The sequence below is a fragment of the Chitinivibrionales bacterium genome (genome assembly GCA_035516255.1).
GTDB lineage: Bacteria > Fibrobacterota > Chitinivibrionia > Chitinivibrionales > FEN-1185 > FEN-1185.
The window spans coordinates 1-115343 of the sequence record DATJAL010000029.1 but is presented as its reverse complement, the minus strand read 5'-3'; the positions used below and the strand labels follow the sequence as shown (position 1 = coordinate 115343).

The following is a 115343-nucleotide window of genomic DNA, read 5'->3' as shown; positions in this document are numbered from 1 at the left end:
AATGAGACTACCAAGGCTATCCCTGCAAAGACTACCTAATTCAGTACGAGCAATTTGAAGCAGAGTATCCCCGCGCCCTTTAAATATGGGAATACCAGTTATAGGAACACGAAATTTAAAGTTCAAATCTTTATGCTTTTTAACATACCCGATAATTCGCCAACGATTTCCTAAGGAAAATATTCTATCATTATTGGGCATATTAAGTTCATCAGCAAATTTATGATAAAGATGCGTTGATTCAAAACAATATGGGATAAAATTAGAATCTGATTGGTCTGCGACATTTATTACCAAATAACTCGGGGCGGTTGAAATATTATCCAAACCTCGAATTAAAAGACTCATTCGGCTCGTCTGTAGTGAACTGCTACAAAAACAAATTATCGTAATGCAAAAACAGGATATTCCGCATAAAAAAGCTTTTTTATACATATATGTAAAAGCTGAATGAGTTTTCTTACATTAGAAGCGCCCAAATTGCAAACAGCTAGCCGCATGATATACTCCGAAAAACCTTCAAAATTAACCACAGGTACAAAGCGGCATGCAGGTTATAGGTTCTCGCCGCTTAAGTATATCATGCGTTTTTACCTTTTGTAAGGTTTAAATGCGCAGTGGGGCTTCTTATCCTGCTCATGCCTTCGGTCGACCATGTCGATCCCGATTTAAAAACGCTTGCCTTCGAGATCGTGTCGTGGCTGGTCAACGACTGCAAGAGCGGCCTGTGCCCCGATCGGTTCATCGACCTGTGCGCCCGCATCGCGGCGCGGAAGAAGCCTCATTTCGGATTGCGGAAGTAAAGACAAGAAGCTGGAGCCGTTTTCAAAGATTCCCCGCGGTTTGCCGCGTGGTCTTTCAACGGGTGTGGTCCATGCACCGCGCCGGTGCGCCGGGGAAACGGCCTGCTTTTACGTGTGTTTTCGAGACGGCGGGAAAAAACATCTCAGTACCTGTTCTTCCTCACCCTCAATTTCCTCCTCGCGCTCCTCTGCAGCATGAACAAAACAACCATCAATGCCGCGAGCAGTATCCCCTTTAGATACACCCCGCCCCACGCCGGGGGCTTCTGTTTGTACACATGGCCGGTAAAAATGATCGGCTGCATCGTGTCGCCGCAGGTGTCAAACGCGAATAGTCCCACCTGATAGGCGCCCGAGGTATCGTGCCAGATGCTGTCCCAGGGGATGAGCCATTCGGCGGTCGTGCCTTTCTTGGAAGTTCCGGCGGGCGATGATAGCCGGTAAAAGGTTTCTGAAGAGTCGGAGCGCGATTGCAGGTCCATGAAAGCGTACGGTGAAAGCCGGTGATTGAGAAACCTGAATCGCCACGCCGGGCAGGGAATGTCATTTGACAAGGTGAAATAGCCGGTAAGCCCTTCCCGCGTGTTGCACGCGTCGAACTGCCAGGCGGAACCGGGGGCAAGCGGCCTGGCGTCGGCCTTGTTCCATTCGAGCAGAAATCCGTCGAGCTGGATGGTGCGGCCGGTGCGCTCCACCGGGACCACCTGCACCGCGCAGGCGGTGCCGGCGATTATCAGGATGCCGGATGCCATGGAGGCGAATGCCGTTTTTATCTGGCGCATCTGAATCCTATGCTCACTTCGCCGAAATTGGGTTCGAACCAGTGGCGGTTCTTTATCCGGAGCTGGTGCGCCGTGCTGTACCAGCCGCCGCCCCTGATCACGCGGTATTGCCCCGCCTCCGCGCCTTGAGGGTCTTGCGGCGGCGAAACGGAATAATAGTCGGGCGCATAGTGGTCGGAAACCCATTCCCACACGTTTCCGGTCATGTCGTACAAACCCGCAGGGTTCGGACTGAACGAACCCGGTTTCTGCGGCCGCTTGACAGACGGCTGCGTGCAGTTGGCTGCCGACGGCGGCTGCTCGCCCCAGGAATAGGTCGCGTTCCGTCCCGCTTCGGCCGCGTATTCCCACTGCGCCTCGGTGGGAAGTTTTTCGCCTTTGTACAGGCAGTATTGCTGCGCCTGGAACCAGGTGACGCACACCACCGGATACGCGGGGCTGGAAAACGCCGGCGGCACCCGCACGTTTTTGAATCCCTGGTTTGTCCAGATGACGCATGCGCCGTCGTCGTAATGTGCGGGCGTGCAGCGGCCGGCGGCCACGCACGAATCGTATTGCGCTCGCGTCACTTCGTAAATGTCAAGCGAGAACGGGGAAAGCGTGACGGCGTGGGAAGGCGTTTCGTTGGAATCGCCGCCCGCGCCGCCCATCTGAAACGCCCCGCCCGGGAAATTTGCCGTCTGGGCGCCGAGCGGAAAAACGAGAGATAAAAATATAAAAAAAAATTGACGCATCGGTTGGTTTAAATTGAAATTCGCGGAAAAAAAACGGCCATGTTGATTTATTAATCAGTTCGTTGGCAAAATTTCAGTCTCCGTTCGTTGCGAGCCTGTTAAACCATGGCCGTTCACCCCTCAACAATGCTTCGACAAGCTCAGCTCAGGGTGAAGGGATTTTGTCCAAAATATTTATAGGCAAAGAATTTCTTTTAAATCAAGGCGCCTTTGTCATTTTTGCAAATCAACGGCAAGGAGCACGATCGCGAACACTACGAAAACGCAGCCGACCACGATGGCCGTGACCTTGTCAAATCCCACCGGCTTGCCTTTTTCTTTGACCGGTGCTGCCGCCGGCGCCGCCGGTTTAGGTTCCAACGCAAAGGACAGCGAGTCCGTTTTTCCTTCAACAACCGTGACCTGCTTTTCGTACGCTGCAAAACCGTCCTTTTCGCATGCAAAGGCATGCGTGCCCGGCCTGAGTTTCGCGTTTTCCCACGGCGTCACGCCCATTTCTTTTCCGTCAAGAAGAACGCGCGCGCCGGAGGGCCGTGTGGTCACCACCAGACCTCCCGGGGCCACCAGCGTGACCGGCAACGCCACCATGCTGTCGGCCGGGACGTCGATGCTCACTTTTTTTCCGAAAAATCCCTTTTTCTTTATGATAAGGACGTGCGGGCCCGGCGTGACGCTGTCGAGAACGCAGGGGCTCTGGCCCCTCGCGGCGCTGTCGAGCATCACCTCGGCCTGGGCGGGCTCGGTGGTGATTGACAAGCGGCCATAGGCCGGTCTTGCGGCTGAATCCTTTACGCCAGCCGTTTCTTTCTTCGCAACTATCGTATCATTTGCCGTTGTCAGCGTGTCCTTCTTGACGGCAGGGATAACCTTTTTAGCCGCGGGTGCTTCCTTGGCAACCGCAGAAGCGATCTTTTTGGCCGCGAGCGTGTCTGTCGTTACCGCCGGCCCGGCCCCCGCGAGCGCCAGGAGCAATAAAACAATTCCCATCATCGAATAATTTTGTTTCGTCATAAAAGCCTCGTATAAATATAGTTGAAGAAGCAGCGCTATAATTACGCGGCTTCCCATCTTTTATTAAAAATAGTATGCGAAGAAAGCGCTGGCGATTGATTTGTTTGGAATATCATGCTGTTAACATCCGCCCGCTCTAAAGTATTTTAACCAAGGCACGATTGAGCGTACTTTTTGTTGCCTTTGTCATCAGCGGTTTTTTTCTGGACCGCAACCATCATCAACCACGGGCGATATGATCCGGCTTGACCATCCTGCATGTGCGCTGTTTCTTTTCATCGCAGCGTTTCCGGCGATGCTGCTTGGCGCGCCGGCGACCGCACCGGATTCGGCGCAAAAGCCGCCCGCGCCGCTTGTCAACGACACCCTCCAAGGCGTGGTCAAACCATCGCCGCCCAAGGCCCGGATGAAGGCCATCGCCCCGGACACCACAAAAAAAACGCAAAAAAACGGCATCACCGATACCGTTTATTACAGCGCCGACGGCGGGTATATCGATTACGACATCGAGAACAAGAGGCTCACGCTCATCCGCAACGCCATTATACGATACCAGGACATCACGCTTTCGGCCGACACCATCATCTACATGCTCGACGACGGCCTGGTGGAGGCCTCGGGCAAGCCCCAGCTCGTGGAGAAAAAAGACACCACCGTGGGCGAGACCATGCTTTACAACATAAAAACGAAGCGCGGCCGGGTGAAATACGCGAGTGCCCACATGGACGAGGCCTATTTCAACGGCAATAAGATCGTCAAAACGGAAGGCAACCAGCTTTACATCGACGAGGGCAACTACACCACCTGCGCATTCCTCGACACGCCCGACTACTATTTTTACGGAAGGAATGTGAAGGTGATCCCCAACGACAAGGTGATCAGCCGTCCCGTGGTGCTCGCGCTCTCCGACGCACCGGTCGCCTCGCTCCCCTTTTTCATCTTTCCGCTCGAGCGCAACCGCCAGAGCGGCCTGCTCACGCCCATCTGGGGCGGGCATCCCGAGTCGGGCGGGTATCTCGACAACCTCGGTTATTATTTTGTTCCCAACGATTACATGGATTTCACGGCCTGGGCCAGGATACAGGAATTCCGCGATTTTGTCCTGAACGGGGCGGCTCGCTACGCCCTCAAATACACCCTTGACGGCTCGATCACCGCCAAGTACGCCACCGGAGGCGACTTCATGCAGCGCAGCGATGAGTGGTCGATCGACTATTACCACGACCAGAAGCTCACGCCCGACGGCAACCTCACGCTCGCCGGCAGCGGCAGCCTCGTGGGGACCCAAACGTTCTACCGCTCGTTTTCGGAAGACAGCGCGCAGTTGCTCAACCAGACGACAAAAGCGAACCTTTCGTTGACAAAAACAATGCCGTCCATCAACGGCAGCGCCAACATTTCGTGGTCCAGGGACCAGAACTTATCCACCGGCGCGATCTCCGAAAACCTGCCGTCGGTCTCCTTCAGCCTGCCGTCGCGGGCCATCGTCCCGTTTACGCCGCGGGAAAACCTTCCCGCGAACGAAAAGGACGAGCCCGCGTGGTACAACAATATTTTCGTTTCCTATTCGGCGTCCGGCATCCAGTCCCACACCGTCACGCCGGGCGACACGGGCCAGAGCTCTCTGCACTCGGCGATCACGCAGTCGCTGGGGCTGACATCGCCGCAAAAAATCTTCAAATATTTCACGGTCAGCCCCTATTTCAACGCCCAGCTTTCAAATTTCGATTCGTACATGGACACCGCGGCCTACGACACCGCCCGCATCGCCGACACCGTGTTCGACACGCTCACGCCGGCAGGCCTCGTCGCGAAAACCCCGGCGCCGCGCATCGTTGACACCCTGTTTGCGCAAAACCTGTCGACCTTGAAAAACGACACAACGTTCGTCGTGGTCGACAGCATCGACACGCTGAGAAGGCCCCTCTTCCGCACACGCAACGGCTGGGACAAGGCGTACGATGCCTCATGGAGGACGGGCGTGAGCCTCAGCACCATCCTCTACGGCCTGTTCCCGGTAAAAATCCTCAACTTCGAGGGACTCAGGCACACGTTCACGCCCTCGATAAGCTACAACTTCGTGCCGACGCACAACCAGCGTTATAAATTTTTACCCATCGTCCCGTACGAAACGGGGCGCGACAAGCGGAGCCAGAGCGTGGGGATCAGCCTGGCCAACGATTTCCAGGGAAAGCTGCTTGAAAAGCCGACCGCGGGCGGCGACAAGCCGGTGGAGAAAAAATTCGAGATCCTCTCCGCGAACCTCAGCACCTCCTACGATTTCGAGGCGACATCGAGAAAGTTCAGCGACCTGTTGCTCTCCGCGTCCACCTCGTACGACCTCGTGCGCGTATCGTACAATTCCGACTTCTGGATGTACGACGAGAACGACCGGATTTCGATGCCGCTGCTGCGCAATTACACCCTGAGCATCTCGCCGGCCACTTCGCTCGGCGCGCGCGGCACGCTCTGGGAGGGAGACAAGATCGCCGCGGACAGCCTGCAGGTGAAAAACGACCTGCATTACCTCCATGCCGGCCCCCAGCAGTGGCAGGCGAGCATCAGCCCGTCGTACACTTTTTCGCAGTCGAGGGCAAGCCCCACGACCCCGTTCGTGACCACGCGGCAGTACAACCTGGGCACATCGGCGAGCATCAACTTCACGCGCAACTGGTCCCTTTCATGGAGCAGCACCTATAACTTCGTCGCGAACCAGTTCGTCGACCACGACCTGCATTTCGTTTACGACCAGGAATGCTGGGAGATGCGGTTCGACTGGCGTCCGTCGGGATATAATCCCGGGTATTATTTCCTGATTAATATCAAAAAGATTCCGGAAATCAAGTGGGAACAGAGAGGATGACAATTGCAAATAAATATTCATGGGGAGGAAGTCTCTCCGGCTTCCACCGCATCCCGTATGTCAAGACAATACATTTCCGCGGGATGCTCCGGCGATCCGAGAGGCACGCCCCCTTGGCGCCGGGACTTCGGTGGCATGCGGACAGGGGGGTTGCGTCGTTACGGCAGTGGTGGTAGTGAATTTACACGGTGAAAAAAGAGATATTGTAAGAGCATCAGGTTAGAAGGCCTTTTATCAATGATCGCAGCACTTTGCTTAGATTGACTGATTAAAGTTATTGTCCATGAATTTTTTAAGCCCGTAGGGACGTGATATTTATAACTCTATGCGCCCCGTATGAATGATAAGTCCAAAGCGCATTTCCCTCTCCGATTCTGAAAGGGGCGGGCGGGGTGAGGCCTGCCACCAAACAAACCTCATTTTTTCATGGCATTTCAAGTGCTTAAACCGCCCTTCATTTAAATACATAAGTCTTGCAATTTGTCAAAGATATCTTTATATTAACAATAGATAATATTAAAGCCATTTCACCATTATTAAAGGGGGATCGCATGAATCACCGTTCCTTCTTCTTTCAGGCTTTTTTTCTCTTTTGTTACGCCCTCGCACTTAATACCTATTCGCTGCCGGCCGGAACCATAGCCTATTATCCCCTCGACAACAATTGCAACGACTACAGCGGCAATGGAAACAACGGCTCCGCATATGGAGGCCCGGCCTGGGTCGCCGGCTATTCCGGCAATGCGCTGTATTGTGACGGCGTCAACGATTACGTTTCGGTCCCCAACAGCAATTCGCTCACGATCACCAACCAGCTGAGTGTTTCTGCATGGATAAAGCCGGAAAAAGGAAGCATGTGGTACCGGATCGTCGGCATGTCCAATTCAACCCAAAGCGAGAACACTTGGTGCCTTGGAATGGCGATGAACGGCGGAATTTACTTTTGCGTCTGGAATAGCAACGGCCAGAACAACACCAATTGCAGCCAGCTTATTCCGTTGAACAAATGGAGCCACGTGGCAGGCACATGGGACGGCACGACGCTGCGCGCCTATCTCAACGGCGTGCTGCAGCCGGAACAGGTTGCGGCATATGGACCGGTGCTCTCTTCCACGGGCCCGCTCATTATCGGACGGAAGCCTGACAATACGTACTATTTCCAGGGCGCGATCGACGAAGTCATTATTTTCAATCGTGCGCTGTCACAGTCAGAGATAACTGGCCTGTACAATTTTCCGCCATATTCCAGTCCCATTCTCATCCCCGTGCCGAGCCCGACCACCAACCGCAGGCCCGCGCTGTCCTGGCACACAGTGCCGCAGGCCGCGGCCTACACGGTCCAGGTTGACACCACGCGTCTGTTCGCCAAGCCGTGCCTGAAAACGCCGCTGCTCGACACGACCTACCAGGTTCCCATCGACCTTCCCGTCGACACGATCTACTGGCAGGTGATCGCCGGCATAAACGACTCCACGATGTATTACTCGGAAATCGGTTCGTTCGTCATCCAGGACCCGAGGGTCCCGTTGCTCATCCCCTATGAGCCCAAGGTCACCCAGGAGCGAAGACCCGCACTCGCATGGCATCCCGTTGCAGGCGCGACCACCTACACCCTGGAGGCGGCAACCAACGGCCTTTTCACCAATTTGGTATTGCTGTCGCCCATGCCCGACACGCACTATGTTGCGCAAACGGATTTTCCCATAAGCACCATTTACTGGCGGGTGAAATCGGACCTCGTTGACAAATGGTCAACCGTCGACACGTTCCAGATCATGCCCGATACGATTCCATTCCTCATCCGGTTCAACGGCGCGACCCTTTCGACCAAAAGGCCGACGTTTTTGTGGCACCCGGTGGCCAACGCCGGCGGCTACCGGATCGAAGCCGCCTCAGACCGCAACTTTACGCAGAATTACACCACCGTTCCCGTCCCCGACACCTTTTACGCGCCCCTCGTCGATATGACGCAGGGAACATGGTTCTGGCACGTGAGCTGCGGAAGGAACTACCAGCTTTTCAGCCCCGCTGACAGCTTTGTGATTGCGCCCGTTGAAGTGATGCAGAATGCGAAAGCCGCGGCGGGCCCTCTGAGGATTTTAAGCGACGGGAGCCGCATCCGGATCATTCAGGACAGGGCATTTACCGGCCAGCCCGACGTGAGGATCTATTCCATCTCCGGGAAATGCTTGTACGAGGGAAGCGTCAATGCTACCGGCAGCGGGATGATACTGCTTGACAAATGCCTTCCGGCGGGGCTGTACATTGTTGAAATCAATGAAGCGAACAGGCTCACCAAGGGGAAGGTGCTGCTGAAATAAGATTAAAGGTTCCATGTTCCAAAGTCAATAATTTACGTCGGGAATGTGGAACCTGGAATTTGTTATCACTGCAGGAATCTCATATCCTGTATTTCCCGCATAGTTCCTCGCTTGCCGGCGCGACCTCGTACACCGTTTTCACACCGCCGCTTGTCAATTCCACCGCGGCGGCGGCGCCGCCGCGCGCCCGCGTGTACTTCGCGAAGATCGAGCAGGCAAGCCGGGCCTGGTCTTCGCTGAATGTTCCGCGAAGGACCCCGAGCGGGCCCAGAACATCTCTCATGAGCACCAACCCGTCCGCCGGCAGAACAAGTTTTTCCAAAATGCCGTTTTCGCCGTCGTCCCTGGCCACGATGAACCTGAGCGACGGGCCCAGGCGAAAATGCCGGCCCCAGGCCAGCAGCTTGAAATCGTTGAGTGAAAAATCGGGCGTATCGGCGGCAAGATCGGCGTAACGCTCGGCGGTGCGGCCGTTGGTGAGGATGCAGCCGCCCGCGGGCATGGGATAGCTGAGCCCGAACCGCGCGGCATAGGCCATCTGGCCCTTGCGGCCCCTGCCCGAAAAATCGAGCAGCTCGCCGCGCTTCACCCATCCTTGCTCTTCGGGAACGGTGGGCCGCAGGAGCCGCGCGCACAGCGGCCGCACAAGGAGCCCCCTGAGGCCCGTCTTCTTTTCTATTATGTCAAGGCAGTCCCTTCGCTGCGACATGGGCCGCTGGCCCACCACCTCGCCGGTGGCGACAAATGACGCGCCGGTCTCCTCCATGATGCGCTTCGCCTTTTCAAGGCGGTGTATGCGGCAGTCAAGGCACGGGTTGACGTTTTTCCCGAACCCGTAGCTGCGTGTCTTGAACATGGCAAGGTATTCCTCGCCCTCCTCCTCGATGCGCAGCGGCACGCCGAGCGCCGCCGCGCGTTTCTTGATTCCCTCGTGGCCGAGAGCGAACCCCGAGTAAAACGGCAGGATAAAATGCAGGGCGAGGGCGTCGAGCCCCTGCCGCTGCATCAGGTGCACGGCAATGGTGCTGTCGAGCCCGCCAGAGAACATGACGATGCATTTCATGATTATTCTCTTTTCATGTTATAATAAGTCAAGTCGGGCGTTCCCCGGCTTCGCGGGGTCGGCCGTCCTTCCGGTCTCGCCTATCGGCTCGGGCTGCCACGGCCCCCATAAGCCTGACGGCGAGGGCCGGGCAGCACCGCGCTCCAGCGCGGCCTCCAGTCCTGCCTAACGCATGGCATAAGAGCTCTTCCATATCTTATATTGACGCTTGCGAAAAAAGATAACACTTCTTCTGAGCTATAATTCCAGGGACATGACAGGATTCGCAAATGGCACTATGCCGATATACTATTCTCTTCTTCCGCCGTGTAAAGCTCGACCCGCCACAGATGGGTCGGTAGCCACCCGGGTTTCCGCATACCGTAGGACTCCGGCGCCAAAGAGGGGGTGTGCCCCCGGATCGCCGGCGCACTCCTTTACATAGTATAGCTTTGTATTGGGAGTACGCCGGAAGCCGGGGGCCAGGGGGAGACTTCCCCCGCTCAATCAATATCAACTATACTTTAATTAACCTCTCAATATAAATCATTCATTTATTTTCATTACACCGGCATATCTTTTCAAATAATTTTCATCCAATAAAAAATCATCCTGAAAAAAGAAATATAATGAAACGATTCTCCCACGTCCTCGAATACGTCGGCCTCAGGACCATCGAAATCATCGCTGGCATGCTGCCGCGGCGGGTGACGCTGTGGCTCGGCGGCGTCGGCGGCCTTGCATTATACTATTCCGGTTTTTACCGCAAAATCGTTGACTGCAACCTCGATCACGTTGGGCTGTTCAAGGAGTCGGGCAGGCCCGCCATGGTGAAAGCCCTTTACAGGAACATGGGCAAATACGGCGTGGAATTGCTGCGCATAGGCAAAAAACCCCCGGCCTTTACAGTCGAGAACATCGAGCTCGTGGATTCCGCCCTGGCGCGGGGCAAAGGCGTAATCGCCGTGCTCGCCCATTTCGGCAATTGGGAGCTCCTGGCCGCCATGTTCGGGTCGCGCTATAAGGAGCTGAACGTTTTCTCCGGCCGCCTCCACAATACGCTCGTTGAAAAATGGATGCATGAAAAAAGGAAAGAAACAAACGTGACCCTGTTCTACGCGGCGGGTGCGCTCCGGAAGATGCTCACCGTGCTCAAGCAGAACGGCATTCTTGCCATGCTCATCGATCAGTACGCCGGAGACCAGGGCACGGTCGTCCCGTTTCTCGGCAAACCCGCCAGGACCTACCGCACCATGGCGGGCATGCAGTGCAAGACCGGCTGCGGCGTGGTTCTTCCCTACGCGATCCTGCAGCACGACGGCACCTACCATGTGAAGATAGAGGCGTGCCCCGAAATCACGGTTTCACGCGACAGCGAGGATGAATTCATCGCGGCAGCGCAAAAGGCGCACAACGACGTGATTTCGGGATGGATCATGAAATATCCGGAGCATTATTTCGGATGGTTTCATAGAAGGTTCAAAGATACAATATCATATTTGTGAAACGATAACAATCTGGTCGTTCCCCGGCCTAGGGCCGGGCGATTTGGGGGCCGGCATGAGGCAAACGGCATAATAAAAAGCGCGAAGCGCAATTACCTTGCCTCAGGGAATGAAATGACAATTCGCTCCCGCTCGCCCTCCGGTCCGCCTAACGCTGCGCATAAGTCAATTTGCACATTTATCTTTGCCGTTCCGCGTTTAATGCTATAGCGCCTCGTCTTTTATCTGTAAAGATTATAATTGTTTTCTTCTTCCATATAATAATAGTCCGCGTTGCTCCCCAGTCTCGCCAGCCACCTATAATGATCTTCACGCCGTATTTTCTCCCTCTCCCGTTTTCGGGAGAGGGCGGGGTGAGGGCATCCGCGAATCACAAAGGTACCGGCGCAAAAGAGTCCCGCGCGGCGCCGGACGGATCACCGGCGCATTCCTTACTGCATTATGTTTGACAATTAGGAGTGTGCCGGAAGCCGGGGGCCAGGGGCACTTCCCCCACCAAACAATTCATTTCTTCTCCACCGTCAATCCCATCACCACCCTTCCCTTTTCCCTCCACAGGTGCAGGTATTTCGAGCTTATCTCCTCCTCATTGAATTCAAGGCCGACCATTTGGAACTTCAGATCAATTTTTACGATATCCTTCATGTTCTGAAAAAACCGTTCAGAGTCCGTGGCGAAATAAAACTGGCCGCCTGCTGTCAAGGAATTATAAGCGGCCTCCAGAAAACGACGCCGCCGTCCGTTGGCGCGTTTGTTATCGTAATCGTCAGGCGGATTGGGGAACAGGTAATAGGCCCGCGAAACCGTGTCCCGGCGAAGCAGCGCCAGCATGGCGCCGAAATCCCCGCGGATGAACGTGACGTTGCCCGCATCGGCGGCGGCGGCCTGCCGCACGGCGCAGAACAGCGGTTTTTGCGATTTGTCTATGCCTATGAAGTTGACATTGGGAAACCGTTGCGCCCGTTCGCATAGCAGCGCGCCGGTGCCGCAGCCGAAATCTATTTCGAGCGGATTGCCGTTGCCGAACATTTCCGGCGACGTCAGGCCCGGAAAGCGCTGCGGCTCATGGTGAAGGTCTATGCCGCGCCAGAAGCGAAGGTACTTCGCGGCGGTCTGCTCGTCGGGAGGCGCGATGCGGATGCGGGTGGGGTGACGGCCTCTGGCCATGAGGTTATTCCACATTACTCATTAAAGAGAACATCGCCGCAGAGACACAAAGAAGAAGAGAGTGAACAGTTAAGAGTTAAGAGTGAAGAGTTAATAGTTTAATTCCTGCTTTGCTTTTTCAATCCGCAATCATCAATCCGATGTCCGCAATTTCAAAACTCGGCATTGCCCGGCCAACGCGGGAACGGGATCACCTCGCGGATGTTCTGCAGGCCGGTGAGCAGGAGCATCAGGCGCTCGAACCCGAGGCCGAAGCCGGCGTGCGGGGCGCCGCCGTATTTCCGCAAGTCAAGGTACCACCAGTAGTCCTTTTCGTTGAGGCCGAGCCCGAAAATGCTCGCCCGCAGAACGTCATAGCGGTCCTCGCGCTCGCTGCCGCCGATGAGCTCGCCGATGCGCGGCACGAGCACGTCCATGGCCCGCACGGTTGTGCCGTCGTCGTTCTGCTTCATGTAAAACGCCTTGATGGCTTTCGGGTAATCGTACACAATCACCGGTTTTCCGAACGCCTTTTCGGTGAGATACCGCTCGTGCTCCGACTGGATGTCGCTTCCCCATCGCACCTTGAACTCAAACGAGTCGTTCGCCTTTTCCAGGATGCCGATCGCATCGGAATACGACACGCGCTCAAACGGCGTGTTTGCTATTGTGTCAAGCGAAGAAAGAAGCGCCGGCTCGATGCGCTGGTTGAAAAATTCAAGGTCGGCCTTATCGTGGTCAAGCGCGTGGCGCACCAAATGCTTAACGAAATCCTCCGCCAGTTGCATGTCGTCTTCGAGCGTGAAGAACGCCGCCTCGGGCTCCACCATCCAGAATTCGGCGAGGTGGCGCGGCGTGTTTGAATTTTCGGCCCGGAACGTGGGGCCGAACGTGTACACGCGGCCCAGCGCGAGCGCGTAAATTTCCGCCTCGAGCTGGCCGCTCACCGTGAGGCTGGCCTTTTTTCCGAAAAAGTCCTTTGCATAATCCACGCCGCCCTTTTCATCGCGCGGCACGTTTTCAAGCGGAAGCACCGTGACCCGGAACATCTCACCCGCGCCCTCGCAGTCGCTCGCGGAGATGATGGGCGTGTGCACGTACGCGAAGTTGCGCCCGCGGAAAAAGTCGTGCACCGCCAGCGAAAGCGAGCTGCGCAGCCGCGCCACCGCGCCCATGGTGTTGGTGCGCGGCCGCAGATGCCCTATTTCGCGCAGGAACTCGAAGCTGTGGCGCTTTTTCTGGAGCGGAAAATCAGGGGGCGCGATGCTGAACACCGTGACCTTTGACGCGCGGAGCTCGTATTTCTGCCACTTGCCCGGCGACTCGACGAGAGCGCCTTCGCACGCGATGGCGCTGCCGGTTGTCAACTTCACGATTTCGGATTGGTAATTCGGCAGCGAACCTTCCGCGATCACCTGCAGCGACGCGAGGCACGACCCGTCGTTGACCTCGACGAACGAGAAGCCCTTTGCGTCGCGCTTCGTTCGGACCCAGCCGGCCACGCACGCGACGGCACCAGGCTTGGCGGATTCAAGTATATCCCGTATCCTCGTGTCAATCATTGAAAAAGCGCCTCGTTATTGTTGCTTGCCGGCCGAGAGAAGAACCAGGTCCTTGAGCGTCGCCGTTTCTTCCTGAGTCAATTCCACCGCCGTTGCAGGGTCGCCGTGGATCACGGATTCAATGCGGCGCACCAGGTGCGTGAACACCGGGCATTCCATGTCTTTCATGAAGCCCAGGAATGCCGTGCGCTCCTTTTGCGTGAGCCGCTCCCGCAGCGCGCGGGTTATCGGCCTTTTTGAGACGCGCGTGAACGCAAGCGGCGATTCGGGCCGGTACTCTGCGGTGATTTCCTCGTTGAGCACCGCCTGGAATCCCGCGACCCTTTTAAGGTCCTGTATCCAGACATACAAATAGAAATCCTTTTTGTCAATGCCGGGCGCGTTTTCATCCGCGGCCATTTCGAACAAAAGCCTTGTTTTCCCCTTGGAAAAAGGCTCCGGGAACGGCTCTTTGAAAAGTCGCAGCCGCATGGTTATTGTTCCTCAGGATATGTATCACCCTAGAAGCGCCATTGCGAGAAGCGAAGCGGCGAAGCAATCTCCCTATCTTAATTGCCTCAACGCGAGATTGCTTCGCTGGGCTCGCAATGACAAGCGGCGTTTTATCGTTATAATTTTATTCGCCCGAATAATTGATCAGCGTTTTTGGATTATACTGCCCGATTTTCTCCGCGTACTTGAGGAACGGAAGCCCGATCACGCCGAACATGCCGGCCACCTCCCCGCCCTGGCGCTTCACCATGTTCGCGACCGCGGCGAGCGTGCCGCCGGTGGCGATCAGATCGTCGATGATGAGCCATTTGCCCGGTTTCAGGTCTTCCTCGTGCATCTGCAGCGTGGCCTGTCCGTATTCCAGCGAATAGCTTTCCTCGACCGTCTTGCCCGGCAGCTTGCCCTTTTTCCTGGCGAGCACGAGCGGCACCTTGCGCTTGAGCGCGAAGCACGACCCGAGGAGGAACCCCCGGCTTTCGATGGCGATCACCCCGTCCACCGCCGTTGTTTCATACGCCTTCAGCATTTCACGCACCACGTAGCGGAACGCCTTCGGGTTGATGAAGATGCTCGTCACGTCGTAGAACAAAACGCCGGGTTTGGGAAAATCGGCTACCTTGCGGATGGCCTTGTCGAGGTTCATGCGGTCTCCTTGGCTTGCGAACGGTTTTATCGGATTGTTTTTACATTGATGGTTGGAAAAATATACGTTTTGAGACTTGATTCTACAAGGACGGCTGCCGACGGATCATAAAGTTTAGGCTGATTGATGGGTGGAAAAATTATATTGAGACCTTAGAGAAATTGGCGGATTTTTTTATATATTATATACTAAATAAAGCGATAAATGTTATCGGTGCGAGAAGTTTCACCCTGAGTTAAAGCCGGGAATCAATACGCTAAAGCGATTAACATTATGAGATGGTCATCAAAAAATATTTTCCCCTGGCTTTTCATCATCCTTGCGCTCCTGATCTCCGGCTGCGTGAAGACCACGACGGTCAACCTGATGGCCGGGGCCTTGTCAAAGGAGAGCGGTGCCGCCGTGTTCTCGGGCGACGACGATCCTGGACTGGTGGGCGACGCGATGCCGTTCGCCATAAAACTCTACGAATCCCTGGTTGCCAGCTCGCCCAACAACCGTCCCCTGCTCCTTGCCACGGGAAAATCGCTGTGCATGTACGCGTACGCGTTTGTCCAGGTGCCTGCCGAGCAATTGACGTACACCGACCTCGACACCAAGAACGAAATGCTCCAGCGGGCGAAGAGGCTCTACCTGCGGGGAAGGGATTACATCCTCAGGGCGATCACGCTGCGCCACCCGCATTTCATGGAATACCTTGACAAGAACGATTTCGCCGACGCGTTCCACGGCATCTCGGCGCGCGACACGTCGTACCTGTACTGGCTCGGCATGGCGTGGATGGCCGCGTTCACGGCGGACAAGGGCGACGTGAGCCTGATGGTCGACATCCCAAAGGCGGTCGCGCTCGCCAATAAAGTTTTGGAACTCAACGACGGATACAGCGAAGGCGCGGCGCATGAGTTCTTCATCACCTATTACGGCGCCATGCCCGCGGCGATGGGCGGCAGCGAGGAAAAGGCGCGTGAACATTTCAACAAGGCGGTGGCGTATTCCAAGGGATGCAAATCGAGCCCCTATATCGCGCTCGCGACCACGGTATGCGTCAAGAACCAGAACCTGGCGGAGTTCAAGTCCCTTGTCGAAACCGCGCTCAAGGTCGACGTGAACAAGTGTCCCGGCAACAGGCTCCTCAACATTCTGAACATACAGAAGGCGCATTGGCTGCTCGATCACACCGACGCCTTTTTCCTGCCCGCGGAAGGAGACACAACCAAATGAACGCCCGGATGCTCTGCTGCGCCTTTTTCTCGGCGTGCCTTTTCTCGGCTTCCGCCGCGAGCGTCACTATCAAGCTCGGCAGCCTCGCGCCCGGCGGCTCGCCCTGGGACAAGGGCCTGCAGCGGCTCGGCGCCGAATGGGAAAAAATCTCCTTCGGCGCCGTCGAGCTGCGGATCTACCCCGGCGGCATCGCGGGCGACGAGGCGGACATGATCCGCAAGATGCGCATCGGCCAGCTCAACGCCGCGGGCCTCACCGGCATCGGCCTCAGCCGCATCTTTCCCGAGATCATCACGGTGCAGCTCCCGCTCTTCATCCGCGGCAACGATGAGCTCGACTACGTTCTTGACAAAATGAAACCCGTGTTCGCCGCGGAGCTCGAAAAGCGCGGGTTCAAGGTCCTGATCTGGTCGTTCGTGGGCTGGGTGCACTTCTTCTCGCGCAACCCGGTGGTGACGCCCGACGACCTCAAGGCGCAGAAGATGTTCGTGTGGAGCGGCGACCCGGACGCGGTGATGGTGTGGAAGGAAAGCGGGTTCCACGTTGTCCCGCTCACGCCCCCCGACATCATGACCTCTTTGCAAAGCGGAATGATCGACGCGTTCTCGGCCACCGCGCTGTCGGCCGCGTCGTACCAGTGGTTCGGCATCGCCAAGAACATGTGCGCCATGAAATGGGCGCCGCTCATCGGCGGCATCGTGGTGAGCGCAAACGCGTGGGCCAAGCTCGACCCTGCCCTCGCCGCCAGGCTCGACTCCGCCGCGCAGAAGGTGGGCGCGGACATGCAGGCCGACATCCTCAAGGCCGACGACGAGGCGGTCACGGTCATGAAGAAATACGGCCTCGCGGTGAACCCCGTGCCCCAAGCGGCCGAAGACGCGTGGCGCGCCGCGGTGCAGGGCGGGTTTGAAAAGGGCTACCTCAAGAACATCGACAAGGGGCTGCTTGACGCGGTGAGAAAATATTCGGAGGAATACAGGGCGAAAAAAGGGAAATAATATTTCTCATTTTCTGCAAACGATGCCGTTTAATCCTTCAATCCATCATCGCCATTCCATTCGTTTACCCGGATATGAAATAATCAACGGAAAATTATTCCTGAATCAAAACGGAAATATCGTCCGGGAAAAATGGCAATGGTTGGCGGAACAATATCCCCATGTTGATTTGGATGAATTTATCGTAATGCCGAACCATTTACACGGAATATTATTTAAACCATGAAACTCAAACCTCTCCCCCTCCTCATCACCGGTCTCTCCTTCGTCCTTCTCTTCTCCCTTGCCGCCAATTTCTACGGCTATCACATCGCCGTTACGGCACTTGACAAATACAACGATTCGCGTTTGGACCCCATCGGCGGGCAGGCATGGAACCTCGACGCAATTGCCAAGGGCCATCATGCCGTTGTGCTTCTCGGCGACTCTCACGCATGGAACTGGAGATACCCCGGCGGCGACGTGCTCAACCTCGGCATTCCGAGCCAGACCTCGGTGCAGATACGCCTGCGGTCCGACCGTTACCGCGATTCACTCTCGGGAGCAATGCTGATCATCTTTGCCGGCGGCAATGACGTCAAGAGCATAAGCACCAATCTCGAGCGGAGGGACGCCATCGTCGAGCAATGCCTTTTGTCAATAGAGGGGATCATCAAAAATCATCAGGGGCATTTTGACGAGATCGTGCTGGCCACCATTCCGCCGGCGTTCAAACTGCCGTTGATGTACCGCGTTCTTTACCGGCCGGAGATAGACGGCTGCCAGACGAAGATCAACGACGGGATCCGTCGGCTCGCAGGCCAATATAAGGTGCGGCTGCTGGATGCTTACAGCATACTCCTTCCGAAAATCAAATCGGAAAAACTCTCGGATGACGGCATACACATGAATGAAAAGGCGTATGGGCATTTGACGGAGGAGTTGACAAAGGATCAATCGCCGGGAAAGTAAACACGGGAGGATTTCATGTCGGCAAGGCAAAATATCTTTTTTATCTCCTTTTACTTCGTATCATCTTTTATGTCGGCGATAATTCTTTGCATTCCCTCCCACGCCTTCGCCTATTATTCCCTCCCCGACGACCCGAACTCCTGCCCCGCAGGCTGCCGCCGGATCCACTGGGTCGCCGGATCCGACCTGTGGAACAACGGCATTCTCCCTGTTTACCCTTCTGTCAACTGCACCGGCCTTGCCGGTGACGGCGTTACCGACGACGGCCCTGCGATCCAGGCCTGCATTAATTCCGCCGCTGACAACACCGCGGTGTATCTTCCGGCGGGCACTTATTACGTGAACGGCACGGTGCGGCTCAGGAGCAGCGTGGCGCTGCGCGGCGCCGGGCCGGACAAGACGTTCATCAATCTCGGCGCAAACGGTTGGTTGACAACCCAGAACTTTTCGACCTCGGTGCATCTTGACCCGGCCACCTCGTACGGTGCGCATTCGCCCGGGTACCTGCTCGCCGGCGCGCCGAAAAAAGGCGACACGGTGCTCGCCGTTGCTTCAGGCACGGTAAACGCCGGAGACTGGATTTCCGTTTTTTCCGATGATGACTCGACCCTGGTGACCGCCAACGGCGCGGACGGCCACTGCACCTGGTGCGCGGACAACACCGGCTATCACCTGATGCAGCAGATCGTGCGGGTGAACGCCAAAAACGGTTCGTCGATCTTCATGAGCAGGCCGCTGTATTACACCCTGTTCACCAATCCCCAATACCGCAAGTATACGTTTCCCACGAAAAACGCCGGCTTCGAGGATTTCAAGGTGTCGGGCGTCGCCGACCGGGGCGCGGGCCAGCTCGTCACCCTGCAGGGCGCGCTGTTCTGCTGGGTGAAGAACGTGGAGACCTTCAACACCGGCAGTTCGAGCGGCTCCGCGCACATCGAGCTTGACTTTTCGTACGGCTGCGAGGTGCGCGAGTGCTCCCTCCACGACGGCAGGTCGTCGGCGAGCGGCGCCAATTACGGCGTGTATTTCCAGTTTGTAAACAGCGATCACAAGGTGGAGAACAACGTCATGCGCCATAACCGCCACAGTATCGTGTACCAGGGCGGCGGGTCGGGAACGGCGGTGCTGTACAACTACATGGACGACAATTTCACCGACGACCTGACATATCTCGGCTCCGCACGGACCTCGCACGGCGCGCACCCGTACATGAACCTTTTCGAGGGGAACATCATCTCCCACATCGCGGCCGACAACTTCTGGGGAACGTCGTCGCATTTCGTGTTCTTCAGGAACTGGCTGTGGGGCGACGAAACCGGTGCGGGCGTCCCGGGTTTTCCCCCGGCCGACGGCTACGTCGCCGTTGACGTTTATCCCCTGAACACCTATTACAGCTTTGTCGGCAACGTGCTGGGCGTCACTGGCATGCACACTGCCTGGCCGGCCGCGACACTGCGGGGATTCAATTCATACGCGAGCCCAACCGCACCCATGGTGTACAGTTACGGCGGCGCGAGCGGAACCATTCCGAGCACGGACGCCACGTCCCTGAACCACGGCAACTTTGATTACAAGACCAACGGCGTTGCGTTCTGGGAAGGCGGCGCAGACCATGCCTTGACAAATTCAATGTATTACGCCTCAAAGCCGTCCTGGTGGTGCGACAACATTCCCTGGCCGCCGATCGGCCCGGACGTCACGGGCCAGGCAAACGACATCCCCGCAAAGCTCCGCTATGACGGCACATCGTGCGCGGCGGCGGTCATCCAAGGCACGGCACGCGGCCCGCTGTTTGACAAAAAGGTAATCGGCAGGCTGTACGATGTTTCGGGACGGTGCATGCTGGCCTATTCGGGAAGCCTCGACGGCATGAACAGGTCTTTTGCACTGCATGAGGGCGGGTTGCGGGCGGGAGTATATATCTGGAGAATATCGGGCGATGGTACTTGGCAAACGGTAAAGCGAGTCGTGATAAAATAAATGTTAAAAAGATTTAAATGCCCCGCAGAATCGCAGTTCTTTCTAGGAGCTGGCATGAGGCAAACGGCATGATAAAATGCGCGAAGCGCAACTATCTTACTTCACGGAACGAAGTAACAATTCGCTCTGGCCCACCCTACGGTCCGCACTGGCGCGAAACATCATCCTGTCTTTTCCGCATGATTTTCCGCCTATCTGTCATTCTCCCTAAACAACCGCCGTTCGCGGGTGCGCCCAACAAATGAATGGATCTTGTGACCGCCGGTACCCGGCCGCACCCAGGAGGGGGTGGCGGAGGACCGGGCGTGCTTTACGGATACGGAATAGGTGATAAATTTTGGAGCACGGCCGGGCCGCAGCGAGGGGGAAACCTCCCCCACAAAAAATCTTGGTGAAAACAAACATGAATCAATGGATTTTCAATGCGGCTTCCCCCACCAAATAAAAGAAAATCAACGCAACATTAACTATATTTTCATTCTTGCTAAACCTTCATTAATTCATCCGGAAAAGAATGATAAAGGAGCATCCGTGACCCTGCTCATCATCACCGTCGTCATCACCATGTCGGCCTCGTTCTTCTGCTCGCTCCTCGAAGCGTGCCTCATGAGCCTGTCGCTGGCCGACATCGCCAAGATCTCCGAGAAGCGCCAGCTCATCGGCTCCATCTGGAGGGATTTCCGCGACAACATCCAGAAGCCCATCGCCACCATCCTCATCATCAACACGTTCGCGAACACCGTGGGCGCGGCGCTGTGCGGCACCATGTTCAGCGACCTGTACGGCGTCAAATGGGTCTGGCTGTTTTCGATCGTCTTCTCCCTGATGATCATCCTGTGGTCCGAGATCCTGCCGAAAACGCTCGGCTACCAATACAACAAATTCGTCGCCATGTGGTTCGGGATACCGATAAAAACCGTGGTGATCGGGATGACGCCGGTGGTCTGGGTCACCCAGTTCCTCACCCGGCCCTTTACCGGAAGGCGCAGGGAAACGGCGGCGGACGCGCTCGGCGACATCAATGTGCTCACCAGGTTCGCGGCGCTCAACAATCTCATAAGTAAAGAACAGGCGCGGCTCGTGATGCGGAGCATCGGCCTGTCGCGGTCCAAGGTGGCCGACATCATGATGAAGCGCGACCAGATAAAGTACCTCTCCGACACCATGTCGCTTACCGACGCGCTCATCGCCGCGCACCTGCACTACCACACCCGCTACCCCATCGTGGAGGGCGGCGATATGGACCGCATCGTGGGCTATGTCAACTTCAAGGACATCGTGATCGCCCTGCACATCAACCCCAAGGACCCGTCGCTGCGCGGCATCATGCGGCCCATGCTCTCGGTGGACGAGGCCGAGAACGCCTCCGCCGTGCTTAACAAACTGATACTCGGCCACCACCACATCGCGGTCGCGCGCGACGCTGCCGGAAAGGTGAGCGGGCTGGTCACGCTCGAGGACATCATCGAGGAGGTGTTCGGAGAGATCCAGGACGAGTTCGACATTCTCCCCCGGTTCGTGCGCGCCCTTCCCGAGGGCCGCTATCTCGCTGGCGGCGCCACCCCCATGAGCGAGCTCAGACTCAAGGTGTGCGCCGATTTTCCGGACGAGCCCGCCACGGTCGACGCGTGGATCCGCGGCCAGTCGAAAAAGGCGGTCGCAAGAAACGTCCGCATTTCAACGGCGAATTACGAATTCGTGATCGCGAAGGTGAGGAGGTCGAAGATTCATGAGGTGATAATAGAGTGTAAAAAGAAAGAAGATGAAAAATAAAATTGGACGTTCCCCGGCCTACGGCCGGGTCGGTTCTCCTTCCGGTCTCGCCTCCGGCTCGGGCTGCCACGGCCCGAGGCCGCGAAACGCGGCGGGGTCCGGGCAGCACCGCGCTCCAGCAGCGGCCTGCAGTCGCCCCTAACGCGCGGCACTAAGTTTAAGCCGCACCTCTCTAATCAATTTAAATACAAAGATCTTTAGCAAACACTTCCCGCTTATCAAGGTGAAGACCGCCGGAGGCGGAGGGGTTAAAAGAATGATTATTGATTAACAATACGCGCATCTATCCTTTGCCGATATACTATTCTCTTCTTCCGCCGTGTAAAGCTTGACCTGCCGCCGGCGGACTGCGAGCCACCCGGGTTTCCGCAAACCACAGGACTCCGGCGCCAAGGAGGGGGTGTGGGTGCGGATCGCCGCCGCCAACGCCCTGTTTCAACATTGTTTATTTGGAAATAAAAAGGGACACGGTATGCCGTGTCCCTGCAATAAAATTTAATGATATGCGTTGGCGGCGGAAGCCGCACCCCAGGGGGAGACTTCCCCCACCAAAAACCTTAATATTGACAAATTAAACTAATAAACCTTACCTCCCCCCCGCTATCCCCACCGTGCCCTGGAGCGTGGAATACGTAGATGTCTTTTTCACGGTATCCGTGTACTTGAGCATCAGGATGGTGCGGTACACGCCGGGCGCGCATCTCATGCCGCGGCTGTTGGAGCAGTTCCAGTAAATGTCGAAGTCGTAAGTGCTCGACGACGACACCACCCACCCGGGCGGTACGATCCCGGCGGTCGAATTCGAGCTGTCCGCCGACGTCACCAGGTTCCCGATCACGTCGAAGATGGCGAGCTTCGCGGTGATGGTCTGGTTCGCCGCCGGAACAATGGTGAACGTGAGCACCGCGCCGGCGCCGTCCTGGCGCACCCAGTCCCGGGCGCGCGGCTGGTACATGAGGTTGAGCACGCCGGGCCGCTCGCGGACGAACGTGGGCGACGTCGGGCTCGGCACGCTCTTGATCTCTTTGACCGGCAGGCTTTGCACCACCACTTCAACGCGCCGGTTGTTCGCGGCGGGCGCGTTCACCTGGCCGCTCGCGGCCCGGTCCGACAGGCTCTTGCCCACGGAATCGGAGGCGAGGCTCAGCCAGTACTTGGCGGTGAGGTCATTGCCGTTTGTCATGTAGAACTCCACCGAGACGCCCGAATCGACGCGGAAGAAACTGGATATCCCGTTGAGCATGGTGGTTACCTCGATGAGCGTGTCCTTGCCGCTGGCGAGCACCGAGTCCTCCCACACCCGGATCACGCCCGAGGGCAGGAGGCTGGTGTTGAAATTGTTGCCGTCGGTGCCGATGGGCTCTGAGAACGTCACGGTCACCTTGTCCTGCGTGTGCGAGCCGGGGCTGCCGATGGTCTTGGTCACCGCCCAGATCACCGGGCCCGCGCCGTCGGCCGCCTGCACGTTGACAATGGGCGAAACGCCGGCGAGCCCGGTGACGGTGATCGACGGCGTCCAGCCGGTCTGCGGGTACCGGGCGAGCGGGTCGCCGCTCTTCGGCTCCACCAGGCTCACCACGAACACCGAATCGGTCGCGGTCCCGTTTTTCGACGTCACGCTGTCGACGGTGAGCAAATACGTCACCTTCTCGCCGGTCACCGGGTCCTGATAGGTCCCGGAGAACGTGAAGGACACGCCGGAGTCGGGCCAGGTGACGTTCTTGTCAAAATACAAAACGATGTGGTCGAGGTAGCCGTCGCCGTTGACGTCCTGCGTCACAGCGCTGACGAGGCGCGTGGCCGGGCCCGTGATGGTGACGCGCACGCTGTCAAGCAGCTTCATCCCGGTCGGCGCCGTGTCGGCCGCGAAGATGAAGCCGCTCTCGTCGTTCTTCACGCTGCCGGCGGTGTAGAACACGCGCGCCACGCCGGTGCCGCCGTCGACGGCGTGCAGCGTGCCGTTGACCGTCCAGTCGCTGGCCTCCTCGCCCACCTGGTTGCCGAAACGGTCGTACCCCATCGCGATGATGAGCTTTGAGCCGTTGGGATAATCCAGATGGACCGAGTCGAGGTCCCTGCCGTTGAAGTCCTCGAGCGCGATGCTGGACAGCGCTCCGGGGTGCAGGGTGAAGGCGTCCGACGAGGCGCTCAGGCCGGCCATGGCGGCCGTGATCTTTTCCAGGCTGTCCTGGTCCGCCGGCGGGGCGTAGTACAGCACGAATCTTATTGTGTCAAGTCCGTCCCGGAAGCATTCCCCGAGGTCCGATCCCATGGTCACCGTGGTGTCGCCGATGACGACGGGCGCCGGGCGCGAGGCGCCGCCCCTGCCCAGCGCGTTCTGATAGGTCACGGTGCCGCACCACGTCCCGGGCACGAGGCCGTCCTTGTTCATGACACGCACCACGGCGACCATGGTGTCGCCCACGATGCGCTGCGCCGGCGGCGTGAGGATCGAAAGCTCCATGGACACGGGCGGCCCGACCAGGAACTTCACCGTGATGAAACCGGGCTTCGTGGTGACGGTGTCGCCGCCGAGCGTCACCCGTATGGTGCCGCCCGCGGTGTCGGGCTTGTCAGGAGAGAATGTCCAGCTCTGGGCGGTGGCCGGCGCGGCCGGCACGATGCTCAGGCCGGGCGAGCTTTCCCATTTCGCCGACACGTATTCCCACACCGAATCCGTTGACCGCTGTCCCTGCACCATCAGCGTGGTGTCCTGGTTCGTGTTCATGACAAGGCCCGTGATGGGCGCCGGCCCGCCGCCGGTCACGATCCGCAATGCCACGTAGTAGTACTGCAGCACGAGGGCCGTGGTGGTGTCGCGCAGTCCCGGATAGTCGAGGCTCGCGGCGATCACCTGGGCGCGGTCCCGCGGCGCGGACACGGCGCGCGCGATCACGCCCTCGCCCTGGCTCTTCTGGCCGTCGGCCACGGTCACCACCGCGGTGTCGAGGCTGGTCCACGCGGTATGCTGCGACGCCTGGATGTAGTTCCCGTACAGGTCGCGGATCACGGCGTACACGAACCCGTATTTCACCGAGCTCGGGATCTGCACGAGCGTGTCCGGATTGTCCTTGTGCGGGCTCGCCTCCATGCGCGGATCGTTCTCCAGCACGAGATGGTTGGGCCTTCCGGCCACCACGGCCACCTTCATGGTGTCGGCATACGACTGGCCGTTCTGCTGGAACAGGGCGATGAGCAGGACCGTGTTGTTCGCCCGCGTGGGCACGTACACGGTGACGTAGCCGTTCGCGGGAGTAAAGCTGCCCGTGGGAACGTCGGTGTTGGCCGGCTGCTCGACGACGGACCAGGTGACCGGCGATGACGCCGATTCGTACGACGCGAGCCAGTTTCCCGCTTTGTCAAACACCTTGACGTACACCGGCAGGGCGATGCCCGCCGAATCGATCACGGCCTGGTTCACGCCCGGATACGGCTGCTGGTTTGCGGGATCGCCGGCGGCGGGATACAGCACGATGGACCGCGCCGTGCCCGTGGTGAACTGCACCCGTATCGAATCCGGCTTTGCCGAGCCGAGCCTCACCCTGATGATGCCGCTGCCCGTGTCGGTGGGCGACACGTCCCAGCTGTTGGCGGCGCCGGGCGGCGCGAGCACGGTGGTGAGCCCGCTTGTGATGGCCCAGCCGGCCGGCACGTATTCCCAGCCCTGGCCGTCGGAGCGCAGCCCCTGCACGCGCAGGGTAGTGTCGCGTTCGATCGCCAGCGCGAGCGACGTAATCTTGGTCGAGTCGCCCACCACGATGCGCAGCGCCGTGTAGCTGACGTTGGAGAGAATCACGAGCACGCTGTCGGTGAAGGCCGGGGTCTTGCCGTCTTTGGCGACCACGATTGCCTGGCCCGTATTGGTCCTGCGCACCATGATGCCCGTGCCCAAGGCGGGATCGCCGTTTTTTGCCGCCACCTGCGTGGTGTCGCGGCTCAGCCATGTCGTGGGATTGGAGAAGCCGACGAAGTTGCCGTACCGGTCGCGCAGCACCGCGAACACGTCCAGCGTGGTGTCGGTGCCCATGATGGAGACCTGGCCAGCGCGATCCGGCGCGTTGGGCGACGAGGTCCTGCCCGTGGTGTCGGGCTCGATCACGAGCATGGCGGAGGGGCCGGGCGTGATGGTGACGGCGATCGCCTTCGTGAGGGTGATGTTCCCTTCTGTAAATGTGGCCGTCACCCGCACCGTCTGGTAGGCCTTGAACCCGGTGAACGTCGCCGAGAACCCGGTGTATTTGTCAAGCGTGCCCGACGCGGTGGCGCCCGAAAGCTCGGTGATGGTCCAGGCAAACGGCGCGTCGGAACGCTCGTAGCCGGAGAGCCACTGCCCGCCCTGCGTGAAGAGCTTGGCCACAAGCGGCAGCGGCGTGCCCGCGGCCACCGTGACGGTGGCGGGATACGCCATGTTCGTGCTGGCGTCCGGCGCGCCCGGCGCCGGGTACAGCGCCATCGAGACGGGATTGCCGTAGGAGAATATCGCGGTGACGGTGTCGCTCACCTGCTGGCTTCCGCTCCCCCACACGATGAAGATCTTCCCCGTTGCCGGGTTTACGGGCGAGAACGTCCACGACGTGGCGCTCGGCGGCGCCACGTTGTTGAACGACAGCCCCGACGTGTTCCCCCACGTCGCCTGGATGTCGTCCCAGATGCCGCTGCCGTCCGACCGCAGGCCGATGGCCGACAGCGTCGTGTCCTGGTCGGTGCGCATCTGCAGCGTGTCGATCCGCACGCTGCCGCGCACCACGATCTGGATCTGCGAATACGTCACGTTGGAGAGGATCACCTGCACCGAGTCGATCCAGGACCCCTGCGCGGCGACGACCCAGGTCGAGGTGTTGCTGATCGAGTGGCGCGTTATCTCGCCTTCGCCGAGCGCGGCGCGGGCTCCGGTCGCGGTGGCGACGAGCGTGTCGCGGCTCAGCCACAACGCCGCCGTGGCGTGGCTCACGAAGTTGCCGAACTGGTCGCGCAGCACGGCGTACACGCTGTCCTTGAGCATGCTGCTGGTGAACGTGACCGAGCCGAGGCGCTTGTCGGCGTTGGGGCTCACCGTTGAATCAGGGCTGGCCTCGATCACCATGTGCTGCACCGGTCCGGGCGTTACGCGCAAGGCGACGGTGTCGGCGCACGAAACGCCCGCTTCGCTGAACGACGCGACCACGTACACCGAATTCCCCGCCTTGGTGGGCGTGTACACGGTCTTGTACCCGGCGCTGAGGCTCAGGCCGCCCGTGGGCAGCGAGAGGTTGCCGGGAAGCTCTATCACGGTCCAGGCGACCGGCGCGGTGCTGCGCTCGTAGCCCGAAAGCCATATTCCCGCTTTGTCAAACACCTTGGCCACCAGCTGCATGCCGCGGCCCGCGGAGTCCGCGAGCACGAAGGAAGGGCCGGGATACGGCGTGTTGGCGCCGCCGGGCGGGCCGTCGAGCGGATAGAGCACCACGGTGCGCGGCGCGCCGGGCGTGATCTGCAGCAATATGGAATCGGGCGTGGCGGAGGCAAGGCTCGCCTTTACCCACCCCGATCCGGAGTCGGACGGCACGATCTGCCACGAGACCGCGGTGCCGGGGAGCGCGACGGCGCCTCCCAGGCTGCCCGACACGGTCCACGCGGCGGCCGTGTTTTCCCAGCCCCCGCCGTCGGAGCGCAGGCCCTGCACCTTGATCACGGTGTCCTGGTCTATTGACATAAGCACATTCGTTATCTTCGTCGAGTCGCGCACCACGATGCGCAGCGCGGTGTAATACACGGTGCTCAGAATGACCAGCACGCTGTCGGTGAAGCCCTGGCCCTGCGCGACCACCCACGCCTGGCCGGTCTGGACGTTGCGGTGCAGTACCCCCTCGCCCTGCGCCGCGTTGCCCGCCGAAACGCCCACGGTCGCGGCGTCGCGGGAGGTCCAGGCGGTGGGGTTCGAGAAGGCGACGAAGTTGCCGAGGTTGTCGCGCAGGACCGCGAACACCGACAGGTTCTGCGCCGTTCCCGCGATGGTCACCTGGCCGGCGCGGTGCACGCCGGTCGGGTCGTAGGGATAGGCCGTGGGCGCCGTGGCATCGGGCTCGATCACGAGCCGCGCCGCCGCGCCGGGCTGGATGGTGATTGCGACCGAGTCCATGATGACCATGCCGTTTTGCATGAAAGTCGCGGTCACGAGCACGGTCTGGTAGGCCTTGACGCCCGTGAAATTCGCGGACGATCCTGTGCTTTTGTCAAGCGATCCGGAGTTGGTCCCGCCCGACAGCTCGCGCACCGTCCAGGTGATGGGCGCGTCGGAGCGCTCGTAGGAGTTGAGCCACTCGCCGCTCTGGGAGAACAGCTTCGCGAAGAGCGGCAGCGGTGTTCCGGCGACCGCGTTCACCGCGGGCGCGTACGCGGCGTTGCCCACCGTGTTGGGCTGTCCGGCGGCCGGGTACAGCGCCATGGCCTTGGGCAGGCCCTTGTCAAATAAGACAACGATGGAATCGCCGAGCGCGCCGAGGGTGATGTAGATTTTCCCCGATGTCGCGGTGGTGGGCATGAACGACCACTTCGTGTTCGACGGCGGCGTATTGTTGAACGCAAGGCCCGCGCTGGCCGACCACTGCACCAGCACGGCGTCCCAGATGCCGCTGCCGTCGCCGCGGAGGCCGCGGGCGAACAGCGTGGTGTCCTGGTCGGTGCGCATGTGGAGCGTGTCTATGGTAAACGAGTCCCGCACCGCGATCTGGATCTGCGAATACCCGACGTTCGGGAGTATCACCTGCACCGAATCGCTCATGCCCCCCTGCGCCGCCACCACGTAGGTGTTCGCGGCGTTCTGCGCCTGCCGCACGATCTGGCCCTGGCCCATGGCCGCGTTGATCATGGAGGCCGTCGCCACCGCGGTATTCCTGCTTGTCCAGGACGCGGCCGTGGCGCGGCCCGCGAAATTACCGAACGCGTCGCGCAAAACGGCGTACACCGTGTCCCGCAGCATCGTGGTGGTAAAGGGGACCGACCCGAGGCGGTTGTCGGCGTTGGGGCTCGTCGTGGAGTCCCACGCCGCCTCGATGGTGAGGTGCGTGGCCGCTCCGGCCGCCACGCGCACCTGTATTGAATCGCGGAACGTGCCGCCGCTTGCGGTGAACGCGGCGATCACGTACACCGCGTTCTGGGCCTTCTGCCCCGTAAATGAGGTGCTGTACCCCGCGCCGAGGCTCAGGCTCCCGGTGGGCGTGGCATGGTTGGACGGGAATTCGTACACGCTCCACGCGACGGGCGAGGTGCCGGTCTCGTAAGAGCTGAGCCAGATTCCCGCTTTGTCAAACACCTTGGCCACCACGGGGAAGGCCTGGCCCGCGATGTCGGAATAGGCGTACGTCGGGTCGAAATACGCGGTGTTGCCCGGTCCGGGCGCGCCCGCGGCCGGATAGAGAACGATGTATTTGGGCGCGCCGGGCCCGAACTGCGTGCGCACCGAGTCGGGGAGCGCGCCGCCCATGCTCACCTTGATCCACCCGTTGCCGGTGTCCTGCGGATACACGTGCCAGCTCGAGGCCGCGCCGGGCGCTCCGGGCGGATTGACAAATGTGCCTGAAATCAACCATTGCGCCGGCACGTAGTCCCAGCCCGCGCCGTCCGAGCGCAGGCCCTGCACCTTGAGCGTGGTGTCCTGGTCTATGGTCATGGAAAGGACGGAAATCTTGGTGGAATCACGCACCACGATCCGCAGCGCCGTGTAGGAGATGCTGCTCAGCACCACGAGCACGCTGTCGTGCAGGGATGGATTTGTCCCGTCCTGCGCCACAATGTAGGTCTGGCCTGATGCGGCGTTGCGGATGCAGACTCCCTCGCCTATCGCCGCATTGCCCGCGGAGTCACGCACCGTGGTCGGGTCTCTGCTGGTCCAAGTTGTCGGATCGGAAAACCCGGCAAAGTTGCCGTACTGGTCGCGCAGCACCGCGTACACGGAAATGCTCGTGGAAGTTCCCAGGATGGTGACGGTGCCCGCGCGGTGGGCGCCGGTCGGGTCGTTGGGATACGCGCTGCCGCCCGTGGCGTCGGGCTCGATCACGAGTTTGGCCGCGGCCCCGGGCAGAATGGCGATCAGGATTGATTTGCTCATGGCGCCGTAGGTCGCGGTCACCTTCACCGCCTTGCCGGAAACCGTGCCGGTGAACGAGGCGATGGACCCGTTCGAGGTGATCGCTCCCGCCGTGGTGGGATTACCCTGCGCATCTGTCAAGGTCCAGGTAAATCCGGAAACGCCCGCGCCCTCATTGGCGCTCAGCCATTCGCTGTTGCTCGAGAAAATCTTGGCATACAGCGGGAACGGCTGTCCCGCCGTTGCGTTTGCCGACGGGCCATAAACATTATTACCACCCTGGCCCGGCGCACCGGAATTGGGATATAGTGCCATGCTCGCGGGAAGGCCAACGCTGAAAACCGCGCTGATCGTGTCGCGCAGCGATCCCATGGAAATAAAAATCTTGCCCGACGCGGCGGTGTCAGGCTGAAAGCCCCATGAAAATCCGTACGGCGGGGGCACGCTGAATTTAAGGTACGGGCTGGCGCCCCATTGCGCCTGCACCGTGTCCCAGATGCCGCTGCCGTCGGCGCGGAGCGCCTTTGCCCAGAGCGTAGTGCTCTGGTCGGTGCGGAGCGAAATGGAACCGATGTCGGTGGTGGCGGTCTTGCTGCCGGTGATGATGACCTTTGAATACGACACATTGGACAGGATCACCTGCACCGAACCGGACATTGAACCCTGATGCGCCGTGACCGTGGTGGTGCCGTTGTTGCTGGTGTTCCGCATGATGTCGCCCTCGCCCAGCGGCGCGTTGACCGTCGTGGCGGTCACATAGGCTGGATCGTACGTCCACGGCGAAAGGGACGCGGCGGGGCCCACGAAGTTTCCGAACCTGTCGCGCAATACGGCGTAGACCGAGTCGTGTAGGACATTGCCGGGGATCGTTATGGTTCCCAGCGGCGCGTCCGCGTTGGGACTGGCGCTCTGATTAGGGCTCGCTTCGATCACGAGATGGTTGGCCGTGCTGGGTCTGATGAAAACATGAATGGTGTCGGCAAGCACACCGAGACCGAGCACCTGGTCGACCCAGACGATGATGTTGTACCAGTGGTATGCGTCAACCGCGTGGAAAACGTTGAGGGAATCCGTGTAGGGCGGGTAGCTTTTGTTCAGATATTCCCTGAAGCCCGTGGTCTGGTGGGTGATTGCGTCCTCTATCCTCCATTTCATTGCGGTGTCGGAATGGGTGTTTATGAGGCCGAGCTCGTCAACCACGTGGCCGTGCATCACAATGGAGTCACCCGCGGAAATCGTATCTTGCTTCGGCGTCACGGTCAGGTCGATATAGGGAACGTTGAGGAGGTTGGTGGTAATCTGGATGTTGGAGCCCGTTGCCTGGCGTTCGCAGTAGAAAACATCGATAGTAGCTGGTTGCCCGAGTTGAAGATGCAAAGGCGCAAACCAATTGTCAAGATTGAAACCGCCTGTAGTATTGTTGTGCATTCCGCCGAGGTCAAGAACAAGATGTCCATTGATGAATACCCAAACGTCATCGTCACCCTTGAAATTGAAAGTAAGCCCTGCCCTGAGAATAAATTTCCTATTGAGGTGCATTGAAAACGAGTAATTGTTAGGGAATGTTGTCGGATTTATATAATCGGCGTTCCACACCAGACCGTTGTTAAAATGAAAGTAATCCCAATTCTTTGTGTTCGGATCAATTCCGAAACCTTTTCCGTTAAGCGGAAAATAATTCGCACTTGTTATTTGATATTGACCGTCAGAATTTGCAACATAAGTGAAGATAAGCGAGGTGTCTATTTCAATATTTTTGTAAGAGGTGTCTTTATCATAAGTTGCCACCGTAGCGGTCTTACCATAGGCCGCCGGAGTACCGCCCACTCCATACGTCGGCCGCATGAAGTCACTTCCCTGTCCATAATTGCTTTGCGGCCAAGGCCGGAACCATTTGTTAACGTAATAGCTGAATAGAAGTGAGTCTCCGCGCACCGGCAGACCATCGCTATCGAGTGTGTCGGCAACCAGCTTCAGAAACGGAAGTTGATTTCGTGAGCCTCCGGGATCGCACCCGGGATTAAAGTCAGGGCATGATCCATCCGAATGAAAATCGAAAAACGTAACCGGTATCGTCATCGTCGCCGGATACGTTTGCGCATTCGCAATTGTGAACCATGCCAGCACCGCACCCACGGCTATCGCGGAAATTCCAAAACTTCTTCTCATTCGTAATCCCCTTCGGCAAAAAAGTATTAAAAATAGCAACAGAGTATCAGAGTGACAAAGTTGCAACGTAAACGGTATTTCGCATGATTTTTCTTTTTTCCTTTGACCTCACCCCGGCCCTCCGGGCGGCCCCTTTCCGAATCGGAGAGGGGAATTTTTAATCAGCAATCAAACCGATCTCCGCGGGTGCGCCCAGCGGATGCGTGAATCTTGCAACCGTCGGTACCCGGCCGCATCCCAGGGGGAAACCTCCCCCACCAAATTATTATTTTCTAGTTATCTGATTTCTATTTTCTATTTTATCAACGTCATCTTCCCGTTAAACACCCCCAGTTGCCTGCCCGTCTTCGCGAGCGCCGACATCGAAACGATGTACACGCCCGCGGCCGCGGGCCGGCCGTCGGACGCCTGCGCGTTCCACAGGAGCTCGCTGCTGCCGGTCATGAAGCCCGGCGTTATCTGCGTCTTCCACACGGCGCGGCCGCGCAGGTCGTAGATCACGAACTTTACTTTGTCCACGCCGTCGTACGGCAGGCTGTACCGTATCCGCACGAACGACCTGAACGGGTTGGGATACGTCCCCATGAACCGCAGCACGCCCGGCCGCGCGATGGTGCGCACCTTGGCGAGATACGCGTCGGTGCCCGCGAACAGCCAGCGGTATTCCCGGCCGCCCGCATCCACGGCCACGGTCGCGCCGGCACTTGAGGCGTCGGCGGCCGAATCGGCGGCCGGGTTGTACAGCCGCGCCTTCATGCCCTGCGGCAGCGTCTTCACATTTTCTACCTTGTATGAAATCGCGGCCCGCTGGTCGGTCTCGTTGCCGAACACGAGCAGGTACGCTGCGCCTCCGTCCGGCATGGCATGGACCACGGCGTTGCCGTGCGTCTGGCCCGCGGCAGGATCATATACCGCGGCATACGCCTTGACAAGTGAGGGCGCCGTCGGATACCACGACACGCCGCCGTCCCGCGCGGGCGCGAAGCCGCAGTACAACGAGGTGAGCGGCGTGCCGTCGGAGAGCACGGGCACCACCCTGAGGGCCCAGCCGCCCGTTGTTTGCCGCTTCTTGGACAGGCCGATGTTCGACATCGCCTGCGGCAGCGGCGGCACCACGAGCATGAGGGTGTCGGCGCTCGGGTTGAACACCGAGAATCCCGCGCCGCCGGCGAGCGTCGCCGCCCTGTTGTTGAGGGAATCGATGCCCGCGATGAACTTCGCATCGGTCCAGTACCTTCCCGCGGCGTTCTTGTGCCAGGAATAGAACTGCAGCGAGTCCGGCGCGACCGGCAGCGCGCCGGTAGCCGCGAAAATGTCGCCCAGCGTCACGTCGAAGTTGAACGGCAGGGCGACATCGGTGAAGGTCTTGGGCCCAAGCCGCACGGCGAAAGGCTTCGTGAGGGGCGGGGTGACGCCGCGGCCGAGCGGCAGCGCGGCCATGTCCCTGGTCTTGAGCCAGAGCAGGCTGCCGCGCGCGAGCGCGAACGTTGCGGCGCCGCTGTCGGAATATTCGGTCCATTTCGACGCGCTCGCGGCGTTCGCGGGGCCCGGCATCCAGCGGAAGAGCCTGAACTGCTTGGGATCGTATTTCCACGGGCTCTTGGACGAAAGCGGCCTGAGGATCCGCTTGACGTCCTGCGTGTCAAGCACCATGGTGGTGCTCAGGGGCGTCCAGTCCTGCGCCGCGGTGCGCACGATCCCGGCCGTGTCGAGGATCACCGACCGCGACAGGTCGACGGAATCGCGGTGCGTGCCGTCGAAAACATACACAACGGCGCGCGCGCCGTTGTCGACGCTCGCGTACTGGCCGTCCACAGAGACGATGATGGTGTCGAGCGTGTCGGAGAGGGTGCCCAGCTGCGCGGTGTCGCTCGTGAAAAGCGACGAGCCTCCCTTTGCCGCGTAGAAGTGCCACGAGACATTGGACAGATGGTCGCGCACCACGATGGTGTCGGCAAAAGGGTGCTGCGCCGGGACCGGGTCCCATGCGCCCGCGTTCACGCTCAGCTTCGGATGCGTGGTGTCGATCAGGGCGACGAACGGCAGGTCGAGCTTGTTGGTGAGCACGTACACGTACCGGCCGGCCGTGTCCACGGCGAGCGGGCTGCCGTCCACGAGCCACGCGCCGGCGTCGGTGCGGTGGAAGATGCGCACGTCGGCGAGGGAGTATCCCGGCGGGATCGTATCGACCCTGATTCCTATGTAGAAAGGAACGCCGCCGTCCTTGTTCTTGAACGTAAAGCCCACGCCCGCCTGCACGAACCCGGCGAGCGCCGCGGTGTCGAGCGGAACGTAGTAGAGCGTGTTGTGCGTCACCGACGAGTCGCCCGGCGTGTTGAGCAGCCGTACGCTGTTGTTGAAGGCGAACACCGTGTCGTTCTGTTTTGTAAAGTATACCACGTTCTGCCAGGTGTACGACGGCGTGCGCACGCTGTCGTACCCGGCCGCCGAAGGCCGCGTCCACGCGCCGTCGGAACGGCGCAGCCACAGGCCTACGTAATAGGTGTGGTTGAAGAGGATGTTGCCCTGCACCGCAACGTAGGCGCAGTCGCCCGCGGCCCGCACGTCGATGGCCTGCTGCTGGCCGGTGTTCACGGTCGGCGGGCCGTCGGTCGAGTACAATATGCCCACCTGCAGGCTTTCGGCCTGCGCCATGTTGACGCTCCAGCACACCCTGAGCTGGTTGACCGAGGTGTCGAAGACGAGGCTCTTCACCTGCACGCTGTTGTACGGCAGCGTGTCGCCCGCCTTGAGCGTTGAATCGGTCGCGCTCGACGAGTCGGTGATGGCCGACCACAGCCCTCCCTTGAACACCTGTGCGCCAAAGAAGTACCGGGTGTCTTCGCTGAACTTGTTCCCGATGATGACGGTGTCGGAGACGCCGGGCACGAGCGAGTCCAGATGGAGCGAGGTGACGTCAACGGAGAGCGGCACCGGCGAGCCGGTGCGGTACCAGATGATCATCCGCTCGATCCCGTACGCGGCGAGATTGTTCCAGGTGAGCCTGATCCGCGTGGCCGACAGCGCATGCGCCGCGAGGTGGATCGGGTTGTGCGGCCGCTGCTTGCCCACGGTAAACGACGTCGAAAGCGGCGGGCTGTAGCGGCCGTTCTTGCCATGGAGCTCGACGGCGGCGTACATGGTCTTCTGCTCGTTGTTGAACTGGGAGTTGACAATCGAGTACACGTACCGGGATCCCGCCTTCACCACGTCGGCGGCGGCGAACCATTTTGTAAAGGCCTGGTCCTTGAAGTTCACCGTGTCGGTGGCCAGGCTGTACCACACGCCCACCGAGTCCACGCGCGACGTGTCGATGCCGGCGGCGTTGTCGAGATAGATGCGGGCCGTATCGTCCGGAATGTAAACGCCCGAAATAAGGAGTGAGTCGGCGATGGGCATGGTGTCGCGCATGAGCACCAGCGCACCGTTGCCGCTGTCAAACGGCGTGGTCTTTCGGTCGCTCCAAAGAATGTCGCTCATGATGCCGTACACGCTGTCTTTGCCGGTGAGCGCGGGCACGTCGATGACGTCGGTGAACGTGGCCCCGCCCGCGCGCAGCGCTGCCGGCGTGTAATACTTTATGAAGGTCGACTGGCCGCGGGTCTGCGGCCACGACGCAACGGTGTACCAGAGCCCCACGGAATCCGCGGAAACCGACGGCGACGGCGGCGCGATCGCGTTGTACCCGGTGAGGGTGACGCGGATCTTCTGCGGCGTAACATAGGCGCCCGTCATCTGGATCGGGTTGCCGCCCGGGTTGTACGCGAAGACCGACAGCGACGCTGTGTCGGTGCCGCCCACACCGGTCACGGCGAGCCGCACGGTGTAGGTGCCGGCCCGCGTGAAGGAGTGCGCCGGGTTCTTCGAGACCGTGTCCACGGTGCTGTCGCCGAAGTCCCACGCCCTCGTCGAGAAATTGCCGCTTGACGAATCGTAGAACGAAACGGACAGGGGCACCTGGCCCGCGGCCGGGACCGCGCCGAAGGCGGCGTGCACCCTGCCGTAGACGGTGAGCAGCGCGACCGCGCTTACCGCGGGCGCGCCGCAGGAGGCGCTCACCAAGCACCGGTAGCGCGCGCCGCTGTCCGGCGTCTGTGCCACGAACGCGTAGGTGGCCGCGGCGGCCGCGGGAATGGCCATGAATCCGGTGTCGGCCGCTCCCCTCCTCTGCCACTGGTAGGTGCGCGAGGTTCCGGTGGCGGTGACGCCGAACACCACGGTGGCGCCAGAGATCAGCGTGTCGTTGGCCACGGTCTGGGCCGTGATCGCCGCCGGGTCGCACACCGTGAGCACGGCCGGGTTCGAGATGACGTCGCCGCATTTGCTCTTGATGTAGCAGCGGAACCGCAGGCCGTTGTCCGTCGCTTTTGCGGTGAAGGCGAACGCCGCGGCCGTGGCGCCCGCGGTGTCGTTCCACACGAGGCCGTCGCTGCTTTTCTGCCACTGGTACTGCGGCAGGGTGCCGACGAAGCCGACCCTGAAGGTGGCGGTGCCGCCCGTCACCACGCTGGTGTCCTTGGGCTGGGCCGCTATTGACGGAGGAGAACACACGAGCAGCATTGCCGCCGCCGACGAGTCCCTGCCGCAGCCGTTGGTCACCATGCAGCGGAAGCGCGCGCTGTCGTCGCCGGCCGTTGAAACGAGCCGGTACATCGCGGTGGCGGCGCCGGTCCCGGCAGTCGCATTTGTCCATGTTGTGCCGGTGGGGCTGCGCTGCCACTGGTACGCCAGTGACGATCCGGTGCAGGTGACGCCGAACACGGCGGTGTCGCCGAGGTTTTTGTCCTGGTTGCCGGGCTGGGAGACCACATGCGGCGGCGTGCACACGTGCAGCCGGCCGCCGGGCGATACCGCCGGCGTTCCGCAGTTGCCCGACACCACGCACCGGAAATACGAAAGGTCCTCGCTCGTGGCGGAAGCGAACGTGTACGACGCCGCCGTCCCGCCCGAGGAAACGGGGCTCCACGTGATGCTGTCGGGGCTGGTCTGCCACTGGTACGACAGCGGCGCGCTGCCGGCCGCCGCCACCGAGAACGTAACGTTCTGGCCCGCCACGGTGCTCTGGTCAACGGGTGCCATGGTGATCGAAGCCGGGGTGCAGATCGTGAGCGTCGCGGCGGCGGAATTCACCGTTCCGCAACCGTTGGTGACGACGCAGCGGAAGCGGGCGCCGTCGTCGCCCGCCGCCACGGTGAAGGTGTACGAGGCGGTCGCGGCGGTGGCGCCTGTCGCATTTGTCCATGTGTTGCCGTCGGGGCTCCGCTGCCACTGGTACGCGGGCGACGTCACTTCGGGCGGTACCACCACCCCGAACGTGACGCTCTGGCCGATCATGTCCGTCTGCGACGCGGGCGGCTGTAAGACCGACGGCGGCGTGCACACCGAAAGCAGGGCGGCCGCCGAATAGACCACCGTGCCGCAGCCGGTGGAGACGGCCGCGCGGTACTGCCACGCGTTGTTGGCCGTCGCGGATGTAAAGGTATAGGATGCCGCGGTCCCGCCGACCGCGACGTTCGTCCACGTCTTGCCGGTGTCGGCGCTGTACTGCCACTGGTACGATACCGACGGCGTGCCGGTCGCGGTCACCGTGAAGGTCGCGTTCTGGCCCGCCGTCACGCTCTGCGGCGCGGGCGGAACGGTCACCGCCGCCTGCGTGCACACCGAAAGGGTCACGGCGTTGGACGTTGCCGTGCCGCAGCCGTTGCTCACGACGCACCGGTATTGCGCGCCGAAGTCGCCGGCGGCGGCCGTGAAGGTGTAGGTGGCCGTGGTCGCGGACGCGCCCGAAGCGCTTTGCCACGTCGCGCCGTTGTCGCCGCTGCGCTGCCACTGATAGGCGGGGCTCGTCACCTGGGCGGGCACCGTGACCGAGATCGTCACGGGATCGCCCACGTTCTTGAGCGGCGGCGGCACGGGCTGCGTTGCGATGGACGGCGGCGTGCACACCGACAGGCTGGCGGCCGCCGAGACCGCGGGGCTGCCGCAGCCGTTCGACACGTTGCAGCGGTATTTGTATCCGTCAAGGTTCGACGTCGTGGCCACGACGAGCGACGCGGCCGTGCCGCCCGACAGCACGTTGCTCCACGTGGCGCCGCCGTTGGCGCTGTAGTCCCATTGGTAAAGAAGGGTGCCGCTGCCCGTCGCGGTCACCGTGAAGGTCGCGTTCTGGCCCGCGGTCACGCTCTGGTTGCCGGGATTGCCGGCGATTGCCACGGGCGTGCACACCGCGAGGGTGATCACGCTCGAATACACCGTGCCGCAGGAATTGGATACCATGCACCTGACCTGCACTCCGTTGTCGGTCGATGCCGAAGTGAAGTTGTACGACGCGGCGGCCCCGCCGGTCGCCACATTGTTCCATGTTTTCCCGGTGTCGAGGCTCCGCTGCCACTGGAACGACGGCGACGTCACGACCACAGGCACCGCGACCGTAAGGGTTATCGGCGAGCCCGCGATCACGGTTCCGGGGTTGGTCGGTTGCTGCGAGATCGACGGCGGCGTGCACACCGTGAGCAGCGCCGAGGCCGACGTCGCGGGCGAGCCGCACCCGTTGGTCACGTTGCACCGGAAATAGCTGCCGTTGTCGGTCGACGCGGTGGTGAAGGTGTAGGCCGCCGACGTGCCGTTGAGCGCCACGTTGTTCCACGTTGCCTGATTGTCAACGCTTACCTGCCACTGATACGAAGGCGCGGGAACGCCGGTGGCCGCCACCGTGAACGTCGCCGCGTTGCCCGCGGTCACGTTCTGCGCCGACGGGTTCGACGTGATGGAAACGGCCGTGCACACGCCGATGTTGACCGCGTTGGAATAGATCTGGCCGCAGCCGTTGGTGATGTAGCACCTGAACTGCGCGGTGCCGTCGCCGCTCGCAACCGTAAAGGTGTACGACGACGACGTGCTCGCTCCGGGCGCGGGGGGCCACGTCGTCCCGCCGTCGGTGCTTTTCTGCCACTGGTAATTGACCGGCGCCGTGACCTCGGCCGGCACGGTCACCGTGAAGGTCACCTGGTCGCCCACCTGCTTGCCCGGCTGCGACACGGGCTGCTGGGTGATCGACGGCGGCGTGCACACCGTAAGCAGCGCTGCAGGCGAATACGCGGTTGTAAAGCAGCCCGTCGACACGGCGCACCGGTACTGCCACCCGTTCTCTCCCGTTGCGGTTGTAAACGTATAGGTCGCGGCGAGACCGCCGCTCGTCACGTTGTTCCAGGTGCTGCCGTTGTCGGTGCTCACCTGCCACTGGTACGAAATCAACGGCGTGCCGGTGGCGGTTATCGAGAACGTCGCGTTCGCCCCGGCCGTGACGCTCTGCGGCGACGGGCCGACGCTCACCGCGGCCTGCGAACACACGGTAAGCACCGCGGCGGCCGACAACGCGGCGCTGCCGCAGCCGTTGCTCGCCTGGCACCGGAAGCGGTACTGGTCCTGATTTGCCGCCGCGGTAAAGCCGTAGGTTGCCGATGTGGCCCCGCCTATCGGGTTCCACGTCGACCCGCCGTCGGCGCTCTGCTGCCACTGGTATGAAATTGTTCCGCTGCCCGATGCTGCTGCACTGAACGATGCCGTGGAGCCCGCGTTGACCGATTGGTTCGACGGATTCGCGGTGATGGCCGGAGGTATGCACACCGAAAGCGCGGCCGCCGCCGAATAAGCCGTGCCGCCGCAGCCATTGACAAGTGCGCCGCACCGGTATTGGTAGCCGTTCTCGCCGATGTTGGCGGTAAAGGCGTAACTCGCCGAGGTCGCGCCACCGATGATGGACCAGGTGTTGCCGCCGTCGGTACTTTGCTGCCACTGATAGTAGATGGTGCCGCCGCCCGCCGCGGTCACGGTGAACGTGGCGCCGCCGCCGTCAATGACGTTCTGGTTGGAAGGATTACCCGTGATCGAGGCCGGAACGCACACCGTCGCGAGCGCCGCGTTCGAAGTGGCCGTGCCGCACGAGTTGGTCACGACGCAATGATACTGGCTGCCGTTGTCGCTTCCCTGGGTGGTGAAACTGTACGACGGCGTGTTCCCGCCGGTGCCGAGCGTCACATTGCTCCAGGATGACCCGCCGTTGGTGCTCTTCTGCCATTGATACGAGGGACTCGTCACGTTGCCGGGGACTGTTATGGAAAATGAAGCGGTGTTGCCGGCCACGCCAGACCAGTTCACCGGCTGGGAGGCCAGCGACGGCGGCGTGCATACGGTGAGCGTCGCGTTGTTCGAAACCGCGGGCGTCGCGCACCCGTTGGAGACAAGGCATTTGTAAAGACTGCCGTTGTCCGACGACGATGTCGTGAATGAATAGGTGGCCGCGGTCCCGCCCGACGGCACATTGCCCCAGGTGCCTCCGCCGTTCAGGCTGTACTGCCATTGGTACGTGAGCGTTCCGCTGCCGATGGCCGCAACGGTAAACGATGCCGGCTGCCCCGCGGTCACGTTGACATTTGACGGCTGCGAAGTGATGGCCGTGGGCGTGCAGACCGAAAGCGTGGCTTCGTTTGAATTCACGAAATCACATGAATTGCTCACCATGCAAAGATATTGGTAGCCGTCTTGGGATTGCGAGGCCGTGAACGATAAAATCGTGCCTGTCTGCCCGGAAATCGGATGAAAAATCCCGCTTCCGGAATCGCAGAACCACTGATAAGAGATGTTCGGCCCGGCCGCGGAAATGGTAAAGGAAGCGTTCTGTCCCGCCAGCACGCTTTGGTTCTGCGGGTCCTGACTCACGAAGGGCGGATCGCATACATTGAGAACGGCCGAACCCGATGTCGCGTTACCGCAGGTGCCGGTGATCTGGCAGCGGAAATAATACCCGTTCACGACATCGCTCGTGGCAAAGGTGAGGGTCGCGGTCGTGTACCCGGTGCCGATGGTCCATGGGTTCCACGTGGTGCCGTTGTCGGTGCTGTATTGCCATTGGTAAACGAGGCCGTCGCCGGTCGCGGTCACGCTGAACGTGACATTGTCTCCCGCCGGAATGGTCTGGGTCACGGGCCCCGCCGAGATCGACGGCGGAACGCAGGCCGGGGAAACGGTGAGCGTCGCGTGATTAGAAGTGACGGTTCCGCAGGAGTTGGTGACATTACATTCATACCATGAGCCATTGTCCGCAGGATACGCAGTTGTAAATGTGTATGAGGAGTTCGTGGTCGTGCCCGAAGGCGTATACCATGATCCGCCGCTGTTGTCGCTGCGCAGCCACTGGTAGGTAACGGAGCCCGATGCCGTGATGCTGAAGGTGACCGGGTTTCCGCCCGAGGCCGACTGGTTGGTCGGCTGGGCCGTGATCGTGGCAAGCGGGCACTGCACCGTAAGCGTGGCCGTGCCCGAGGTGACCGGACTCCCGCAAGCGCCGGAAACCACGCACCGGAACTGGGCGCCGTTGTCGGCGGGATACGCGGTTGTAAAGCCGTACGAGGCGGAGTTCGTGCCGACATTGGTCCAGGTGCCCGTGTTGCGCTGCCATTGATACGAGAGGTTCGAACCGCTCGCCGTGACCGTGAAGGTCGCGGTCTGGCCGGCGTTGACGGTGGTGTTCTGAGGATTGCCGGAAATGGAAGGGTTCGTACAGGTAACGGTGAGCGTGGCCGCGTTCGAGGTCACGTTGCCATAGGAATTGGAGACATAGCAGCGGAACTGGGCGCCGTTGTCGCCGGCGACCGTGGTGAGAGTGTAGTTGGCCGTGGTGCCGCCCGCGCCGCCCGACACATTGTTCCATGTCGAGCCGCCGTCGTTGCTGCGCTGCCATTGATATGAAAGTCCGCCGCCGTTGGCGACAACTGAGAAGGAGGCGACAGAACCGACGCTGACGGTCTGATTTGTGGGTTGGGTGACAATGGTCGGGGCAGAGGAGGCGATCGGGGTGAAGGAAAACCAGGAAGCGCCCGTCTTCTGAGATTGATACGCGAGCATCATCCAGTCGGCGGAACGGGCGACATTTGATATTTCAGCCTCGTTAAACTTTCCTTGGAACAGTTGACATGGGTTCATGTAATAGTCTGAACCCAAATAATTGAAATAATATGAGCCGGTTGAAATGGCGGTTGGCGTTGTTGTAATGGCTTGTGGGGTTCCATTTATATAAACGGCGCAGGTACCTGTGTTGGTGACTGTGAAGCCGACATGGACCCATGAAGAAGAGGGATTGGGAAAGTTATTGCTTGTCGTGTAGGTTTCTGCACCGTTCGTCGTGAATGCAACCGTTAAATTGTTAGCATCGTGCCGTTTCAGTTTTATACAATTACCGTTGGTCGCCTTTGTCAATGAAAACAAAACGTCTGCGTCTGCGGTCCCAGAAGACCATGCCCACGCCGAAAACGTGAAGTTGGGGGCGCTTGCAAAAGTAAGGCCCGGCCCGAGTTTTGTTGTTGCCTTCGTGCCAGTGGTATACCAGTTTTTATCTGTGGTAGAAACTCCATTCGCGGTAGTATAACCTGATCCCCCCGAGAGTATGGTTACCGTCTTAGCTCCGAAGCCCCATTGTCCCCCGTTCGTTGTATTTGTAGTTGCTACGAGTAGCTTTCCATCGCCGTTGCCGCCAGCAACGAGCAAGGTATCACCAACATTATATGCAACACCGTAATTTGCAACAGTTGCAGCAGTGATTGCGCCAGTAGGAGCGGTAATATTTACTGTTGCCACATTCCCTCCGCCCCCAGACCCGCCTTGATGAGGACACGTGACAAAAGCGAGGGTGGAAGCAGCAGTCCCTGATACTGCGGTGACTTTGACTACTCCATTATTTCCCTGTCCCCCATTCGCACTGTTTCCTACAAGAAGGTAATCACCCACGGCATAACCTGTACCGCCACTGACAGGAGTAGTATTGATAGTGGTAATTGCTCCGTTAGCATCAACAGCTGTTACGTTTACCTGACACCCTGTTCCGGTTGTACCTCCGAATATTGAAAGGTATTTACCATGATACCCATCACCAAAGTTTTGACCGAATGCGATTTGTCCAGCAACCTGGTCGCCGCTCACCATGTTGTATCCGGTGGCGGAATAAACGCCGGTTGCGTCGGCGTATCCGTTAGGAGTGTTGCTTCCTGTTTCATTGAGATGGTATGCACCCAAATACCCGTTGTTAAAAACATTCGCCCCGTTCGACTGGCTCGTCGCGCCCGAATTTCCCCAATACATCCTTATCTGCGTCTGCCCGCCGTTGGTGGCGCCGGTCACGTCGACCTTCACCCATATCTCCGCTACGGAATTCGCGAAGTCCCACCGCTCTATCTGATAAGGCAGCGCGGTGACATGATCTGATTTTGAAAACCTGATGTCCGATCCGTCGCTATTGGCTTGTGAAAATATGCTCGGGGTGAAAGTCGTGCCGGATAATCTTATGAGCACCGGGAACCCGGCAACGTCGCCCGAAACGCCGAGGCCGGTCGTGTTGAGGTTCACGTCGCTGGCATACTTCCACGGGGAAAAATCATCTGCCTCCGTCGTGGCCGTCCATCCGAACATCCCCATGAAAACCATCATTGCCGCAGTACACCATCTGTCAATCCTCATGTTGCGCCTGCCTTGTTGTTCATCCAGTCCTGATCTGCCGAAAATGATAAAGGGTTCCCCATCTATCTATTATATAGTAATTGGATGAGAAATTCAATACTTAAACGCGTAAATTGACAGATACTATACACCATATTGTATCAGTCGCTGATCACACCACAAGAGACTAATAAAAAGAGGTAAAAAAGGATTTTTTTAGGGGGAATATATTCAATCCAAGAGTATCACCCGTTCGTTTTGCCCATTATCCATGAATTTAATTTGCCGCGCATTTTCCGGCAGCACCTCCGGGAACATGTCCGCCCATTCGATGATGGTGACGCCGCCGGTGACATACTCGTAGAACCCGATCTCCTGCAGCTCGTCCTTTTTCTTGAGACGGTAGAAATCGAAGTGGTAGACGGGAAAATCCGGCGCGTCGTGGATATTGACAATAGAGAACGTTGGGCTCCGCACCGCGGCCGGGCCGCACAGCGCCTCCACGAACCCCCGCACGAACTCGGTCTTGCCGGTCCCGAGCTCGCCGGTAAGGGCGAACACATCGCCGGCGCCGGCCGTTCTTGCGACCCGTGCGCCCGCCTTGCGCGTTTCCTCGACCGAATGGGAGATGATTTTTTCGGGCATGGGCTTGTTTTCCGTTTTCCCTTTTGACCTCTCCCCTGCCCTTCACCGGATCAGGGAGGGGGGAAAAATCTTCAGAAAAAATTTTATCGCCGCGAAGCGGCATTCCGCTGAGAAGGCGTTGCGGAAACGTGGCGCTCGCAATGCGCAAGCGTTGCGACTCGCGCACGTTTCCGCTGGAAGGGGTGTGCCCCCGGATCACCTCCGCCGCGCTGTTACACATGGGACACGGCACGCCGTGCCCTTAGAAACGTACGCGGCGGCGGAAGCCGGGGGCCGGGGGAAACCACGGAGTGGTTGCCCCACCAAAACCTTATTTTGGCTTCATCACCGCGAGCGGAATAATAATCTCTTCCATCGATATCCCGCCGTGCTGAAAGCTGTTCTGGTACTGCTTCTGGAAATTCTCGAACTTGTCGGGATAGACAAAGTAGTAATTCTCCCGCGCGATGATGCAATAAGAATTGAGCGAGAACGCGGGCAGCCTGAACACCGTGGGATCGCTCAGGAACAGCGCGTGGCGCTCGTCGCAGGTGATGTTCTCGCCGAACTTGTAGCGCAGGTTCTTGGAAAGCTCCCTGCTGCCGTACACCTCGGTGCCGCGCGTGCACAGGGTGCTGCCGTGGTCGGTGGTGAGGATCACGGTGCAGTCCTGCGCCGCGAACTCCTTGAGGATCGCGAAAATGTTGGAGAACTGGAACCACGACTGCGTGAGGGAGCGGAACGCGGCCTCGTCGGGCGCGATCTCCTGCAGGATGGTGGAGGTGGAGCGGCTGTGCGTGAGCATGTCAACGAAGTTCACCACGATGGACACGAGCCGGTCCTTCTCGTAGGACCCGATCTTCTTGAGGAACTCCTTTGAGTCCGATGCGTCAAGGATCTTGACGTACTTCGGGTCGTCGGCAAAGTCCAGGCCGCAGCCCTTGAGCTTGCGGGCGAGGAGCTGGCGCTCGAACCGGTTGAGGCTGCTCTCGTCGTCCGACGGCGTTTTCCACAGCTCGGGATAGTCCTGCGCGATGTCGAGCGGGAATTTGCCCGCGAACAGCGCGTTGCGCGCGAACGGCGTGGCCGTGGGCAGGATGGAAAAGAAATAATTGCGCTCGATGTCGAAGTACTTGCGCAGCAGGAGCTCGATGGCGCAGTACTGGTCGAGTCGCATGCAGTCAAGCACCACGAAATAGACCTTCTTGCCCTCCCTGAGCCGCGGCACCAGAAACGCCTCCACCACGCCCGGCGAGAGCAGCGGCGGGTTGTTTTCGCCCTTGAGCCACTGCACGTAGTTTTCCGCGATGAAATCGCCGAACGCCGTGTTGCAGTCCGATTTCTGGCCCGCGTGCGCCTGGCGCAGGCCTTCGTCCTCCACCTTCTCCAGCTCGAGGTCCCATTTGGTAAGGTTGTCGAACAGGGTGGTCCACTCTTTCGCGGTCATGCGGGTCGACATCGACAGCCGGATGTCGGAATAGCTGCGCACGAATTTCTGCGTGATCTGCGTGGAGATGATCTGCTTTGAATCGAGCAGCTTCTTGCACACCGAAAGGATCTGGCTCGGGTTGACCGGCTTGGTGAGGTAGCCGTCTATTTTCTTGCCGAGCGCCTCGTCCATGAGGTGCTCCTCTTCGCTCTTGGTCACCATCACCACGGGCAGGTCGGGCACCATTTCCTTTATCTCCTCGAGCGTGGTAAGGCCGTCCTTGCCCGGCATCTGCTCGTCGAGCAGGACAATGTCGAACGCCTTTGGATTTTCCTGGATCAGGTGTATCGCGTCATGGCCGGAAAACACGGGCGTCACGCTGTAGCCGCGCGTCTCGAGGAACATGATGTGCGCGCGGAGGAATTCTATCTCATCGTCCGCCCAGAGGACTTTTTTTCTGGTGCCGCTCATGATTTTTGTCTCATTCAAGTTTTAACAAGAAGTTGGGCGCCCCGCCGCTTCGCTTCGGCGGCCGTCCTTCCGGTCTCGTGCTTCGCACTCGGGCTCTCCAGAGCGACCTCCAGTCCTGCCTGGCGCGCGGTAAACTGCTGACTGCCGCAATTGTCAATTTACGCCAAAGGCACGAGACTTTCAATCCAAAAAAATATCCAAAAAAGTTCACAAATAAAATACTTCATCTCACGCCTTCCCGCCCGTAACGTCAGGCGTTTGTTTTTTATCCATATACTTTTCCACTCCCACCGGCAAATCGATGCAGAAGGCCGTTCCTTTGTCCTTCTGCGACCACAAAAGGTAGATCTTTCCTTTATGGTAATCCTCAACGATGCGCTTGGCCAGCGTGAGCCCCAGGCCCCAGCCGCGCTTCTTGGTGGTGTAGCCCGGCGCGAAAATCTTCTTCTGGTCCTCCCACTGTATCCCCTTGCCGTTGTCGGTGTGGGTGATGCGCACGAGGCGGTCGCCCGCCACATGTTCCGTCTTGATCTCGATGAGGCCGTCCGCCTTGACAATCGCGTCAACCGAGTTCTTGAGCAGGTTCTCGAACACCCATTCGATGAGCTGCTTGTTCGCCGTGATCTGCGGCAATTCGCCCTGCGTGAGCCGGATCTCGATATGCTTGCCGAGAAACGGCAGCCGCGTGCGGAAATAGGTGGCCGCGTCGTTGAGCACCGTGTTGATGTCGCACGCCATGAGGGCGGGCACCGAGCCTATCTGCGAGAACCGGCTCGTCACCTTGCGCAGCCGCGACAGGTCGCTCTCCATGTTCTCGGTCACGGTGTGCACCTGCTTGACAAACTCCTCCGGCTCCACCGGCTCGTCGGTGTCGGTGACGCCGCGGATGTACTCGATCCATCCCATGAGCGACGAGATGGGCGTGCCGAGCTGGTGCGCGGTCTCCTTGGCGAGCCCCACCCACAGGTTGCTCCGCTCCGTGACGCGGATGTTGTGGAACCCCAGAAAGGCGAAGAAGATGAACGCCGCGACCAGCCCCGTTTCAATAAAGGGCATCCGCGACAGACCGTGGATGAGCTCGCTGTTGCCGAACACGAGATACCCGAGCCTCATCTTGGTCTCGCTCAGGTAAAGCACCTTGGGCGTGTAGCTTTTTTTGAACTCAACGATGCTTTTCCGTATCTGCTCGACCGCGGCCGCGGACGTGTCGTGCGGCGCCACCTCGGTGCGGTGGAAAAACGGCCCCTTCATCACGTTGCGCCACATGACCGGGTTCCACGACGTGTCCGCGATGATCACGGGAATGTTGGCCTTGCGGATGATCTCCTCGAAGATGACGTTCATCTCCTCGTTGTTCATGCGCTCGGTGATGGCGGTGCGGATGAGCTCGGCGTAGGTCTGAGTCACGCTCACCGATTCCTCCTGAAGCTCCATGATGATGGTGCGCGTGTACTGCGCGTACCAGATGAACCCGGCGATGCACAGCAGCAGCAGCACGTACCGCCCGGTAAAGGGACGGATGCGCATGAGGAGGTGGTAGAGGGTTGGGTTGGCCATTTTCTTATTTTTCTTTCTTAAACTGGTGGGGGCACCGCTTCGCGTTTCCCCCTGGCCTCAGCCTCCTCGGCCTTCGGCCTGCGGGGTCTTCGGCACACCCCCTCCTGCGAAGGGGCGCGCGAGGTCGCTCGCATTAAGCTCGCGAGGGCGTCGCCCCTTCGCAACGCAACCGCTATGGAATGCCGCTACGCGGCGATAAAATAGATACCGTTTACCCTGCATCTTACATTTTTACAACTTGTCAATTAAATTATCATCTCGAAACGCTTAAACTCATCAACCCATCAGCGCTGGAACGCATAAACGCTCCAGCTGCCAACCGCCAACTGTCAACTGTCAACCTTTTATAATTTCTTTCATCCCGTGCATGTACGGCTGTAGCACTTCGGGAATTCTGATTGATCCTGTGGTCGTCTGATAGGTTTCAAGTATTGCGACAAGTATTCGCGCGGTCGCGAGCCCGCTGCCGTTGAGCGTGTGCACGAACCTGGGCTTTTCGCCGGCCTTGGGCCGGAACCGAATGTTCATGCGGCGCGCCTGGAAGTCCTCGAAATTGCTGCACGACGACACTTCGAGGAATTTTTTCTCGCCCGGCGCCCATGCCTCGAGGTCGTAACACTTGGCGGCGGCGAACGAAAGGTCCGCGTCGCACAGCATGAGCACCCGGTACGCAAGCCCGAGCGCCTTGAGAATGCCTTCCGCGTCGGCGCGCAGTTTTTCCAGCTCGTCGTACGACGTTTCGGGCGCCACGAACTTGACAAGCTCGATCTTGTTGAACTCGTGCACGCGCAAAAACCCCTTGGTGTCCTTGCCGTAGCTTCCCGCCTCGCGCCTGAAGCACGCGCTGTACGCGCAGTAGCGCACGGGCAGCGCCGAGGCGTCGAGCAGCTCGTCCCGGTGAAGGTTGGTCACCGGCACCTCGGCCGTGGGGACGCAGTAGAGCTGGTCCTCGTTGATGTAATACATCTGGTCCTGCGACTTGGGGAGCTGCCCCGTGCCGAACAGGCTGTCGGCGTTTACCAGGAACGGCGGGAATATCTCGCGGTAGCCGTTTTTCCGCGTGTGCGTGTCGAGCATGAAATTGATGAGCGCCCGCTCGAGCAGCGCGCCCGCGCCCTTGTACACGGGAAAGCCCGCGCCCGCCACCTTTGCGCCGCGCGGGAAGTCTATGATGTCAAGCGCCGTGCCGAGCTGGATATGGTCTTTGGGCGCAAAGTCAAACGCCGCCTGGCTCCCCCATTCGGCGACCACCGTGTTGTCGGCCGCGCCGGCGCCGTGCGGCACGCTCGCGTGCGGGATATTGGGAATCCATATCGACAGGCCGCGAATCTCCCCTTCCACCGCCTTCTGCTGCTCGTCAAGCTCCTTTACTTTATCGGAAACATTTTTCATTTCCGCCATGAGCGCGGCAAGCTCCGTGTCTTTCTTTTCCTTCTTGAGCCTGGCGATTTCGGGCGATTTGGCGTTGCGCGTGTTCTTGAGCGATTCAACGTCGCGGATGATTTGCCGCCGCTTCTCGTCGAGCCCGAGCAGTTTGTCTATGTCAACGCTGCAGTTCTTGGCAGCGGCGGCCTTTTTCACGAGGTCCGGGTTGTCGCGGATGAATTGCGGGTCGAGCATGGGAGGTTAATTTTCCTTTTCGCTTTTTAATTGATGATGGCAACAGGTGATGAAAGTTGCTTGATGGACATATTGAAAAATAGCTTTTAGCGGGGATTGCGGATTAAAAATTAAAGGCATTTAATCTGGTGGGGCAACCACTCCGTGGTTTCCCCTGGCCCCCGGCTTCCGCCGCCGCGCGGTTGTCGAGTAGTGAACACTTTAGTGGGCACGTATCGAGACAGCGCGGCGCCGGCGATCCGGGGGCACACCCCTTCCTGCGAAGGTGCGCGCGAGGTCGCTCGCATTAAAGCTCGCGAGGCGCCGCACCTTCGCAACGCAACCGCTGTAGAATGCCGCTGCGCGGCGATAAAAAATTAATAAAGAAGATTTGACCGTGTGGCCCGGTGCTTGCGCCGGGTTCGGAATTTTAAAGAGAGAACAAATTTGACTAATATGATCCCATACAAAGGAGTTTTATCGGGCATTTTTACGATGGGCTAAACTATCGATATTCCATAGCTGTATAATACTGTCTTTAATTCGGTTCAGTTCTTACCGCTTTTTGTCAATAGCCGTGTTATCAACCATAAGTTTCCGATAAACCTCTTCAATTTTATGCTCCATGCTTCTTTCTTGAGGCATATCAATGAACGAATCTCCTTCATAGACTCCCTTCTTAAAAAGTATCGGATCATATCCGATCCATAAAAACAAAGTGTCGATTTTATTCATGCAAGTTGAATCGTTCATGACTTTGCCGGTGGGCATTAAACAGTATACTTGTTTCTTATGCAAATATGGTAATATCGGCTTTTCTGAGTATAGCGCTCTTGCCCGATAATAAATTATACCTTCAATATCGCCGGCACCTCGAACCATAAAAATATCCCTAAACGTAACTTTCCATAACGAAGTTACGACCTTGTCACTGTCTTTTAGCCGCACATAGTTTGATTTAAATGTATCCGCTGAGACAAAGCGCATGGTATCTATTTCAGCGCACACGAGGAAGTAACAGATATCAGGTTGCCGAGATTCTAAATATTTTGGAACATATTTTTCCGGGCATTGACCTGCCGCGCGGGGAAAGGTTACGAGCACGAGCAATAGAATCGTGGCTTGAAGGCCAAAATGATAAATTTCAATATCCGATTTCATACGCTGCACCCCGATAGTTAACCTTGCTTCTTGTCTATAATCTAAATCACCCCCCCCTCCCAAAGTCAACTCTCCTCTATCTTTATCATCGATCAAGAGCAAAGTGAGCCATGCTTCAGGAGATTGCTTCGTCGCACAAGGCTCCTCGCAATGACACCTTCATTCGTTTCTTTAACTGCCACACTAAAACAAATCCGGCATGACACCTTCTATCCGGCGTTAGGCCGGACTGGAGTGGTGCGCTGGAGCGCATTGCCGGCCGACCCCTCGCCGAAGGCGACTTGGGCGGTCCGGCAACGAGGCGAATAGCCGAGCCCGGAAGGAGGGCCGCCGCGGCAAAGCCGCGGAACGCCCATTTTTTGATTTTAAATTTCCAATTGTATCGGCATGTTTCCCCCATCATAATTTTCTATTAATTATTTTAAAAAACACAATAAGAACAAAAAGGCTTTACTATCGTGCAAAACTTCCCCTCCGTCGCATCCCTTCTTCCCCACCGCCCTCCCGCCGTTGTCGTTGACGAGATACTCTCATTTGACAAAGGCACCATCCAATGCAAAAGGACCGTTAAACCCGACGAACATTACGGCCCCGGCCTTTCTCCCGAAGGGATCGTGGAATTCTGCGCCCAGTCCGCGATCCTCTGCGAGGCAATGGCGAGCGGCGGGGCGATAAAACGTGGCGTGCTCGCAGGCATAGACGATTTCTTCTTTGGCAAAGCAGCGGCCGCCGGCGACGAACTGATCGCGGAAATAACCACGAAAACAAAATTCGGCAATCTCGCGCTGTTCGAATGCAAGGTGACCTGCAAGGACGAAAAGGCGGCGCATGGCTTCATCAAGGCGGCGCAATCATGAGCACGGCGCAGAAGAAAGCGGTGGTGCTGGAGCAAGGCAACATCCTGTGCGGCCTCGGTGAGCTTGAGGAAACCGTCACGGATCTGTTTGAAGGCGCAAGCGCCATTATACCCGGCCCGTGCTTCGGAGTGCCGGTGGCCTACGCGCCGTTCAAGGACGTTTCGTGGCGCAGCCTTGACGCGAGCGTAAAGGCGCTCGCGCCGTCCATTGATTTATTCTCCATTGACAAGAAAGATATTGTTTTCATCTTCTGCGCGGCAAAGGGCGACATTGCGCAGCTCGAAGAGTATTGCACCGCAAAAAAGCCGCCCGGTGCGTTCCTTCCCCTGCTTTCCTCGCAGGCCGAGTATGCAAAAAAATTCCTTGGAATAAACGCAGCGCGCGCCATCGTGATTTCGGACGCATGCGCATCAGGCGCGACCGGCGTAGAGGTCGGCCGCGATATGCTTCTTGCCGGCCGCGCAAGCGCGGCCGTTATTTTCGGGTTCGACGGCATATCGCGGTTCGTGGCCACCGGGTTCCACTCGCTCAACGCGCTGTCGCCCGCAGGCGCAAAACCGTTCGACGCCCGCCGCGACGGACTCACCATCGGCGACGGCGCGGCAATCGCGCTCTTGACATACAGGGAACCTTATAGCGGCGACATCATTGTCGCTGGAGCGGGAAGTTCAAACGACGCCAACCACCGCACCGGGCCGTCGCGCACCGGCGAGGGGCTTTTTCGCGCCGCTCAGGCCGCGCTCGCGGATGCGGCCGTGCAGCCTCCAGACATCGGCGGCGTGAAATGCCATGGCACCGCCACCAACTACAACGACGCCATGGAAGCAAAGGCGCTGTTCAGCTTGTTCGGCGAGGAAATTCCGCCCTGCTTTTCCATGAAGGGTGCCATCGGCCATACAAGCGGCGCAGGCTCGCTGTTGGAAATCCTTGTCGCCGCGGAATGCCTGGCCCGCAGGCTTGTCCCTCCCACTGCCAGATTTTCAAGTCTCGGCGTTGACGAAAAAATCCCCGTGTCCGATTCGATGCAACATCTTCGCGGCCAGTCGCTGCTGTGCCTTTCGGCAGGTTTCGGCGGAATCAACGCCGCGGCCGTTCTGACGGAGGCCGCATGAGCAGGCCTCTTTACATCGAATCTTTTTCCGCCCTGCTTCCGGACGGAATTTACAGCATGCGAGGAGTTATCCCCTGGGAAAGCGGCCAGAAGGGCGCGCAGGACGTCACGCGGCGGCAGGTGCTTGACAAACCATATGTCAATTTCGGCAAGCTTTCCCTTTCCGACAGGCTTGTCTTTGGCGCGTCATCGCTCATCCTTTCCCGCTATCCTCTCCAAAGTAAAGAAACCGCCGCCATCACGCTCGGGATCCGCGCGGGCTCGCTGTCCACCGACCTGCGTTACATGGAGTCGGTCATGGCCGGTTTTCCAAGCCCTGCTGTTTTCTCCGCGACGCTTCCGTCGTCCGCCATCGCCGACGTTGCCATTTATTTTGAGCTCAAGGGACCCAACCGGGTATGTGCGGGCGATGCGGCGAGCGGACTCACCGCGCTTGAACTTGCCTGCCTCCTGCTTGACAATGGCAAGGCGAGCGCCGCGCTGGTGCTGTCGGTCAACGCGATTGAGCCGGAGGATTTCGAGTCCCCGCTGCTTGACCAGACGATCGAGCGCCAAAACCGGGCATTTGCGTTTCTCCTGAACACCGTTCATCAAAACGGCGGCCTCGGATTCAGACTCAACGCCTCGTTCAGCCATTCGGACAAAGAGGTGCGGGGTGGCGCTGGGGAATTGTATTTTACCGAACTGACGAGGTTGCTTGTCCAGAAAATAAACGGCGGCGTTTCCGCGGCCTTGGGCGGCATCGAGGCGGGCATTTCAATCCATAAGGAATTTTGATGGAAGCATTGATCGACAAGCTCAAGAGCCAGATCATCACCGTGCTGAAACTGTCGGATGTCAAGCCCGAGGACATCGACGCGGACGCGCCGCTCGTGGGCGCGGGGCTGGGGCTCGACTCCATCGACACGCTCGAGCTGCTCGTGCTCCTCGAAAAGGAATACGGCGTGACGATCCCGGATGTCAATGTTGGCAGGAAGGTGTTCGCCTCGGTGCGCTCGCTTGCTGCGTACATAGAAGAAAACCGTCCCAAGGAGAAATAATTTTCTGGCCTCCCTTCCCATAATCAGCTCGGGCGCGGTGTGCGCGGCGGGTTCCGGCGTTGACGCCGGCTGCGCCGCGATCTATAAGGGAAAAGACTGCCTCACCCCGCTTTCCATTTTCGAATCCGGCCTGAAAACCGCACCGCTCTCGGGACAGGTCCAAAACCTTCGGGACGATTTCAAATCCCCCAACAGGACCATCGCGCTTGCCGCCATCGCCGCGTCAGAAGCGCTGGAAACCTTCACAAACAGGAAAGGCCTGTCATTCGGGCTCGTGTTCGCCACCACCGTGGGCGGGATCACGCGATCCGAGCTGTTTTACAAAGCGTACAAGGCCGACCCGAACGCCGTCTCAACCGCTGCGCAGGAACTTGCCTATCACGAACCGTGCGCCGCGTCCGGGTGGCTGTGCGAAAAATTCGAGCTCAACGGTTTTTTCACCGTGTCAACCGCCTGCTCAACGGGACTGCACGCGGTGGGCATGGCAAAGCGGCTCGTTGAGCAAAATGTGTTCGACGCGTGCCTTGCCGTCGGGGCCGACACGCTCTCGCTGCTCACCATCCGCGGGTTTTCGAGCCTCATGCTCATTGACCCCTCGGGCTGCAAGCCGTTCGACCGCCGCCGCGCCGGCACGAGCCTCGGCGAGGGCGCGGGAGCCATGCTTGTCGCATCGGAAAGGGCCGCCGACGCGCTCGGCGCCGCGCCGCTCGGGTGGATCAGCGGATGGGGCGCGTCCGCCGACTGTCACCACATGACCGCGCCGCACCCCACGGGCGCGGGCGCGCAGAAGGCGGTGCAGGCCGCGCTTGGCGAGGCCGGGCTTGCGGCCAAAGACATCGACATGATCGCCTCGCACGGCACCGCCACGCCCGACAACGACCGGTCGGAAATCTCGGCCATGCGGGCCGTGTTCGGCGAGCCGCCGCCGTTCTTCTCCCTCAAGCGCACGCTCGGCCATACGCTCGCCGCGTCGGGCATTCTCGAGGCGGTGTTCGCGGTACGCGCCCTGAAAGACGGTATCGTGCCGCCCACTGCCGGCTTCGAGGTTGCCGACGAGGCCATAGGCGCGGCGCCGAGCCTGTACCGCACGGCAACCATGCGGCGCGTGCTGAAAAATTCGTTCGGGTTCGGCGGCAACAACGCCGCCGCGGTGTTCTCCCTGTCAAAAGAGCAGGTGACGTCATGAACCCGAAACCCTTTTCCGTGCGCGGATTCTGCGCCGTGGTCCCCGCCGACGACAAAACATGGCAGGCCGAGATTCCGGCCCACCTCAAGCGCCGCGATCCGCGCATATGGCACATGGCCTACGTCGCGGTGGCGCGGCTCCTCAAGGAAGCGCCGGAACGGCCGCGGTCAATGGCCGTGGGCACCGCGCTCGGCGCGCTTGACGAAACAAAAAGTTTTCTCGACGGTATTTTCAAGGACGGGTTCGGCTCGCCGAAAAACTTCATCGCCTCGGTGCACAACAGCATGGCCGGGAAGCTCGCGCTCGAGTTCAAGATCGACGGCCCGAACCTCACACTGTGCGACGGACAGAACTCTTTTGCGTCCGCGCTCGCGTCCTGCGTATTGTTCCCGAGCAGCGCGTTCCCCTGCCTCGTGGTGGCGGTCGACGAGTCAATACCGCTTGTAAACGAGCTCGCTCCGCGCCTTTCGCCCGCGTGCGCGGCGCATCTCAAGGACGGCGGCCGGGAGGCCGCAATCGCGCTGCTTCTTGACAGAAGGGTGATACCGGAATCGCCCTCGATTCGCGCCATCGGCCCTGTCGCGCTCGCCGGGAAGGAACCGTCCGCCCTGGGCGCCGAGCTCGCCGCGCGGCTGGATAACGGTTCAGCATCATCAATTTCCCCCATTGAAAACTGCCGATCGTTCGCCAGCGCGCCGTTGCAGGCGTACGGGCGGTTACTGTCCAAACAGCCGGGCAGACTGGTGATAGTTTCGTATTCTCCTTCGTCAAAAGCCTGCGCCGCAGTGGAGGTACGTCTATGAACAATTTCGTTTTCTGGCTCGCGTCGCTTGCCGGCCTGGCCGTCGCGTTTGTCGCGCTGCCCGGCCTGCGGCTCATCATCGGGTTGCTCATGATACCCTATGTCGCCGTGGCCCTGTGGGGCATTTTCGACCTCAGAAGCAATTACTTCGTGCGCGCCTTTATCCGCAGCAACGGCGAAATCAAGCGCATCAGCCTCACCTTTGACGACGGCCCTGACCAGGTAATCACCGGCGCCATTCTTGACCTGCTCAAGCAGTTCGGATTGCGCGCCACGTTTTTCGTGGTCGGCGAAAAAGCAAGGGCGTTCCCGGACCTTGTCAAGCGCGCATATAAGGAAGGCCACGTGATCGCCTGTCACGATCTCAGCCACGGCGCGTCATCGAATCTCCGGTTCTCGGCCGCCATGGTGCGGGACATCGGCGAATCGCAGAAAATCGTCAGGGACATCATCGGCAGGAAAATGCTCCTGTACCGCCCGCCGGTGGGGCTCGCCAACCCGCACCTCGGCACCGCGCTTGACGTGTGCGGCATGAAATGCATCGGCTGGAACAAGAGCTGCCGCGACGCGGGGAACCGGCGGATCAACAATATAAAAAAGATTTCCAAGCTGGATATCACCGGCGGGGACGTGATTCTCCTGCATGACTGTCTGCCGGTTGCGGAATATAAGAATGTTCTTTTACAACAAGTCGAATTGCTGTTTGAAAGAATTAAACAGGAAAATTTTGAACCTGTGGGTGTGGATGAATTGTTTGAACTTGATGCGTATTCAAGAGATTGAAATCCAAGAAATAGATTTTATTGGAGGGGGAGCCTTCCCCCTCGCTCCGGCCCGGTCGCGATTCAAAATGTTACCGTGTCCAAAAAATGCGCGACCGGTCCTTCCGCTACCCCATCGCGGGTGCGGCCGGGTACCCGCAGTTGCAAGATTCACACATTGGTTGGGCGCACCCGCGAGCGCCGGTTGTATGGAATAAGAATCAACGCCGATTCAGTCGGTGTACAACATCTGTTTGAGGGTAAAATGATTTCAACAATTGAAAAATCCGTCAAATCAATCAAAAAATCTGATTCAACAATTAGCGCGGAATTCTGTTTCTCGGAAGAAGACCCCATTTTCGCCGGCCATTTTCCCGGCATGCCCGTGATCCCGGCCGTGTATCAGGTGGGACTTTGCAGGAGAATCATCGAACAAGATAGGAAACTCTCATTTGTTGGCGTCGTGAAATCAAGATTTTCCAAGATGTGCGTCCCGGGGAAGGATTATGCCGTAAAAATACTATTGACAAAAAAGGAAGCTGGCCTTGAAGCAACTTGTTCAATCTACGAAAGTGACGCAAAGGAACTGTGTTCTAAGATAGTGATGGATTTTAAATAATACATTCAGGGGAGAGGTATCAAACCGCCACATTTTCATTGATCAGGCTTTTGCTTTAGAGAATCTTCTTATCACAATCATTCCAATCCCGGCTAAAACCACCACCAGCGACATAATCACCGGCCAGTCACCCAGCCTCGTATACAATGTCGGAATCCTGCCGATGGACAGTTTCCCGGTCAAGTACGTGCGCGTGTAAATTTCCTTTCTGCAAAGAACGCGGCCGAACTGGTCCACGAGCATGGTGACGCCCGTGTTGGCCGAGCGCGCGAGCGGCACGCCGTTCTCGATGCAGCGCATGCGCGCCATGGTGGCGTGCTGGAACGCGCCCGAGGTCTTGCCGAACCAGCCGTCATTGGTGATGTTGACCAGCAGGTTCGCGCCGCGCTTCACCCGCTGGCGCACCAGGTCGGGATAGATTATTTCGTAGCAGATGAACGGCGCGGCGCGCATGACCGGCCCGATGGAAAACACCACCGGGTCATTGCCCGTCTTGAAATCGGCCTGGCCAAGGTTCACGCGGCTCAGAATGGGAAATATGCCCTGGAACGGCAGCGCCTCCGAAAACGGCACGAGCCGCATTTTATAGTACGGCGTGAACGTGAGGGTGTTCGGATCAAGGTAAAATGCCGAATTGTAAACGAAATATTCCCGCGCCGAGCCCTTCGGCGCATTGTCCCAGTGCAGCGCGCCCACGATCATGGGAACGTGAAGTTCCTTCGCCCACGACGCGACCCGGTCGGCGAGCATTGGCCTGCGGATCAGGTAGCACAGCAGCGCGCTTTCGGGCATGATGATGAGGTCCGGACGGTCCTTTGCCGCGCGCCGCACCAGGGTTTCCACAATGTCAAACGAGCTGTCGAGCGAATTTGCGCCCCAGTGGTTCTGGTCTATGTCGCTCTGGAGCGCGGCGATGGTCATGGTTTTCGCATGGGCCGGCGACGCCGTTTTCATCCTGACGAACCCCCAGGCCCCAACCGCGATCAGCGCCGCGGCAAACACCGGAAGGCCGCGGTCGATTGCACCTTTACGCCTGAGAATGCTCACGAATTTCCACACGAGCACGTTGCCCAGCACCACCACAAAGCTCAGGCCGAACACGCCGGTGACTGACGCGAGCTGGGACAGGGGAAGCAGCGGCGTCAAAGAATAGCCGATGAGGTTCCATGGAAACGATATTTCGCCGAGGCCGCGCACATATTCCACCAGCACCCATAACGCCGGAAATACCAAAACGTAAAGCGTCGGAAATTTTTTCCTGCTCCACCTGAACAGAACACCCAACAGGAGAAAGTAAAGCCCCTCGTACAGACAGGCAAGCGCCACGCCGATCAGCACCAGATGCCACAGCCCTTCGGGAACCACGAACGCGATCCAGTAGAACTGGCAGCCCGACGCGATGAGCCCGAACAGGTATGAATGCCATACCGCGCGCTTGAAGGAAGGATTCAGGCTGATCAAAAACAGCGGCAGGCAGATGACGAAACTCAGCAAGGGAAACAGCGTGAACGCCGGATGCAGCAGGCTGTTGAACGGCGGCAGGCCAAGGGCATATGCCGCGCCGGCAGCAAGGGGCAGCCAGAGGCGGTTTTTCTGATTGTAATATCCGACAAGTTTATTTAATAAGGGTTGCATGATTGGATAAAAATAAAACATGTGGGAAGCGGGTGCTTGAAATGACGGACCGAATTTTCATCAACAACAGGCGATGTCATCAAAAAACTGTGCCTTCATCAGAATCAAGTATATTTTAACCATCATCGCGCGGCATCCCAAAATATTCAAGCTGAAAAATCCGTATCCCTGATGGTATAATTTCATTCTATCCATTTTTTAGCAAGGAGTGCCGATGCTCAAGGAAAAAGTGCAGAAAGTGATAGACACCATACGCCCCAACCTCCAGGCCGACGGCGGCGACATCGAGCTCGTTGACGTTGGAGAGGACGGCGTGGTCAAGGTGAAGCTCCAGGGCGCGTGTCACGGATGCCCCGGCGCCGCCATGACCCTCAAGATGGGCGTTGAGCGGCTGCTCAGGGCGAATGTTCCTGAAGTAAAATCGGTTGAAAACGTCAGCTGAAAAATTTTCCTTTGCCATGTAAGGCTGGAAAACGGCTTATATGGAAACTAAAGCCACGGGCGGAATCCTCCAAAACGTCACTGCGGGGCTTGCCAGCCCGAAGATGCAGTCGGCGTGGCGCAATGCCTGGACAAAGGCGACCTTCCTCGGGTTCTGCTGGGCCAGCCTTTTCATCTTCATCGGCATCGCCTACCTTTCCTATTATCTCGTCCATCCGCGGCTTTTCCAGATCGCGGTGTGGCTCGACCGCGCTACGCTCATCGCGCTGGCCGGCGTCACGGTCGTGGTGACCAGCGGGCTCACGCTCATCACCGTCACCGCGCTCACCGGATGGGACCTGCTCTACCCGCACGGCAAGCAGTCGGTGACCGTGAAATTTCTTTTTCCCCTCGCGGCGACCCTGAGCCAGGTCCTCGGCGTGAACCGCGCCAAGCTGCGCACCTCGTTCATCAAGGTGAACAACTCGCTCACCAAGGCGCAGCGCAGACGCATCCGCGGCGACCGCATCCTCATCCTGCTCCCCCACTGTCTGCAGATCGACGTGTGCAACCGCAAGCTCACGTCCGACGTGAGCAACTGCGCCCGCTGCGGCCGCTGCCCCGTGGGCGGTCTCGTTGACATGGGAGAACGCCTCGGCCTCAAGATCGAGGTGGTGAACGGCGGCACGCTCGCGCGGAAAAAAGTGTCCGACTTCAGGCCCGACGGCATCGTGGCCGTGGCCTGCGAGCGCGACCTCACCTTCGGCATCCAGGACGTGCACCCCATCCCCGTGTACGGCGTGATCAACGACCGGCCCAACGGCCCGTGCTTCAACACCTGTGTTGATTTGAAGCTGGTGGAGGACGGGATCAGGTTTTTCAGGAGAGAGCCGGTTAATAGTATTGGTTAAGGATGATGCCCGACCGACCTGTCTATTTTGATTTGATTTTAATTTCGCCACCGCTTTCGGGTGGGCGTCCGGCTTTTTTTTCATCAGATAATTGAAAAATCTGCTTTGGTAAAAATTAATTGCCCCAAAATCCACACTAAGGTATTTTAAACACCTGTTTTTGAGAATCCACGGATTCATGCAGGCACCGAAATTTAATTCAATTTTTTTCTCTGTGTCCTCCGTGTCTCTGTGGCGATTTTCTTACGGTCCCTTCGTCTAGTGGTTAGGACACAGGATTTTCATTCCTGCAACATGGGTTCGATTCCCATAGGGACTACCAATCATGCCGAAAGACACTAATTAATTTGCCCTTCGCAAAATCTCATCCCTGTATAAAATGAGAGGTTTTGATTTGATCTGGGGGGCCAGGATTTCGCGGTAAAGCCCTGGCTCAACGGCCCATGAAACTGCGAAACTCTGAAATGTCAAAATAAACCGTCAGCTCCATACATTTTCCGTCTTTTACCTTCCATACTTCCGCATCATCTTGATGAAGCCTCGTACCTTTTGGCGATATATGATCATAGCACCGCACATGCATAGTCGCCTGCGGTAATCAGCAACTTTACTTGCACGTTTTCCACACCTTTGAGAAAGCTCGCAAACGACTGAATAAAAGCGTCTTTTCCTTCGGCGTGGAGTTTCCCGCTTGCATCGGAAAAAACAATGGCCGAATCCAGGTTCCTTTTCCATTCATCATTTTTTGCCGCCAGACCATGGTAAAAACTCCGGACGATTTCTTGTATCGTCATACGCGTCCGCCTCCGGTGTCAGAACAAGGCTATTCCACAAATATTTTCCCTCATCGCGAGTAAAAGGCAAAGAGCGTGCCGACCGAAAGGACCGTGGCGCTCGACCACGTTTTTTCATCTTGAAAACCATTTTGCCAATAGTAAGAAATTTTCCCAATCTGCGAATAAATCTGAGAATAAAACCGACAATCGATTTGGGAAGTGATTACTTTTTCGTAAAGTCGTGGATGGCATTTGTCTTGCATTACCAGGCAAACGGTGTCTGGGGCCCTTTCGCATTTCTAATAAGGGGGGAAATTATGGATTGCCTGAAGGGAAAACAATGCTATTTTTGGGAAAAGTGCGGCCACCGCGACATAGCGGAATGGTGCGCCCTGCACCGGGATTTCACGGACGGAAAGCCCGACGACACGACCGTCCTTGAAATTCCCTCCAGGGACTCGTCCGGAATCGAGCATCAAGTTGCTTAAAGGTAATTCTTTTCACCGGGGAACATCGAAGCCGCTGAAGGCTTTTTAGGCCTGTGTTGCGATTCCCATTCCCGCTAGCTCAGGCCTTCCTCGAAAAAACAATGAATTCCTCGCCTTCCTCGTCCGTCAATTCAACGGTCAGTCCTGACCTTTTCAGCGCAGGAACCAGTTCATCGGCAAGGTCCGTGCCGGGGCCGATATCGAACATGTCCCTGAAATCACCTGTTTCCTCGGAGTAATACTTCTCTCCCTCCGGAAGCTTGGCAAGCTCGCTTTCCACGTGCGATTTGATGACGGAAACCATCGCATCGTCCATGCGATCTCCCTAGGCCTTTATTTTTTTCGACCTGCGATACAATATGAAGGCGTGAAGGTACGGGAAGGTGAGAACGGCAAACACAATCGGCAGGCAAAGCCGGGCCATGGATGAGGATAGCGCCACTCCGCCTTCGGCTGAAAAAGGTTCATCGTTAAAAACAGGCTCAAAAAGAATTTCTTTGCAGGAAGATTTTTCCGTTATAAGGGCATACCTGAGGCCGGTGAAATAGCCGTACGCCTTGCCGGTGAGCGCAGGATCAAAAAGTCCGGCCTTCACCCGCGCCGATACGATCCGAAAAGAAACCGCCCCGACCAGGGACAAAAATAATTTCAGCAACCACCGGAGGACCTTATACCGAAAAGATGAATCCCCTAAAAAAACCCATGCTTTCTTCAGGGGGATTAACTTATCGGAAAAAGGGCGTTTCCCTTTTTCCGCCGCGCCTTCTTCCTCTTCAATCTTTTCGCCATGCGGATGCTCCTGGACGATGGAACGCGGCTTCTCCTCATGAGAAACGGACGGCTTTTTCTCCTCCATTTTCGGATGCGGTTCGGGCGGCTCCTTCTCTTCTGGCGGCTTGCGTGAATCAGAAGAAAATATTCTGAATCTTCCAAGGAGAAGAACGATAATGGCCTTTTTCCTGAAATCAAAGACGCAACGCAACAATTTCGGATGCAGCCACCAGCCGGAAACTTCCGCAACCGCCGCAGAGGACTCCTTGACAGAGCCGGAACACGCGATGGTAATGGGGGGAAACAGGATGATCGACGAAACAACGACGAAAACGGTCAGGAGTATTGCAAGGATGGTAACAACCATGTTGTTTATCCTCGATTCATTTCGTCCTGAGCAAATAACAGAGGCTATCCCGCGGGCTGCATGAACGGCATCACCTGCGGCGAATGCTCTTCCGGTTTCGCAAGCAGCGGCCCGCTCTCGGTGACGACCTGGTCCATCACCACGTCGTGGTAGGCGAACGGCACCCGCTCGTCGGGCCCCATGATCTGGCAGTCGAACGCCAGGCCGTAGATCGGCACCGTGCCTTTGAGCTCCTTGCAGAACCGGTCGTAGCTGCCCTTGCCCCTGCCGAGCCGGGAGCCGTTCCGGTCGAATGCCACCGCCGGGCACAGCACGAACTTGATGTCGGTCTTGAAGAAATTATCGCGCCGCTCCCGCGCGGGCTCATACACGCCCAGGCCCTGGCTTAACACAATGTCTTTGTCCAGGTTCGTGATCTCCCCCATGCCCATGGACGAATCCTCGTGCGAATACGGTATCACCACGCGCTTGCCGGCGGCAAGCATCTCGAGGATGGCAGGCCGCAGGGCGGCTTCCGCGCCGATTTCCACATACGCAAGCACCGACTTTGCCTTGACAAAGGCGGGATCTTTTTTCAGGTGCTCCCAGATTGCCGCCGATTTCGCTGCCCGCTGCTCCTCACCGAGGTCCTTGCGCCTGCCGATGTAAACCTGCCGGAGCGCCTCCTTTTTCTTGGCAATCTCCTGGTCGAAACTGGGCATGGGTTCGTCGAGTTTGGTGAGGTCGTTTATCTCACGCCGCACCTTGTCGGTGTACATGCGGATCTGGCCGATGAGCCGTCCCGCCTGCTTGAGCATGGCCGGGATCTCCTTTGACCCGAAAAAGATCAGGATGAGGGCCATGATGATCAGGATTTCCGAAAAATCAAGTCCAACGTTCATGCCTCGCGCCCCCGGGTCAAGAATGAAACAAGGATGCTCACCCCGTAGATGATCATGAGCGGCAGGGCCATGAACATCATGGACATGGCGTCGGGCGGGGTGATCACCGCGGCGACGATGAAGATGAGCACGGTGGCGTGCCGCAGCTTGCTCACGAGGAATTGGGGCGTGAGGAGCCCCATGCGCGTGAGTACCCACGACACCACGGGCATCTCGAACACGATCCCGCAAGCGACGCTCAGCTTGAGCATGAACGAGATGTACTCGTTCGCCTTGAAATAGGGCATCATGGCGCTCCCTCCCCAGGTCGTGAGCACCTTGAGCATCCACGGCAGCATGAAATAGGCGAAGGTCAGGCCGCAGAAAAAGGAAAACGTGGACGAGATGACCACGGGCAGCACGACCTTTTTTTCCTTTCCGTAAAGCCCGGGCGCCACGAACGCCCACAGCTGGTAAAAGATGAAGGGGATGGCGACGATGAGGCCGCACACGAGGGCAATCTTGAAGCTGAGCATCACCGCCTCGGCGGGCGCGGTGTAAATGATGGACGGCTTCGGGTTCGCGTACCTGAGGGGGTACACCAGCAGGAAATCGAAAATCTGGTGCCAGTAAATAAAACAGGGGATGGCGCAGACAAAAACGGCCACGGAACTCTTGATCAGGCGGCCCCGGAGTTCCTCGAGGTGATCAAGAAAATTCATGCCCTCGCGGGCGTCCTGGTTATCCTTCTTTCTTAGTTTCCGAATCAGGTTTGCTAGCATTCGGCTTTTCCGCCTCGCTTATTTCCTTTGTTGCTTCGCTTGACGCCTTTTTGAACTCCTTGATGCCCTGTCCGAGGCCCTTTGCCAGTTCGGGTATCTTTTTTGACCCAAAAAGCAGGACGATGACGAGCAGTATGATGATCCAATGGATTGGGCTTAATCCTCCCATATCTTACCCCTTTCGATGAAATATTCTACCTTTTGTAATGGACGATCCAAAGTATTATCCCGCAAACACGCTATAAAATATATTAAGAGACGATTGACGGCGCGATGATTCCTCTTTTCAATTTCGCATAAGCCATGAACCCATCCTCTCCCGAAAACGTTGTTTACGGAATACACCCCGTCGGCGAACTCCTTTCAACCGGAATACGGCGGATAGACCGCCTGTATTTTGACAAAGACGGCAAATCCGCCGCGCTGTTCGAGCTGGTCAAACTTGCGAGAAAGGAACGACTCGCCTACCAGATGGTGCCTGCGCAAAAGCTCGGCCAGCTCTGCGGCAGCGACAAGCACCAGGGAACGGTGGCGTTGTGCAGCGCAAAGGAATTCATGGAGCCCGACGCGCTGCTCGAAATGCTATCGGTAAAAACAACCCCGCCGCTCCTTTTCATCCCGGCGTCGGTGGAGGACCCGCGCAATCTCGGCGCGCTCATCCGCACGTGCGTGGCGTTCGGCGTCGACGCGATGCTGCTCGAAAGAAAAAACACGGCACCCATCGGCCCCACCGTCGCCAAGGCGGCAGCCGGGATGCTCGAGCACCTGCCCCTGGTGAAGCCCAAGAACCTTGAGGGGCTCGTTGCCACGCTCGCGGCAAAGGGATATGCCGTAGTGGGGGCCGCGGCCGGCTCCAGTGAAAAACCGCAGGACATCGATTTAACCGGTCCGTCAATCATCATCACGGGCGGGGAAAACCGCGGCATCCCGCCCTACCTCGCCAAGCAGTGCGCCCGCACGGCAGCCATCCCCATCGCGGCCGCGGCAAGCTCGCTCAACGTGTCGGCAGCTGCGGCAGTGCTGCTGTACGAGTGCGCGCGGCAGAGGGATTTCGCTTTTGTAAAGAATACTCCAACTTAGTAAGATTTTTTTTGCAAAGTAATGTGACAAGACGGGCGTTCCGTCCCCGTTAGAAAAACGGAAACCAATTTAGTGAGAACAAATAGCGGCTATTGGTTTCCCAGCCCGAAAAACGAATCCATCGTGTTCTCGATGTCTTCGCCGCTGATGATGGGATTTTTTGATGCGCCCGGCGCCGGCGGCGCGGCAGGTCCCTGGGCGGGCCTTTGCGGCGGCGGCGTTTTCCGCGGGACTTCGGCGCCCTCCACGACAATCGCCTCGGGCGGCGCTGAAGCGGAGGCGAGCTGGTTCCTGTCCCACTGCATTGTTTTTTCAGAGTGATCAACCGACATAGACCTGGTGTCGAGTTGGCTCGCCGGCTGCCGGAAGGGCTGCTGCATCCGTGCCGTTGCCGGCGCGGGCGGCACGGCCGCGGGCATGCGCGGCCGCTGCGGGGCTGTCTGCATTGGGTTGGGCCGTCTTACTTGAGGCTGCCGCTGTACCCGGATGGTTTCATCTTCGGGTTGCACCTGCGGCATTTCCGGAGGCCGGTAGATGTTCTCCGGGTGTACAGACGGCTGCGGCATGGCGCGCATTTCCGGAATGGCAAATTCCTCGGGCGCCGCCTCCGGCTGCCGGGACGTCACTTCGGTCTGTCGCGGGGCGGTTTCGGCGGGATAGCCGGCCGCCGGGGCGGCTGGCTGCTCCTGCACCTCATACGATGCCCTGAACCGTACAATCTGTAATTCCATGTACTTGACAAAATAAATGTCGAGGATGTGCATGTTCGCGGTGAGCAATTTATGCATTTTATCTATTTTGGGGAGCAGGGCGGTCCGCAGCCCGTGCGCGTTCATGGACTTGGACAATGCTGAAGACAGTATTTTATCCGCCTCCGCCGATTCATCGGCGATTGTCTTTACAATGAGGTTCCTTTCGCGTGTAAGCTGGCGCTCCGCCTTGTTGATCACGTACAGCGCGATCCATATGACCGAGGAGAGCAGGAGGCCCAGGATGAGGCCGATTCCAGCCAGAATTACCGTGTCGTTCATATCGTTGGTCCTTTCGCACAAGGCGAGTGGGCATTTATTACAAACATATTACTATCATAACACCCATGAAGGGGAAAAATCAACCATTAATTTGGCGCATTAATTGCATAGAGGCGGATCAGGTCAGGCGGGATCTTCGGCGGCTTTTCTTGACTCGAGCAGCCACCATACGAGCCCTGCGAGCGCGGGAAGCACCATGTTGATCGCCAGCACCGATACCGATGCAAGCACCGCGATGGCACCCGCGCCGGGTGCGGCGCCGGCCTTTGACAGGAAAAGTTTGAAGGAGTATTCGCGGATCCCCATGTTGGCGATGAAGAACGGGAAGAAAATCATAAAGGCATAGGCTTCAAAAGCGCAAACGATGTCGGCAGAAATGTCCGGACTGCCGAACATGAAAAATAAAAACACCGTCTGGCAAACAACCGACAGGTGCGCGGCAATCGAATATAGTATAACGCCCCACAATGTCGCGGCGTCGGTTGCGGGAATGAAACGTTCGGCGAATGGCCAAACTTTTTCCTCGCAAAACCGGCCGAGAATTTTTCTTGCATTCTTCCCCGAGGCAAGGAGGACAACGGCTGCGGTTGCAACGGCGATACAGATACCGCCGGCAAAAATCACCGTCTGTCCTAATGTAATTCCATGCCGTGATGAGTGAACCGCCGCTGCGATAATGCCCGCAGCAACGGTCGCGATGCCGGCGCATACCTTTTCAAACGCCACCGCCACCACCGTGTCGGACTTTTTCGCCGCGGGAATCGACATCCCGCGAAGAAGCTCACCGAACTTTCCCGGCGTCACAAACGCGAGCAGGTTGCCGAACAGCATTGTTTTTACGGCAAGGCCTGCGCCGATGCGCATGCCGTACGCCTTGCACACCAGTTGCCAGCGCAACACCTGGAAGAAAAAGTTCGCCAGGCCGGCAACCAGCACCGCAACGAGGGGCATCGCGGCAAGTTTTATTTCGAAAAGCCTTATCCGGCCGTAGCCGAGGTTTTTGTTGACAAGATACACAAACAGCGCCGTGACCAGCAGTTTCAGCGGCCACACGTAGCGTTTGCGGTTGAAAGGTTTTACTATTTTCTGAATTGCCTGAAAAAAGTCCATAATCGGTGATTGAATTCAATTCAATTTCTTATATCAATTTAGTACTTGCATCAAATCTACCTTGCGGCCACAGAACTTCGGATACAAAATTGATGCCCAGTCCGCGCGTTAGGTGGACCGCAGGGTGCGCTGGAGCGCATTGCCAGCCGAGCCCGGAAGGAGACCGGCCCGAGCCCGAGGTTTACCGAGGGTGAGGGGAACGCCCAAATCCAATTTATTTTCATTTTACATCATGTTCACCGGATCCACATCAATCGCTAGCCTCATCGATTTTGGAACCCTTATCCCCTGCCGTACCGCCAGCACCGCTTCCTGCAGCGCCTTCGGCGACGCCGCCTTCAATAATAAATTATACCGGAATTCGTTTTTGAGTTTTGCAATCACCGCCGGCGACGGTCCAAGCACCGCCGCGGGATTTTTTAAGGTCTTTTGTGCGGCGGCGGCCGCAGAGAGCAACAGCGTCCTGACCGCATTCGGCTCCCTTCCCGACAGCACGATGCGCACGAGCTTTCCGAACGGCGGATAGCCCAGCGCCTCGCGCGCCGCAATTTCCCTGTTGTAAAATTCGAGGTAATCGTGGTCCCGCGCGGCGCAGACGGCGGGCTCGTCCGGGAAATAGGTCTGCACCACCACCTCGCCGAGGCGGTCGGCCCTGCCCGCGCGGCCCGCCACCTGCGAAAGCAGCTGGAAGGTCTTTTCCGCGGCCCGGAAGTCCGGGAAATGCAGGCCGATGTCGGCCTGCAAAACGCCCACGAGCGCCACGCCCGGGAAATCGAGCCCCTTTGCCACCATCTGCGTGCCGAGCAGGATGTCCGCCTCGCGCTTTTCAAACCTGCCGATGATCGAAACGTGGCCGCCTTTTACGGCCGTGGTGTCCTGGTCCATGCGGATGATGCGCGCCTGCGGGAACTGCGAGAAGAGGTACTCCTCGGCCCTCTGGATGCCGGTGCCCTTGAACTTGATCTGCTCCCCTTTGCAAACCGGACACGCCGACGGCGCCGGTTCCTCCCTGCCGCACTGGTGGCATTTGAGCCTAAAGTCGCTTTTGTGGTAGATCAGGTTGACCGAGCACTGCGGGCACGTGTAGGTGTGGCCGCAGTCTTTGCAAACAAGAAACGTGGAAAACCCGCGCCGGTTGAGCAGCAGGATGATCTGGCGGCCGCCGTCGAGCGCCCTGCCGATGCGGGCGCGCAGGTGCCGCGACAGCAGCGTCCAGTTGTTGTCGCGGTGCTCTTCGCGCATGTCAACAACGGTCACGGCGGGGAGCACCGCGCCGCCGAAGCGGTTTTGCAGGGTGAGCAGCCGGTATTTGCCGGTCTGCGCGTTGTGGTAGCTCTCCAGGCTCGGCGTGGCGCTGCCGAGCACCGCGACCGCGTTCTGCAGCCGCGCGCGCATCATGGCGACGTCGCGCGCGTTGTAGCGCGGGTCAAGGTCGCTCTGCTTATAGCTCTGGTCGTGCTCCTCGTCCACGATGATGAGGCCGAGGCCGGCGACCGGCGCCAGGATGGCGCTGCGAACGCCGATGGCGAGCCGCTTGCGGCCGGTGACCAGCGCGTTGAGGCTGTCGCGGCGCTCGCCGTCGCTCATCCTGCTGTGGATCACGGCGATCACGTCGCCGAGCGCCTGCCGGAAGCGGGCGATGGTCTGGGGCGTGAGCGAGATTTCAGGCACGAGTATAATGACTCCCCTGCCCGCGGCCAGGGCGCGCCTTGCAAGTTCGATGTACACGTGCGTCTTGCCGCTGCCGGTGATGCCGTGCAGCATGAAAGGCCCGGACTTTTCCGAAAACCCCCGGCTTACGGCCTCCACCGCGTCCTGCTGCTCCTGCGTAAGCACTATGTTGTAGCCGCCGAGGCCGCCGGCGAGCTCGGGCGCCTCGCGCAGCACGGTCCTCTTTTCCTTGACAAGTGCGCCTGCTTTGCACAGGGCGGCGAGCAGGTGCGGCGCCACCTTCACTTCCTGTTGACATACATTTCCGGTCAGATCGCCCTGAAAGGCGGCAAGCCGCGACAAGGCTTCTTTTTGTTTTTGTGTTATTCTCTCGGGCGCAGCAGATGCAACGCGATACACCGTGACGGTCTTGGGCCGCACGGTCACGTAGTTCTTCCGAACAAACGGCCTGAATACCCGTCCCAAGTCGCATTGGTAATACGCCGCGATCCATTCGTACAATTTTATCAGCGAGGAGTCCGCGTCACTCCAGGCGTCTTTTTTTATCTCGAGGACCGGCTTGAGATGCGAATGCGCCGACGATTCCTTGAGCCGCACGGCCACACCCCACACCCTTCTGTTGCGCAGCTCAACGAACACCGGCATTCCGGGGGTGATGTCCTGCCGCAGGGGCTCGGGGATGTCGTAATCGTAAACCCCGGACACGGCCATGGGAAACGCGACGCAGGCGACTTTGTATTGAGGGGAGGACATGGCAATTTCTTGTTTTGTCAATTCAGAAATTTAGTGGATGATTTTCGATACTTTTTCTGGCACCATGAAAATACACATTTTTCCCAAAGACAGGTATGAGTTTATGGATGGAAGGCGGATGGTGAGACGTGGTTGGCGTTGAAAGTTGAACGTCGGGGGCTGAATGTTGAAAGAAAAAGCGAATACAATATCAAATACAAACGGAGCTTGACAAATCGATTTTTTTTATCGCCGCGAAGCGGGATACCGCTGAGGTTTCAAGCTGAAAGCAGGGAGTTAAGCATAAGCCAGATTTTAAAATAATCAGCATCCCATTAAAGTGCGGACGAAAAGGCAAATGCAAAATCAAACAGGTACGGGGATTGACAAATCGCGAGCGTTGGGCAGGACTGGAGGCCGCGCAAAAGCGCGGTGCTGCCCGGCCCTCGCCGCAGGCCCATAGGGGCCGTGGCAGCCCGAGCCGAAGGACGACGACCCTTGTGACCCTTGGAAATCCCTGACGAGGGAGAAGCACCCGAAGGGGTGGACCGGAAGGACGGCCGACCCTGGTTGTAGGGGCGAAAAATTTTTCGCCTCTACAACCAGGGGGACGCCCAACTTTTTATAGTCTTAAAGAGATTATTCATACCGCAGCGCATCAATCGGATTGAGGGCCGCCGCCTTGCTTGCGGGATAAAAACCGAAGACGATGCCGATCAGGGCGGAAAACCCGAACCCGAGCAGCAAAGACCACCCCGAGATGGCCACGGGCCATCCTTGACTTTTGGAAATGATCCACGACGCGCCCGCGCCCGCCACCATGCCGATGATCCCGCCCATGAAGCTGAGCACGAGCGCCTCAACGAGGAACTGCATGCGCACGTCGCGGCCTTTGGCGCCCACGGCCATGCGGATGCCGATCTCGCGCGTGCGTTCCGTGACCGAAACGAGCATGATGTTCATGATGCCGATGCCGCCCACGAGCAGCGACACGAGCGCCACGCTCGCCAGCAGGAGGCTCAGCGTCGCCGCGGTCTGGTTCGCGGCGTTGCTGATGTCGGTCTGCGTGCGGATGGTGTAGTCGTAGCCGTCGCCCTGGCTGCCCTTCCTGCGGTCCATGAGCGTCTGGTTGATTTCCTGCCTGGCCTCGTCGGTGGCCTCGGCCGTGACTGCCGATGCCATCAGGTTTCCCGCGTAGGTGCCGCCGATGAGTTTCTTCTGCACCGTTGAGTACGGCGCGATGACGCAGTCGTCCTGATCCTGTCCGGCCGCGTTCTGGCCTTTACCTATAAGAGTCCCCACCACGATGAAAGGCAGGTTCTTGATGCGGATGGTCTGGCCCACCGGGTTCGCGCCCTCGCCGAAGATGTTGGTGATCACGGTCTGGCCGAGCACACACACTTTCACCGCGCCGCGCTCGTCGGCGTCGGTGTACATCGCGCCTGCCGCGAGGTCCCAGTCGCGAATCTTCAGGTAATTGGCGTACGCCCCGAAAATGGAGGTGCGCCAGTTCTGGCCGCCCGCCTTCACCTGAGCGCTCGTGCGCGCCATGGGCGTGCTGTAAATCACGGCCGGGCACTGCGTCTTGATGGCGACAGCATCCTCCTCCGTGAGGCGCGAGGCGGTGCCCGCCTCCGAGCGCACGCCGCCCGCGGTGAACGCGCCGGGGAAAATCAAAAGAAGGTTGGTGCCGAGGCTTGCTATTTGCGCATTGATCGCATTGCGGGCGCCCTGGCCGATCGCGAGCACGGCGATCACCGCGGCCACGCCGATCACGATGCCGAGCATGGTGAGGAACGACCGCATCTTGTTGCGGTTGATGGAACGCGCCGCCATGCGCAGAATGCTCAGAATCCTCATGTGCTAGCTCCTTGCCGCGGCGGCCAGCTCGGCCGCAGCGCTTCTCGGCGCGGTCACCGGCGTGTCGGCGATGACGGCGCCGTCGCGGAACACCACGTTCCGTTTTGTATATTGCGCGATGTCCTGTTCGTGGGTCACAATCACCACGGTGATGCCGCGGGCATTAAGCCCCTGGAACACCGACATGATCTCGACGCTCATGTGCGTGTCGAGGTTGCCCGTCGGCTCGTCGGCGAGGATCAGCACCGGATCGTTGACAATCGCGCGCGCGATGGCCACGCGCTGCTGCTGGCCGCCGGAAAGCTGGTTCGAGAAATGGTGCGCCCGCTCCTTGAGGCCCACCGTTTCAAGTGAGGCGAGCGCCCGCCGGTGCGATTCGCGCGATGAGACCGTATTGTTGTAGAGCAGCGGCAGCTCCACGTTTTCGATCGCCGCGGTGCGCGAAAGCAGGTTAAACGACTGGAAGACGAAGCCGAGCTTGCGGTTGCGGAGCACGGCGAGCTCGTTGGGGGGCAGCTTCTGCACCTCAATGCCGTCGAGGGTGTAGGTCCCCTTCGTGGGAACGTCGAGGCACCCCAGGATGTTCATGAGCGTTGATTTGCCAGATCCGCTGGCTCCCATGATCGCGATGAATTCTCCTTTGTGAATGTCGAGATCGACACCGTCCAGCGCCCACAGGGTGGTGTCGCCCATGACGTAGGCCTTTGAAATGCCGCGAAGAGAAATGATCGCTTGAGACATAGGTATTCCTGAAATTCGTTCTAACTCACCCCTTACTCCCCTCTCTTTTAAGAGAGGGGAAATCCGAAGGAAGGGGTGCGTTAGAACCTTCTCCCCATTCCCGGCGCTCCGCCCATGCCGAATGGCTGCGCGGCGGTCTTGGACTTGTCGCCACTGATGGTCGCCACAATGACCGAATCGCCGGGCTTCAGTGCTCCATCAACCTCCACGAAACCGCCGTTGGAAAGGCCGGTCTTGACACGCACGAATTTCGGTTTTCCCTCGGCCAGCACGAACACATGTCCCGCGTTTTCATCCGCCGCACCCTTCCACTGCCTGTGCCGTGTGGTATCGCCCATGCCGACGGCGCCCCCGGCCCAGGCGTGCTGCCGCTGCGCCCCGGTGTCGCGGGCAGCGCCGGCGGACTGCCGTCCCGCGGCGCTGCTGTCACGGCCCGCGCCGTGCCTGCGCCATTTGCCCGCATCGCCCATGGGCGGAAAAAACTTGAGCGCGGCGGTGGGCACCATGAGCACGTCTGCGGCCTTCTGGACCACGACCGTGACATTGGCCGTCATGCCGGGCAGCAGCGACATGTCTTTATTGTCAACGTCAATCATCACGGTATAAGAAACCACGTTCTGTACCGTGGCGGGCTGGAGCCGTATCTGTGAGACGGTGCCCGTAAAGGTCCGTGCCGGATACGCGTCAACGGTGAACGTCGCGGTCTGGCCGACCTTTACCTGGCCGATGTCCGCTTCGTCAATGCTCGCCTGCACCTGCATGCGGGAGAGATCGTCGGCGATGGAGAAAATCGTGGGCGTGTTGAAACTGGCCGCCACGGTCTGGCCCACGTCAACGGCGCGGTTGATCACCACCCCGGTGATGGGCGACCTGATGGTCGCGTAATCCAAATCGACTTTTGCGCGGTCAAGCGCCGCCCGTGCCGAGACGAGCGCCGAAGCGGCGGCCGCGGAATCGGAAACCGCCTGGTCGAGGTCGGCCTGCGCCACCAGCCCCTTTGCAAATAGGGCCCGGGTCCGCAGCGTCGTCTGCGTGGAGAGCACCATCTGGGCCTGCGCCTTGAGAAGGTTCGCGCGCGCATCAACGACCTCGGCGTGCAGCAGCAACGTGTCGAGGAGGGCAACCACCTGCCCTTTTTTCACCCGCGAATTGAAATCGGCGAACAACCGCGCCACGGTCCCGCTCACCTGCGTGCCCACTTGGACGGTGACGAAAGGATTGAGCGTGCCGGTGGCGGTCACCTGCACCGTGAGGTCGCCGCGCATGACCGCTGCCGTGCGGTACGACGGGGGCTTTTCCCGCTTGGAAAGAAACATCCAGGCTCCGGTGGCCACGGCAAGCGCCGCAACGACCAGAATAACGATCCAGCCCTTCTTGGACATGAGAACTCCTTTTCTTATTGCAAGCCCATTGCGGCCAAAAGTTTTGCGTGGCCCGTTCTATAGTCATACAGCGCCTGGGCATGGCTGCTTTTCGCATTGGCGAGCGTCACCTCGGCATCCGTGACTTCGAGCGACGCCGCCGCGCCCGCGGCAAAACGCTCCTGGGCGAGCTGCAGAGACTGCTGCGACGATTCGATCAGTTTCTGCGTGGCAATGATGCGTTCCGCGGCCTCCGCCTTGCTGTAATATGCCTGGTCCACCGCCGACAGCGCGTTCTGGACGTTTTCGTCGAGCGTCGCCTTTGCCTGATCATAAGACGCCTTTGCGGTCTCGACGGAAGCGACAAGAAAACCTCCCTCGAAAATGGGGACCGAAAGGTTCACCCCCACGCTCCAGTTCTGGTTCCAATCCGATGCGTAAACATCCCTCGACCCGTAACCGGCGCCGGCCGTGGCGTTAAGGCTGGGAAACAGCGCCGTTTTCGCGGAGATCAACTGCAAACGCGCCGCTTCCAACCGTGCGCGCAGCGATACGAGCTGCGGCAGGGAATCACCGGCGATGGCGTGGGCGCGCTCCCTGGTTATGTCCGGCTCGAGCGCGACAAGGCTGTCCGTAAGCTCCAGCGAATCGCCGAGACCGACTCCCGCCGCGACCTCCATTTGCACTTTTGCAAGTCTCAGGCCGTTCTTTGCCGTAATCACGCTCACCGTTGCGTTCGCGACAGTAGCCTCAGCCGCGGTGACCGTATATTTCGGCTGCTTGCCGATCTCGAAAAGAATTTTTGCCTGATCAAGATGCGCCTGGGCCTGCGAAAGCGCATCGAGCGCGGTTGCGAGAAGCATCTGCGACAGCAGGTAATTGAAATAAGCCGTCTTGGCGTTGAGGACAACGGACTGCAGCGAACTTATGGCGTCTTCCCGAGCCGCCGCAATAAGCGTTGAACCGGCCCGGGTTGCGAAATACGACTTCCCGAAATCCCAGAGAAGCTGCTGGCCCGATATGCCGGCAGAGTAATTGTTATCGTAAACGACGCCGGAAAACGGCGGCGAAACCTGCGCCATGGAGCGGCCGGCGCTCGCCTGGCCGTTTACCTGCGGCAGCAAACGGGATCTTGTCGAATGCAACGAGGCAATGTTGGAAGCGACTTCCGCATTAGCAATGCGCATCTGCGGGTTTTGCTTTTTTGCCAATTCAATGTATGATTGCAGGCTCAACGAAGACGTTTGTTGCGCGAAACCCTGTTGAGAAACCAAAAGCCCTATAGCAATCGAAAAATATTGATAGACACGTCGATTTTTCAATATGCATCCCTATTTGTTATTTTTTTTGCGCCTATTTGACTATTATGGTATAACTGTCGTTACATAATATTTTTGTAGTTGCCCTATCTGTCCTTTGGCAACATTGAGACATGAAAAATATAACGGGACTAGTCGGACCTGTTAAAAGGCATGATTTTATTTGAACCGTTCTTTCCCCCAGATTTTCGCTTTGACGGCTCTTCAAGCGCGCGTTTTTCCTCCTGCGTGAGGGAATCCATGCCGTGTTCCGATATTTTCTTCAAAATGGGATCAATCACGTTCTCATAAAATTCCCTGTCCGCATTTTTTTGACGCCGCTCGGCATTGCGCTTCGCGGTTTCGACCCTTGCCTTTGCGGCTTCGAGAAAATTATTGATTGTGGGAAGTCCCTTGACATAAAGAAATCCCGCCGCTATGCCGCCCAAATGTGTCAAATGCGAAATGTTTCCCACGGACTGCATTGCGCCAAAAAGTGAAATGGCGCCGAAAATAATGACCGCAACGATCACGTTGACGGGAAAGAGAAAGAACAGCAGGATCTTGCGGCGCGGGAAATACAACGCATACACCGTGAGGAGCGCAAGCACCGCGCCGGATGCGCCGATCACCGGCGTCCCCCACATCACCGGGCTGAACACGGTCAAAAGGCTTGCGAGTCCGGCAGCGGCGCCGGCGAGAAAATAGAATGCCACGAACCTGCGCGTCCCCCACAGCTCTTCGAGCTCTGCGCCGAACATCCACAGCGTGAGCATGTTGAAAAGCAGGTGCATCGGCCCGGATGGATCATGAAGAAAAAGATAGGTGCCGAGCCGCCACACCTGAAATTGTCCGAATGTTTTATACGGAGCAAGCTCAAACCATGAAGTGAGTGCCGCACCGATTCCCGGCAGAAGCTGCAACACCCACACCGCCACCGTGACGGCGATCAGAATGCGCAGGCCCTTGGGAAACGACGGAGCGGCGTATTCCATCATCGGGGTTTTTTGGAAAGGTGCCTGAGCACGCACGCGGGAACAAAAGCGCTCACGTCGCCGCCGAGACGGGATATCTGCTTAACCATGGAGGAATTGAGAAAGGTGTATTTCGCGCTCGGCATGAGAAACACGGTCTCGGCGTTCTCGTTGATGTTCCTGTTTGTAAAAGCCATCTGGAACTCGTATTCGAAATCTGAAATGGCGCGCAGGCCGCGGATGAGCACGGTCGCCTTGTGCTCCCTGAGGCAGTTGGCGATGAGGCCGTCGTAGGCGATCACCTCGATGTTGTCGACGTGACCAAGCGCCTCCGTTGCCATGGCGAGCCGCTCCTTCGGTGAAAACAGCGGGTCCTTGCCCGGGTTTTCCGCGACAACGGCGATCACCTTCTTGAAGATCTTTGCCGCTCGTACCGCGATGTCGATGTGGCCGAAGGTGATGGGGTCAAAGGTGCCTGGGTATAATGCGGTTGGCATAGATAAAATCCCTCCTTGAATAAAAAATATGTCTTTGCAAAGAGGCGGGGTATGGAATTGAAGATGGGGAAGCATTCACGAAAAGATAATAAAAAAAAAGCTGGGCGCCCGGCGCTGGCAATTGGATAACTCCCTGAATGTTATCGTTGCGTGTCATTCCCGCAAAAGCGAGAATCCATGTTCAAATTATTGACGATTTCATCAGGTACGATTTATCAATGATCTAGCTTGTTGATGTTTGCCCAATTTTCTTGATAGCATCGCTGCGAGTAGGACGGATAATTCAGTGGCTAAGATCATAAGCAAGTACAGTCCGACAGGCGCCATGCCAATTGAGAAGAAGTCCCAATTGGCAATACCTGGAATAAGCGCCAGTAAATTAATTAAAATGACTCCGGGCAGATTTATTATTCCAAAACAAATGACCATAACCGTCCAACTCCTTGGCTCGAAAAAGAATAATGTCCCGGATTCATCTATTTTCATTGCCAACAAGCACAAAATTACGGACAAAACAAAATGTCCGCTCAGAACGATCCAAATTTTTTTCATAAAAGCCCCTTATTTATAAAAGAAGGCCTATAAAACTTTTGTTATGAACTCCACCGCCGTATCCCCGTAATTCCTCACCTCAACGTCATATTCCGCAGGTGACAGCTTATCGCCCTGGGATACTGAACTTTTCTCCCGTTCATACACTAGCATTCCCCCTTTGGAAAGCCGCTTGCACAAGTCAGGCACCAATTCTGCCAGCGCCGTATCCTCATACGGCGGATCAAAAAAAATGACATCATAAAATTTGTCGCAGGTCGCCGGAAAATTCCGGATATCCTTGGTGAAAACGCGGCACTTGTTCGTGATGCCAAGTTCCCCACACATACGGGAAATGGCCGAGGCCCTCCGCCGGTCGCTTTCCACAAAATCAACGGAGGCCGCGCCGCGGCTGATCAGTTCGATGCCGAACGCGCCGCTGCCGGCGCAAAAGTCCGCGGCGGCCGCGCCGGGGATCCGTTCACGCAGCGCATCGGCCACGGCCCGGCGCACGCGCTCCTGCGTGGGGCGGAACCCCTGGCTGCTTTTGTCAACCGTAATGTACCTTCGGGAAAGCGTTCCGGAAACGATGCGGAGTTTCATGGAGGGCCGCCGGGCCGCTACTGGCGCGTGGTGACGAGCACCTGCGACTCGATTTTCACGCTCGCGGGCGACAGCGCGCTCACCGCGAGGCGCTTGAACGCGCACACCTGGCCGGCCTGGCGCATGCGCAGCAGGAACTTCACGAAATTCTTGTACGGACCCTGACCCGTCCACTGGTAGAGCTGCCGCGAATAGGCGCCCACCGTCTCCGACGACACCCGCGCCGGCGCCTTGACAATGGTGATTGCGTTCTCCTTTGCCAACTTCGTCATCTCACGCAGCGCGGCGGGAACCTCGCCGGCCACGGTAAACGGCGGCACGATGAGCGAATCGGCGGGGGAAAGGCCGAAATCAACCGTGCCGGTAACTGTGAATTTAAAACCGCCCGCGGCGCCGGGCGTCACCACGGTGAGCGGCTTGGGAAGCAGCGAAACCTTCTGGGCCTTCAGGGACGCGAGCATGCCCTGCACCAGCTCCTTTGACGGTGCGATGCCCGCCGCGTATACTGCCTGGAAATTGTTTGCCTCGAATGCGTGCAACCCGACGCCCGGCGGAACCGTTCTGTCAAGAAGCTCGGCCACGTTCGCCGCGAACCGCATCTCGTAATTGATCTTCTCCGTGATCGAAAGCTCCGCGTAGGGGATCCGCTGCGCGGCGCCCGGCAGCGCGCGGCGCTCGCCGGCGACTTCCCTCACCACGTCGCGCACGAGGCTGCTATTGACGGATGCAATAACCGGCGCGGCATCCTGTTTTTCGGCCGTTTTGGGCGCGGGCGTGATCGCGGCGATCATCGCGGGCCCCCACATCCAGAGCGCGGCACCGGCGGCCCCCACCGCGACAACGATCACGGCGATTAGGAGAATTTTCCCCACGGCCGGCCCCGCATGCCGAGAAGGCCCCTTGAGAAGGTTGATGCGGATCATGCGGCACCCTCCGCCGCGGCCCTGAGCGCAAGGCCCACCGCTACGGTCAGATACGGAATGCATTTCCGGAGATCGGATTTTGGAATGTCAACGGTCGAGCGGATCGCCCTGAACGGGTCGAGCACCCGGGCCACGCCCATGCGCGAGCACACCGATTCGGTGAAATCGGGGTCGGCGAAAATCGGACCGGTGAGATAGATCGGCGGCCGTCCGTGCACCGAGGCAAAGCTCTGGGCCATGGTCTCGAGCATCTGGCTGCCATAGGCGTCGGGCGACGACGCGTGCCGCGCCGGTTCCATCACGTCGAAGTCGGCGAAGGCGCCGTTCTTGGTGAGCACCAGCCGCGTCGACTCGCCGTTGCCGTGGATGATGACGGCGGGCGCCGACATGGCGTCGGCGTAGTTCGCCTCGAAAACGTCGATGAGCGCGAATATGTCGATGTCGACCACGGCCGGCGACAGTTTTCCCGCCTTTACAAGAGAAACAAGCTTCTGCACGCTGCTGCTCCGGTAGGCCACCGCCAGGTATTGCTCGGTGTCTCCTTCGCGGGCCATGGGCTCGAAATCAAAGGAGTATTCGCCGAGGCCGCCGATGAGGTGCTGGCCGAGCTCCCATTCGAGCGCGCCGCGCACGTCGTTTTCGTCGGCGTCGAGGGTGAACTTCTTCACTACCGCGTATTGGGCCGGCACTGCCACGGCCGCGTGCTGCCCTTCGCACTTCATCTGCGCCGCGACTTTCTTGAACTTTGCCCTGAGGGAGGTGATGATATCGTCGGATGGGTCGGCCTCGTCGAGCGGGCTGATGATGATGCTGGCGTTCACCACAGTATTTTCCGACGCGGAATACTGCGCGATGCTGATGTTCTCCTTTGTCAGGTCTATGCCGCTGACGCAATCCCCGCGGTCCGCCATACATCTCCATCGGTTAAACAAGGCCATTGCCCCGCCGTTTACTTCTGCGGGGCATACCATAAAATAGGTGATTGCTTCTCTTAAAGTAAACCCGAAGCGCCGGGCGCATGCTTTCGTCTTCCCGCAGGCCGTCCCCGCAAAAGGCCCTATTGCTGTCCGGACTGCAGGATCTCCTTGAACGTGTCGACCATCTTCGGGTCAAACTGCTTGCCTTTGCCGGCCACCAGTATCTCGAGCGCCGCCTGCTGGGAAAGCGAGCGGCGGTACGGCCGGTCGGAAGTCATGGCCTCGTAGGCGTCGGCGACGCTCAGGATGCGCGCGCCGAAGGGGATGTCCTCCCCTTTTATGCCGTCGGGGTATCCGTTGCCGTCGTAAAATTCGTGATGATGGAACACCATTGGCACCAGCGGCCGCAAAAAAGGCACGTCGGCGATGATGTTCGCCCCGAGCGACGGGTGCTTCTTGATCTCATCAAATTCGGAGGGCGTGAGCCTGCCGGGCTTGTTGAGGATGAGCTCGCTCACGCCTATTTTTCCGATGTCGTGCAGCAGGCCGGCGTACTTGACGTTTTCGATCTCCGCGTCGGACAGGCCCAGGTGCTTGGCGATCACCACCGTGTATTTCATCACGTTCTCGGAATGGCCGTGCGTGTAGCGGTCTTTGGCCTCGACCGCCAGCGCAAAGCCGCGCACCGTCTTGAGGTAGTTGTCGCGAATGTTCTGGTAGAGCCGTACGTTTTCGATGGAGATGCTTGCCTGCGACGCGAGCACGTTGATGATTTCGAGGTCAACGTTCGAAAACGGATTTTTTTCCCTGTTGCGGATCAGATTGAGCACGCCCACGGTGCGCTGCGGCGTCTTGAGCGGGAACGCGATATAGCTGCGGATGTTGTCGGGCAGCGGCGGGAACTCGCGGAACGCCTTCGGTTCCCCCGATTCCATCACCATCGGCTCCTCGTTTTCGGCGACCCACTTCGACGCGCCGGTGAACAGCGCGTTTTCCCAGAATTCCGGGGAATGGCGCGCGGTGCTTTCGGCCATGATGAGGTGTTTCGCCTCGTCGAAGAACATGAGCGAGCCGCCGTCGGCCTTTGCGATCTTCACCGAAAAGTCGAGCACCTTGTGGTTGAGTTCGGCTAGCTGGTAGGTCGAGGCGAGGATCTTGGTGACCTCGTGCAGGGACACGAGCTTGGAAAAGAGCAGGTTCTCCTCTTCGAGCTGCCGGTTGACAAGCGCGCGTTTGATCTTTTCCGCGATCTCCTCGAGGTGGAACGGCTTGGTGAGGTAATCGAACGCACCGAGCTTGAGCGCCTCGATGGCGGTGTCGAGGGTGGGAAACCCGGTGGTCATGACCACCGGCAGCGAGCGGTTGTACTCGCGCACCCATTTGAGGAGCTCCACGCCCGACATCCCCGGCATCTTGATGTCGGAGAGCACGAGATCGATGGCGTTCTCCTTGATGAAATCGATGGCCGCCTCGGCCGTGCCGACGCAGGTGACGTTGTATCCCTTCATGCGCAGGAACTGCCCCACGATGTCGCAAATGGATCGTTCGTCGTCGACAACGAGAAGATGGATGTCTTCGGCCTTGCCGGCATCCATTTTCTCCTGTTCATTCTGCATGGGGCCGTGTTCCTTCCACCATTTTCCTGAACGCCTCCGCGTCCGCGGGCGTGTCGATGCCGCAGCTGCGCTCGCCGGTCACCAGGCACGCGATCCGCATGCCGTTTTCGAGCGCCCTGAGCTGTTCGAGCAGTTCGCGCCGTTCAAGTTCGCCCTGCGGAAAGGCGCAGAACCGCGCAAGCGACCGTGCGGTGAACCCGTAAATGCCCCAGTGCACGAGGATACGCTTTCCCCCGCCCTCGCGCTCGTACGGAATGGGCGCGCGGGAAAAATAAAGAGCCTCCTGCCGTTTGTTAAGAACGGCCTTCACCACATTCGGGTTGTCCTTTTCTTTTATTGTAGCATGAGAGACGCAGGTTAGCAAGGAATTATCATCGAGAGTTGCGAGCTTTTCCGCGAATTTTCTCATGAGACTGCGCGGCACGAGCGGCTCGTCGCCCTGGAGGTTGACGATGTACCGGTAACGGTATTTCTCCTCCACTTCGTTCACGCGGTCGGTGCCTGAGGCGTGCCGCGGCGAGGTGAGGCATGATGCGCCGCCATAGTTCAACACGGTCTCATGGACGCGCCGGTCGTCGGTGGCGACGCACACCATGTCGAACACGCCCGACTGCTTGGCGCGGTTGTACACCCACATGACCAGCGGCAGGTTCTTGAACATGATGAGCGGCTTGCCCGGCAGCCGCGACGAGCCGTAGCGCGCGGGAATCACGCAGAGGATGCCGTCGGTCAATTTTTCTTTTTTTGAAGCCATAGATGCTTTTATCCGGAAGGATAAAAATATTGGATACAGAGTATTATTGTAGGATTATTGGAAGGAAAATTAAAGGAAAAAATATTTATTGATTGATGATCTTGGGCACGGCGAAATATCCGTTTTTCACCTTGGGCCCGTTCTGTAGTATTTTTTCCGGCGGCAGCGACGGGGTTTCCACGTCGTCGCGCATGGGGTCGCGCGAGGGCGCGATGAACGCGGTGGGTTCCACATTCGACGTGTCTACTTTGTTAAGCTGCTCCACGTAATGCAGGATTGATTTCAGCTGGCCGGCAAACGCCTCGGTTTCGGCGTCTGAGAGGGAGAGACGTGAAAGGTCGGCAATGTATTTGACGTGGGCTTTGTCGATCATCCCGCAGCGTCCCCGTTACTTGGTTACGCCTCATCCCTGCTTTCAGCCGCCCCTCTCCGCTTGCGGAAAGGGGAAGGGCTGAGGCGATGGATTAAATCTACTTCGCGCTCGTTGCGTCTTTGCGGTGATTTTTTTAAATCGGTCACGCCGATTCAAAATCCGCAAATTTGGCCATTAATTTCCTGCGCGTGCCGTCGTTGAAAAGCACGGTCATGCGCATGTCCTCGCCGAACCCGCTCAGGTTCACGACCCTCCCCTTGCCGTACAGCTTGTGCACCACGTGCTGGCCCATGCGGTACTGCACCGTCTCCTGCGAGAAATCCTCATGCCGGTATGCCGGTTCCTGCATGACGGCGGCGGTCTCGCGGCAGCTTTTCTGCCTCTTTTTTTCCTCGCGGAAAAACACGCCGCTCTGGTCGAGAAAGGTGAACAGTTCCTGGGGCACGGCCGCGAGAAACCGCGACGGCGTCATGGGAATGCAGGAGCCGAAGCGCCAGCGTTCGTCGGCATACGACACCTCGAGCCCGTCCATGGCGCGCGTGACGCCCACGTACAGGAGGCGCCGCTCCTCCTCCATTTTCGCCTCGTCGTCGAAATTCTGACGCGAGGGCAGGATGCCGTCCTCGCACCCGACCACGAACACCTGTTTGAACTCAAGCCCCTTTGCGCAGTGCAGCGTCATCATGTTCACCGAATCGTCCTTCTGTTCCCACCGGTCAACGTCGGTGGCGAGCGAGATCTCCTCGAGGAACGCCGGCAACCCCTTTTCAGGATTCTCCTCTGTCCAGACAGCCACGGCGTTCACGAGCTCGCCCACGTTTTCGATCCTCGCGTTGGCCTCCTCCGAGTCCTCCTCCTCGAACACGGTGAGGTATCCGGTGAGGGACAGCGCCTGCGTGAGGATTTCGTGCGGCGATTCGTTCTTCACTATGAGATCGGCAAGCAGGGAAAAAAGTTCCTTCAGCTCCAACATGCCCTTCTGACCCCTGCCGTAGGCGGCGGTGTCGTTTTCCCCGAGGATGGTTTCAAGCAGGGATTTTCCGCGCTCCCGGCTGCGCTGCATCAGCAGTTCCTTTGACTTGTCGCCGATCCCGCGCGGCGGCACGTTCACGATGCGCTCGCAACTCAGGTCGTCCTTCGGGTTCACGCACAAACGCAAATAGGCCAGGCAGTCCTTGATTTCGCGGCGCTCGTAAAAGCTCATGCCGCCCACCAGCACGTAGGGAACGCGCCGCTTGCGCATGGAGTCCTCGAACAGCCGCGACTGCGCATTGGTCCTGAAAAGCACGGCGATTGAGCAGGGCTTCACGCCCGTTTTGATATGGCGCGCCACTGCGTCGCACACCGACTCCGATTCGTGGCGGTCGTCGCGGTATCGCAGCACGGTCACGCCGCCGCCCTGGCGGCCGGTCCACAGCCGCTTCGCGGCGCGCCGGGTGTTGGCAGCTATTGCCGCGTTGGCGAAATTGAGGATTGCGCCGGTGGAGCGGTAGTTCTGCTCGAGCACGAACGTTTTGGTCGTGGGAAAAGCCTTGTCGAACGACAGGATGTTTTCCACCTGCGCTCCGCGCCATGCATAGATGCTCTGGTCGTCGTCGCCCACCACGAAGATATTGTTGTGCGCGGCGGCAAGGAGCTTGACAAGGTAAAACTGCGCGAGGTTCGTGTCCTGGTACTCGTCCACCAGCACATAGCTGAACAGCGACTGGTAGCGGGAGAGGACGCCGGCGTTGCCGCGCATTAGGTACACGCACGTGGAAAGCAGGTCGTCGAAGTCCATGGCCTGCTGTTTTGCCAGGCTTTCCTGATAGGCCGCATAGGCGCGAATGAGCTCCGAATCGAAATAACTCGCGGCCTTGCCGGCGAGTTCGGCCGGCGGAACACAGGCATTCTTGTGGCGCGAAATGGCCGACAACAACAGGCGCGGCGGCATGGTGCGTTCGTCAAGCGCGAGTTCCTTGGCGACCTTTTTGATGCAGGAAAGCTGGTCGTCGGCATCAAAGATGGAGAAGGATGAAGGGAACCCAATCTTGTCCGCCTCCCTTCGCAGGATGCGGGCGCACATCGAATGAAAAGTGCCGATCCACAGGCCCGAACACGGCAGCCCTGTGAGTTCCTCGACGCGGCGCTGCATTTCGCGGGCCGCTTTGTTGGTGAACGTCGCGGCGAAAATGCGGTTGGGCGGCATTGCCTTTTGCTGGATGAGCCACGCTATCTTGGCGGTGAGCACCCTTGTCTTGCCGGTTCCGGCGCCGGCAAACACGAGTTGCGGCCCTCCCTCGTACAGCACCGCTTCTTTCTGCACCGGATTGAGCGTGATTTGTTCCAGGACCCCAGGGCGGGAAAAAGGATTAGTCACCGCTGGACGCTCCCAGCACCTGTTCGATGGTGGTGACCCCGTCGGCGACCTTGCGCAACCCGTCCCGCCGCAGGGTGTCGAAATGACCCGTGGACACGCAGTAGTCTTTTATCTCGTCGGACGAGTGGCGCTCGAGTATCATTTTTTTTACCGTCGAATCGGGGACGAGCAGCTCGAAAATGCCGGTGCGGCCTTTGTAGCCCGTATTGTTGCACACGCGGCAGCCTTTCCCTTTGTAAATAGGAGTGTCGGGCTTGAGATGGAGCTCCTCGAGGAGCTTGGCCTCGGGTTCCACGCGCTCCTTGCATTTGGAGCATATTCGCCGTACGAGGCGCTGGGCGAGCACGCCGCGGACCGTTGAGGCGATGAGGAACGGCTCTATGCCCATGTCGAGAAGCCGGGTGAACGCGGACGCGGAATCGTTGGTGTGCAGCGTTGAATAGACCATGTGGCCCGTGAGCGCCGACTTGATCGCCATTTCGGCGGTGGGCAGATCGCGCATCTCGCCGATCATCACGATGTCCGGGTCCTGCCGCAGGATGGCGCGCAGGCCGTCGCCGTAATCGAACCCCGCCTTGGCATTGATCTGGCCCTGGCTGATGCCCTCGAGCACGAATTCGACCGGGTCTTCCATCGTGATGATGTTTTTGGTGTTTTCGAAGTGCGCATTGACACGTGAGAGCGCGGCGTACAGCGTGCAGCTTTTGCCGCTTCCGGTGGGGCCGGTGACCAGGATGATGCCGTCGGCCAGCATCACCAGGTCGTCGAACTGCTTGAGCATGTACGGCAGGAATCCCAGCATGTCAAGCGTGAGCTGGTTCTCGGCCTGGTCGATGATACGCATCACGATCTTCTCGTTGACGCCATGCTGCCGCGTCATCACGGGGAACGTCGACACGCGCAAGTCGATCTCGCGGCCCTGGTGCCGTATCTCGATGTGACCGTCCTGCGGGTGCCGTTTTTCTGCAATGTCCATGCCCGCCATGATCTTGAGGCGCGACGTGATCTGCGCGCGCAGCGCCAGCGGGATGGGATTGCGTTCCGTTAGCTCGCCGTCGACGCGGTAGCGGATCCGCACATAGTTGTCGGTGGGCTCGATGTGGATGTCGGAGGCCCTGTCGGTCACCGCCTGGCCGATGATGAGGTTGACAAGCTTGACAATCTGCTTGCCCTCCTCGTCGCTTACGCCTCCTTCCTCCTCCTCCTCCTCGCGCTTGACCACGTCGATTTCCTCGACCTGCACGTTGCCGAGGAGTTCGGACATCTGTTCAACCGGCGAGGCGTAATTTTTCTCGATGGCGGAGGTGATGCTCTTTTCCTCGGAGATGACCGGGTCGATCCCTTTGCCGGTTTTGAACTTGAGGTGGTCGACGGTGCGAAGGTTGGTGGGATCGGCCATGGCGACCGTGAGAATGCCGTCCCGCTCAAAGAGCGGGATCACCTTGTATTTCCGGGCCATGTCTTCGGGAATAAGTTTGACAAGATTCTTGTTGAAGGCGAAGTTTTCCAGCACCACGTGCTGGATGTCAAGCTGTGCAGAGAGCACGTCAACAAGCTGTTTCTCGGTGATGAATTTGAGATTCACAAGGCATTGCCCGAGCAGCAGCTTGGTCTTCTTCTGCTCCTCGAGGGCCTGGGTGAGCTTTTCGTCGTTGATGAGGCCTTGGTCGATAAGCAATTCGCCGAGGCGTTTGCGCTGGTCGAATTGTATCTGCGCCCCGAGCACGCCGGTCAGGTCGTCGTCGCTGATGTATCCGAGGTTGACAAGCACGGTTCCCAGGCTCACGCCCGTGCGCTTGTGCACCTGCAGCGCCTCCAGCAGCTGCTCGTTGGTGATCATGCCCTGGGCGATAAGGATTTCGCCGAGTTTTTTACGGCGTCGCTGCATCATCATAGGTTCAGCACCGCGATGGTTATGTCCCTAAAGGTATATCTATTATAGAATTTGATCTCCAGATTTTCCACTCAAAAAATACATTACACCGGATGAAAAACGCCCCATAAAATAAACTAGCACCGGCAAGTCTTTTGGGTCAAGCGTTTTGAAGATGGTCCCAGCCGCCCAGGTTGAGACGCGCTGATGTATTATTTTCTTTTCGCAGCCGAACACCTCGGAAAGATTTTGAAAAGACGCCGATACGCGAAACGGGCACGCCGGTTGTAACAGCGAGTCTTGAAGGATCAAACGCCGGCGAAGCGGCAAACAGGAGCTCATAATCCTCGCCGCCGTTCAGATACCAATCGCGCCAATCTCTTTTCAGACGTCCGGCAAGCCGGCGCATCGGGCCCGAGATGCAGCCGGGCTCGTCATCAAGCAAAATGCCCAAATTGTTTTCGTACGCCAGCGTACGGGAATCCTTGGAAATGCCGTCCGATATGTCAATGAGAGCGTGGACATGCCGTTCTTTTGCCAGTTCCCTCGCGATTTTGATTCTCGGAACGGGCCGGAGGTGCTTGCGCACGAGCACCGCATATTCCGCCGGGACCTTTTTAACGCTCCCCCATTTTTTGAGACACGCAAGCCCCGCGCCGCTTTCACCGGGGAACCCCGTCACCCAGAGGCCGTCGCCGTGCCGGGCGCCTTTCCGCAATAAAAGCCTGTTCCTGTTTTCTGTCCTGCCGAGCAGGGTGATGTCGATCATCCAGCACGGGCCTTTCGAAAGGTTGCCGCCGATGATGGGAAAATCCCATTTCCGGCATGCTTCATTAAGCCCTTTATAAACCCTCTTTATACCGGACAACGTTTTTCCCACAGATTGATTTTTAGGAAACACGATCTGGACAAGTGCGCTGTCCGGTGTCGCAGCCATGGCCGCGCAGTCGCTCAGGTTTATCGCCATGGCTTTGTAGCCGACCTGTTCCAACGCCATGAAGGCAAGGTTGAAATGCACATTCTCGACAAACGTGTCGGCGGTGAGGATGAGTTTTTCATTTTTGCCGCAGACCAGGATGGCCGCGTCGTCGCCGATGGGAATGGGATAACGCGGGCTTTTGGTAAAATTTAAAGAAGTCTTGAGGGAATTGAGGAGTTGATATTCAACGGATGGAAAGGACGGCTTGGGCATTGTGATACCTCGTTAGTAAATTATCAAACATGGGATGGAAGGATCAAGAAAAATTTGAACCGGGAAGAAAAAATAAACCGAGCCATCAATTATCGTCGAACCGGCGTTTTATACGGCAGTTTTTCAAGGGTAACAAGATTTCCAATCTTTTCAAATTCAGGGTCCTTATGCACCAAGACGCCCTCGACCTGCGCGGCGGTGGCGGCGATGAACGCATCGGCAAGGGAAAGGCGTGAACTCGCCTTGATGCTTCCGGCCTGAAGGGTCAGCCGCTCGGCGGATTCGATGACGGTGACGGGCAGCAATTTAACATACGCGATAAGTTCCAAGGCGGCGGAACGTCCGATTTCGCGCGAGGTAACGTAATACAACTCTGCAAGGGAGACAAACGAAACGTAAAGATTGGACTCACGCTTCCGGCCGGATTTCAGAATTTGATCCACCCTGCCGGCACCCGGCTCGTTCTGGACAAAGGCAAGCAAGGCTGAAGTATCCAGAACAAAAGTTTTATCCGCCACGTCGCCGTTCTTCCCTGCGCAGGCGGGCAAGAGCGCCGCTGAGATTGTACCGGCCGTACTTTCCTTTCAGCGTCCGCACCGGATCAACAGGAACCGGAACCACGGCAACGCCGCGACCGTCGTCAATCCATTCGATCCGGCTTTTCGGTTTTATATTATAACGACGGCGTATTGCCGCCGGAATTGCGGTCTGGCCCCGCGTGGTAACCGTGCTCATCATAATGACGCCTCCTATTACAAAGTATACATGCTGAAAAATTGAATTACAAGATTTTCTTTGTTTTTTACATGTATTACGTGTCGGCGCCAGCCCTTATTTCATCGCATCACACTTCCCCAGTTTCTCCATCTCCCTCGCGCACCGCAGCGCCCCGCCCGACAGCACGGCCGCGGGTTTTTCCCGTTTCTCAATCAACTTCAGCGCGCTGTCCCAGTTCAGGCCGCAGTAGTCCTCTTTTGACAAAAGGTAACCATGCCCCCATTCGGTCACCGCAGTGTGCAGCACGGGAAATTCCGCAAAGCGTTCGCGGGGAAGATAGATGATGGGCAGGCCGTTGATGAAGCATTCGGCGCAGGTGCCGTATCCGAGCTTGCTCACCATGACGTCCGACGAGGCGATGCAGTCTTGATACCTGTAGGATTCTTTCGAGATCATATGATAATTCCGTGGCGCCCCGGGAAGCGGATACAGCCCGAAAAATTCCCAATCGTTGAATGTTTCGAGCCGGCGCCACGAAACCGCGTCCATGCCGAAATTTCCGGTGTAAATCACGCCGATTTTCTTCTGCGGCTGTATGCCGTGATCGGCGAGCAACCGCTGGCGGATATCGGTGCCGGCCCTTCCGACGGGCCCGGTGTCGACTTTTCTTCCGAAGTACGGCATTTCGTTTGCGGGGAACATTGACAGAAGCAGATCAGCCGATGCATATTGTTTCTGAATATTTTCCAGGTAGGACGCGAATTCCGGATGTTCGGCCGCGTATTCTTCATAAATGGAATGCCACGTGAAATTGGTCGCCGCCACCGAGGGAATGCCGGCCTTTTTCGCCACGTCGAATGCAAAGGGCACGATATCGCTCGCGATAAGGCCTATGGTGTTTTCGCGGCACCATTTCACTTCCTTGTCAAGTAAAGCTTCATTGCGGTCTGCAATCGCCATATATGCATGCAGGGTCTTTTTCACGTCAACCGTTACCCCGTCGGTTTGGAAGCAGCCGCAGTCGAATTCGGCAGGCACGTGGGCAAAAGGACCTTTGACTTCCTCTTCGAAAAACTTTTTTGGGACTGTGGTGCGGAAAACGACGCTGGCCTCCGGTGAAAGCAGGTTGCATATCGCGGCCGCGCGCGACGCGTGGCCGTATCCGTGCGAGGTGATGTAATAGGCGAGTTTCATGACAAGGTTTCCTTCATTAAAATAGAATAGAGCTATTTTAGCTTCCAGTTTTTATTCTGGGCGCCTGCCGGTCGCGGCACCGGTTCTACCCCTTCGGGTACTTCCAAGGGTCGTCACTTCCGGGCTCGGCCTATCGGCCTCGTTGCCGGACCGCCCGAGTCGCCTGCGGCGAGGGGCCGGCCGCGCCTGTTTGGATACGGTATCATAGGAAAATATTGGAGCGCGGCCGGGCCGCAGCGAGGGGGAGACCTCCCCCATTAAAAAATTCTTGTTAAAGCAAATTATCCTCCTTCATTCTACCACAAAGTATTTTACTCCCGCTTTTTCCGCCGAACATATCACGGCCGCTTAGTTGTTCTGGTCTCCCTTTGCAACGACACCGCACGGATTTTCCGGTAAAAGCTTGAAATAAAAAGCCGGCGATAACGGCGTTATGGTAGTATTTTAATCACGCAACGGCAGTTGAGGAGTTACTCTTTTATGGCATCCGGCATTTCATCGATGCGCAACATCGGCATCAGCGCCCACATCGACTCGGGAAAAACCACGCTCACCGAGCGCATTCTTTACTATTGCAACAAGATCCACGCCATCCACGAGGTGAAGGGCAAGGACGGCGTGGGCGCCACCATGGATTCCATGGAGCTCGAGCGCGAGCGCGGCATCACCATCGCGTCGGCGGCCACCAACGTCGACTGGCGCGAGCATTCCATCAACATCATCGACACACCGGGCCACGTGGACTTCACCATCGAGGTGGAGCGCGCGCTGCGGGTGCTCGACGGCGCCGTGCTCGTGCTGTGCTCGGTGGGCGGCGTGCAGTCGCAGTCCATCACGGTGGACCGCCAGCTCAAGCGCTACAAGGTGCCGCGGGTCGCGTTCATCAACAAGTGCGATCGCGCCGGCGCCAACCCCTACCGGGTGAAGGAGCACCTGTGCGAGAAGCTCGGACACAACGCCGTGCTCATGCAGATCCCCATCGGGCTTGAGGACCGTTTCGAGGGCGTGGTCGACCTGGTCACCATGAAGGCGCTCTATTTCGACGGCGAGCACGGCGAGACTGTGCGTGAGGCCGACATCCCGGCCGACCTCGCCAACGAGGTTGCGGCGCGCCGCGAGGAGATGATCGACGCGGTGTCGATGTACTGCGACGATCTTGCCGAGGCGTTCCTCGAGGGCAGGGAGACGCCGGATCAGATCCGCGCAGCCGTGCGCAAGGGCACGCTTTCGCTCGACCTGACGCCCGTGTTTGTCGGCACCGCCTACAAGAACAAGGGGGTGCAGCCCCTGCTCGACGCTGTGGTGGACTATCTTCCTTCGCCCTCCGACCGGCAGTATTCGGCGCTCGACCTTGACAACAACGAAGCCGAGGCGCCGCTTACGGCGCAGGACGACAAGCCCACGGTGGCGCTGGCGTTCAAGCTCGAGGACGGGCATTACGGCCAGCTCACCTACATCCGCATCTACCAGGGGTCGCTCAAGAAGGGCGACGAACTCACCAACAGCAGGAGCGGGAAAAGCTTCAAGGTCGGCAGGCTCGTGCGCATGCATGCCAGCGACATGGAGGACATAAGCTTCGCGCCCTGCGGCGACATCGTTGCCCTGTTCGGCATCGATTGCGCCTCCGGCGACACCTTTTCGCAGGGCAACCTCAACTATTCTCTTACGTCAATGTACGTGCCCAACCCGGTGATCTCGCTCGCCATCAAGCCCAAGGACAAGAAATCGGCCGACAACATGTCAAAGGCGCTCAACCGGTTCTGCAAGGAAGACCCCACCTTCCGTTCGTTCGTGGACCCGGAGTCAAAAGAGACCATCATCCGCGGCATGGGCGAACTGCACCTCGACATCTACATCGAGCGCATGAAGCGCGAATACAGCGTTGAGCTTGTCACCGGCATGCCGCAAGTGGCGTACCGCGAGACCATCACCAAGCGCGTCGAGTTCGACTACACGCACAAGAAGCAGACCGGCGGCAGCGGCCAGTTCGGCCGTGTTGCCGGCATCATGGAGCCGCTGCAGGAAAAAGACTACGAGTTCGTCGACGAGATCACGGGCGGCGTGATCCCGCGCGAGTTCATCCCGTCGTGCGACAAGGGGTTCAAGGCGTGCCTTGCCAAGGGCAGCGTGATCGGCTTCCCCATCGTGGGCGTCAAGATCACCATCAACGACGGCCAGTCGCACCCGGTTGACTCATCGGACATGGCGTTCCAGCTCGCCGCGATCGGCGCGTTTCGGCAGGCCTACGACAAGGCGAGGCCCGAAATCCTGGAACCCATCATGAAGGTCTCCATCGAGGGGCCGTCCGAGTTCCAGGGCAACGCGCTCGGGTCGATCAACCAGCGCCGCGGCATCATCGTCAGCACCTCGGAGGACAACAACTTCTCGCGCGTGGACGCAGAGGTGCCGCTCGCCGAGATGTTCGGGTATTCCACGGTGCTGCGCTCCATCACGCAGGGCAAGGCGAATTTCACCATGGAGTTCGCGCGGTACGGCAAGGTGCCCGCGGCAAAATGCGAGGAGCTGATGGAGCAGTACAAAGAACAGGCGAAGAAACGGGCGTAACAGGAAAAAAAGAATAGCCACAGAGACACAGAGGACACAGAGAAGAAAAATGGTTTAAAGTTGGAAGTTGGAAGTTAAGAGCGCTTTGTTCTTTTCGTAACTTTCAACTTTCAATCATCAACTTCCAACTTTGTCTATTTCTTCTCCACGATCTCTGGGTCTCTGCGGTGAATTTTGAAATAAGTCATACAGAAAAAAATGGTACGGAGGAATCGATAATGGTACGGAAAGAACTGGTGAAGAGAAGCCCCCTGCGGATCCTTGAAAAGTCGGCGCATGGCGGCGCGGGAAAAGGCAACATCGGCGTGATCGCGTCCCGCAAGGGCCTCGGCAAGACCGCGTGCCTCGTGCACATCGCCACCGATCAGCTGTTTCTCGGCAGGCACGTGATCCACCTTTCCTACTCCGGCAACATCGGCCATATCGTGCGGTGGTACGAGGACATTTTCCGGGAAATCGCAAAACGGTATAAACTTGATTGCGCTATGGATGTGCATGATGATATAATAAGGAACAGGCTTGTCATGAATTTCGAGCAGGCCAGCGTCACCGTCGCGAAAATCGAGAAAAACGTCAGGACGCTCATCGAACAGGGGAATTTTTCCGTCGAGACGATCGTCGTTGACGGATACGATTTCGGCAAGGCGACGGCCGGCGAGTTCGGGGAATTCAGGAGGTTCGCCCGGGACAACGGTTTCGAGCTCTGGTTCAGCGCCACCCTCAAGGAGGACGCGACCGACGCCAAGCGCGTGCCGAAGCTGCTGGCCCCGTACATCGACGACATCGCCATCCTCATCTGTCTTGAGCCGCGGGGGGACTTCATCCACCTCAACCTGGTGAAAGACCATGATGCCGTGGTGGCGGCCGATATGCATTTGAAGCTCGATCCGCGCATCCTGCTGATCGCAGAGGAGAACCAGGCTGAGCGGACGGCGTGAGCCGAAACACGAAGCGGGTGACCGTGGTTGCTCAGATCCTACTCATAGCGGTGCTGGCGGCGGCCTCATTGACAAATGCGCAGGCACAGGGCAAGCGCACGTCCTACGCCATCCCTCTTGCCAAGCTGAGCGTCACCTACAACGACCTGACCCACCAGTTCGAGAAGGTTCGGGTATCGTTCGACAATTCCGAGGACGAGTCATACTACGTCCTCATCGGTCCCATCGACGACGACGAAATCAAGATCACCAAGGACGGGCGCCAGAAAAACGTGCACCGGGAACCGCCCGACAAGGCGTACATGATCTCCGATTTCGAGGCCGACATCCTGAACAAGGTGTGCAAGACCTTTGTCCCCACGCTCGAGACGTTCGAAAAAGACCTCCAGCACGAGCGCTGGGACCGCCTCCTGTACCTCGACTCGTTCTTCCCGCGCTTTCTCAAGGGGTTTTACTACCTCTACTGCGCGGCCCGGAACTCGCCCTATGCCCTGCCCAGGAGCATCTGCATCCCCGACTCGTTCTACGACATCTCGCTCACCTCGCCCAAATCCGACGAGCGCATCAAGATGTGGCAGACGCAGCCCGACCAGCTCGTCAAGCTCCGCATGATCTCAAAGGAGCTCATCTACCAGATCAGGGAATGGCAGAAAAAGGAGCTTGACAACCCGGGAAGAAACAAGGAGATCTCGTACGGGAAGAAATTCGAGGAGGCGTTCACCCTGTTCGTGAAGATCTATTTCAACTTCCAGCCGCTGCCCGAGGTGCCGGGGGAAGGAGAGCACTTGTAGAGTTGGGGAATGCGGATTGCGGATTGAAAACCAAATCTGCCGAAATGAAATAAAATTCCTCAACGTTTTTGAATTCCGCAATCCGAAATCCGCAATAACAAGGCCGCGCAAGTTTTCGGGCACCATATTGAAGAAATAAATTCGGAGCGCAGCCGGGCCGCAGCGAGGGGGAAGCCTCCCCCACCAGATTTTATTTTTTTTTAATCATTTTTATTTCTGCTTCTCATCCTTCGTCGAATAACACTCCTTGATCTCCCCAAAATACATCGTATGAAAATCCTTCTCCGGATACAAATGCGCGTATTCTTCGATCAGATTCCCCGGTTCAATCGCCGACTTATACACGATCTTGCATTCAAATTGTATCCCGGGCACGAGAATTACCGGCGTGTGCACCTTGACGCTGGGCACGAGCTCAAGGCCGGCCTCCTCGATTTTCTTGTGGTTGCGGCCCGATTTTGTCCCGCAGAACTCGAGCTGTTGTGCCATGCCCGACAGCGGCACCGACACGGTGAAGTCTTTTGCGCGTTCGATGATGCCGAAGGTGTGGCGTGTCTTGCGCACCATGACCGTGAGCATGGGCCTTCCCCACAAAAACCCGAGCGACGCCCAGCCGATGGTCATGGTGTTGAGCGCGTCGCCGGCCTGTGCCGTGAGAAACGCGCCGCCCTTGCTGCGGATCTGCTCCATCACCTTCTGCGCTGCCTGCATGTAATCCATCTTTTCCATAGCTTTGTTCCCTTTCAAAAATCAAATGGTACAGGATTGATTCGTGCCGAGGAAATCATCAAACGTTCATTATTAAAAATATTATTTGCAACACGATTTTCCGCAAGGAGAGATATCCAAATTTACTTTTCGGAGCCGCGGCTGGTCCGCGACCACGCCGCGCTCCTGATGCCTCCCAGGAAGCGGAAGAATCCGGCCAGCAGCGCCGCGTTCATGGAAATGAAGTAATACAGGGGACGGATGAAAGGAATGGGCGCAAAGGAATAGACAAGCGCGAGCGCGAGACCGGCCAGTCCGGCAAACAGCAGGACCGTGTAGAAAAACGGGCCGTGCAATAGCGCGAGCAGGATGCCGGAGATCAGCGCGCCCAGGATGAAAAACGGGGAGAACCACCGCGTCACCTTGTGCGAAACGTAGCAGAACCACGGCCACCCCTTGAGCGGGTTCAGAAAATCGAGCAGCCACGAAAACGCCTGGAAATTTCCGGCGCCGATGCGGATGCGGCGCGAAAACTCGATTCTGATGCTTTCGGTGGTCTCCTCTTCCGAAACAGCGGCAGGGTCGAAGATCATGCGAAAGCCGCGCCGTATCACGTTCATGGGAATGATCACGTCGTCGTTGGAATAGGCATTGTAGTGGATGGGCGAGAACGCCTGTTTGCGCACCGAGTAAAACCCGCCGAACGCGGAGATGGTGCTGTGGAGCCGCGATTCGAGCATTTTCTGCCGCGACTCGAACGAGCGGTAGAGCACCTCCTCGAGCTCCCGGTTCGCGCAGACGTGCTCGATATGGCCGCCCACGCCGCCCACCGAGGGATCGGCGTACCAGCGGACCATTTTCTTCAGGCTGTCGGGCCGGTGCATGGTGTTCGCATCGGTAAACATGAGCACGTCGGCGTCCACCCGGAGCGCGAGCTTGTTGATCACTTCGGTCTTGCCGCCGCGCCTCTCTGCGACCCACAGGTGCACGCGCGGGTCGGCCATCGCCTTCACGATGTCGTGCGTCGCGTCGGAACTGCAGTCGGAGCCAACCCACACGCTGAGCCTTCCGGCGGGATACTCCATGGCGAGCAGGTTCTCCACCTTCTGCTTCACCACGGTTTCTTCATTGTAAACAGGAACCACCACGCCCACCGAAGGGAAAACCGTTTCATCCGTGCGGGCGGGCCTGCCGAAAAGCTTCGCGAACAAGGAAAGGATCAACGGGTAAAGGGCGTAGGAATAGACGAGCAGAAACAGCGACAGCCAGAACAGAACAATGAGAGCGGCGGTCAGCATTGCGACGCCGGCCTTCTCTTTAAAGACGGGTTGACCAGATACGGCAGCAGGGCGCGAAAGCCCTTGACAAGCCGCTTGAACTCGCCCGGGTTCCGGAGCGCCTGCGCCGCTTTGCCCGCGAGGTAGCGGGGCCGCAGGTAGAATTCGCGGCGCGCCCTGTCGCAGAAATCAACAAGCGTCTCATAGCTCAGGTCGGGGTTCGACACCACCGACGAGTGCAGGCCGTCGTCGGTGAGCCATTTGCGGAAGTCCTCGGTGACGATCCAGCCCCTGTCCTTGAAATACCGGTAGTCGTCGGTGCCGGGATACGCCATGATCGGGAAAAACTGCGCGGTGTCGGGCCCGAGCTCCTTGGCAAACCGGAGCGTGGTCTCGAGCGTTTCCCGCGTTTCTCCCCTGTTTCCCACCATGAAGCAGCCGTGGACGAGAATGCCGGCGCGCCTGGCGTCCTTCATGAAGCGCCGTATCTTCTCGATGGTGGTGCCCTTTTTGATGTTGTTAAGAATTTGCTGGTCGCCGCTCTCGAACCCCACGCAGAACAGCCTGCACCCGGCCTTTTTCATGGCGGCCATGGTCTCGAAGTCGACGTCGGCGCGTGAATTGGCCGACCACGGAACAAGCGTCGCTCCCGCCGCGATCAACGCGGCCGAAAGCTCGCGGCAGCGCCTGGGGTCTGCGGTGAGCGTGTCGTCCTCGATCATGATCTCGCGCACCTGCGGGAAGTTGTCGCGTATGTAAATGAATTCGTCCACGACGCCTTGCACCGAGCGCCGGCGGTAGCGGTGACCCTGCAGCACCTGCGGCACCACGCAGAACGTGCAGTGGAACGGGCATCCCCTGCCGGTCATGATCACGATGAGCGGATGCCTGCTGTGGCCGTAAAAGTACGGCTCCACGCTCAGGTGCTTTTTGTACACCGCCGAAACCATGGGCAATTCGTCGAGGTTGTCGATGTATTCTCGCGGGCCGTTGCGTTTGATGGCGCCGGATGCGTCGCGGTACGCAATGCCCGCTATCAAGGACAGCGCGCCCTTTTTGGCCGTTGAGGACAGCACCGTAGCCAGCTCGGCGAGCGTCGCCTCATATTCCCCGAAAGCAACGGCGTCGAGCCCCGCCTCAAGCGAAAGCGTCTGCTCGGGCAGGGCCGACACGTGCACGCCCACGCACACGGCGAACAGGCCGGGGATTTTCCGCTTGAGCGAGCACGCCACCCGGACGTCGCTGTAGATGCTCGGCGTTGAGGTGTCCACCACGGCAAGCTGCGGGGAGAATCCGGCAACACGCTGCTCCACTTGTTCGTACGAAAGGCCTGCCGCAGGCGCATCGATGAAGAGCACCTCGTGGCCTTGCTTTTCAAGAAATCCCACCGCGTAGGCGAGCCACATGGGATAATACAGCGTGCCGCTCTTGGCAACGGCCGGCGAGCGAGATTCCCGCGAATACCGCGGAAGAAAGGGAGGGTTAAGCGCTACAATTTTCATACATCGTAATTGTCCATTAATTTACTTGATTGCCGGACTTTCCCGCATGGATTTGCAAACAGCAGCATGCTTTACGGTGAACAACGGTTCACACCGTGGTGGTTGCATGCAGCGGCAATGCGCCAGTCCTCGCGCACGCGCCTCAAGATTGTAGGAATGAATCTATTTTCGCCTTCAGCGCCTTTTTTGCAAGCAGTCCCACCTGCTGGTCCACGACGTTTCCCGCCTTGATAAAGAGGATCGTGGGGATGTTGCTCACCGAGTAGCGCGAAGCGGTCGCGGGCGACTGGTCCACGTTGAGCTTGCCGATTTTCACTTTGGCGCCGTACTCCTGCGCCACCTCCTCGATGATGGGCGTGAGCATCTTGCACGGCCCGCACCATTCGGCCCAGAAATCGACGAGCACCGGAAGGGGCGCCTTGAGCGCCTCGGCCTCAAAATTCGCATCGGTAAACTCAAACAGGACGTCGCTTGCCATAGTAAAACTCCTTCTAGAATTGCCGGCGCTGCTCCCCGCCCGCCGTCATTTTTTCTGAATAACCTGCTGGACCGCGCCCATGAATTTCTGCCAGCCTTCGGGATCGCTCTGGTATTTCCGCGCGAACGCCTTTGCCTGTTCCGCGCTGACGCCGGTGAGCAGGCGCAGGCGGCGGTAGCGCTCGGCTTTCTGGGGCCTGCTGCTTTTGGAGTCGGTCATGAGCATTGAAATACCGGCGAAATACTGAACATAGCTATCGAAAGAGGGGGTTACTTCGGCGCAAAAGGCGGTACAGGACGCGCTGACGATGATAACAAGAAAAAATGCCGCCATTCTTTTTTTCATACAACATTAAAAATGATGGGTGCAGAAAAAAGAGTCAAGCCCCTGACAACATTTGATATGGTTGACTGAAAAAAGCATTGCAATCTTTTTTCGTTCTCATCACCGCGGATTGTCAGGATTTTCCATCATTATGCAACTCCTCGAGTCCTTTAATCACCATCTCCGGCCTGATCTTCGTCATGCAGCGCCGCGAACCGGTGTAACAGATGTTTCCGCCGTGCGCGTGGCACGGCCTGCAGAAATGCCGCGCCTCGAAAACACGGAACGGCGGATCGCCATAGGGAAAAAAACCGAAGTGCGCCGTGGTGGGTCCATAGATGACGCCGGTTTTCACGCCGCACGCGCGCGCCAGGTGGCAAAGCCCGGTGTCGTTGCCGAGCGCTAGTTTACAAATGCTGACGAGGCACGCGGTTTCGTACAGCGACAGCGCGCCGGCAGTCGAAAGGCATTGTCCGCCGATCCTGCGCTTTAACGCTTCGGCCGCCGCGACGTCCTGCGGGCCGCCGGCGATCATGACGCCCCATCCCTTTATCGAAAAATACCGTCCGACAAACGCGTAATTTGCCGTGGGCCATTCCTTGTTCTTCCACGCGCTGAAGGGAAACAGGGCGATCATGGGCCGCACCATGGCGCTGCCGGACGCGCTTTTCCGTACCGCCTCGCATTTCTTCTTGTCAAGTATTATGCCCGCCGAAGGGAACGGTGCGCCGTCGCGTTTCGAAAAGCCGGCGGCCTTTGCGTAGCGGGCGACGACGTGGTCGCCGTGCCGATACAGGTTGATCCCGGCCCATAAAAGCGCCAGCCTCCTTCCATGCAGCTTTTGAAATGCCGCTGCGGGCTGCCTTGACAAAAGGCCTTTCCGCAGCATGCGGCTTTTCGGGCTGTTCTGCAGGTCGATGATCCTGTTCCATTCGACGCCGGCAAGCTCCCTTGCCGCCGCCTTTTCAGCCCCCTTTTGTACCGGAACGACCCGCGCAAGTCTTGTGTCGTATGAAAAGAGTTCGGCGTACTTTTCCTGTGTGACAAACCAAATCTTTGATACGGGAAGTTCTCTTTTCAAATAGGAAAACACCGACGTCGCGAGGATGACGTCGCCCATGGAGGACAGGCGGATGATCAGGATGTTCATGATTGCAAATTCTATGTTTACAGTTGACGGTTGACAGAAAAAGGCATCGAATCAATCAACGGACGATTGCTTCTCGATGCTCGCAATGACACCTTGATTCGTTATTTATTATTGATAATTGAGAAAATCGAATTAAATTTTTCCTCACAACTGCTCACCGCGGGTGCGCCCAGCGGATGTGTGGAGCTTGAAGATGCCGGCACCCGGCCGCACCCAGGAGGGGGCAGCGTAGGACCGGTCACGCAAATTTCCGGATACGAGATCGTGGAAAATATTTAAAAGCGAGACCGGGCCGCAGCGAGGGGGATGCTTCCCCCACCATTTTTGTATTTTTTCTTGTCTCCAAAATACCTTTCGATAAAAATAAAGTCGAGTCAAAATGTATTTTCTTTTTACCGGAATCATTCTATACTATAGAAACGTTGTCCGTCACCACATAGAAACCAGGCGAACGCTCCATGAATGAACAATCCGAACCCAACCAACCGGCAAAACGCTATATCCGGCCCACACAAGGCCCCGCGGTCAATCCATACCAGTCGCCCATGCCCAAGGTGGACGACAAGATCGGCCCCAACCGCATCGTCAAGCTCGTGGGCGAGGGCGGCATGGCCAATGTGTACAAGGTGTGGCACGAGGGGCTCGAGGTGACGCGGGCGCTCAAGATCCTCAAGAACGCATCTGACAAGGAACTGCGCGAGCGGTTCTTTACCGAAGCGAAAATCCTCGCCGACATCCACCACCCCAACATCGTCGAGATCCACAACCTCGGCTACTGGGAGCAGCAGGTCCCCTTTCTCGAAATGGAATTCGTGGACGGCTTGTCGATCCGCGACCTCATCACCACGCACGGCCGTTTTCCGCTGCCCGTCGCGCTCATCACGGCCTACTTCGTGTGCCAGTCGCTCCACTACGCCCACTTCAAGGACTACACGCTGTACGGAAAGGTTTACAAAGGGCTCATCCACCGCGACATCAAACCCGACAACATCATCATCTCGAAGGACGGGATGGTCAAGCTGATGGACTTCGGCATCGCGCGGCCCAGCGAGGTGAGCCTGCACACCATCGGCGGCAAGGTGATGGGGTCGCTCGCCTATCTCTCGCCCGAGCAGCTCGAGGGGAGGGACATCGACCACCGCAGCGACATCTTCTCGCTGGGGTCGGTGCTTTACGAAATGATAACCGGCCAGCGGGCGTATCCGCAAAAGACCATTTCGGAGCTCGTGCGCCAGAAATCACGAGGTGAATTCGCGCCGATTTCGTCGTTCAACCTCGGCGTGCCGAAATCCGTCGAGGACGTGGTGAAGAAAAGCATGGCGCTCTCGCGCGACGACCGTTTCGGCACCGCGGCGGAAATGGCGAATGCGCTGTACCGGGAATTCAAGATGATCACCGACCGCGCGCCGGCCGACGTGGTGTTCGATTTCATCAAGAACCCGGCCGCACGCGGGCCGGACATCGAGGTGGCGCCGCGCGCGAAAAAGGAGGCGTGGTCGACGCCGGTGTTGGTGGCGGTCACCGCGGGGGGCGCCGTGCTCCTGCTCGCCCTTTTGTTTTTCGCGGCCCGGTTCTTCCATCTCCTACCGTAGCGCGACGGGCGCGAGCGCGTCGGAATCGGGATAGAACATGTCTTCCGGATTGACCGGCTTTCCCCGATACCAAATTTCGTAATGGACGTGCGGCCCGCTCGTAAAACCCGAGAGCCCCATGAGGGCGATGCAGTCGCCTTTTTTCACCTTCTTGCCGGCAAACGCCTGCACCGTGCCAAGGTGCGCATACACCGTGCCGTACCCGAAGCCGTGGTTAATCAAAATTCGTTTTCCCCAGATCTTGCCGTCTTCGACCCGGGAAACCGTGCCCGATGCCGTCGCAATGACGGGAGTTCCGACAACGCCGATGAAATCCGTTCCGGTATGATTTTTCATGGTGCCGGTAAACGGGTCCAATTCCTTTTCAAACCGTGCGCTGATGACGGGCTTCCCTTCAACGGGCATGATAAGGGGAACCGAATCGAAACTCCCCGGCCGGCTTGAAACCATCGCGGCAAGGCCCTGAAAAAAATTCTCATCGCGCGCCGCTCTCGCTTCGAGATCGCCGAGCGAAGCCTGCTCCCTGCGCTTCTGCCGCGCCGGGGCAACGGCATCGTCCTTCGTGCCCATTTTGCCGGTGATGGCCTGTCTCCTTTTTTCAAGCCCCTGGAGTTCGTCGCCGAGGTTGTCGAGCATCCGGCGTACCGGCTTGATGATGGCCCACAGTTTTTTGTTCTGGTTCTCGAGGTTTTTCTGCTGGTTGCGCTGCACCACGTCGATGGAGAAGCTGTTGAAGGGAATGAAATACCCCGCAAACCCTGCCGCGATGACGATGAAGCAGAATGCGACGAGCCTGCGGGGAACGTGCACCGGACGGACCTTTGAACCGCCCGGCGGCACCAGGAGGATCTCTTTTCTTTCCTTTTTTCTCATTCCGTAAAGCTACACCCCAACGGCGCTGTCGCCGTCCCCGTTCCTGCTCTTGGACTTCCTGGCTTCGTCGGAGGCAACCTTTATCTTCTTTTCGATCGCGGCGAGTTCCTCGTTGAGCGCGCGGATGTTCTCGATCGCCTTTTTCACCAGGAGATCGCTGGCGGCATCCGATGCCTTGCCGGTCTCGACCAGGTCGAAAACCCTTTCGCCGATATCAACGCAGTTCCGCTCGACCTTTTTCTTGGCCGCGAACTCCTCGATCTTGAGTTTTCCGATTTTCGAATACTCCTCGATTTTCTCAATGGAGAGCGCCGCCCCTTCCTTTAAATTCTTTTTCAGCTTGTCCCATACGTTATCACGGTCCATGATGGTCCTCCTCGTTTGTTAAATGCCCCGGGTTCCTTTTCTAAAGATAATTTGGGAGAGCGATGCAATTCAATTTCTTCGGCGCATATTTGCAGGCCGTTTTTTTTATGGTTTGGAACAGCGTTGTCCCCAGCGATAGATTGCCCAAGGAGCGTTTAAATCCTCCAACTTTCAGCTCGGTTTTCACGGCGGCACATTACGTCAGACATTTTTTTATTCAATGTTATTTTTTTCCTTATAACCTTGACTTTTCCTTATCTTATTGTATTATTTTATACAGTTGATATATTTGCCTTTTCAGCAGTTTCGCCAGGGCCAATCGTCTTTACTTCGTATCTCATTTCACGAGCATTAGTCTAGACACAGGAAATCAATGAAGCAATATCCCTCGTTTTCCATTGTTGTGCCCGCGTACAACGAAGAAGACCTGATCGCTTCTTGCATTTCTTCGCTTAAACAGCAGGATTATAAGGGCGCGTTTGAAATCATCGTGGTGAACAATGCTTCCACCGACCGTACCCGCGAAATCGCGCTTTCCACGGGAATCAGGGTGGTGGACGAACCGCGGCAAGGATACGTGCACGCCCTTCGCGCCGGCTTCAGCGCTGCGACCGGCGACATCATCGCCTGCACCGACGCCGATACCATGGTCCCCGCGTTTTGGCTTTCAAAGCACCTGAGCAACCTTTCCATTCCCGGCGTCGTGGCGTCAAGCGGCACGTTCCTGTTCCACGACGGTCCTTCCCTGCTCCGCCTTACCGGAAAAGTCGCAGGCCATCTCAACTACCATTTTGCCGGCGCAAACGCAGCAGTGTGGCGCTCGGCCTACGTCGCGAGCGGCGGCCTCAACCCGAAAGTAAACATGGGCGCCGACGTGGAGCTCGGGCTGCGGCTCAAGCGGCTGGGCAAGCTCGTGATCGACCGTGACCTGTACGTATGGACGTCGGGGCGCAGATTCCAATACGCATTCTTCCAGACCCTGTGGCTGTACTATCTCAACGATTTCGGCCTGCATTTCTTCAACCGTCCCGTCTTCTACAACTTCCCGAACATCAGGAAACCGCGGTTCAGCGCCGTGCATTCTCAGTCCATCCTGGCAAGGTTCGCCGTTGCCGCATTGGCCATTCTTTGTTTCTTGTGGGTGACTGAAAACAACGAAAACAGGCTTTTTGGTTCGGTGTTGGCGCACGGCCAGCAAAGCCAGCCGCTGGTGGCGCTCACGTTCGACGACGGTCCGAGCGCCTATACCAGACAGATTCTCGACACACTTTCAAAATACGGAGTCAAGGCAACGTTTTTTGTCGTGGGTAAAAATGTGGAGCGACATCCGGACATTGCCAGGCGCATCGCGTTGGAAGGACACACACTGGGAAATCACACCTATTCTCACCCGTTCTGGGGTCCCCTGGAGCCGCCGAACAAAATCCAAAAGGAACTTGACGCCGCGGCAACGGCGATCCGCAACGCGAGCGGCGTGAGCCCGGAATATTTCCGGCCGCCGCACGGCTGGCGCAGCCCCTGGATGATGAGCCTGGCGCATAAAGAACATTACACCGTGGTGACGTGGACCGTTTCCCCCGACGACTGGCAGCATCTGAACGCGAAAACCATTGAGCAGCGCGTTCTCTCAAAGACCGGCGGCGGCGCCATCATACTTCTGCACGACGGCATGGAAACAAAGCTCAACCCGCAGCGGCTTTCCACGGTGCAGTCGCTTCCGGGGATCATCAACGGCCTCAAATCCCGCGGCTATTCCTTCGTGACAATTCCAGAACTCATCAGCAAATCCCAGGACATCTTCCCCCGCACCATGGCCCATTATTCCCCTTCCGCATCACTTGAGGAATAAGCTCGGCGGTCGGAATTCAGCGGTCGGTTCATAGTGGTTTACATCCGCACACGCGAGTGGCGTGCCCCTTTATTTTTTTTCATGACAATCATGCTGTCATATTTTTCAGGACAGGAAGACTTTGAAGCATGCTTCCCCTTCAAGATCTTTAAAATGTATTTTAGTATATCATCATTAAAAATGTTGAGATATCCACCCGAATATTAGTGCACCATGCCAACAGAACCCGAAAAAAAAACAATCCTTTCCGTCACGCTCAACGCCAAGGCCAAGGCAGGCCTGCTTGACGAAGGCGCATTGTCCGGCTTCAAGGTCATCAACGCGACGTCGCCGGCACAGGCGCTCACCCTACTCGAGGCGGAACGGGTCGACATCGTGTTCCTTGACATCGAGGCAATGCCGCCGCAGGAGATGGACCTCGTCCACTACATCAAGACCCGCTCGCCGCACTCCGAGGTCGTGATCCTCGCCACCATGGACGACCTTGACGCGGCGACAAAGGCGCTGCGCAGCGGCGCCGCGTTCTACCTCATGAAGCCGGTGCGTCCGGCAGACTTGAAATCGGCGGCCGACAAGCTTTCGGCCAAAGTGGACAACCTCGCCGAATACCGGGAGCTCGAGCAGCGCCTGCTCACCGACCTCATGGCGGGAAGCCCGGCCATGCAGAAGCTCCTCAAGCTCGCCATGAAGATCGCGCCCACGTCGTCGACGGTGCTCGTGTGCGGCGAAAGCGGCAGCGGCAAGGAATTTTTCGCGCGCATCATCCACCACATGTCGCGCCGCACCGACGGCAAGTTCGTGGCCATGAACTGCGGCGCGATCCCCGACACCCTGTTCGAAAGCGAGCTGTTCGGCCACGTAAAGGGCTCCTTCACCGGCGCCGACCGCGACCGCATGGGCCTCGTGGAGGAGGCGAACTTGGGAACGCTGTTTCTTGACGAAGTGGCAGAGCTCTCGCCGGCGGCGCAGGTGAAGCTGCTGCGCTTTTTGCAGGAGCGCACGTTCAAACGCATCGGCGAAAATATGACCCGCACGGTGAACGTCCGCATCATCGCCGCCACCAACAAGGACCTTGCGGCGCTCGTGAACGAAAAGAAATTCAGGGAAGACTTGTTTTACCGGCTCAACGTGTTCTGCCTGCACCTGCCGCCGCTGCGCGACCGCAAGGAGACCATCCCTAACCTCATAAAACTGTTCGTGCACAAGAACAACGAGGTGCTGGAGAAGAACATCACCAGGCTGTCGCCCGCGGCGGAGGCGGTGCTCGCGAATTACGATTATCCCGGCAATGTGCGCGAGCTCGAAAACATCATCGAGCACGCCATGGTACTCGCGGAAGGCGGCGAAATCACCGAGAAGGACCTGCCCGAGTTCATGTTCAAAAACCGCCTGCTCCTCGAGGCGCCGCACCGGCCGTTCGGCGCTATGCCGGACGTTTCGGCGGGCACCATCACCACGCTCGAGGCCATGGAGCGCATGTACATCCGGCAGGCGCTCGAGGCCATGCAGTTCAACTATTCCGAAACCGCAAAGAAGCTCGGCATCTCGCGGTCGACGCTGTGGCGGAAAATAAAGGAATACAAAATAGAAACATTGGAAAATATTGACAAACTGGCAAAAAAAATAAGGTCTCCCAAATGATGCGTCTTTTCCTTTAAACTCACCCGCTCTCCCCCTCTTCCGCACGCGATGGAGCGCTCAATATCGTATGAAATCACCTGTAAATCATATTAAAATCCGCATCTACTACGAAGACACCGACTGCGGCGATGTGGTGTATTATGCGAACTATCTCAACTACATGGAGCGCGGAAGGACCGAACTGCTGCGCGACATGGGCTTCGAGCTCTCAGACCTTCACAAACAGGGCACGCTCTTCGTTGTGGCAGAATCACACCTTAAATACCACTTCCCCGCCCGCTACAACGACGTGCTGGACGTGGCCACCTCGATCGCCGTACATTCCTCAGTGACGCTCACCTTCCATTATGAAATCCGCAACCAGAAGGGCGTGCTCTGCGTAAGCGGCGACGTGACGGCGGCATGCGTTGATGGGAAGGGCAAGGTGAAGAGGATGCCGAAAGAGATTCTGGAGAAACTGAAGTAAAATATCCATTGACGACAAGATGTTGACAAATGAAACTTTAACCGATCCTGCTTTAATTCCGCAATCCCCATTCCGCAGTCAACAATTCCTCGCGTCCTCCGGCAGCCCCGGCATTGCCGCCGCCGCCACCGCCATGCTGTCGCAGCGCTCGTTCTGCGGGTGGCCCGCGTGGCCGTTGACCCACGTAAACGTCACCGTGTGTTTTGCGCACAGGTCAAGCAGCCGCGTCCACAGGTCGGGGTTGAGGGCCTTCTCCTTTTTATTGCGTCTCCAGCCGTTGGCGCGCCATTTGGCGGCCCAGCCGTTTCTCATTGCGTCAACCACGTATTTCGAATCCGACACCACGGTAACGCCGCATTGTTCCTTGAGGGACTCAAGGCCCGCGATCACGGCCATGAGCTCCATGCGGTTGTTCGTGGTGTTGCGGAACCCGCCGTACAGTTCTTTTTCCTTGCCGTTATAGGAGAGGATGGCGCCGTACCCACCCGGACCCGGGTTGCCCGAGCACGCGCCGTCGGTGTAGAGGGTGACTTGTTTCATGAGGTCTTTCCGTGAAGAGGCCCGTCGCAAAGAACGCTAAGGTCGCGAAGACAATAAAGAAAAGAAAGACACCCCCGCACAAGGAGTTTGTGTCTTTCTTTCGTGTTCCCGGCGCTCGTGACGTTCTTTGCGAGTGATCTTTGTTTTAAATCCTAGAAACGGAAAGCGACCGACATCATCAGCCGCTGCTGGACATGGTTTTCCGTAAGCACGTTCTCAGTGTTAAGCCTCCACGCGCCGTAACTGTAGGCCCATTCGAGGCAAACCCTTCTGATGATGAACCCCATGCCGAGCGTTCCCATAAGCCTGTCTCCCACCGGCGAAAGCCCCTGGGGGTCCCAGCCCGGGTCCTCGCCGCTGTATTGCTTGAGAAACAGATGCGTGTCGAACTGATCCCATGAGAAGCCGGCGCGTGCCAGGATCCAGCTCACGCCGCATGGAACCTCGAGGCCGAGCCCCGCGCCCCACATCGTCTTTGAAGCGAGACTGGTGTCGGGAATGGTGGCCAGCGGATACAGCACGCTGTACGGCAGCCGCGTCCTGATCTCGCCCGAAGCGGTGAGGAACGGAAACACGAGGGCTCCGCCGAATGCGCCGGAATAGGACGACATCAGTTTCCCCGTGTACTGGGTGTTGTAATCCGGCTCGGACGGCGTATAAGGATAGGTCTCCGAAAGGTCTTCGGTGAACCAGACGGTCTGCGGGAACACAAACCGCAGCCCGAAGTTGAGGAATTTCACCGGCTGGTACAGCATGCCGAGACGTATGTCGTAGCCGACATAGGAGCGGGTGGTCGTTCGGTCATAATCGTCGTTGATCGGGTCGGCGATCGCGCCGTCGGTCAACCTGAGCAGCGTGGTGCGAACGTTTTCCGTGCCGGTGACCAGCGATACTGCCGCGCCGATGCCGAGGCCTTTGGCCACCTGCAGGCCGAACCCGCCGCTCCAGAAGTCGAGCCCGCCATAGGTCTTGTAGTTATTGTCAAGTGAAATTTGGTGGTTGTTTACGTCTAAATAATCACCGCTGAAAGCCAGCACGTCGTCAAACGTGTAAGGGCTGTGGTAGGAGGCGGCGAGCGTGAACCCGCCCTGCACCGTGGGAAACGCATGCAGGTATCCGATGTTGTCAAGGCGGGGACGTGATAGCGACGAAAAGTCGCCGTTCTGGGAAAAGGTGGCGTCGTTTCGCTGGGAAAGGCCTTCAAACGACACCGCCAGCTCCCGCGCCGGAACGAACGCAAAGCCCGCCGGATTCCAGAACATGGCCGAGAGGTCGCTTGACAGCGCGACATAGTTGTTCCCCATGCCGAGGGCCCGAGCGCCCTCGCCCGCCTGCTGGACAAGCGATAAATCCGCGCGCGCAGGGTGCGCGCAAAACACCGCGACGGCGATTCCGGCGACAAAAGCGATTTTTTTCATTACCAGCTCCTGGGGTTTCTGTGATCTCGTTGGTTATTGTCGGATGACTGATTCTGGCCCGATTGACCGGTTTGGTTTCCCCGGTCGGTGCCCTGTTGCGGCGTCGCGTCGGCCGGCTGCTGCTGAGCCGGCTGCTGCTGGTCCTGCTTGGACATATCCGTTGAGCCGGAGGATTCAGTGGCGGCGGGCACCGCATCGCCCCTTGTTCTGCGGTCAGGAGCGGTTGTCGACGAGGACCCGCTTTTTTCAATTATGCCGGTTTCACTTCCGGTGCTCGAGGTATTTCCCGCCGGCCTTTTCATAGCCCCGGACGGTGCATGCGAGCCGGGGCCGGGAACAGCCGACGACCTCGCGCGTCGGGCCCGCGACGGCGTTGACGAACCTGACGGCGACGGGCCGGAATAACCGGGCGAATTCCACCACCATGAACGAGCAGTACCGTTGTAGTCGCGGTAATACCTGCAAGCGCCGCAGGAATAATCGTAATAATAATATGCGGGGCATTGTTGATCCCAGCCATAATAATTATAGGAGCCGTAAAAATAGGGATCTGATGCCGACCACCAGGGGTAATTATTGTACCGGTACCAGTCACGGCCGTAATAAGTGTCGTAACAGCGCAGTACGGGCTGGCCCGTAAGGTCGCGCGTCCAGTAACACACCTGGTCGTTGGACGTCCGTAACGTGTCCTGGAGGCGGGATTGCATACTGTCGTTTTCCCCAGAGGTGTCGGGAGGTGACACGTAGGCCACATTCCGCGGAATCGCGGCAAACTGGGTGTAACATCCGGACAAAAGCGCCAAGAACAAAACGCCGACCGCTTTTTTAATCATACATTTCTTTCCTTATAAGGAAGTAAAATTTGTCCGCGCATTTTGCGTCAAGCGGAACTCACATAAAAATAATTATAAACCCCCTGCTTCGGCGCATTAATCAAATCACACTGACCACCACGCCGAACGATACGCGCCACCACTGTCAATCTTTTATTATATTAGACAAAGAAACGCACACCGTTATTACGTCTGAAATCGGAATTTTATTAACAGAAAGGAACCTCATGAAACGCATCCTGACCGCGTTTTTTCTCCTTTTTGCAGGGTCCGGGCTGATTTTTTCGAGTCTTGCGGAAAACATGGTGTTGGTAAAAATCGGGACAACATGGCCGCAGGCCCTTCTGCAAACCGGCATTTGCTCCGGGGACGCGGCGTTGCAATACGGAATGATCATTGACAAGAAAATATCGTTTGGACTGGCCGGAGACTTCCTCTGGAATACAAAATCGCAGGAAGTGCGCGATACAACCGGACAATACCGCATCCTACATGCAGACAAAAGTTTCATGTTTCCCGTCATGGCGTTTATAATGATCGATCCTGTCCCTACTCTCATCGTCCACCCATCCGCCCAGTTCCAGATAGGATATAATTCGTTGGTCTCAGTGACCTCCGGTTATGATTCAATCGCACCACAAAAGGAAACTTCCCATAGCGACTATTATTATGGGCTGATCATGAAAGCCATTGTTGACGCAAGTTATGACATCGGGCCGAACAGCGCGGTATTTCTGGGTATAGAATACCAATGGGCGGATACGAAAACCTCAAGTAACACCGTCGGACTTTTCAGCAAGCGCGACATGAGCGGCGTCGGCCTCAGGGCCGGATTCAGGGTGGCTTTTTAACCCCTCATGCGCGTCGTCATCCAGCGGGTAAAAAAAGCGTCCGTATCCGTCAAGGGCACCGTGACGGGCTCCATCACCGGCGGCCTCCTCATCCTCGTCGGCATTCACAAAGACGACACCGCGGCCAAGGCCGATTATCTCGCGGAAAAATGCGCCAACCTGCGCATTTTCTCCGACAGCCATGGAAAAATGAACCTGTCCCTTGCCGACGCCGGCGGCGCCGCGCTTGTGGTGTCGCAGTTCACCCTGTACGGAGACTGCGCAAAAGGCCGCAGGCCGAGCTTCACCGATGCGGCCGGCCCGGAAAAAGGGAACGAACTTTATACCTATTTTGTCGAAAAAATGAAACCCCTGTGCGGCCGCGTCGAGACCGGCGTGTTCGGCGCCATGATGGATGTGGAGCTTGTCAACGATGGTCCGGTCACGTTTGTGCTGGATGCGTAGTATTGATAGATAGGAAATAAAAAAGCTTGGCGCCCCGCAGAAGACGCGGCGGCCGGGCAGCACCGCGCTCCGGCGGCGGCCTTCAGTCCTGCCCGGCGCCGGATAAAGGAATCTTGCCGGTTTTGTTTTTCTCACCCATCAGTGGCGCAGCAGCACGCTGAGCTTTTCTTTCCTTAAACAAAGTTCTATTTTAATTCCAATTAAAAAAGAAAATCAACGTTCAGTTTTCAAGGAACCCCATGCAAAAAGTCAAACCGAAAAAAAACACTCAAGAAAAACTCATCGTGGGTATCGGTTCGGCGCTTGTCGACATCCTGGTACGCGAAAGCGACGGCTTTCTCGCGCAGGCGGGCGCTAAAAAAGGCGGCATGACGCTGGTTGACAGCGCGGGAACCATTGAAAACATTCTGAAGCAAACGACGCAAAAGACGTGCATCGTGCCCGGCGGATCCGCCTGCAACACCATACTCGGCATCGGCAAGCTCGGCGGCAGGGCGCGGTTCGTGGGAAAGCGTGGCGGCGACGAGCTCGGCGCGCTTCTCGAAAAAGCGCTCGCCGACAACAACGTCGAACCGCGCCTGTTCATGTCGCCGTCCGCCACGGGCCGTGTGCTTTCGATCATCACGCCGGACGCGCAGCGCTCCATGTTCACGTTCCTCGGCGCATCGGCGGAGACAAAACCCGAGGAGATCCTCGCCGAACAGTTCAAGGGCGCCGCGCTCGTGCACATCGAAGGATATCTGCTGTTCAACGAGAAGCTCATCCGCGCCGCGCTTGACGCCGCGAAAAAGGCGGGCGCCCTCGTGTCGCTCGATCTCGCGAGCTACACCGTGGTCGAGGCGTCAAAAAATATTCTGGAAGACCTGGTGCGTGACTACGTTGACATCCTTATCGCCAACGAGGACGAGGCGCGGGCATTCACCGGGCTCTTGGAAGAGGAAAAAGCGCTTGAAGCGCTCTCCCAAAAGGCAACCACCGCGGTTGTCAAGGTCGGCAAACGCGGCAGCTATATCGCGCACAAGGGAAAAACCACGGCCATCGGCATCATGGGCGACGGCTCGGCCGTGGACACCACGGGCGCGGGCGATTTGTGGGCGAGCGGGTTTTTGTATGGGCTCGTCAACGGCTATCCAATTGACAAAGCGGGAAAGATCGGCGCGGCCTGCGGGTATGAGGTGTGCCAGGTGGTCGGGGCGCAGATACCGGAGGAGGGGTGGAGGAGGATTAGGAAGTTATTATAGCATTTTTCTCTGATGAAATTACAGATAACTTATGCCATATTTCGATAGAAAGGAGGGCCGGAGAACATGGTCAAACTGAAGGAGAATTACATCATTGACAAAGGCGGACATAAAGTCGGCGTCTTTCTTGATATAAAAACGTACCGGAAGGTCATCAACGACCTTGAGGAACTGGATGATATAAGAGCTTACGATGAAGCAAAAGCTTCCGGTGAAAAGGCGATTCCTTTTCTTCATGCGGTTAGGGAAATCGACCAAGCTCATAAAAAGTGTCCTACCAAATAACTATCCTGCCAAGGGCATATAAGGCTCTCGAAAAAATCCACGGCGACGATTACCACAGAATCAAAATGGCGGTTTCCGGTCTTGCTCAAAATCCTCGTCCCCATTAATGCAAAAAATTGTCCGGACGGGATGGTTGGCGGATCCGGATAGGAATTTACAGGGTCATTTATGATATAAACGACCGAGAGGTGATTATCGTTGTTCTTGTTATTGGCCCGAGAAAAGATATTTACAGGTAGGCTATAATGATTCAAACCATGCCAAGTCCAAGGCCTAAAAACTCTTTAAGGAATCCGGTTATCCTGTTGTCAATTTTAGCAGGCGCTTTACTACTTGGCTATTTGACAATAAGATTTATTATTCCCAGTGCGGTATTTGTCGGCGTTGAAAACCGAATAAAATAAAACGGGAGGCGGGATTGAGGCCCGCTTCTACGGCACCCCCGCCGCAATCCTGTTCATCCTCGCTAGGTAAACATCCTGCATGTGCGCGGGCAGAAGCGCCTTGTAATCCTTTGCGCAAATGGCCTTCCATATTCTTTTCGCGTAGAGCCGACCGTTGCGGTATTGGTCGTGGGTGCACCGGTAAACGTAGCCGCCTTTCGCATGCAGGACCGCCTCGTCGCCGAGCTGGCGGAACGTGCCGTGGAATCCCGGGTTCAGCGAATCGGAGGGGTTTGACGGCATGGCCATGGTGGGCGGCACGTAGGGCACCGGATCGTCCTCGTTGATAAACCGGATTACCGGAAAGCAACGGTACGCAAGGACCGTGGTCTCGCAGAACACCTGCGGCTGCGCAAAGGTGAAGAGCGGCCCCATGTTCATGCCGCTTTTATAAAAATGCAGCGCCAGGAGCGATGCCATGGCGCCGCCCAGCGAATGTCCGGTGAGGCAGACGCGCACGCCGGGGACGAGCCGCGCTTTCACCAGGGGTTCCACTTTCATGACCGCGTCGTAAATCCCGCCGTGCACCCAGTCGGAAATAACAGCGTCGAACTTTTTGGGATAATAAAAATCCTGAAACAGGTTCTCGAAATTCGCAGTGCCGCGCAGCGCCACCACCTGCCGCTTGACCGCACCCACGGTGTCGTACCAGATGAACCATTTGTTGCCGCTGATATGCGGAAGAGGGCCGCAATCAACGCTGTCGATGGTCACGCTGCCCAGGGCGCGGATGGAATCGTCGGGCCCGTACGAAAGAAAGCAGAGCCGCATCATCTGCGCCGCCTGCTTCAGGTCCACAATGGGAACGCGTTCCTTCCCGTCGTTTCCGCACCATCCCGGCGGCGGAACGACCTGCGTGTCGGCGGACACCTGCGCGCACACGCCCGGAGGGCACATTGAAATTCCGGTGGTGCAGATCCGCGGCTTGAGGTTTGCCACGCAGCCGGACAAGAGGAGAGGGGCAAAGAGCAACATCAATCGTTTCATGGACGTTCCCCTTTGTTCAGAAACCGTGGATAGCCTTCGGCGGCAAGATCGCTAATTGACCGATGGCAATCTCGGTACAGGCGGGGGAATGCGCTGATGATGCAAGCGCCCCCTACTTCCCCCCTTCCTTCCCGCCCTCCACCTTCACGCGCGCCGTCTCGCCCGTCTTTATGGCGACGGTCTTGACATACGGGGTGAACCCCGGCCGCTTGAACGTCACGGTGTGCTGCCCTTCGGACAGCACGATGGGCGCGCCGGTGGGCGCGTTTCCCTTGAACTCGCCGTCGATGTAAATTTCGGCCGCGATGTCGGAAACCACCTCGAGCGCGCCCGATTTTTTGTCCGGCGTGAGGCTGATCGCGACCAGGTGCGTATCGCTGCCGAACACGGTGACGCTCGCGGTTGACGGCGTGTACCCGTCGGCGGTCGCGGTGACCAGGTGGGTGCCGGCGGTGAGCATGATGCCGTTCATTTCCTTCGCGCTGATGAGCCGGTCGTCGACCATCACCATGGCGCCGGCCGCGTTCACCTGCACCTTTACAAGACCGGAAACGGTTTCCGGGACCTTTACGAGTGATTTCAGTGCGCCGCTTGCGGCGAGCGCTTTTCCGCCCGCAGGTTCTTGGGCCTGCGGCAGAGGCGCCGGCGGCGGAGAAATGGTGGAATCCTTTGCTGTTTGTGAATGAACCGCCGCCGTGTCAGCGACCGGCGTCATGGCAGCGCTGTCGCTTTTCGCGGTTGCGGTTTGGGCCGCCGTTTGCGTCGCGCGACCGTCTTTCTTCATCGAATCGGACGCCTGAACCTGGGCCGGCCCTTGGAGTGACGACGGAGAAAGCGGTGTGAACGTGAAAATCCTGCCGAAGGCGCCAACCACCGGCGCCTTCATGGCGTGCCAAGTGTCGGGGTCAAAAATCGCCAGCGCTCCCGCGAAAATAATGCCCAATGAAACAATCGCGGCCCCCACGGTCAGCACGTGAATGCCCAACCGCTTTTTTTTCCGCTGCCTGGCGCGGACCTGTGAAAGCATGCCGCCCGGGACGGTCGCGGTCTCGGCGGTGAGCGAACCCATGTAGTCCTGCTGCGATCGCAGGGCTTCCGCGATGTCCTTGTTTTTGGGATCATGCTTTTTGGCCATTTGGAAATGCGCCTGCGCCGCCGCGTGCCGCTTGTCCCGCGAGCATTCCTCGCCCTTGACAAGATGATAGCGAGCAAGCAGCGGGGCGAGCTCGGCAACGGAGGCCTTTCTGTCGGCAAGGTATTTTTTTATGGCGTCCACGGGGTCGCGGATGCCGATTTCAAAGAAATAATTCTGCATCGCCTCGATGAGCGGGCCCAGGCTCGCCAGCCTTTTGGGATGTTCCTTCTCAAGAGATGAGTTGAGCAGGCTCGAAATGCTTTGCGGCAGGGTGGGATCGATCTCGCCCGCCGGTGTTTCCTTATCCTGGATGATGCTGATGAGCGTCGCGGGCACCGTCTCTCCGGAAAAGGGAAATTTGCCCGTGACGATGCGGTACAGGATCACTCCGGCAGCCCAGATGTCCATGCACCGGTCGCGCGTCTCCTCGCCCTTCACCAACTCGGGCGACATGTACACTGGAGTGCCCACGATCGACCCCGTGACGGTCATGTGACCCGATTGCGCGCCCGCGTAGGCAAGCCCGAAATCCACCATTTTCACGGCGCCGTTGCGCGACACGAGGATGTTGGCGGGTTTCACGTCGCGGTGCACGATCCCCTGCTCGTGCGCGAACGCAAGCCCCTTGAGCGCCTGCTGCAGGATCATCATGCCGATTTGCCTGGGGAAATCGGCGTCCTTGAGCAGCGCGTCAAGGTCCGGGCCGTCGATGAATTCCATGGCGATGTAAAATGAACTTTTCTCCTCGCCGAAATCGTAGATCCGCACGATGTGGTCGTGGTTAAGCGCCGCGCCGGCGCGCGCCTCGTTCTCGAACCGCTTGATCTCGTTTTTCGTGGTGAGGAGCCCGGCCGCCATTTCCTTTATGACAACCTTGCGATTGAGGGAGAGCTGCGTGGCGAGATAGATCTTGCCCATTCCGCCCTTGGCGAGTTCTTTTATGTCGGCGTAGTCGGAGAGGGTGAAGGGCATTAAGTGATGATATTCCTGCTAAATTATTTAAAAATAAATCTGGGCGTTCCCCTCCCCCCCGTTAAAACTCAGGGTCGGGTCGGCCGGCGCTGCGCTCCAGCGCACCACTCCAGTCCGCCTAACGCGGCGGCAGACTTTTTCATCTAATCAATCAAAGATTACACTATCGGGCATTTGTCAATCACAAGCCGATAATCAGTCGACGGAACACAATCCTTTTCAACTGGCCATAATACTTGTCTTTCTCCGCCACGTAAGGTTTGACCTGCCACAGGTGGATCGCTGGCCACCCTGCTTTCCGCAGACCACAGGACTTCGGCGCCAAAGAGGGGGTGTGCCCCCGGATCACCGGTTGAGGTGTACTCCTGAATTTGGACACTCCGAGAACCAAATTTATCTTTGTTCTTGGAGGTGTGTATGTCTACGTCACGTAAGAAGTATGACGATGCGTTCAAACGGGAAGCAGTCCAGTTGTTGGCAACCTCAGGAAAG

The 115343-nt window shown here is 58.2% G+C and carries 92 protein-coding genes and 1 tRNA gene (1 of these 93 running past the window's edge); 34 read left to right on the top strand and 59 right to left on the bottom strand.

Annotation, left to right across the window (positions count from 1 at the left end; all coding sequences use genetic code 11):
- A protein-coding gene (locus VLX68_08790; GenBank protein HUI92329.1) for a hypothetical protein crosses the window boundary here: on the bottom strand, window positions 1-348 show its 5' portion. Its footprint begins 195 nt before the window's first position; the window shows 348 of its 543 coding nt (coding positions 1-348); its start codon is at window positions 346-348; the stop codon falls past the left edge of the window.
- Between the two features lie 269 nt (window positions 349-617).
- On the opposite strand from VLX68_08790, the gene VLX68_08785 reads away from it, so the two are divergent.
- The gene (locus tag VLX68_08785; protein HUI92328.1) at window positions 618-803 is read left to right on the top strand and encodes a hypothetical protein; all 186 of its coding nucleotides are present in this window, start codon (window positions 618-620) and stop codon (window positions 801-803) included.
- A 143-nt stretch (window positions 804-946) separates the two neighbouring features.
- Here the strand turns inward: VLX68_08785 and VLX68_08780 are convergent, their stop codons facing one another.
- The 3 genes from VLX68_08780 to VLX68_08770 form a co-directional block, all read right to left on the bottom strand.
- Entirely contained in the window at window positions 947-1585 is a 639-nt protein-coding gene (locus VLX68_08780; GenBank protein HUI92327.1) for a hypothetical protein, read from the bottom strand.
- Window positions 1573-2319: an SUMF1/EgtB/PvdO family nonheme iron enzyme gene (locus VLX68_08775; GenBank protein HUI92326.1), complete on the bottom strand. Its 747-nt coding sequence runs from the start codon at window positions 2317-2319 to the stop codon at window positions 1573-1575. The genes VLX68_08780 and VLX68_08775 overlap by 13 nt, the downstream gene beginning before the upstream one ends.
- 213 nt (window positions 2320-2532) lie before the next feature.
- Window positions 2533-3330, bottom strand: a complete 798-nt coding sequence (locus tag VLX68_08770; GenBank protein HUI92325.1) for a PEGA domain-containing protein — start codon at window positions 3328-3330, stop codon at window positions 2533-2535.
- Between the two features lie 235 nt (window positions 3331-3565).
- Between VLX68_08770 and VLX68_08765 the strand changes: the two genes are divergently transcribed.
- Entirely contained in the window at window positions 3566-6193 is a 2628-nt protein-coding gene (locus tag VLX68_08765) for a putative LPS assembly protein LptD (GenBank protein HUI92324.1), read from the top strand.
- A 551-nt stretch (window positions 6194-6744) separates the two neighbouring features.
- Window positions 6745-8514, top strand: coding sequence for a LamG-like jellyroll fold domain-containing protein (locus VLX68_08760; protein ID HUI92323.1), 1770 nt, complete (start codon window positions 6745-6747; stop codon window positions 8512-8514).
- A 79-nt stretch (window positions 8515-8593) separates the two neighbouring features.
- Here the strand turns inward: VLX68_08760 and VLX68_08755 are convergent, their stop codons facing one another.
- The gene (locus VLX68_08755) at window positions 8594-9577 is read right to left on the bottom strand and encodes a hypothetical protein (protein ID HUI92322.1); all 984 of its coding nucleotides are present in this window, start codon (window positions 9575-9577) and stop codon (window positions 8594-8596) included.
- A gap of 608 nt (window positions 9578-10185) precedes the next feature.
- On the opposite strand from VLX68_08755, the gene VLX68_08750 reads away from it, so the two are divergent.
- Complete coding sequence (locus VLX68_08750; protein ID HUI92321.1) at window positions 10186-11061, top strand: lysophospholipid acyltransferase family protein; 876 nt, start codon at window positions 10186-10188, stop codon at window positions 11059-11061.
- Window positions 11062-11565: 504 nt separating this feature from the next.
- Here the strand turns inward: VLX68_08750 and VLX68_08745 are convergent.
- The 4 genes from VLX68_08745 to VLX68_08730 all read right to left on the bottom strand — a co-directional run bounded on the left by VLX68_08745 (window position 11566) and on the right by VLX68_08730 (window position 14904).
- On the bottom strand, window positions 11566-12228 hold the full coding sequence (locus tag VLX68_08745) for a methyltransferase domain-containing protein (GenBank protein HUI92320.1): 663 nt from the start codon (window positions 12226-12228) through the stop codon (window positions 11566-11568).
- A gap of 152 nt (window positions 12229-12380) precedes the next feature.
- Window positions 12381-13769 (bottom strand): asparagine--tRNA ligase, encoded by a 1389-nt coding sequence (gene asnS, locus VLX68_08740; protein ID HUI92319.1) that lies wholly within the window; start codon window positions 13767-13769, stop codon window positions 12381-12383.
- Between the two features lie 15 nt (window positions 13770-13784).
- Entirely contained in the window at window positions 13785-14240 is a 456-nt protein-coding gene (locus VLX68_08735) for a hypothetical protein (GenBank protein ID HUI92318.1), read from the bottom strand.
- Window positions 14241-14385: 145 nt separating this feature from the next.
- Window positions 14386-14904: an adenine phosphoribosyltransferase gene (locus VLX68_08730; protein HUI92317.1), complete on the bottom strand. Its 519-nt coding sequence runs from the start codon at window positions 14902-14904 to the stop codon at window positions 14386-14388.
- A gap of 273 nt (window positions 14905-15177) precedes the next feature.
- On the opposite strand from VLX68_08730, the gene VLX68_08725 reads away from it, so the two are divergent.
- From VLX68_08725 to VLX68_08705, 5 genes are all read left to right on the top strand, one after another.
- Window positions 15178-16125 carry a TRAP transporter TatT component family protein gene (locus VLX68_08725; protein HUI92316.1) on the top strand — a complete coding sequence of 316 codons (948 nt, stop codon included), beginning with the start codon at window positions 15178-15180 and terminating at the stop codon, window positions 16123-16125.
- Complete coding sequence (gene dctP, locus VLX68_08720) at window positions 16122-17123, top strand: TRAP transporter substrate-binding protein DctP (protein HUI92315.1); 1002 nt, start codon at window positions 16122-16124, stop codon at window positions 17121-17123. The genes VLX68_08725 and dctP overlap by 4 nt, the downstream gene beginning before the upstream one ends.
- 222 nt (window positions 17124-17345) lie before the next feature.
- Window positions 17346-18074, top strand: coding sequence for a GDSL-type esterase/lipase family protein (locus VLX68_08715; protein HUI92314.1), 729 nt, complete (start codon window positions 17346-17348; stop codon window positions 18072-18074).
- Between the two features lie 15 nt (window positions 18075-18089).
- Window positions 18090-20054: a glycosyl hydrolase family 28-related protein gene (locus VLX68_08710; protein ID HUI92313.1), complete on the top strand. Its 1965-nt coding sequence runs from the start codon at window positions 18090-18092 to the stop codon at window positions 20052-20054.
- A 531-nt stretch (window positions 20055-20585) separates the two neighbouring features.
- Window positions 20586-21827: a CNNM domain-containing protein gene (locus VLX68_08705; GenBank protein ID HUI92312.1), complete on the top strand. Its 1242-nt coding sequence runs from the start codon at window positions 20586-20588 to the stop codon at window positions 21825-21827.
- Window positions 21828-22413: 586 nt separating this feature from the next.
- On the opposite strand, the gene VLX68_08700 is transcribed toward VLX68_08705, so the two are convergent.
- From VLX68_08700 to VLX68_08670, 7 genes are all read right to left on the bottom strand, one after another.
- Window positions 22414-32061: a fibro-slime domain-containing protein gene (locus VLX68_08700; protein ID HUI92311.1), complete on the bottom strand. Its 9648-nt coding sequence runs from the start codon at window positions 32059-32061 to the stop codon at window positions 22414-22416.
- Between the two features lie 294 nt (window positions 32062-32355).
- Window positions 32356-43569, bottom strand: coding sequence for a DUF2341 domain-containing protein (locus VLX68_08695; protein HUI92310.1), 11214 nt, complete (start codon window positions 43567-43569; stop codon window positions 32356-32358).
- A gap of 210 nt (window positions 43570-43779) precedes the next feature.
- Window positions 43780-44193 carry a tRNA (adenosine(37)-N6)-threonylcarbamoyltransferase complex ATPase subunit type 1 TsaE gene (gene tsaE, locus VLX68_08690; protein HUI92309.1) on the bottom strand — a complete coding sequence of 138 codons (414 nt, stop codon included), beginning with the start codon at window positions 44191-44193 and terminating at the stop codon, window positions 43780-43782.
- A gap of 310 nt (window positions 44194-44503) precedes the next feature.
- On the bottom strand, window positions 44504-46072 hold the full coding sequence (locus tag VLX68_08685; protein HUI92308.1) for a bifunctional response regulator/alkaline phosphatase family protein: 1569 nt from the start codon (window positions 46070-46072) through the stop codon (window positions 44504-44506).
- Between the two features lie 228 nt (window positions 46073-46300).
- Complete coding sequence (locus VLX68_08680) at window positions 46301-47629, bottom strand: HAMP domain-containing sensor histidine kinase (GenBank protein HUI92307.1); 1329 nt, start codon at window positions 47627-47629, stop codon at window positions 46301-46303.
- 336 nt (window positions 47630-47965) lie between these two features.
- Window positions 47966-49249: a serine--tRNA ligase gene (serS, locus tag VLX68_08675; GenBank protein ID HUI92306.1), complete on the bottom strand. Its 1284-nt coding sequence runs from the start codon at window positions 49247-49249 to the stop codon at window positions 47966-47968.
- 534 nt (window positions 49250-49783) lie between these two features.
- The gene (locus tag VLX68_08670) at window positions 49784-50485 is read right to left on the bottom strand and encodes a hypothetical protein (protein ID HUI92305.1); all 702 of its coding nucleotides are present in this window, start codon (window positions 50483-50485) and stop codon (window positions 49784-49786) included.
- 362 nt (window positions 50486-50847) lie between these two features.
- Between VLX68_08670 and VLX68_08665 the strand changes: the two genes are divergently transcribed.
- The 8 genes from VLX68_08665 to VLX68_08630 all read left to right on the top strand — a co-directional run bounded on the left by VLX68_08665 (window position 50848) and on the right by VLX68_08630 (window position 56765).
- The gene (locus tag VLX68_08665) at window positions 50848-51246 is read left to right on the top strand and encodes a hypothetical protein (protein ID HUI92304.1); all 399 of its coding nucleotides are present in this window, start codon (window positions 50848-50850) and stop codon (window positions 51244-51246) included.
- Window positions 51243-52358 carry a beta-ketoacyl synthase N-terminal-like domain-containing protein gene (locus VLX68_08660; GenBank protein ID HUI92303.1) on the top strand — a complete coding sequence of 372 codons (1116 nt, stop codon included), beginning with the start codon at window positions 51243-51245 and terminating at the stop codon, window positions 52356-52358. The genes VLX68_08665 and VLX68_08660 overlap by 4 nt, the downstream gene beginning before the upstream one ends.
- Window positions 52355-53134 carry a beta-ketoacyl synthase N-terminal-like domain-containing protein gene (locus VLX68_08655; GenBank protein HUI92302.1) on the top strand — a complete coding sequence of 260 codons (780 nt, stop codon included), beginning with the start codon at window positions 52355-52357 and terminating at the stop codon, window positions 53132-53134. Before VLX68_08660 ends, VLX68_08655 begins: the two co-directional genes overlap by 4 nt.
- The gene (locus VLX68_08650; protein HUI92301.1) at window positions 53134-53397 is read left to right on the top strand and encodes a phosphopantetheine-binding protein; all 264 of its coding nucleotides are present in this window, start codon (window positions 53134-53136) and stop codon (window positions 53395-53397) included. Before VLX68_08655 ends, VLX68_08650 begins: the two co-directional genes overlap by 1 nt.
- Before the next feature lie 37 nt (window positions 53398-53434).
- Window positions 53435-54583 (top strand): beta-ketoacyl synthase N-terminal-like domain-containing protein, encoded by a 1149-nt coding sequence (locus tag VLX68_08645; GenBank protein ID HUI92300.1) that lies wholly within the window; start codon window positions 53435-53437, stop codon window positions 54581-54583.
- Entirely contained in the window at window positions 54580-55386 is an 807-nt protein-coding gene (locus VLX68_08640; protein HUI92299.1) for a beta-ketoacyl synthase chain length factor, read from the top strand. The genes VLX68_08645 and VLX68_08640 overlap by 4 nt, the downstream gene beginning before the upstream one ends.
- Window positions 55383-56168, top strand: coding sequence for a polysaccharide deacetylase family protein (locus VLX68_08635; GenBank protein HUI92298.1), 786 nt, complete (start codon window positions 55383-55385; stop codon window positions 56166-56168). The genes VLX68_08640 and VLX68_08635 overlap by 4 nt, the downstream gene beginning before the upstream one ends.
- 75 nt (window positions 56169-56243) lie before the next feature.
- Window positions 56244-56765: a hypothetical protein gene (locus tag VLX68_08630; protein HUI92297.1), complete on the top strand. Its 522-nt coding sequence runs from the start codon at window positions 56244-56246 to the stop codon at window positions 56763-56765.
- Window positions 56766-56807: 42 nt separating this feature from the next.
- Here VLX68_08630 and lnt read toward each other — a convergent pair whose 3' ends face one another.
- Window positions 56808-58400 (bottom strand): apolipoprotein N-acyltransferase, encoded by a 1593-nt coding sequence (lnt, locus tag VLX68_08625; GenBank protein HUI92296.1) that lies wholly within the window; start codon window positions 58398-58400, stop codon window positions 56808-56810.
- Window positions 58401-58614: 214 nt separating this feature from the next.
- Between lnt and VLX68_08620 the strand changes: the two genes are divergently transcribed.
- From VLX68_08620 to VLX68_08610, 3 genes are all read left to right on the top strand, one after another.
- Window positions 58615-58842 carry a NifU family protein gene (locus tag VLX68_08620; GenBank protein HUI92295.1) on the top strand — a complete coding sequence of 76 codons (228 nt, stop codon included), beginning with the start codon at window positions 58615-58617 and terminating at the stop codon, window positions 58840-58842.
- A gap of 40 nt (window positions 58843-58882) precedes the next feature.
- Window positions 58883-59731, top strand: coding sequence for a DUF116 domain-containing protein (locus tag VLX68_08615; GenBank protein HUI92294.1), 849 nt, complete (start codon window positions 58883-58885; stop codon window positions 59729-59731).
- Between the two features lie 247 nt (window positions 59732-59978).
- Window positions 59979-60053, top strand: a tRNA-Glu gene (locus tag VLX68_08610).
- Between the two features lie 241 nt (window positions 60054-60294).
- On the opposite strand, the gene VLX68_08605 is transcribed toward VLX68_08610, so the two are convergent.
- On the bottom strand, window positions 60295-60525 hold the full coding sequence (locus tag VLX68_08605) for a nuclear transport factor 2 family protein (protein ID HUI92293.1): 231 nt from the start codon (window positions 60523-60525) through the stop codon (window positions 60295-60297).
- A gap of 299 nt (window positions 60526-60824) precedes the next feature.
- Here VLX68_08605 and VLX68_08600 point away from each other — a divergent pair, with 299 nt between their 5' ends.
- Entirely contained in the window at window positions 60825-60995 is a 171-nt protein-coding gene (locus tag VLX68_08600; protein ID HUI92292.1) for a hypothetical protein, read from the top strand.
- A gap of 79 nt (window positions 60996-61074) precedes the next feature.
- On the opposite strand, the gene VLX68_08595 is transcribed toward VLX68_08600, so the two are convergent.
- From VLX68_08595 to VLX68_08575, 5 genes are read right to left on the bottom strand one after another with little or no spacing between them, the layout of a single operon-like run.
- Window positions 61075-61311: a hypothetical protein gene (locus VLX68_08595; protein HUI92291.1), complete on the bottom strand. Its 237-nt coding sequence runs from the start codon at window positions 61309-61311 to the stop codon at window positions 61075-61077.
- Between the two features lie 9 nt (window positions 61312-61320).
- On the bottom strand, window positions 61321-62133 hold the full coding sequence (locus tag VLX68_08590) for a DUF2953 domain-containing protein (GenBank protein ID HUI92290.1): 813 nt from the start codon (window positions 62131-62133) through the stop codon (window positions 61321-61323).
- Between the two features lie 44 nt (window positions 62134-62177).
- Window positions 62178-63014 (bottom strand): 5-formyltetrahydrofolate cyclo-ligase, encoded by an 837-nt coding sequence (locus VLX68_08585; protein HUI92289.1) that lies wholly within the window; start codon window positions 63012-63014, stop codon window positions 62178-62180.
- Complete coding sequence (gene tatC / locus VLX68_08580; protein HUI92288.1) at window positions 63011-63715, bottom strand: twin-arginine translocase subunit TatC; 705 nt, start codon at window positions 63713-63715, stop codon at window positions 63011-63013. Before tatC ends, VLX68_08585 begins: the two co-directional genes overlap by 4 nt.
- 19 nt (window positions 63716-63734) lie before the next feature.
- Window positions 63735-63944: a twin-arginine translocase TatA/TatE family subunit gene (locus VLX68_08575; GenBank protein HUI92287.1), complete on the bottom strand. Its 210-nt coding sequence runs from the start codon at window positions 63942-63944 to the stop codon at window positions 63735-63737.
- Window positions 63945-64078: 134 nt separating this feature from the next.
- Between VLX68_08575 and VLX68_08570 the strand changes: the two genes are divergently transcribed.
- A complete protein-coding gene (locus VLX68_08570) occupies window positions 64079-64855 on the top strand; it encodes an RNA methyltransferase (protein HUI92286.1) in 777 nt (258 codons plus the stop codon).
- 89 nt (window positions 64856-64944) lie between these two features.
- Here VLX68_08570 and VLX68_08565 read toward each other — a convergent pair whose 3' ends face one another.
- The 22 genes from VLX68_08565 to VLX68_08460 form a co-directional block, all read right to left on the bottom strand.
- A complete protein-coding gene (locus VLX68_08565; GenBank protein HUI92285.1) occupies window positions 64945-65886 on the bottom strand; it encodes a hypothetical protein in 942 nt (313 codons plus the stop codon).
- Window positions 65887-66009: 123 nt separating this feature from the next.
- Window positions 66010-66996 carry a lysylphosphatidylglycerol synthase domain-containing protein gene (locus VLX68_08560; GenBank protein ID HUI92284.1) on the bottom strand — a complete coding sequence of 329 codons (987 nt, stop codon included), beginning with the start codon at window positions 66994-66996 and terminating at the stop codon, window positions 66010-66012.
- Window positions 66997-67221: 225 nt separating this feature from the next.
- A complete protein-coding gene (priA, locus tag VLX68_08555) occupies window positions 67222-69420 on the bottom strand; it encodes a primosomal protein N' (GenBank protein HUI92283.1) in 2199 nt (732 codons plus the stop codon).
- A gap of 618 nt (window positions 69421-70038) precedes the next feature.
- On the bottom strand, window positions 70039-71259 hold the full coding sequence (locus VLX68_08550) for an ABC transporter permease (protein HUI92282.1): 1221 nt from the start codon (window positions 71257-71259) through the stop codon (window positions 70039-70041).
- Between the two features lie 3 nt (window positions 71260-71262).
- A complete protein-coding gene (locus VLX68_08545) occupies window positions 71263-72000 on the bottom strand; it encodes an ABC transporter ATP-binding protein (GenBank protein HUI92281.1) in 738 nt (245 codons plus the stop codon).
- Window positions 72001-72080: 80 nt separating this feature from the next.
- A complete protein-coding gene (locus tag VLX68_08540) occupies window positions 72081-73382 on the bottom strand; it encodes an efflux RND transporter periplasmic adaptor subunit (protein ID HUI92280.1) in 1302 nt (433 codons plus the stop codon).
- Between the two features lie 14 nt (window positions 73383-73396).
- Entirely contained in the window at window positions 73397-74596 is a 1200-nt protein-coding gene (locus tag VLX68_08535; protein ID HUI92279.1) for a TolC family protein, read from the bottom strand.
- A gap of 215 nt (window positions 74597-74811) precedes the next feature.
- Entirely contained in the window at window positions 74812-75657 is an 846-nt protein-coding gene (locus VLX68_08530; GenBank protein HUI92278.1) for a rhomboid family intramembrane serine protease, read from the bottom strand.
- Window positions 75654-76130: a pantetheine-phosphate adenylyltransferase gene (gene coaD, locus VLX68_08525; GenBank protein ID HUI92277.1), complete on the bottom strand. Its 477-nt coding sequence runs from the start codon at window positions 76128-76130 to the stop codon at window positions 75654-75656. Before coaD ends, VLX68_08530 begins: the two co-directional genes overlap by 4 nt.
- A 201-nt stretch (window positions 76131-76331) precedes the next feature.
- A complete protein-coding gene (locus tag VLX68_08520; protein ID HUI92276.1) occupies window positions 76332-76682 on the bottom strand; it encodes a hypothetical protein in 351 nt (116 codons plus the stop codon).
- A gap of 27 nt (window positions 76683-76709) precedes the next feature.
- Window positions 76710-77264: an RsmD family RNA methyltransferase gene (locus VLX68_08515; protein HUI92275.1), complete on the bottom strand. Its 555-nt coding sequence runs from the start codon at window positions 77262-77264 to the stop codon at window positions 76710-76712.
- A 17-nt stretch (window positions 77265-77281) separates the two neighbouring features.
- Window positions 77282-78187: a hypothetical protein gene (locus VLX68_08510; GenBank protein HUI92274.1), complete on the bottom strand. Its 906-nt coding sequence runs from the start codon at window positions 78185-78187 to the stop codon at window positions 77282-77284.
- Window positions 78184-79098 carry a pilus assembly protein PilM gene (gene pilM, locus VLX68_08505; protein HUI92273.1) on the bottom strand — a complete coding sequence of 305 codons (915 nt, stop codon included), beginning with the start codon at window positions 79096-79098 and terminating at the stop codon, window positions 78184-78186. Before pilM ends, VLX68_08510 begins: the two co-directional genes overlap by 4 nt.
- 146 nt (window positions 79099-79244) lie before the next feature.
- Window positions 79245-80720: an HD domain-containing phosphohydrolase gene (locus VLX68_08500; protein ID HUI92272.1), complete on the bottom strand. Its 1476-nt coding sequence runs from the start codon at window positions 80718-80720 to the stop codon at window positions 79245-79247.
- On the bottom strand, window positions 80710-81474 hold the full coding sequence (gene kdsB, locus VLX68_08495; protein HUI92271.1) for a 3-deoxy-manno-octulosonate cytidylyltransferase: 765 nt from the start codon (window positions 81472-81474) through the stop codon (window positions 80710-80712). Before kdsB ends, VLX68_08500 begins: the two co-directional genes overlap by 11 nt.
- Window positions 81475-81559: 85 nt before the next feature.
- Window positions 81560-81847 (bottom strand): Asp-tRNA(Asn)/Glu-tRNA(Gln) amidotransferase subunit GatC, encoded by a 288-nt coding sequence (gene gatC / locus VLX68_08490; GenBank protein ID HUI92270.1) that lies wholly within the window; start codon window positions 81845-81847, stop codon window positions 81560-81562.
- Window positions 81848-81989: 142 nt separating this feature from the next.
- The gene (locus tag VLX68_08485) at window positions 81990-84206 is read right to left on the bottom strand and encodes a UvrD-helicase domain-containing protein (protein HUI92269.1); all 2217 of its coding nucleotides are present in this window, start codon (window positions 84204-84206) and stop codon (window positions 81990-81992) included.
- Window positions 84199-86100 (bottom strand): ATPase, T2SS/T4P/T4SS family, encoded by a 1902-nt coding sequence (locus tag VLX68_08480; GenBank protein HUI92268.1) that lies wholly within the window; start codon window positions 86098-86100, stop codon window positions 84199-84201. The genes VLX68_08485 and VLX68_08480 overlap by 8 nt, the downstream gene beginning before the upstream one ends.
- Before the next feature lie 139 nt (window positions 86101-86239).
- Window positions 86240-87271 carry a thiamine-phosphate kinase gene (thiL, locus tag VLX68_08475; GenBank protein ID HUI92267.1) on the bottom strand — a complete coding sequence of 344 codons (1032 nt, stop codon included), beginning with the start codon at window positions 87269-87271 and terminating at the stop codon, window positions 86240-86242.
- Between the two features lie 89 nt (window positions 87272-87360).
- The gene (locus VLX68_08470) at window positions 87361-87789 is read right to left on the bottom strand and encodes a PIN domain-containing protein (protein ID HUI92266.1); all 429 of its coding nucleotides are present in this window, start codon (window positions 87787-87789) and stop codon (window positions 87361-87363) included.
- Complete coding sequence (locus tag VLX68_08465; GenBank protein ID HUI92265.1) at window positions 87779-88009, bottom strand: hypothetical protein; 231 nt, start codon at window positions 88007-88009, stop codon at window positions 87779-87781. Before VLX68_08465 ends, VLX68_08470 begins: the two co-directional genes overlap by 11 nt.
- Window positions 88010-88102: 93 nt before the next feature.
- Entirely contained in the window at window positions 88103-89182 is a 1080-nt protein-coding gene (locus VLX68_08460; GenBank protein HUI92264.1) for a hypothetical protein, read from the bottom strand.
- 480 nt (window positions 89183-89662) lie between these two features.
- Here VLX68_08460 and fusA point away from each other — a divergent pair, with 480 nt between their 5' ends.
- The 3 genes from fusA to VLX68_08445 all read left to right on the top strand — a co-directional run bounded on the left by fusA (window position 89663) and on the right by VLX68_08445 (window position 93476).
- A complete protein-coding gene (gene fusA / locus VLX68_08455; GenBank protein ID HUI92263.1) occupies window positions 89663-91747 on the top strand; it encodes an elongation factor G in 2085 nt (694 codons plus the stop codon).
- Between the two features lie 218 nt (window positions 91748-91965).
- Complete coding sequence (locus tag VLX68_08450; GenBank protein ID HUI92262.1) at window positions 91966-92685, top strand: hypothetical protein; 720 nt, start codon at window positions 91966-91968, stop codon at window positions 92683-92685.
- Window positions 92682-93476 (top strand): hypothetical protein, encoded by a 795-nt coding sequence (locus VLX68_08445; GenBank protein ID HUI92261.1) that lies wholly within the window; start codon window positions 92682-92684, stop codon window positions 93474-93476. The genes VLX68_08450 and VLX68_08445 overlap by 4 nt, the downstream gene beginning before the upstream one ends.
- Window positions 93477-93686: 210 nt before the next feature.
- Here VLX68_08445 and VLX68_08440 read toward each other — a convergent pair whose 3' ends face one another.
- The 6 genes from VLX68_08440 to VLX68_08415 all read right to left on the bottom strand — a co-directional run bounded on the left by VLX68_08440 (window position 93687) and on the right by VLX68_08415 (window position 98915).
- A complete protein-coding gene (locus VLX68_08440; GenBank protein HUI92260.1) occupies window positions 93687-94205 on the bottom strand; it encodes a flavin reductase family protein in 519 nt (172 codons plus the stop codon).
- 122 nt (window positions 94206-94327) lie between these two features.
- Window positions 94328-95482, bottom strand: a complete 1155-nt coding sequence (locus VLX68_08435) for a glycosyltransferase family 2 protein (protein HUI92259.1) — start codon at window positions 95480-95482, stop codon at window positions 94328-94330.
- On the bottom strand, window positions 95476-96963 hold the full coding sequence (locus VLX68_08430; GenBank protein HUI92258.1) for a radical SAM protein: 1488 nt from the start codon (window positions 96961-96963) through the stop codon (window positions 95476-95478). The genes VLX68_08435 and VLX68_08430 overlap by 7 nt, the downstream gene beginning before the upstream one ends.
- A 142-nt stretch (window positions 96964-97105) precedes the next feature.
- On the bottom strand, window positions 97106-97441 hold the full coding sequence (gene trxA, locus VLX68_08425) for a thioredoxin (GenBank protein HUI92257.1): 336 nt from the start codon (window positions 97439-97441) through the stop codon (window positions 97106-97108).
- A 45-nt stretch (window positions 97442-97486) separates the two neighbouring features.
- A complete protein-coding gene (locus tag VLX68_08420; protein HUI92256.1) occupies window positions 97487-97786 on the bottom strand; it encodes a hypothetical protein in 300 nt (99 codons plus the stop codon).
- Window positions 97787-97898: 112 nt separating this feature from the next.
- Entirely contained in the window at window positions 97899-98915 is a 1017-nt protein-coding gene (locus tag VLX68_08415; GenBank protein ID HUI92255.1) for a glycosyltransferase family 9 protein, read from the bottom strand.
- A 30-nt stretch (window positions 98916-98945) separates the two neighbouring features.
- Here VLX68_08415 and VLX68_08410 point away from each other — a divergent pair, with 30 nt between their 5' ends.
- Window positions 98946-99194, top strand: coding sequence for a hypothetical protein (locus VLX68_08410; GenBank protein HUI92254.1), 249 nt, complete (start codon window positions 98946-98948; stop codon window positions 99192-99194).
- A gap of 179 nt (window positions 99195-99373) precedes the next feature.
- Entirely contained in the window at window positions 99374-100507 is a 1134-nt protein-coding gene (locus tag VLX68_08405) for a serine/threonine-protein kinase (protein HUI92253.1), read from the top strand.
- On the opposite strand, the gene VLX68_08400 is transcribed toward VLX68_08405, so the two are convergent.
- Both VLX68_08400 and VLX68_08395 read right to left on the bottom strand, forming a co-directional pair.
- Window positions 100499-101380, bottom strand: a complete 882-nt coding sequence (locus VLX68_08400) for a M23 family metallopeptidase (GenBank protein HUI92252.1) — start codon at window positions 101378-101380, stop codon at window positions 100499-100501. The genes VLX68_08405 and VLX68_08400 overlap by 9 nt on opposite strands.
- A 9-nt stretch (window positions 101381-101389) precedes the next feature.
- Window positions 101390-101746, bottom strand: coding sequence for a hypothetical protein (locus tag VLX68_08395; GenBank protein ID HUI92251.1), 357 nt, complete (start codon window positions 101744-101746; stop codon window positions 101390-101392).
- Window positions 101747-102119: 373 nt separating this feature from the next.
- Here VLX68_08395 and VLX68_08390 point away from each other — a divergent pair, with 373 nt between their 5' ends.
- The 3 genes from VLX68_08390 (at window position 102120) to VLX68_08380 (ending at window position 105702) form a co-directional block, all read left to right on the top strand.
- Window positions 102120-103595, top strand: a complete 1476-nt coding sequence (locus tag VLX68_08390) for a polysaccharide deacetylase family protein (protein ID HUI92250.1) — start codon at window positions 102120-102122, stop codon at window positions 103593-103595.
- A gap of 213 nt (window positions 103596-103808) precedes the next feature.
- Complete coding sequence (locus tag VLX68_08385; protein ID HUI92249.1) at window positions 103809-105236, top strand: sigma-54 dependent transcriptional regulator; 1428 nt, start codon at window positions 103809-103811, stop codon at window positions 105234-105236.
- Between the two features lie 67 nt (window positions 105237-105303).
- Window positions 105304-105702, top strand: a complete 399-nt coding sequence (locus VLX68_08380; GenBank protein ID HUI92248.1) for a YbgC/FadM family acyl-CoA thioesterase — start codon at window positions 105304-105306, stop codon at window positions 105700-105702.
- A 78-nt stretch (window positions 105703-105780) separates the two neighbouring features.
- On the opposite strand, the gene rnhA is transcribed toward VLX68_08380, so the two are convergent.
- The 3 genes from rnhA to VLX68_08365 form a co-directional block, all read right to left on the bottom strand.
- Window positions 105781-106242 (bottom strand): ribonuclease HI, encoded by a 462-nt coding sequence (gene rnhA, locus VLX68_08375; GenBank protein HUI92247.1) that lies wholly within the window; start codon window positions 106240-106242, stop codon window positions 105781-105783.
- 152 nt (window positions 106243-106394) lie between these two features.
- Window positions 106395-107660: a hypothetical protein gene (locus tag VLX68_08370; protein ID HUI92246.1), complete on the bottom strand. Its 1266-nt coding sequence runs from the start codon at window positions 107658-107660 to the stop codon at window positions 106395-106397.
- Window positions 107660-108493 (bottom strand): hypothetical protein, encoded by an 834-nt coding sequence (locus VLX68_08365; protein HUI92245.1) that lies wholly within the window; start codon window positions 108491-108493, stop codon window positions 107660-107662. Before VLX68_08365 ends, VLX68_08370 begins: the two co-directional genes overlap by 1 nt.
- Before the next feature lie 29 nt (window positions 108494-108522).
- Here VLX68_08365 and VLX68_08360 point away from each other — a divergent pair, with 29 nt between their 5' ends.
- The 4 genes from VLX68_08360 to VLX68_08345 all read left to right on the top strand — a co-directional run bounded on the left by VLX68_08360 (window position 108523) and on the right by VLX68_08345 (window position 111314).
- Complete coding sequence (locus VLX68_08360) at window positions 108523-109344, top strand: hypothetical protein (protein HUI92244.1); 822 nt, start codon at window positions 108523-108525, stop codon at window positions 109342-109344.
- A gap of 6 nt (window positions 109345-109350) precedes the next feature.
- Complete coding sequence (gene dtd / locus VLX68_08355) at window positions 109351-109788, top strand: D-aminoacyl-tRNA deacylase (GenBank protein HUI92243.1); 438 nt, start codon at window positions 109351-109353, stop codon at window positions 109786-109788.
- 239 nt (window positions 109789-110027) lie between these two features.
- A complete protein-coding gene (locus VLX68_08350) occupies window positions 110028-111029 on the top strand; it encodes an adenosine kinase (protein ID HUI92242.1) in 1002 nt (333 codons plus the stop codon).
- 66 nt (window positions 111030-111095) lie between these two features.
- Complete coding sequence (locus VLX68_08345; GenBank protein ID HUI92241.1) at window positions 111096-111314, top strand: hypothetical protein; 219 nt, start codon at window positions 111096-111098, stop codon at window positions 111312-111314.
- A 431-nt stretch (window positions 111315-111745) separates the two neighbouring features.
- Here VLX68_08345 and VLX68_08340 read toward each other — a convergent pair whose 3' ends face one another.
- The 3 genes from VLX68_08340 to VLX68_08330 all read right to left on the bottom strand — a co-directional run.
- Window positions 111746-112744, bottom strand: coding sequence for a lipase family protein (locus tag VLX68_08340; protein HUI92240.1), 999 nt, complete (start codon window positions 112742-112744; stop codon window positions 111746-111748).
- A 112-nt stretch (window positions 112745-112856) separates the two neighbouring features.
- A complete protein-coding gene (locus VLX68_08335) occupies window positions 112857-114851 on the bottom strand; it encodes a serine/threonine-protein kinase (GenBank protein HUI92239.1) in 1995 nt (664 codons plus the stop codon).
- A 158-nt stretch (window positions 114852-115009) separates the two neighbouring features.
- A partial coding sequence (locus VLX68_08330) for a hypothetical protein (GenBank protein HUI92238.1) occupies window positions 115010-115343 on the bottom strand: 334 nt, incomplete at its 5' end.

Excerpts from the sequence above, each read along its gene's own strand:
- VLX68_08600 (HUI92292.1), top strand. The coding sequence starts at position 60,825 with ATGGATTGCCTGAAGGGAAAACAATGCTATTTTTGGGAAAAGTGCGGC.
- VLX68_08530 (HUI92278.1), bottom strand. The coding sequence starts at position 75,657 with ATGATGGAATACGCCGCTCCGTCGTTTCCCAAGGGCCTGCGCATTCTG.
- VLX68_08335 (HUI92239.1), bottom strand. The coding sequence starts at position 114,851 with ATGCCCTTCACCCTCTCCGACTACGCCGACATAAAAGAACTCGCCAAG.
- VLX68_08365 (HUI92245.1), bottom strand. The coding sequence starts at position 108,493 with ATGATTAAAAAAGCGGTCGGCGTTTTGTTCTTGGCGCTTTTGTCCGGA.
- priA (HUI92283.1), bottom strand. The coding sequence starts at position 69,420 with ATGTCCTCCCCTCAATACAAAGTCGCCTGCGTCGCGTTTCCCATGGCC.
- asnS (HUI92319.1), bottom strand. The coding sequence starts at position 13,769 with ATGATTGACACGAGGATACGGGATATACTTGAATCCGCCAAGCCTGGT.
- VLX68_08565 (HUI92285.1), bottom strand. The coding sequence starts at position 65,886 with ATGAACGACACGGTAATTCTGGCTGGAATCGGCCTCATCCTGGGCCTC.
- VLX68_08590 (HUI92290.1), bottom strand. The coding sequence starts at position 62,133 with ATGGTTGTTACCATCCTTGCAATACTCCTGACCGTTTTCGTCGTTGTT.
- VLX68_08680 (HUI92307.1), bottom strand. The coding sequence starts at position 47,629 with ATGGCCAACCCAACCCTCTACCACCTCCTCATGCGCATCCGTCCCTTT.
- VLX68_08745 (HUI92320.1), bottom strand. The coding sequence starts at position 12,228 with ATGGCCAGAGGCCGTCACCCCACCCGCATCCGCATCGCGCCTCCCGAC.
- VLX68_08615 (HUI92294.1), top strand. The coding sequence starts at position 58,883 with ATGGAAACTAAAGCCACGGGCGGAATCCTCCAAAACGTCACTGCGGGG.
- VLX68_08780 (HUI92327.1), bottom strand. The coding sequence starts at position 1,585 with ATGCGCCAGATAAAAACGGCATTCGCCTCCATGGCATCCGGCATCCTG.
- tatC (HUI92288.1), bottom strand. The coding sequence starts at position 63,715 with ATGAATTTTCTTGATCACCTCGAGGAACTCCGGGGCCGCCTGATCAAG.
- VLX68_08385 (HUI92249.1), top strand. The coding sequence starts at position 103,809 with ATGCCAACAGAACCCGAAAAAAAAACAATCCTTTCCGTCACGCTCAAC.
- VLX68_08585 (HUI92289.1), bottom strand. The coding sequence starts at position 63,014 with ATGAACGTTGGACTTGATTTTTCGGAAATCCTGATCATCATGGCCCTC.
- VLX68_08390 (HUI92250.1), top strand. The coding sequence starts at position 102,120 with ATGAAGCAATATCCCTCGTTTTCCATTGTTGTGCCCGCGTACAACGAA.
- VLX68_08540 (HUI92280.1), bottom strand. The coding sequence starts at position 73,382 with ATGTCCAAGAAGGGCTGGATCGTTATTCTGGTCGTTGCGGCGCTTGCC.
- VLX68_08480 (HUI92268.1), bottom strand. The coding sequence starts at position 86,100 with ATGATGATGCAGCGACGCCGTAAAAAACTCGGCGAAATCCTTATCGCC.
- VLX68_08550 (HUI92282.1), bottom strand. The coding sequence starts at position 71,259 with ATGAGGATTCTGAGCATTCTGCGCATGGCGGCGCGTTCCATCAACCGC.
- VLX68_08620 (HUI92295.1), top strand. The coding sequence starts at position 58,615 with ATGCTCAAGGAAAAAGTGCAGAAAGTGATAGACACCATACGCCCCAAC.
- lnt (HUI92296.1), bottom strand. The coding sequence starts at position 58,400 with ATGCAACCCTTATTAAATAAACTTGTCGGATATTACAATCAGAAAAAC.
- VLX68_08775 (HUI92326.1), bottom strand. The coding sequence starts at position 2,319 with ATGCGTCAATTTTTTTTTATATTTTTATCTCTCGTTTTTCCGCTCGGC.
- VLX68_08370 (HUI92246.1), bottom strand. The coding sequence starts at position 107,660 with ATGAAAAAAATCGCTTTTGTCGCCGGAATCGCCGTCGCGGTGTTTTGC.
- VLX68_08710 (HUI92313.1), top strand. The coding sequence starts at position 18,090 with ATGTCGGCAAGGCAAAATATCTTTTTTATCTCCTTTTACTTCGTATCA.
- VLX68_08400 (HUI92252.1), bottom strand. The coding sequence starts at position 101,380 with ATGAGAAAAAAGGAAAGAAAAGAGATCCTCCTGGTGCCGCCGGGCGGT.
- VLX68_08465 (HUI92265.1), bottom strand. The coding sequence starts at position 88,009 with ATGATGAGCACGGTTACCACGCGGGGCCAGACCGCAATTCCGGCGGCA.
- VLX68_08515 (HUI92275.1), bottom strand. The coding sequence starts at position 77,264 with ATGAAACTCCGCATCGTTTCCGGAACGCTTTCCCGAAGGTACATTACG.
- rnhA (HUI92247.1), bottom strand. The coding sequence starts at position 106,242 with ATGAAACAAGTCACCCTCTACACCGACGGCGCGTGCTCGGGCAACCCG.
- trxA (HUI92257.1), bottom strand. The coding sequence starts at position 97,441 with ATGGCAAGCGACGTCCTGTTTGAGTTTACCGATGCGAATTTTGAGGCC.
- VLX68_08520 (HUI92276.1), bottom strand. The coding sequence starts at position 76,682 with ATGAAAAAAATTTGGATCGTTCTGAGCGGACATTTTGTTTTGTCCGTA.
- VLX68_08570 (HUI92286.1), top strand. The coding sequence starts at position 64,079 with ATGAACCCATCCTCTCCCGAAAACGTTGTTTACGGAATACACCCCGTC.
- VLX68_08380 (HUI92248.1), top strand. The coding sequence starts at position 105,304 with ATGAAATCACCTGTAAATCATATTAAAATCCGCATCTACTACGAAGAC.
- VLX68_08660 (HUI92303.1), top strand. The coding sequence starts at position 51,243 with ATGAGCACGGCGCAGAAGAAAGCGGTGGTGCTGGAGCAAGGCAACATC.
- VLX68_08715 (HUI92314.1), top strand. The coding sequence starts at position 17,346 with ATGAAACTCAAACCTCTCCCCCTCCTCATCACCGGTCTCTCCTTCGTC.
- VLX68_08340 (HUI92240.1), bottom strand. The coding sequence starts at position 112,744 with ATGAAACGATTGATGTTGCTCTTTGCCCCTCTCCTCTTGTCCGGCTGC.
- VLX68_08460 (HUI92264.1), bottom strand. The coding sequence starts at position 89,182 with ATGAAACTCGCCTATTACATCACCTCGCACGGATACGGCCACGCGTCG.
- VLX68_08345 (HUI92241.1), top strand. The coding sequence starts at position 111,096 with ATGGTCAAACTGAAGGAGAATTACATCATTGACAAAGGCGGACATAAA.
- VLX68_08685 (HUI92308.1), bottom strand. The coding sequence starts at position 46,072 with ATGAGCGGCACCAGAAAAAAAGTCCTCTGGGCGGACGATGAGATAGAA.
- VLX68_08760 (HUI92323.1), top strand. The coding sequence starts at position 6,745 with ATGAATCACCGTTCCTTCTTCTTTCAGGCTTTTTTTCTCTTTTGTTAC.
- VLX68_08595 (HUI92291.1), bottom strand. The coding sequence starts at position 61,311 with ATGGACGATGCGATGGTTTCCGTCATCAAATCGCACGTGGAAAGCGAG.
- VLX68_08560 (HUI92284.1), bottom strand. The coding sequence starts at position 66,996 with ATGGACTTTTTTCAGGCAATTCAGAAAATAGTAAAACCTTTCAACCGC.
- VLX68_08430 (HUI92258.1), bottom strand. The coding sequence starts at position 96,963 with ATGAAAATTGTAGCGCTTAACCCTCCCTTTCTTCCGCGGTATTCGCGG.
- VLX68_08435 (HUI92259.1), bottom strand. The coding sequence starts at position 95,482 with ATGCTGACCGCCGCTCTCATTGTTCTGTTCTGGCTGTCGCTGTTTCTG.
- VLX68_08635 (HUI92298.1), top strand. The coding sequence starts at position 55,383 with ATGAACAATTTCGTTTTCTGGCTCGCGTCGCTTGCCGGCCTGGCCGTC.
- VLX68_08700 (HUI92311.1), bottom strand. The coding sequence starts at position 32,061 with ATGAGAAGAAGTTTTGGAATTTCCGCGATAGCCGTGGGTGCGGTGCTG.
- VLX68_08750 (HUI92321.1), top strand. The coding sequence starts at position 10,186 with ATGAAACGATTCTCCCACGTCCTCGAATACGTCGGCCTCAGGACCATC.
- dctP (HUI92315.1), top strand. The coding sequence starts at position 16,122 with ATGAACGCCCGGATGCTCTGCTGCGCCTTTTTCTCGGCGTGCCTTTTC.
- VLX68_08730 (HUI92317.1), bottom strand. The coding sequence starts at position 14,904 with ATGAACCTCGACAAGGCCATCCGCAAGGTAGCCGATTTTCCCAAACCC.
- VLX68_08440 (HUI92260.1), bottom strand. The coding sequence starts at position 94,205 with ATGGAAAAGATGGATTACATGCAGGCAGCGCAGAAGGTGATGGAGCAG.
- VLX68_08500 (HUI92272.1), bottom strand. The coding sequence starts at position 80,720 with ATGCAGAATGAACAGGAGAAAATGGATGCCGGCAAGGCCGAAGACATC.
- VLX68_08415 (HUI92255.1), bottom strand. The coding sequence starts at position 98,915 with ATGAACATCCTGATCATCCGCCTGTCCTCCATGGGCGACGTCATCCTC.
- VLX68_08395 (HUI92251.1), bottom strand. The coding sequence starts at position 101,746 with ATGGACCGTGATAACGTATGGGACAAGCTGAAAAAGAATTTAAAGGAA.
- thiL (HUI92267.1), bottom strand. The coding sequence starts at position 87,271 with ATGCCCAAGCCGTCCTTTCCATCCGTTGAATATCAACTCCTCAATTCC.
- VLX68_08765 (HUI92324.1), top strand. The coding sequence starts at position 3,566 with ATGATCCGGCTTGACCATCCTGCATGTGCGCTGTTTCTTTTCATCGCA.
- VLX68_08735 (HUI92318.1), bottom strand. The coding sequence starts at position 14,240 with ATGCGGCTGCGACTTTTCAAAGAGCCGTTCCCGGAGCCTTTTTCCAAG.
- VLX68_08770 (HUI92325.1), bottom strand. The coding sequence starts at position 3,330 with ATGACGAAACAAAATTATTCGATGATGGGAATTGTTTTATTGCTCCTG.
- pilM (HUI92273.1), bottom strand. The coding sequence starts at position 79,098 with ATGGCGGACCGCGGGGATTGCGTCAGCGGCATAGACCTGACAAAGGAG.
- VLX68_08725 (HUI92316.1), top strand. The coding sequence starts at position 15,178 with ATGAGATGGTCATCAAAAAATATTTTCCCCTGGCTTTTCATCATCCTT.
- VLX68_08755 (HUI92322.1), bottom strand. The coding sequence starts at position 9,577 with ATGAAATGCATCGTCATGTTCTCTGGCGGGCTCGACAGCACCATTGCC.
- VLX68_08420 (HUI92256.1), bottom strand. The coding sequence starts at position 97,786 with ATGAAAAAAAGAATGGCGGCATTTTTTCTTGTTATCATCGTCAGCGCG.
- VLX68_08450 (HUI92262.1), top strand. The coding sequence starts at position 91,966 with ATGGTACGGAAAGAACTGGTGAAGAGAAGCCCCCTGCGGATCCTTGAA.
- VLX68_08575 (HUI92287.1), bottom strand. The coding sequence starts at position 63,944 with ATGGGAGGATTAAGCCCAATCCATTGGATCATCATACTGCTCGTCATC.
- fusA (HUI92263.1), top strand. The coding sequence starts at position 89,663 with ATGGCATCCGGCATTTCATCGATGCGCAACATCGGCATCAGCGCCCAC.
- VLX68_08510 (HUI92274.1), bottom strand. The coding sequence starts at position 78,187 with ATGATCCGCATCAACCTTCTCAAGGGGCCTTCTCGGCATGCGGGGCCG.
- dtd (HUI92243.1), top strand. The coding sequence starts at position 109,351 with ATGCGCGTCGTCATCCAGCGGGTAAAAAAAGCGTCCGTATCCGTCAAG.
- VLX68_08650 (HUI92301.1), top strand. The coding sequence starts at position 53,134 with ATGGAAGCATTGATCGACAAGCTCAAGAGCCAGATCATCACCGTGCTG.
- serS (HUI92306.1), bottom strand. The coding sequence starts at position 49,249 with ATGCTCGACCCGCAATTCATCCGCGACAACCCGGACCTCGTGAAAAAG.
- VLX68_08405 (HUI92253.1), top strand. The coding sequence starts at position 99,374 with ATGAATGAACAATCCGAACCCAACCAACCGGCAAAACGCTATATCCGG.
- VLX68_08640 (HUI92299.1), top strand. The coding sequence starts at position 54,580 with ATGAACCCGAAACCCTTTTCCGTGCGCGGATTCTGCGCCGTGGTCCCC.
- VLX68_08695 (HUI92310.1), bottom strand. The coding sequence starts at position 43,569 with ATGAGGATTGACAGATGGTGTACTGCGGCAATGATGGTTTTCATGGGG.
- VLX68_08545 (HUI92281.1), bottom strand. The coding sequence starts at position 72,000 with ATGTCTCAAGCGATCATTTCTCTTCGCGGCATTTCAAAGGCCTACGTC.
- kdsB (HUI92271.1), bottom strand. The coding sequence starts at position 81,474 with ATGGCTTCAAAAAAAGAAAAATTGACCGACGGCATCCTCTGCGTGATT.
- gatC (HUI92270.1), bottom strand. The coding sequence starts at position 81,847 with ATGATCGACAAAGCCCACGTCAAATACATTGCCGACCTTTCACGTCTC.
- tsaE (HUI92309.1), bottom strand. The coding sequence starts at position 44,193 with ATGCCCGAAAAAATCATCTCCCATTCGGTCGAGGAAACGCGCAAGGCG.
- VLX68_08605 (HUI92293.1), bottom strand. The coding sequence starts at position 60,525 with ATGACGATACAAGAAATCGTCCGGAGTTTTTACCATGGTCTGGCGGCA.
- VLX68_08655 (HUI92302.1), top strand. The coding sequence starts at position 52,355 with ATGAGCAGGCCTCTTTACATCGAATCTTTTTCCGCCCTGCTTCCGGAC.
- VLX68_08350 (HUI92242.1), top strand. The coding sequence starts at position 110,028 with ATGCAAAAAGTCAAACCGAAAAAAAACACTCAAGAAAAACTCATCGTG.
- coaD (HUI92277.1), bottom strand. The coding sequence starts at position 76,130 with ATGCCAACCGCATTATACCCAGGCACCTTTGACCCCATCACCTTCGGC.